At 47.1% G+C, this 115,343-nt stretch carries 81 protein-coding genes and 3 pseudogenes (1 of these 84 running past the window's edge); 21 read left to right on the top strand and 63 right to left on the bottom strand.

Features of this window, described 5'->3' with window-relative positions; all coding sequences use genetic code 11:
- On the top strand, positions 1–415 hold the 3' portion of the coding sequence (locus tag GC101_RS08755) for a GNAT family N-acetyltransferase (RefSeq protein ID WP_171716908.1). It extends 41 nt beyond the left edge of the window; 415 of the gene's 456 nt are visible here — the last part of the coding sequence; its start codon lies beyond the left edge, outside the window; it ends in the stop codon at positions 413–415.
- A 298-nt stretch (positions 416–713) separates the two neighbouring features.
- Here GC101_RS08755 and GC101_RS08750 read toward each other — a convergent pair whose 3' ends face one another.
- From GC101_RS08750 to GC101_RS08720, 7 genes are all read right to left on the bottom strand, one after another.
- The gene (locus tag GC101_RS08750) at positions 714–2,345 is read right to left on the bottom strand and encodes a type 2 periplasmic-binding domain-containing protein (RefSeq protein WP_171716907.1); all 1,632 of its coding nucleotides are present in this window, start codon (positions 2,343–2,345) and stop codon (positions 714–716) included.
- A gap of 59 nt (positions 2,346–2,404) precedes the next feature.
- Positions 2,405–3,304 carry a carbohydrate ABC transporter permease gene (locus tag GC101_RS08745; protein WP_171716906.1) on the bottom strand — a complete coding sequence of 300 codons (900 nt, stop codon included), beginning with the start codon at positions 3,302–3,304 and terminating at the stop codon, positions 2,405–2,407.
- A gap of 14 nt (positions 3,305–3,318) precedes the next feature.
- On the bottom strand, positions 3,319–4,275 hold the full coding sequence (locus GC101_RS08740; protein WP_042134638.1) for an ABC transporter permease: 957 nt from the start codon (positions 4,273–4,275) through the stop codon (positions 3,319–3,321).
- A gap of 230 nt (positions 4,276–4,505) precedes the next feature.
- Complete coding sequence (locus GC101_RS08735) at positions 4,506–6,773, bottom strand: helix-turn-helix domain-containing protein (protein WP_171716905.1); 2,268 nt, start codon at positions 6,771–6,773, stop codon at positions 4,506–4,508.
- Positions 6,774–6,984: 211 nt separating this feature from the next.
- Entirely contained in the window at positions 6,985–7,476 is a 492-nt protein-coding gene (locus GC101_RS08730; protein WP_246354236.1) for a hypothetical protein, read from the bottom strand.
- Positions 7,460–8,005 carry a PadR family transcriptional regulator gene (locus GC101_RS08725; protein ID WP_171716903.1) on the bottom strand — a complete coding sequence of 182 codons (546 nt, stop codon included), beginning with the start codon at positions 8,003–8,005 and terminating at the stop codon, positions 7,460–7,462. The genes GC101_RS08730 and GC101_RS08725 overlap by 17 nt, the downstream gene beginning before the upstream one ends.
- Positions 8,006–8,412: 407 nt before the next feature.
- On the bottom strand, positions 8,413–9,462 hold the full coding sequence (locus tag GC101_RS08720) for an NAD(P)-dependent alcohol dehydrogenase (RefSeq protein ID WP_171716902.1): 1,050 nt from the start codon (positions 9,460–9,462) through the stop codon (positions 8,413–8,415).
- Between the two features lie 120 nt (positions 9,463–9,582).
- On the opposite strand from GC101_RS08720, the gene GC101_RS08715 reads away from it, so the two are divergent.
- Positions 9,583–9,990: a MerR family transcriptional regulator gene (locus GC101_RS08715; protein WP_171716901.1), complete on the top strand. Its 408-nt coding sequence runs from the start codon at positions 9,583–9,585 to the stop codon at positions 9,988–9,990.
- A gap of 305 nt (positions 9,991–10,295) precedes the next feature.
- Here the strand turns inward: GC101_RS08715 and GC101_RS08710 are convergent, their stop codons facing one another.
- The 6 genes from GC101_RS08710 to GC101_RS08685 all read right to left on the bottom strand — a co-directional run bounded on the left by GC101_RS08710 (position 10,296) and on the right by GC101_RS08685 (position 22,666).
- Entirely contained in the window at positions 10,296–10,931 is a 636-nt protein-coding gene (locus GC101_RS08710) for a YczE/YyaS/YitT family protein (RefSeq protein WP_171716900.1), read from the bottom strand.
- A gap of 5 nt (positions 10,932–10,936) precedes the next feature.
- Entirely contained in the window at positions 10,937–13,591 is a 2,655-nt protein-coding gene (locus tag GC101_RS08705; protein ID WP_171716899.1) for a glycoside hydrolase family 28 protein, read from the bottom strand.
- 308 nt (positions 13,592–13,899) lie between these two features.
- On the bottom strand, positions 13,900–17,313 hold the full coding sequence (locus GC101_RS08700; RefSeq protein WP_171716898.1) for an S-layer homology domain-containing protein: 3,414 nt from the start codon (positions 17,311–17,313) through the stop codon (positions 13,900–13,902).
- Between the two features lie 227 nt (positions 17,314–17,540).
- Positions 17,541–18,662, bottom strand: coding sequence for a response regulator (locus GC101_RS08695; RefSeq protein WP_171716897.1), 1,122 nt, complete (start codon positions 18,660–18,662; stop codon positions 17,541–17,543).
- 25 nt (positions 18,663–18,687) lie between these two features.
- Entirely contained in the window at positions 18,688–21,771 is a 3,084-nt protein-coding gene (locus GC101_RS08690) for an ATP-binding protein (RefSeq protein WP_171716896.1), read from the bottom strand.
- 295 nt (positions 21,772–22,066) lie between these two features.
- Positions 22,067–22,666 (bottom strand): TetR/AcrR family transcriptional regulator C-terminal domain-containing protein, encoded by a 600-nt coding sequence (locus GC101_RS08685; RefSeq protein ID WP_171716895.1) that lies wholly within the window; start codon positions 22,664–22,666, stop codon positions 22,067–22,069.
- A gap of 163 nt (positions 22,667–22,829) precedes the next feature.
- On the opposite strand from GC101_RS08685, the gene GC101_RS08680 reads away from it, so the two are divergent.
- On the top strand, positions 22,830–24,290 hold the full coding sequence (locus GC101_RS08680; RefSeq protein WP_171716894.1) for an MDR family MFS transporter: 1,461 nt from the start codon (positions 22,830–22,832) through the stop codon (positions 24,288–24,290).
- Between the two features lie 96 nt (positions 24,291–24,386).
- On the opposite strand, the gene GC101_RS08675 is transcribed toward GC101_RS08680, so the two are convergent.
- From GC101_RS08675 to GC101_RS08655, 5 genes are all read right to left on the bottom strand, one after another.
- Entirely contained in the window at positions 24,387–24,968 is a 582-nt protein-coding gene (locus GC101_RS08675; protein WP_343049639.1) for a TetR/AcrR family transcriptional regulator, read from the bottom strand.
- A 14-nt stretch (positions 24,969–24,982) separates the two neighbouring features.
- Positions 24,983–26,062 carry an alkene reductase gene (locus tag GC101_RS08670; RefSeq protein ID WP_171716893.1) on the bottom strand — a complete coding sequence of 360 codons (1,080 nt, stop codon included), beginning with the start codon at positions 26,060–26,062 and terminating at the stop codon, positions 24,983–24,985.
- A 42-nt stretch (positions 26,063–26,104) separates the two neighbouring features.
- On the bottom strand, positions 26,105–26,803 hold the full coding sequence (locus GC101_RS08665) for an SDR family oxidoreductase (RefSeq protein ID WP_171716892.1): 699 nt from the start codon (positions 26,801–26,803) through the stop codon (positions 26,105–26,107).
- 224 nt (positions 26,804–27,027) lie between these two features.
- Entirely contained in the window at positions 27,028–27,870 is an 843-nt protein-coding gene (locus tag GC101_RS08660) for an alpha/beta fold hydrolase (protein WP_171716891.1), read from the bottom strand.
- 59 nt (positions 27,871–27,929) lie between these two features.
- Positions 27,930–28,931: an NADP-dependent oxidoreductase gene (locus tag GC101_RS08655; protein ID WP_171716890.1), complete on the bottom strand. Its 1,002-nt coding sequence runs from the start codon at positions 28,929–28,931 to the stop codon at positions 27,930–27,932.
- Between the two features lie 188 nt (positions 28,932–29,119).
- Between GC101_RS08655 and GC101_RS08650 the strand changes: the two genes are divergently transcribed.
- Positions 29,120–29,668 carry a TetR family transcriptional regulator gene (locus GC101_RS08650; protein WP_171716889.1) on the top strand — a complete coding sequence of 183 codons (549 nt, stop codon included), beginning with the start codon at positions 29,120–29,122 and terminating at the stop codon, positions 29,666–29,668.
- A 137-nt stretch (positions 29,669–29,805) separates the two neighbouring features.
- On the opposite strand, the pseudogene GC101_RS08645 reads toward GC101_RS08650, so the two are convergent.
- Positions 29,806–30,006: pseudogene (locus tag GC101_RS08645) on the bottom strand (RNA polymerase subunit sigma-70); the annotation flags it as partial.
- 208 nt (positions 30,007–30,214) lie between these two features.
- Here GC101_RS08645 and GC101_RS08640 point away from each other — a divergent pair.
- A complete protein-coding gene (locus GC101_RS08640) occupies positions 30,215–33,388 on the top strand; it encodes an amidase family protein (RefSeq protein WP_171716888.1) in 3,174 nt (1,057 codons plus the stop codon).
- Between the two features lie 557 nt (positions 33,389–33,945).
- Here GC101_RS08640 and GC101_RS08635 read toward each other — a convergent pair.
- Complete coding sequence (locus GC101_RS08635) at positions 33,946–36,270, bottom strand: helix-turn-helix domain-containing protein (RefSeq protein ID WP_171716887.1); 2,325 nt, start codon at positions 36,268–36,270, stop codon at positions 33,946–33,948.
- A gap of 223 nt (positions 36,271–36,493) precedes the next feature.
- Between GC101_RS08635 and GC101_RS08630 the strand changes: the two genes are divergently transcribed.
- The 6 genes from GC101_RS08630 (at position 36,494) to GC101_RS08605 (ending at position 43,508) form a co-directional block, all read left to right on the top strand.
- The gene (locus tag GC101_RS08630; protein ID WP_246354235.1) at positions 36,494–37,429 is read left to right on the top strand and encodes an ABC transporter permease; all 936 of its coding nucleotides are present in this window, start codon (positions 36,494–36,496) and stop codon (positions 37,427–37,429) included.
- Positions 37,430–37,445: 16 nt separating this feature from the next.
- The gene (locus tag GC101_RS08625; protein ID WP_171716886.1) at positions 37,446–38,318 is read left to right on the top strand and encodes a carbohydrate ABC transporter permease; all 873 of its coding nucleotides are present in this window, start codon (positions 37,446–37,448) and stop codon (positions 38,316–38,318) included.
- Positions 38,319–38,376: 58 nt separating this feature from the next.
- A complete protein-coding gene (locus tag GC101_RS08620; RefSeq protein ID WP_171716885.1) occupies positions 38,377–39,936 on the top strand; it encodes an extracellular solute-binding protein in 1,560 nt (519 codons plus the stop codon).
- A 30-nt stretch (positions 39,937–39,966) separates the two neighbouring features.
- Entirely contained in the window at positions 39,967–40,920 is a 954-nt protein-coding gene (locus GC101_RS08615; protein ID WP_246354234.1) for an MTP-1 family protein, read from the top strand.
- 34 nt (positions 40,921–40,954) lie between these two features.
- A complete protein-coding gene (locus GC101_RS08610; RefSeq protein WP_171716884.1) occupies positions 40,955–41,965 on the top strand; it encodes a glycoside hydrolase family 130 protein in 1,011 nt (336 codons plus the stop codon).
- 577 nt (positions 41,966–42,542) lie between these two features.
- The gene (locus GC101_RS08605; protein WP_171716883.1) at positions 42,543–43,508 is read left to right on the top strand and encodes an NAD(P)H-dependent flavin oxidoreductase; all 966 of its coding nucleotides are present in this window, start codon (positions 42,543–42,545) and stop codon (positions 43,506–43,508) included.
- 195 nt (positions 43,509–43,703) lie between these two features.
- Here GC101_RS08605 and GC101_RS08600 read toward each other — a convergent pair.
- From GC101_RS08600 to GC101_RS08590, 3 genes and pseudogenes are all read right to left on the bottom strand, one after another.
- Positions 43,704–44,101, bottom strand: a pseudogene (locus tag GC101_RS08600) (sigma-70 family RNA polymerase sigma factor); the annotation flags it as partial.
- An 86-nt stretch (positions 44,102–44,187) separates the two neighbouring features.
- Positions 44,188–44,832, bottom strand: a complete 645-nt coding sequence (locus GC101_RS08595; protein WP_171716882.1) for a hypothetical protein — start codon at positions 44,830–44,832, stop codon at positions 44,188–44,190.
- 221 nt (positions 44,833–45,053) lie between these two features.
- On the bottom strand, positions 45,054–45,761 hold the full coding sequence (locus tag GC101_RS08590) for a TetR/AcrR family transcriptional regulator (RefSeq protein WP_171716881.1): 708 nt from the start codon (positions 45,759–45,761) through the stop codon (positions 45,054–45,056).
- Positions 45,762–45,922: 161 nt separating this feature from the next.
- On the opposite strand from GC101_RS08590, the gene GC101_RS08585 reads away from it, so the two are divergent.
- Entirely contained in the window at positions 45,923–47,395 is a 1,473-nt protein-coding gene (locus tag GC101_RS08585; protein ID WP_171716880.1) for a DHA2 family efflux MFS transporter permease subunit, read from the top strand.
- 298 nt (positions 47,396–47,693) lie between these two features.
- Here GC101_RS08585 and GC101_RS08580 read toward each other — a convergent pair.
- Positions 47,694–48,059: pseudogene (locus tag GC101_RS08580) on the bottom strand (sigma factor-like helix-turn-helix DNA-binding protein); the annotation flags it as partial.
- A gap of 192 nt (positions 48,060–48,251) precedes the next feature.
- Positions 48,252–49,937 (bottom strand): amidohydrolase family protein, encoded by a 1,686-nt coding sequence (locus GC101_RS08575; RefSeq protein ID WP_171716879.1) that lies wholly within the window; start codon positions 49,935–49,937, stop codon positions 48,252–48,254.
- Between the two features lie 256 nt (positions 49,938–50,193).
- Here GC101_RS08575 and GC101_RS08570 point away from each other — a divergent pair, with 256 nt between their 5' ends.
- The gene (locus tag GC101_RS08570) at positions 50,194–50,748 is read left to right on the top strand and encodes a TetR/AcrR family transcriptional regulator (protein ID WP_171716878.1); all 555 of its coding nucleotides are present in this window, start codon (positions 50,194–50,196) and stop codon (positions 50,746–50,748) included.
- Positions 50,749–51,282: 534 nt separating this feature from the next.
- On the opposite strand, the gene sigK (GC101_RS08565) is transcribed toward GC101_RS08570, so the two are convergent.
- Positions 51,283–51,867, bottom strand: coding sequence for an RNA polymerase sporulation sigma factor SigK (sigK, locus tag GC101_RS08565; RefSeq protein ID WP_171717052.1), 585 nt, complete (start codon positions 51,865–51,867; stop codon positions 51,283–51,285).
- A 934-nt stretch (positions 51,868–52,801) separates the two neighbouring features.
- On the opposite strand from sigK (GC101_RS08565), the gene GC101_RS36010 reads away from it, so the two are divergent.
- Both GC101_RS36010 and GC101_RS36005 read left to right on the top strand, forming a co-directional pair.
- A complete protein-coding gene (locus GC101_RS36010; protein ID WP_281365826.1) occupies positions 52,802–53,011 on the top strand; it encodes a transposase in 210 nt (69 codons plus the stop codon).
- A gap of 254 nt (positions 53,012–53,265) precedes the next feature.
- Positions 53,266–53,415 carry a VOC family protein gene (locus GC101_RS36005; RefSeq protein WP_246354232.1) on the top strand — a complete coding sequence of 50 codons (150 nt, stop codon included), beginning with the start codon at positions 53,266–53,268 and terminating at the stop codon, positions 53,413–53,415.
- A 439-nt stretch (positions 53,416–53,854) separates the two neighbouring features.
- Here GC101_RS36005 and GC101_RS08550 read toward each other — a convergent pair whose 3' ends face one another.
- The 7 genes from GC101_RS08550 to GC101_RS08520 all read right to left on the bottom strand — a co-directional run bounded on the left by GC101_RS08550 (position 53,855) and on the right by GC101_RS08520 (position 74,357).
- Positions 53,855–54,502 carry a 4'-phosphopantetheinyl transferase family protein gene (locus GC101_RS08550; protein ID WP_425497139.1) on the bottom strand — a complete coding sequence of 216 codons (648 nt, stop codon included), beginning with the start codon at positions 54,500–54,502 and terminating at the stop codon, positions 53,855–53,857.
- 329 nt (positions 54,503–54,831) lie between these two features.
- On the bottom strand, positions 54,832–55,554 hold the full coding sequence (locus GC101_RS08545) for an alpha/beta fold hydrolase (protein WP_171716876.1): 723 nt from the start codon (positions 55,552–55,554) through the stop codon (positions 54,832–54,834).
- A gap of 51 nt (positions 55,555–55,605) precedes the next feature.
- On the bottom strand, positions 55,606–63,837 hold the full coding sequence (locus GC101_RS08540) for a non-ribosomal peptide synthetase (RefSeq protein ID WP_171716875.1): 8,232 nt from the start codon (positions 63,835–63,837) through the stop codon (positions 55,606–55,608).
- 115 nt (positions 63,838–63,952) lie between these two features.
- Positions 63,953–65,179, bottom strand: coding sequence for an MFS transporter (locus tag GC101_RS08535; protein ID WP_171716874.1), 1,227 nt, complete (start codon positions 65,177–65,179; stop codon positions 63,953–63,955).
- 14 nt (positions 65,180–65,193) lie between these two features.
- Positions 65,194–65,988, bottom strand: coding sequence for a thioesterase II family protein (locus tag GC101_RS08530; protein ID WP_171716873.1), 795 nt, complete (start codon positions 65,986–65,988; stop codon positions 65,194–65,196).
- A gap of 14 nt (positions 65,989–66,002) precedes the next feature.
- Positions 66,003–67,805, bottom strand: a complete 1,803-nt coding sequence (locus GC101_RS08525; protein WP_171716872.1) for a condensation domain-containing protein — start codon at positions 67,803–67,805, stop codon at positions 66,003–66,005.
- A gap of 33 nt (positions 67,806–67,838) precedes the next feature.
- Positions 67,839–74,357: a non-ribosomal peptide synthetase gene (locus GC101_RS08520; protein WP_171716871.1), complete on the bottom strand. Its 6,519-nt coding sequence runs from the start codon at positions 74,355–74,357 to the stop codon at positions 67,839–67,841.
- A gap of 515 nt (positions 74,358–74,872) precedes the next feature.
- On the opposite strand from GC101_RS08520, the gene GC101_RS08515 reads away from it, so the two are divergent.
- Both GC101_RS08515 and GC101_RS08510 read left to right on the top strand, forming a co-directional pair.
- A complete protein-coding gene (locus GC101_RS08515) occupies positions 74,873–75,781 on the top strand; it encodes a helix-turn-helix domain-containing protein (protein ID WP_171716870.1) in 909 nt (302 codons plus the stop codon).
- A 521-nt stretch (positions 75,782–76,302) separates the two neighbouring features.
- On the top strand, positions 76,303–76,551 hold the full coding sequence (locus GC101_RS08510) for a DUF3951 domain-containing protein (protein ID WP_171716869.1): 249 nt from the start codon (positions 76,303–76,305) through the stop codon (positions 76,549–76,551).
- A gap of 406 nt (positions 76,552–76,957) precedes the next feature.
- Here GC101_RS08510 and sigK (GC101_RS08505) read toward each other — a convergent pair whose 3' ends face one another.
- The 10 genes from sigK (GC101_RS08505) to GC101_RS08460 form a co-directional block, all read right to left on the bottom strand.
- A complete protein-coding gene (gene sigK / locus GC101_RS08505; protein ID WP_038587424.1) occupies positions 76,958–77,659 on the bottom strand; it encodes an RNA polymerase sporulation sigma factor SigK in 702 nt (233 codons plus the stop codon).
- A gap of 130 nt (positions 77,660–77,789) precedes the next feature.
- Positions 77,790–81,035: a DEAD/DEAH box helicase gene (locus GC101_RS08500; RefSeq protein WP_216626525.1), complete on the bottom strand. Its 3,246-nt coding sequence runs from the start codon at positions 81,033–81,035 to the stop codon at positions 77,790–77,792.
- A 44-nt stretch (positions 81,036–81,079) separates the two neighbouring features.
- Positions 81,080–81,889, bottom strand: coding sequence for a PP2C family serine/threonine-protein phosphatase (locus tag GC101_RS08495; RefSeq protein WP_246354231.1), 810 nt, complete (start codon positions 81,887–81,889; stop codon positions 81,080–81,082).
- A gap of 138 nt (positions 81,890–82,027) precedes the next feature.
- Positions 82,028–83,308, bottom strand: a complete 1,281-nt coding sequence (locus GC101_RS08490) for a glycoside hydrolase family 27 protein (RefSeq protein ID WP_171716868.1) — start codon at positions 83,306–83,308, stop codon at positions 82,028–82,030.
- Positions 83,309–83,435: 127 nt separating this feature from the next.
- Positions 83,436–84,041 carry a pentapeptide repeat-containing protein gene (locus GC101_RS08485; protein WP_171716867.1) on the bottom strand — a complete coding sequence of 202 codons (606 nt, stop codon included), beginning with the start codon at positions 84,039–84,041 and terminating at the stop codon, positions 83,436–83,438.
- 149 nt (positions 84,042–84,190) lie between these two features.
- Positions 84,191–84,535 (bottom strand): hypothetical protein, encoded by a 345-nt coding sequence (locus GC101_RS08480; RefSeq protein ID WP_171716866.1) that lies wholly within the window; start codon positions 84,533–84,535, stop codon positions 84,191–84,193.
- Positions 84,532–87,399: an excinuclease ABC subunit UvrA gene (gene uvrA / locus GC101_RS08475; RefSeq protein ID WP_216626524.1), complete on the bottom strand. Its 2,868-nt coding sequence runs from the start codon at positions 87,397–87,399 to the stop codon at positions 84,532–84,534. The genes GC101_RS08480 and uvrA overlap by 4 nt, the downstream gene beginning before the upstream one ends.
- Positions 87,400–87,644: 245 nt before the next feature.
- Positions 87,645–88,235 (bottom strand): hypothetical protein, encoded by a 591-nt coding sequence (locus tag GC101_RS08470; RefSeq protein ID WP_171716864.1) that lies wholly within the window; start codon positions 88,233–88,235, stop codon positions 87,645–87,647.
- 430 nt (positions 88,236–88,665) lie between these two features.
- Positions 88,666–89,076 (bottom strand): flagellar basal body rod protein FlgB, encoded by a 411-nt coding sequence (gene flgB / locus GC101_RS08465; RefSeq protein ID WP_171716863.1) that lies wholly within the window; start codon positions 89,074–89,076, stop codon positions 88,666–88,668.
- A gap of 149 nt (positions 89,077–89,225) precedes the next feature.
- A complete protein-coding gene (locus tag GC101_RS08460; RefSeq protein ID WP_171716862.1) occupies positions 89,226–89,855 on the bottom strand; it encodes a YfbR-like 5'-deoxynucleotidase in 630 nt (209 codons plus the stop codon).
- A gap of 303 nt (positions 89,856–90,158) precedes the next feature.
- Here GC101_RS08460 and GC101_RS08455 point away from each other — a divergent pair, with 303 nt between their 5' ends.
- Positions 90,159–90,374: a PspC domain-containing protein gene (locus tag GC101_RS08455; protein WP_042211185.1), complete on the top strand. Its 216-nt coding sequence runs from the start codon at positions 90,159–90,161 to the stop codon at positions 90,372–90,374.
- A 48-nt stretch (positions 90,375–90,422) separates the two neighbouring features.
- Entirely contained in the window at positions 90,423–91,091 is a 669-nt protein-coding gene (locus GC101_RS08450; protein WP_171716861.1) for a PspA/IM30 family protein, read from the top strand.
- A gap of 108 nt (positions 91,092–91,199) precedes the next feature.
- Here the strand turns inward: GC101_RS08450 and GC101_RS08445 are convergent, their stop codons facing one another.
- The 7 genes from GC101_RS08445 to GC101_RS08415 form a co-directional block, all read right to left on the bottom strand.
- On the bottom strand, positions 91,200–92,828 hold the full coding sequence (locus GC101_RS08445) for a glycoside hydrolase family 13 protein (protein ID WP_171716860.1): 1,629 nt from the start codon (positions 92,826–92,828) through the stop codon (positions 91,200–91,202).
- A 5-nt stretch (positions 92,829–92,833) separates the two neighbouring features.
- On the bottom strand, positions 92,834–94,555 hold the full coding sequence (locus GC101_RS08440) for a glycoside hydrolase family 66 protein (RefSeq protein WP_171716859.1): 1,722 nt from the start codon (positions 94,553–94,555) through the stop codon (positions 92,834–92,836).
- A 42-nt stretch (positions 94,556–94,597) separates the two neighbouring features.
- Positions 94,598–96,172, bottom strand: a complete 1,575-nt coding sequence (locus tag GC101_RS08435; protein WP_171716858.1) for an ABC transporter substrate-binding protein — start codon at positions 96,170–96,172, stop codon at positions 94,598–94,600.
- Between the two features lie 84 nt (positions 96,173–96,256).
- Entirely contained in the window at positions 96,257–97,135 is an 879-nt protein-coding gene (locus GC101_RS08430) for a carbohydrate ABC transporter permease (protein WP_171716857.1), read from the bottom strand.
- A 12-nt stretch (positions 97,136–97,147) separates the two neighbouring features.
- The gene (locus tag GC101_RS08425; RefSeq protein ID WP_171716856.1) at positions 97,148–98,077 is read right to left on the bottom strand and encodes an ABC transporter permease; all 930 of its coding nucleotides are present in this window, start codon (positions 98,075–98,077) and stop codon (positions 97,148–97,150) included.
- Positions 98,078–98,152: 75 nt separating this feature from the next.
- Positions 98,153–99,781 (bottom strand): helix-turn-helix domain-containing protein, encoded by a 1,629-nt coding sequence (locus tag GC101_RS08420; RefSeq protein ID WP_171716855.1) that lies wholly within the window; start codon positions 99,779–99,781, stop codon positions 98,153–98,155.
- 3 nt (positions 99,782–99,784) lie between these two features.
- Positions 99,785–101,536, bottom strand: a complete 1,752-nt coding sequence (locus tag GC101_RS08415; protein WP_171716854.1) for a cache domain-containing sensor histidine kinase — start codon at positions 101,534–101,536, stop codon at positions 99,785–99,787.
- 380 nt (positions 101,537–101,916) lie between these two features.
- On the opposite strand from GC101_RS08415, the gene GC101_RS08410 reads away from it, so the two are divergent.
- Positions 101,917–102,921, top strand: a complete 1,005-nt coding sequence (locus GC101_RS08410; protein ID WP_171716853.1) for a LacI family DNA-binding transcriptional regulator — start codon at positions 101,917–101,919, stop codon at positions 102,919–102,921.
- Between the two features lie 96 nt (positions 102,922–103,017).
- On the opposite strand, the gene GC101_RS08405 is transcribed toward GC101_RS08410, so the two are convergent.
- The 12 genes from GC101_RS08405 to GC101_RS08350 all read right to left on the bottom strand — a co-directional run bounded on the left by GC101_RS08405 (position 103,018) and on the right by GC101_RS08350 (position 114,208).
- Positions 103,018–104,265 (bottom strand): M20 metallopeptidase family protein, encoded by a 1,248-nt coding sequence (locus tag GC101_RS08405; protein ID WP_343049633.1) that lies wholly within the window; start codon positions 104,263–104,265, stop codon positions 103,018–103,020.
- Positions 104,262–105,599, bottom strand: a complete 1,338-nt coding sequence (locus tag GC101_RS08400; RefSeq protein ID WP_171716852.1) for an LLM class flavin-dependent oxidoreductase — start codon at positions 105,597–105,599, stop codon at positions 104,262–104,264. The genes GC101_RS08405 and GC101_RS08400 overlap by 4 nt, the downstream gene beginning before the upstream one ends.
- Before the next feature lie 29 nt (positions 105,600–105,628).
- The gene (locus GC101_RS08395; RefSeq protein WP_171716851.1) at positions 105,629–106,120 is read right to left on the bottom strand and encodes a DinB family protein; all 492 of its coding nucleotides are present in this window, start codon (positions 106,118–106,120) and stop codon (positions 105,629–105,631) included.
- Complete coding sequence (gene solA / locus GC101_RS08390) at positions 106,117–107,298, bottom strand: N-methyl-L-tryptophan oxidase (RefSeq protein ID WP_171717048.1); 1,182 nt, start codon at positions 107,296–107,298, stop codon at positions 106,117–106,119. Before solA ends, GC101_RS08395 begins: the two co-directional genes overlap by 4 nt.
- Positions 107,291–108,490 carry an amidohydrolase gene (locus tag GC101_RS08385; protein ID WP_171716850.1) on the bottom strand — a complete coding sequence of 400 codons (1,200 nt, stop codon included), beginning with the start codon at positions 108,488–108,490 and terminating at the stop codon, positions 107,291–107,293. The genes solA and GC101_RS08385 overlap by 8 nt, the downstream gene beginning before the upstream one ends.
- The gene (locus GC101_RS08380; protein WP_171716849.1) at positions 108,487–109,509 is read right to left on the bottom strand and encodes an LLM class flavin-dependent oxidoreductase; all 1,023 of its coding nucleotides are present in this window, start codon (positions 109,507–109,509) and stop codon (positions 108,487–108,489) included. The genes GC101_RS08385 and GC101_RS08380 overlap by 4 nt, the downstream gene beginning before the upstream one ends.
- Before the next feature lie 11 nt (positions 109,510–109,520).
- Positions 109,521–110,273 carry an amino acid ABC transporter ATP-binding protein gene (locus GC101_RS08375; protein WP_039301123.1) on the bottom strand — a complete coding sequence of 251 codons (753 nt, stop codon included), beginning with the start codon at positions 110,271–110,273 and terminating at the stop codon, positions 109,521–109,523.
- Positions 110,270–110,980 (bottom strand): amino acid ABC transporter permease, encoded by a 711-nt coding sequence (locus GC101_RS08370; protein ID WP_171716848.1) that lies wholly within the window; start codon positions 110,978–110,980, stop codon positions 110,270–110,272. Before GC101_RS08370 ends, GC101_RS08375 begins: the two co-directional genes overlap by 4 nt.
- Entirely contained in the window at positions 110,980–111,762 is a 783-nt protein-coding gene (locus GC101_RS08365) for an amino acid ABC transporter permease (RefSeq protein WP_039301115.1), read from the bottom strand. Before GC101_RS08365 ends, GC101_RS08370 begins: the two co-directional genes overlap by 1 nt.
- A gap of 35 nt (positions 111,763–111,797) precedes the next feature.
- The gene (locus GC101_RS08360) at positions 111,798–112,679 is read right to left on the bottom strand and encodes a transporter substrate-binding domain-containing protein (RefSeq protein ID WP_171716847.1); all 882 of its coding nucleotides are present in this window, start codon (positions 112,677–112,679) and stop codon (positions 111,798–111,800) included.
- Complete coding sequence (locus GC101_RS08355) at positions 112,676–113,200, bottom strand: GNAT family N-acetyltransferase (RefSeq protein WP_171716846.1); 525 nt, start codon at positions 113,198–113,200, stop codon at positions 112,676–112,678. Before GC101_RS08355 ends, GC101_RS08360 begins: the two co-directional genes overlap by 4 nt.
- Before the next feature lie 111 nt (positions 113,201–113,311).
- A complete protein-coding gene (locus GC101_RS08350; RefSeq protein ID WP_171716845.1) occupies positions 113,312–114,208 on the bottom strand; it encodes a LysR family transcriptional regulator in 897 nt (298 codons plus the stop codon).
- Positions 114,209–114,488: 280 nt separating this feature from the next.
- On the opposite strand from GC101_RS08350, the gene GC101_RS08345 reads away from it, so the two are divergent.
- Positions 114,489–115,085 (top strand): GNAT family N-acetyltransferase, encoded by a 597-nt coding sequence (locus GC101_RS08345; protein WP_171716844.1) that lies wholly within the window; start codon positions 114,489–114,491, stop codon positions 115,083–115,085.
- Positions 115,086–115,149: 64 nt separating this feature from the next.
- Here GC101_RS08345 and GC101_RS35710 read toward each other — a convergent pair.
- The coding region (locus GC101_RS35710; RefSeq protein ID WP_216626523.1) for a hypothetical protein at positions 115,150–115,343 on the bottom strand (194 nt) is incomplete at its 5' end.

Below are 115,343 nucleotides of genomic sequence, written 5' to 3'. Positions count from 1 at the left end.
AGCATTGATTAGCGAGCATTTACAGAGCATGTTTGAGCAATCCCCGCCGGAAAGTGTACATGCACTGGATTTGGACAAATTACGGACACCGGAAATCACCTTCTGGAGTGCCTGGGAACACGGCGAGCTATTAGGTTGCGGGGCGCTTAAAGACCTTGGGGACCATCATGGTGAAATCAAATCCATGCGGACTTCTGGCAGGCACCTCAGAAAAGGCGTCGCCTCTGCAATGCTTGCCCACATCCTTAAGGAAGCTGTGCAGCAAGGCTATGTGCGGCTGAGTCTGGAAACCGGATCGACGGAAGGCTTCGAGGCGGCCCGGAAATTATACGAACGATTCGGGTTTGAGACCTGTAGCCCGTTCGGGGATTACATTGAGGACCCTTACAGTGTGTTTATGACGAAGGCATTGTGAAACAACAAATTGGAGTCAGATAGACGATTGAGCTCGTGAGAACGCTGCGCGAACGGATCGTTGTTCCAATCGCTGTTGTGTCCAGATTTTTTTAATTTTCCTTAGCGGTTAAAATCCGGACACAAAGGCGACCGCTGCCGCTTTTCCGCGGGTCGTTCCGTCCTCTCCGCTGTTTAAGCGGAATGCGAATTCCGGTCTTCATAACATAAAAAATGCAAGCCACAAAATGACCAAAAATGCAGAGCAGCGATCCTCCAATAACAAGAGAATCGCTGCTTTTTGTCGTTATAACTTCAAATTAACGGAACTGGCCCGCATCGATGGCTGCCTGCTTCTCATCAAGGATTTCCTGATATCCAGCATCAAGGAAGCTCTTCTTGGCATCTGCATAGGCTGCATCGAATTCAGCTTCCGGAGCCAGAACGGTCTTCACATACAGATCCTGGAACAGCGAGTTCAGATCCGCTTTGTATTCATTAACCTTTTCGAGCACTACACTGAACATGGCATCAGGTGTACGGAATTCCGCAACCTCGTTGTAGTATTTCACCATATCCTCCGCGAGATATTCATAGCCGGCCGGTGACCAGTTACGCAGATTCGATTGGAGGGTCTTCTCTGCATCCGGATATTGCGCAATTTCAGTCACTAGTCCCCAGTAGTCTTTATTGTTGTTCGTGGAGAGGACCGATTCGCCTTTGTAATCCGGGTTCTTCACAGCAATGCCTTCAGCATCAAGTGTATAGTTCTCGCCTTCAATACCGTTCTGGAACTTGAACAGGTTCTCCGGTTGGCTTAGCCATTCGAGGTACATCCAGACGGCAGCGCGCTCTTCATCCGTAGTCTCATAGTTGATGCCCATGATGAAGCCGAACGGCCAGTAAGCGCGTCCTTGAGGCTTGTAACCTTCCGGCACCATTGCATTCGGAGGAATTACCGCAAATTCGGCATCCGGGTTGTTGGCCAGCGTAGCTGCGAATACATCGGCATTGTTGGTCAGATAGAATGCGTAGTTACCCGTTTTGCCGGCAACGAATTCAGATTTGATCTTGTTATCATCACTGCGCAGATAGAACTCTTTATCCACGAGACCGTTATTGTACTGATAGTTCAGATTGCGCAGGAAACGTTCGGTATCAGCGCTGGTGAAGTCAGCAACACTTACATCCGAATACAGGGCACGATATGCCTGATCCACCGGCCATTCACGGAAAGCATAGTTATAGCTGTAGAAGTCCTTAATCAGATTTCCCGCAGTCACACCAAGTCCGGCTTCTTTCCATTTCGCCAGCATCTCATTATACTTCTCCAGGGAGGTCAAATCCTCCACCTTCATGCCAACCTGCTCCACCCAGTCTTTACGGATGATACTGACGAAGTTATCGGCTTCAGGACGTGCAGCGAAGAAGAAGGTATTCTTATCGTCCACTTTACCGTATTGCTGGATCGTTTCACCCAGATTCGCCCAGTAAGTTGGAGCATAATTTTCTATTTCTGCATAATTAAGCGTCTGCATTACATCTTCACCGTAATAAGTAAGCGCTTGAGGCATATCGTAGTGGAAAATAATATCCGGCGCCTTATGCGATGCGAGCAGCTGCTCGTAATCGGTTACTTCACTGCTGCGGGAGATCGGCACGAAATTAACATCGATATTGTATTTGTCACCGAACTCCGCCTGAACCCAGCGGGTGTAATAGTTATCACTTACATTCCAGCCCTCGAAAGCGCGTTCATAGACCGGAATATCAATCGCAACCTTCTCTTTAAAGCCTTGTGAATAATCTGCAAAGCCCTCACTCTGGTTGCTGGAAGCGGCAGGCGTGTCCGTTCCGGCACTCTGTTTATCATTTCCGCCGGAGCATCCGGCAAGCATGCCGGCTGTCATGACAGATGCCATCATTAATGAAGCAAAACCTTTTTTGTTCATCGTAATTCCCCCATTTTTAATTTTCGGCTGCTATTTACTGCTGCTTGCGGAACATACGGCTACTCCTTAACGGCTCCTAGCATAACCCCTTGCACGAAGTATTTCTGAACGAAAGGATACACGCAGAGAATCGGCAGGGTAGCAAACACCACAACGGATGCTTTAAGCACTTCCGGGTTGCTGAGTGATACTGTGGTGGCTTCCAGCTGGAAGCTTTCACTCGCCTGAATGACCAGATAATACAGCTTCAGCTGCAGCGGCCGGAGCGAAGTCTCATGCTTGATGTAGAACAGTGCATCCTGGTAAGCATTCCAGCGTCCAACCGCGTAGAAGAGGGCAAGTGTCGCCATAATCGGTTTGGACAAGGGAAGGACAATACTGAACAGGATTCTGAAATGCCCCGCACCGTCGATGCGCGCCGATTCTTCCAGACTCACCGGAATCCCGTGCGTTAGCGATGTCTTCATAATCAGCAAATTGAAGGCACTGAATGACAAGGGCAGAATCAGTGACCAGATCGTATCCATTAGTCCCAGATTATTAATGTTCATGTAATCCGGGATGATCCCTCCACTAAAGTACATCGTGAACAGGAAAATGAAGGTGATAACCCGGCGGCCCTTGAACTGGGCTCTCGACAACGGATACGCGGCGCATATCGTCAGAATCATTCCCAGAATCGTGAACAGTACGGTGACAATAACCGAGATGTACAGGGAACGAAGGATACTGGCATCCGCGAAGATTTTCTTATACGCTTCGATGGTGAAGCCCTGCGGCCACAGAAAGACCTTATTGGCAATGACGAAGGAGTCAGAGCTCAGGGATTTCGACACGACATGCAGGAACGGCAGCAGACATATTAGTGAAACAACAATTAAGACGAAGCGGATCAGCACATCCCAGATGTCCAAACGTCCTTTACTTAGTGAGGCCGAACGGACTGTTGATGCTCTCATGGTTTCCCTCCTTTCTATAATATTCCATCTTCACCGAGCTTTTTAGCGACGCGATCTGCCGTTATTACAAGAATAATTCCGATAACAGATTGGAATAATCCAAGCGCAGTCGCCCGGCTGAAATTACCGGATTCAATCCCCCAGCGGTATACCAGAACCGGTATGGTTGTTGTGTACTCTGTGGTAGCCTTGTTCTGCAGAGCGAAGATCCGCTCGAACGAGCCCTCCATTACTTTCCCCAGATTCATGATCAGCAGGGTTACGATGGTTGCACGGATAGAAGGTACCGTAATATTCCATACCTTTCTCCAGCGTCCTGCCCCATCGACCGTAGCCGCTTCATACATCTCCGGGTTAATCCCGCTCATCGCCGCCAGGTAGATAATCGTGCCCCAGCCCATACTCTGCCACACACCGATAGCCAGATAGCTGATCAGCCAGTTCGTGTCTTCCTGCAGGAACGGAACGCGGGTACCGCCCATCAGTTCAATCAGATTGTTAATCACGCCGCCGCCTTCACTAAGTAGCTGATAAGCGATAGCCCCGATAATGACCCAGGACAGGAAATGCGGCAAGTACAGCAGCGTCTGATTGATACGTTTGAACCGGATACTTTTGACCTCATTCAGCAGCAGCGCCAGCAGAATCGGCATCGTGAAGCTGAAGCACAGATCCAGAATATTCAGCAGCAGCGTATTGCGGACAGCAGGAGCAAAGTCAGGCTTGGCGAAAATATCCTGGAAGATTTGGAGGCCCACCCATTCACTGCCCCAGAAGCCTTTTGCAATTTTGTAGTCTTTAAAAGCGATTACAAGTCCGGTCATCGGCAGATACTTGAATACGATTACAAAAGACAGTGGAATCAATACCAGGAAATAGAGCTGCCAGTCACGCTTTAAAAAATACCCGGGCCCCTGTTTCTTTCTTAATAGAGCATTTTGATTTGTCTTTGAAGCGTTTGCAACTTTCAAAGTCTCACCTCCTACATCATTTTATCTCTGTGCCAGTTGCATCCACCGGCTTGAGCTCTATGCTATCTCCATTAGCCGGTTTTGAATACGATGAGTAATGCTGCTGGCCATTAAAACTGACAACCACGCGGTTTATAAGGCCTCCGCAGCCGCAATATGATCAAATATGATAGGCTAAAACGTTTTCATTAAGAGTCATGAATTGAATAATTACGGCCAGAAGCAGGCCCTTAGGAGCTTTTGGTCTTGGCTGTTTTGTAGCTGCTCGGCGGCATGCCCTCGTATTTGCGGAAAAACCGGTTGAAGCTCTGTACATTAAAGTAGCCCACCTCTGCCGCAATCTGTTTGATCGTCAGGTCGGTATCCAGCAGTAATTCCTTGGCCTTCTCGATACGCAGCTGATTCAGATAATCAATCATACTCTTGCCGGTTAAGTCATACACAATCTTGCGCATATAGGAGTAGCTGATGCCAAAATCATGGCTCATATCCTTCAATACAATTTCTTCACGGTAATGATCCTGCAAATATTGAATGATCCGTTCCCCATGATTGGCTTCACGGGTACCCCGGTCCAGGTCCTGCACGATTTCTTGGAAGAACCCGTGCAAATATGCCTCAAGCTCATCCAGCGTATCCATCGATGCCAGAAGGGTGTAGATGTTGCCTTTCCCCATAATCATTCTTCCGGTACTGATATGATTCTCACGGAGATGCTTGATCGTCGCACCCAGCAGCTGGTGATAAATGAACATAATGTTATCGTAGGAAATATTCTCTGCTGAGCCGATCTGGCAGCGGATGACCTGAAGCTCCTTAAGTATCCCGTTCAGATCGCCGGCATCCAGGAAGTTGAGAATCCGCCGCTCGCTGCTTTCGGAATCCATATATTTACGGCTGTTCTCCTCTTCGTCCTGCCAGTACATCACGCTTCCGGCTCCCTTAATCATCCGCTGCTTAATCAACTCCATCGCTTCGAATAACCGCTGGGCAACCCTTTCGGGTGCATCTGCCAAGCCGCTTACCCCTATGGTGACCGAATGCCCCAACAGCTCTAGCGACTCCTCCCGGATTCTGTCCAGCGCCTGCTGGATCCGGTCACAACTCTGCTCATCCCCGCCCGGAGCAAAGTTGATTACAATCACAATACAGCCGTCACTATGATAGACAGAACGGGCCAGAACCCCCTCCGGGAACAGGCTCTCGTACTTCGCGTTGAGCAGATATCCGTGATAGCTGCGTGTCTCCAGATTCGTATTGCCAACGTACACTCTGTACTGGTCGATGGAGACCACAGCTACTCTGTAATACAGCTCAGGGAAGATCTCCGTAATCCGGGGCGGAATCTCTCCGCGCAACAGGCGGTGAACAGCGAAGCTGCGGGTGTCCTGTTCGCGCTCCTGCAGCAGCTGGAACAGGCCTTCCTCCTCCTCCTGCATCCGCTTAAACGCTACATTCAGAAAGGCAAGCTCATTCTTATTGACTACCTCCAGATTGCTTTTCGAGCGTATCATCCGGACTAATTGCCGGAGTGGTCTGGACATCCAGGTAGCGAGAAAGACCGCCAGTACCGTTCCCAGCACAATAATAGCTCCGGTAAGCAAAATAATATTCCCCTGCATATCCCGTGATTTGGTCATCAGCTTATCCATCGAGCTCCAGCTTACATTCCACCATCCAGACAATGCCGAGCGGCTCCATGCGTAAACCATCCGGTTGCCGTCCAGCTCGCGGAATGTATAACCTTCACTTGAATCCTGATCCAGGATTTCCTGTAGGAAGGGTTGCTCAAAGCCGTCGGTGAGCAGCAGCGACTTATCACTGTGTGATATTACTTTTCCGTCAGATCCAAGGAGCAGGGAATGGCCGTCCCCGGCCTCTGCCGTATTCAGATATTTGCCGATCTGACTCTCCCGCATATTGACGACAATCAATCCGTCCGTTGTGGAGGAGAGACGATTGAGAGGGTATACATAAGACACCACATGATCGCCCGAGCCCAGCACGCGGGGTACCCACACACCGCTGATTCCTCTCTGGCCTGCCAGTGCTTCGGTTGTCCAGCCCACCTGCTCATACCGCTCCAGCTTCGTAACTGCATTGTCTGTAGAAATAACATAATCGGAGTTATTCAGATAAAAGTATGAGGAATAAACGCCGTCTACACGGCGGTTCAGGTTCAGCAGTTCATTCATCACTGACAAGGCCTTGGTCACATTAGTGTAGCTTGCGTTCACCTCGTCATACGTCTCGAAGCTGCGGATGCGATCAAATACATTGGTTGCAGCCAGACGCGCCGTATCCTGGGCGAGATTGGCCAGTGCATTCTCATTTAACTTGCGGTTGGCATTGAGACCGGCAAGTGCAGATTCACCGATGGCTGTCTCTGAGTTTTCTATGATCTGTGCCCCGCTATACCACGTCAAGATCGCTGCCGGAATGGCCATGATACAGAATAGAATCAATGCCAGCTGTAGCATCATCGGTGTTTTTTTCATGGTGTGCCCCCTGTTCCTACGGTAAATTTATCTAAAATAAAGAAGCCCCGCATACACTGGGCTTCTCTGCTTATACCTTTAGATTGATGAAGAGTAGCTTACCTGCGTAAATACTGTTCTATGATAATACCATAAAATAGGGTTCTCGGTCTGGTCATTTGCTCATAGATTGTCGAACATTGTATGTGTACACATGTACTATCTCCCAAGCTCAGCGTGTACTGGCTTTGTTAAACTTCATTTCAATATTTTCAGCAAATTTCACGCCCTCACCGGCCAAATGTTGTCTCATAAAGAACCCCCCAAGGCCGTTTATCCAAGCTGCCATAGCCAGCAACCGTGAGGGGAAGTCTGCACCAATCGTACAGCTGAATTCACAAGAGTTACGGTCAATAGGCGTAATCTTCATTTCCCATGGCACTCCGACAATGGCGGGTATCCACCGCATGATATAGGCTTCTGTCCGGTCAGAGTAGAACCGCAAATGATCCTCTGCATGCTCTTTTAACTGATAATGCTGAACAATCATCTCATTCCCCATATTCTCCACATTAACCATATAGAACTCACCCTCTTCAAAATAACTGCCCATTGCCTTGTGGCCCTTCGAGAATGATTCATATTCACCTGGAGTCATCTCCGTCACCCATTTATACAAATCCACCTTGTCCGCTGCAATCTGCAATTTAAATTTTTTGGTCATTCTCATTGTTATTCTCCTTCTTTCTTATAATTTCACTAATGAGATCCTCATGCCAATTCATAATCATCTGATAATATTCTTTGCCAAACCTCAACGTCGCGTGTTCGTATACACCCATCTCTTGAATGTGCTTCTCTTCTATTAAAGTAAGCTTGTTGTATTCACTGGCGACAGTGGTGCGGAAGCTGGCAATCAGCCGGGCAACCTCATGCTCGTCAAGATATTTATAGAAGAACAGCTTATTCAAATACTCATAATTGAACGGGGAAAATGTACAGGGTGTCTGTAGCCATTCCATAAACTCACCCTTCCCCTTTTCCGTGATCCGATAGGCTTTCTTGAATCTGCCCTCTTCTACCCCTTCTTCAGCCTTGATCAGCTCCCCCTTTTCCATTTTCTTGAGCATAGGATAGATGCTGCCGAAGCTGGCATCAATAAAGCTGGAGGTGCTGCGCATCATCTTCTGCTTGATTTCATAGCCTGTCATATCCTTGTCGCACAGAAACCCGAGTATTACATATATAAGCATTCATTCCCTCCTTCCTCAGTACGACATATAGCGGGTTTATATATAATGTATTGATATATATCGTTTCGATATATTGAATATATGACTTGTTGGCGTGTTTGTCAATAGCATTTGCTGTGCATTAGTTCTGAGCATTTCAAAAAACAAAAAAATCCAAAAGGATATGATCCCTTTGGATTTCATAAGCAAATATAACCAGATTGGTCCACATTTACACTGTATAGGCCCAAATGTTGTACGTACTGCAACTTAGCTGCCCAGATACCCGGGTGTTCAGACAGATTGTTGTATGAAATACATCAATTGTTTCGCTGAGCTGCTTGAAGGAGAAGAAATGCTGCCTTTTATACAACAATACTGAATTTTAGCCGAGATTATATGGAAAATGTTGTATTATGTGCAGGATTTTATTCCTTACCCATCGTGCTGATATCAATGACAAACCGGTAACGGACATCGGAGGCGAGTACACGTTCCCACGCTTCATCAATCTTGTCGGCAGAGATAACCTCGATCTCAGAGGCAATGTTATGTTCGGCGCAGAAATCAAGCATCTCCTGCGTCTCACGGATTCCGCCAATCATCGATCCGGCAAATGAACGGCGGTGGCCGATCAGCGAGAATACGTTAACGGCCAGCGGATCAGCAGGCGCACCGACATTGACCAAGGTACCATCCAGCGCCAGGAGCGATAGATAAGCATCGATATTAATCTGCGCGCTTACTGTATTTATGATCAGGTCGAACGAACCGGCAAGCTGCTTGAATGTCTCCGCATCGCTAGTCGCATAATAATGATCCGCACCTAGTTGCAAACCGTCTTCCTTCTTCTTCAGTGACTGTGACAGAACCGTAACCTCAGCCCCCATAGCATGAGCGATCTTCACAGCCATGTGTCCAAGTCCGCCAAGACCTACTACGGCTACATTTTTGCCTGGAGCGGCTCCCCAATGGCGAAGCGGTGAATAGGTTGTGATTCCGGCACATAACAGCGGGGCAGCGGCGTCTAGCGGAATAGCGTCTGGAATCCGGACCACGAAGTCCTCTGTCACCACAATATGGGTGGAATACCCGCCCTGTGTATAGTGACCGTACCGGTCGGTAGCTCCATAGGTACCCGTATTTCCATGCAGGCAATACTGCTCCTCGCCTTTATGGCAATTACTGCACTCTCCACAGGAGTCAACCATACAGCCTACTCCTACCCGGTCACCAACGGAATACTTTGTAACTCCGGTACCGACCTGGCTGACAATCCCGGCAATCTCATGGCCTGGAACGAGCGGATACTTGACTGGACCCCACTCCCCGCGGGCGGTATGAATGTCCGAGTGGCAGATCCCGGCGAATTTAATCTCAATCAGAACATCCTGCGGCTGAAGCTCCCGGCGCTCAATGGTCGTTAGCTTGAACGGGCCTTCCTGGCTGAATGTAGCGCGTGCATTAACTTGTATCATGGTGTAACCTCTCTTCTTGTTCATAGTAGAATCCGTAAGGACGACTTTACAAACCATATGATATTACTTAAAGTTAACTCTAAGTCAAGCACAAAATACAATTGAGACTGGAGATTCGTGATGAAGACATACTCTATAACTGAGGCTGCAGAACATTTCAATATGACACCGCATACTCTGCGTTACTATGACAAGGAAGGTCTGATGCCCTTTATCGAAAGGACCTCCAGCGGAAGACGTGTGTTCAAGGAAGCGGATATGGAAGCTCTAAAAATAATTGAATGCCTGAAATCATCCGGGATGCCGATTAAGGAAATCAAACATTTCATTGAGTGGTGCTCTGAGGGAGATTCCACTTTGCAGCAGAGATATGACATGTTCCTGGAGCGGAAAGCCTCAGTTGAAGCACAGATGGAGGAGCTGAAGAAAACGATGGAAGTCATCGAACATAAATGCTCTTATTATAAGACTGCCTTAGACAGCGGTACGGAAGATATTCATAAAACCAAGAAGGTGACAGGCTTTTAACGGGAGAGTGTAAATCGGGAAAAGCGGATTTGGTGGTTCACCCGGCCGGGCGTTCACCCTATACCTGAAGCCGATTCAAGCCTGAACGATGAAAAAGGGACCGCTGGCAAGCTGGACGAAATTGTGGGTGCTCTGATGGGTGATGATCCGGAGGTGTCGGCTCCCGGTATTGCACCGGATCACAAGGATAAACGGGGACCCAAGGACTGAGTATACAACAAAAGGGTAGCCGGGCTTGCAATATTTTGCAGAGCCCGGGCTACCCTTGTTTAATATTAACTCAGCGAAATGGAATCCTCATTTGCTTATGGACCTTTTTTTGCCAGAAGCTTGTTCGTAAAACTCACATTAAAGAAATGAATGATCGGGCCAAGGCCCAGTGCGGACACCAGCGTCCCCAAACCGATGATGCCTCCGAACAGGAAGCAGATCAAAGCACAAAAAGCGTCTGTAAACATCCGGTGCCAGAAATAAGAGATTGCCGGAAACTTATTCCTCATAATCAGGGACAGGCTGTCATAGGGAGCTATTCCCACATCCGACGTCTGATACATGGATACCCCGAAGCTGCAGATCACCACACCAATCGCCACTGTAACCACCCGCTGCCACAATAGCTGAGGTTCGCCGAGCAGCTCCAGCCAGGTACTATGAAAGAAGGTAGCGATGTAACCCAGCAAAATGGCGTTTACGAAAGTTCCGGCTCCAATATACTTCCTTCCCGTGATAAACTCGATTACAAACAACACCAGGTTCAGCAGGATTAGAAAATTCGCATAGGCGAGCCCGCTGGTGTCTGCAAGTGCCATCACCATGCCGCTGAAGGGATCATTCCCCATTCCGGACAGCTTAAAAATGCTGATGCCCATCCCCAGAAACACATTCCCGATAAGCATAATGATCAATCGTTTGGGGTCTACTGAATTCATATATCTTTTCATATAGTTCATCCTACAACCTTAATGCTGACATTCATCTTGACCGGGATTATCCCGTCATCAGCAATAAAAGTGGCAGTGTAAGGTTCATCACGAACCGCATCAGCAGCAGGAGTCCAGCTAAACATACAAGCCTGGCCTGGTACAAAAGAGGAGGTGTCAAAAGTTGCCCCCTCAGGCAGATTGCCCGTTGTTACAGTCATCGGCTCAGCAATCCCCTGTACTGCCGGGTCCTTATCCGGGCTGGTTTCATTATAAATCCTGCCATCCGTCTCCCGGGACGAAGTCTCGAATGCAGGCTGTCTGGCTACAACAGCAAAGGATAGCGTCTCACCTACCTTCACGCTCTGTGCCGGAACAACTGTGAAGAAGGGCCGGAATACCGTTTGAGGCAAAGGATAATTTTCGGTTGCACACGGATATGTATAGCCGTTTCCGGGAATTGCAACAGTTTCATACGGATACAAGCTGTCCTTCGGCGTGCCTGGAGCAGGCGCCTCCACTTCTATCCTTTTGACGGACAGATTGCTGTCCATTGTCACATTCTCAACTGCAGTCTGCTGATACGGATAATCCGGCACATATTCCAGGCCTGCGGGCCGTTTGAAGCAGCTGCTTACCAGTACGACTTCTTCTACCCCCTGTGCATGGCTGGCATGGATATGCTCAAGAGTGCCACTTACAACATCATCGAGCACAATGGGATACCGGGTATCTTCCGTCATATAGCGCAGCTGAATCTCCTTCAGATACAGATTGTCCACATGTCTGGCGTACAGACCATAAGCCGGCAGGATTCCCCAGTTGCTGGGCTCAGGATACACCTCCGGCAGCTCTGGTACATTGAACGGCGCATCCTTCCACGCTCCTGCTTCCGGATTCCATTCCACCCGGGGCAATAACCCTTCATTTTTCAGGAAAAAGGTGTTCACCAGCCACGGCAGCAACTGAATGCTGCGCTTCGGACTGCCGTACCGGGTATATTCCCAGTTCGTATTCAGCTGGCGCTGTTCCACCGCATGCTCCAGACATAGACCACCGCGGTACTCCACTTGAATATTGGAGATCGAGACATTCTTAATCCGGTTGCCTACCAGCCCCATCAGTTCAATGGGATAGCGGGGGTCGACATTCTTAGCGGTAATATTGCGGATGATAATATCGTGAACATTGGCTATACGGCCGCTACCATTGGCATTGCCGTACAGCGACAGCTCGCTTTCCTGTAATTCCTTATTGTAGTCAGGCACATACTTCTTCGAGTGCTCATCGTAGCGGACAGCAAACCATCTGCCGCCCTCTTCATGATAGTTAGCAGGGTTCAACCGGCAAGGCTGCTCAAGGTCTACAACATTAAAAGCAGACACACCGTCCGCAGAAACCTTGCGCGTCCTGTTATAGGCTGGCAGATAGCGCCTTGCCGGATACACCTGATACGGTTCCTTGGCCGGCAGCACCCAGTTAGGCTGGTCCAATCTTACATTTGGTGCTGCATCCCGTGCCGCTATCAACTCTTCCCCAGTGCTATTCCCCGTGACAGGGAAACGTCCCCGGTCTCCTATTTTGATGAAAATAGGCGAGCTGCTGATATCCTCCATCATGGAGTCTTCAAAAATAATATGACTTAAGTCCGCCCCGTCGACGGCCTCAAGGGCAAAACCTCTCGACCGTTTAAACGCTACACGGCGGACCGTGACACAATCATACCCGCAAGTAGATTCCGTACCCAGCTTGACGCGGGCGGTAGGACCGCAGCGGTCTGTTGCAATCAGCTTGTCCTGTGTATACGTTCCCGCATATACGGAGCCTGTGTCGTAGCCGCTAACCACGCAGTCTTCAATCAATACATTGCGGAGCGGCATAAAGATTCCACCGCCATAGGAGGCCTTCAGCACAATAGCATCGTCGGTTAATGAATTGAAGGTGGAATGAACAATGGTCACATTCTCGCAGCAGTCCACATCAAACGCATCCCGGTTCGTATCCACGAGAATATGCCCGACATGCAGATTCTTCACACAGGTTGCTATAATGGCAAAATGGCCGCCGGCCAGGATAGAAAAGTCGCAGAATGCGACATTCTCGCACCGCACCATCGCAATCGCCTTATTGCCGAACCATTCACCGCGGTGACCGGGCTCGTCCCGGCGCAATGGCTCATGCGGGTCCCCGCCCATCAGAACCTGCTCCAGTTCTCCCTCATCATTCAAAGAACTTCCATCCAGCAGCCCGGGCCCATAAATCATCACATTCCGGATATCCGCGCCATAAATCAGGCTGTTGGCAAAGTACGTATGACCGTGATCCTGCAGACCGGCATATAAATTAACCTCAGGCTCTTCATAATTGCCGCCTTCCCCGATCTGCTGCTCATAGGAATGACGGATATCCGTTCTTGCTGCGGAAAGCACGCTCCCTGCCGACAAGTACAGATTAACGCCGCTCCGCAGTCGAATCGTATATACTCTGAAGCTGCCTTCAGGAATAACCACTGTGCCGCCTTCTACAGATGCTGCCTGAATGGCGCGGTTAATTGCCTTGGTATTCTCCACAGGCGCATTCTCCGGACCCGCCCCAAACCCGCGGATATCGAATGTATGCGCTTCCTTAATTAAATAGCCTTTGTCAAAAGGACACCCTGTTGCTTCCGTTACTTGAAACATAATAGCCTCCAATGGATTAGGAACAACCCGAACCGGATCATCCTGGCAGTTTTCTCTTATTATATCTTTTTGCTACTGGATCTACAGCTTCATTCTTTATAAATATTAATAGAATCTACAACATTAGATATCTCCCTTGAACTGCAGGGGGGAGCGCTATTCATCGTCTAACAAATATCATATCCCCTTAGGAGGCAAGACCATGCTGCAAACTTCTACTCAAATAACCGGATACGAAGAAAATAAAGAAAGAACGGCATCTCTGCCGTTCTTTCAATCGCCCGATCCAGGCTATAATTTAAATTAATTTATTTCAAGGTATCCAGCATGGTCTTGATTTGGCCGTTCAGGTTCAAGGCGTTCAGGATCATCGTTAACGCTTCCGCACGGGTAGCATTACCATCCGGTGCAAAGGTGCCGCCGCTGAAGCCGCTGATAATTCCGGCTTGTGCCGCCTGCTCAATGGCGCTGGCCGCTTTGGCTCCTTGAATATCGCTGAAGCCGCCTTTCGCAGCATCTGTTTCCAGGCTTTCCAGATTAATCACCCGGCTAAGTACAATCACCATTTCTTCCCGGGTAATCGTCTGGTGGGGCCGGAACTCGCCATTTGCATAACCATTGATGATGCCCGCAGCTGCAAACTGCTCAATTGCCGTTTTGGCCCAGCTGCTGCCCGTTACATCCTTGAACGATACAGCGCTTGTCCCTTCCACATCAAAGATGCGGGACAGGATACCCACAAATTCGGCGCGGGTAATGGCCTGATTCGGTTTCACCGTTCCATCTGTGTAGCCTTTAATGATATTAAGCTTGAGGAGCATGTCGATTGTTTTCGCTGCCCAATGTCCCTTCACATCTGCCGGTTGTTGGAAGCTGGCGGCAGGTGTGGCCGAAGATACCAGAGTCTGTACTTTGCTGACCACCGCTTGAGGACTTACTACCTTTGTGTTAAATACTTCAGTTACTGATGGAGTGGACGGCTGTACAGGCATACTGGTGTCTGCTATGCTGCCAGTGATGATTGTTCCGGTTGTAGTATTTGTACTCGTTCCGGTGTTAGTAGTTGTATTTCCACTGGAATAGTTTCCACCGGATGTATTTCCTCCAGACGTGCTTTCTCCTGGTGTCTCTACTTCAGGCGCGCTTCCTCCTGGTGTTTCTCCTCCAGGCGTACCTCCTCCTGGTGTTTCTCCTCCAGGCGTACCTCCTCCCGGTGTGTCTCCTCCAGACGTGCCTCCTCCTGGTGTCTCTCCTCCAGGCGTGCCTCCTCCCGGTGTTTCTCCTCCGGTTGGATCTCCCGCTTCAACCATCACCCATTGACTATACTTAGCTCCTGCATAGAAGATGAACATTTGGGCCATACCGGGAGATATCCCGGTTACTATCCCATCCTTAACTGTATACACAGCGGGATTAGAACTAACCCAAACCGCATCCTGCGTAGCATCTTTTTGCGAGTTACCTGCATACTTCACAGTTGCCGTAAAAGCATACGTACCGCCCACTTTCACAACATTCGAAGCCGATTCGCCCGCAATCCCAAATGCCATGATACCAGTGTCTGGTGTATACACTATGGCATTAATTTTTGCTTCGAAATTGTTATGTCTGGCCGTTATTACAGATACGCCTTTGGCTATCCCGGTAACAAAGCCTTGGTCATCAACCGTAGCGACCGATTCGTCAGAGGAAGACCATTGTACGTCTTCACCTGAGAGTGACTCCTCCGAACCATTGCTGAATTTCTGATACACCGCTATCGGTTGTTTACCGGCTGGCGCAAGCAAAAGATTATCATTTGGAATCAGACTGATCCCTACTTCTGTCTTGGAAGGGACTCCCGGATTGGTTGAACCGCCACCAGATCCTGCCCCAGGATCGGTCGGTGTTCCTCCGTTACCGGGATCGGTCGGTGTTCCCGTACCGGGTTCGGTACCTCCGCCGGTTGTGTCTTTCACTTCAACAGAAACCCATTGCTCAAACTTTACGCTTGAGTAGACAGCAGTCAATTTTGCCGATCCGGGTGCTACACCCGTTACAACGCCATTATTTACTGTGAAAATGTCCGGATTTGAACTGATCCACACGGAATCGTTTGTAACATTTTTGGAAGGACCGTCATAATACTCAGCGGTTGCTGTAAAGGCGTCTGTCTCTCCAACCTTTACGATATTCAAATCTGAGGTACCCCTAACCTTATAATCTTTCATCCCCAGATCCAGGACATACACGATAACTTCGGTCTCAGCTTCATAACCATTATATCGTGCTGTTATCGTGGCAACACCTTTGCTAATCCCTGTAATTTGCCCGTCCTGAACTTTAGCAACGGACTCGTCAGAGGAAGACCAGGTTACTGCAGAGGCTGCAAGTTCTTCCTGCGTGTCATCGCTAAACGTTCTTGAGGCGGTTACATGCCGGTCGACGTTTTCTCCAACCGTCAGCTCCGTAGAACTGAGGACAATACCGCTTTCAGTCTTGGAAGGAGTTGTATTGGATTCTCCTGAAACTTCAACAGTAACCATTCTTTGATAACCATGATAACTGGCAGTAATAGTCGCTATCCCTGCGGCATGAGCAGTAATTCTGCCATCTTCGCCAAAACTGGCGACAGATGCGTCTGAGCTGGACCACTCAATTTCGGATAAATCAAGCGGATCTATTTTATCATTCATATAACGTTTATAGGCTAAAATATCTTTATAATCACCAATCTTGAAAATAAGATAAGAAGCATTAAGAAGTAAGTCATGTTCTATATTAACTTCTCCTTGAGGCTGTGCAATAACAAATGTCAGGGAATCTGTGAACCCTTCATAACTGCCTGTGATCTGATAGCTGCCTGACTCCCACGCTGTCAACCACCCGTTATTCATATAAGCTTTACCGCTGTTTGACGACCATTCCACATCTTTAGTGATTTCAACCGTACTGTCATCACTGTAGTAGGCTGTCCCTGTAACTTTAATGACATCACCAACAGTTATGTTTGTCGTGTACGTATCCAATCTGAAATCAGTGAGTGTTGCAGCCGGAGTTCCCGGACCGCTTGGATCTGTCGGCTGTGTTGGGCCTGCTGGCCCCGGGTTCGTTGCCAGCACTACCTCTGCAGGGTGTAAAGCCACTTCTGATGGATCAAGGTGCCCCACTCCATATTCCTGCAAATAAGTGATTTGCGGATTCAATTTAATTAAGTGATCTGCATCATCAGGCGCATTGTCTAGTGCCTTTAGTTTAAAAGATAACAGCTCCGTATCCGAATACAGTGCTGCAGGTTCAATAAGCGCGTCGACCGAAAACTGGACCTCGTTATATCCCTCCGGAACATAGTTTCCTGCCTCATAAGATAAATCTGTGGGTGCTGAATAATTATAAGCTGATTTATCGAGGGTGCCTCCAGGAGAATAGGCTTCCTCTTTAAATATGCGCATTCCGTCTTGCTCTGTAACATAGTCATCTGCACTCAAAAACCTGGGATCATAATCGAGAGCAATAAATACATTTGAAAGACCTGCAGCAGTTACGCCGCCAATATTCTTTACGGAAACAGTGACGGTTACTTCATCTCCTGGCGAATAGGATTGCTTATCTGCCGAGACTATTATTGACACCTGGCTATTCGTACCCGCATGCACTACCGTTCCAAACAATGATGCCACCAGCATAAAAGCCATAACGGCTGATATCATACGCTTGGCTTTTCTTTTAAATAAACTCCCCATCCTGTTCCCTCCACAATAAATTATACGAATCCCCCGATCCAATCACCGAATCTCCCAATCATTCGACAAAAGGCTCCAACACTCATTCTATTCGACAATTCTTACAAAACGCTTACAGGAAACCTTTCATAAACACGCATTGCCGGGTTACACAAAAAACTCTGAGCGTCCTTCCGGGTACGAAAGGTCTCAGAGTTATTGAAGAGCAGTGAGTATGGAGTTCCTCATCAGGAGTCCTTCATGAGTTCCTGGAGCAGCGATTCAAGATACGCGGGCGGCTCAACGCCGACTTCCTGCTGCAAGGCTGTTTTCATTTTATCGTAATGCTTATAAAAAGCTGCCCGGTCCTTCCAGTGCAGATAGATGCGGAGGATCAGCTCATGCGCCTCTTCATCGTAGGGAACAAGGGACAGCATAAAATTCAGGAAGTCATGGGCCAGCCGGAATTCCCCAGCCTTGATATAAGAACGTGCGACTGCTATAGACATCTCTCTGAAGCTCAGATCCGCCTGCTCCCTTGCGCTCTCACACCACGGGTAATCCTTATATCCGAATAAAGGCCTTCTGTAATGCCTGAGAATACGCTCCGCATCTGCAGCCATGCTGGCAAGCCGTGTTGTCCCTTCCTTCTTCAATTCTTCAAAGCGGATATAGTCACACTCTCCAAGCAGCTGAAAATAATAATGGCCTTTTTTGGAGGTTAACTGGATGGAGAGTCCGCTTTCCAGCAAAGTTTTTTTCATCCGGAATACTGTCGTATGCAAGTTCTGCTCTGCCTTATGGGGATCATGCTCCGGCCACAGGCTCTCGCAAATGACCCATTTAGAAACATTCGTATTCCTGTGAATGAGCAGAAAAGCCAGCAGCTCCTCCGCCTTAGCGGTCGGAAAATCTACAGGCCCGGTTCCACTTGAATGGTGAACATGAAAATGTCCGAAACATTCTATTTGCGGAGTGGAGCGGCCAATACTTTGGTTAATCCGGGTATGGCCTTTCCGCCTGTTGAGCCGTTTGAGGGTACGTGCCAAAGCATCCTCATCAACCGGCTTGAGCAGGTAATCGACAGCATTTACGCGGAAGGCCTCCAGTGCATATTGATCATAAGCCGTAATAAATACAATTTCCACGTGCTCGTCTAGCTCAATTAAGGAAGCGGCCAATTCCAGCCCGTTCATTCCGGGCATATCAATATCCAGAAAGACCGCATCAGGTCTTAGACAGGTGAAGTCATGCAATAGGTCTGTATATTTGGTAAACGCCCCAACCACTTCGACATCGTCACGGCACTCCAGAATTTGCACAAGCCGCTGGACCGCCAGCCGTTCATCGTCAACAATTGCAACTCTCATGAATGATCCTTCCCTCTTCTAAGGCTTACGCGTAATGCTGAATTTTGAACTGAAACCGAACGCTTGTCCATTCCCCTTCTTCACTGGATACCTGCAATGCTTCTCCATAGAAATGCTTCAGTCTCCGCTGAATATTTACGAGTCCAACTCCCCTTCTTTCGGAAGAAGCCCTTTCGCTTGTCCATAAGGCTTGGATTCCCGTCTCACTGATACCGCCCCCGTTATCCCACACCTCCACATAAACCGTATCCTTGTCCAGGGAGATGGAGATTCTGACCGTTCCTCCCTCCATTTTCTTCGTTACCCCATGCCGGATAGCGTTCTCTACCAAAGGCTGTATCGTCAGCGGCAAAATCTTCCGCTTCAGAACCTGCGGGTCCACATCATATACAACCGTAAGCCTCTCCTCAAACCGGGCTTCCTCGATCTGCACGTAAGCATCGACCAGCTGTAATTCGTCCTCGATCCGGACAAAGCTGTCAGGCTTCGGGTCAAAGCTTCTTCTTAAGTAATAGCTTAAATGCATAATCAGCTTCTCCGCACGCGCGCCGTCTGTCCGGCATAAGGCAATAATCGAGTTCAAGGAATTGAACAAGAAATGCGGTTTGATCTGCGACTGGAGAAAATCCACCTCTGCCTTCAAAGCTTCTTCCACTGACTTCTTAAGCTTCAGGAGCGTTTCCGTTCTGGCCCTGACCTCTGCAGCATCAAACGGCTTGATGATATAATCATTCGCCCCTGCCTTGAAGCCGGCAGCAATATCGCTATTGCCGTAACGCGCCGTCAGCAATATAACAGGCAGCTCAAACAGGGAATATTGCCCGCGGATCTCTCTGCAGACTTCAACCCCCGACATTTTGGGCATCATTACATCGAGCAGAACCAGGTCGATATCAGAGCGCTTCTCTAACATTTCCAAGGCCTCCAGCCCGTTGGTCGCCCAGATGACCTGATAAGGCTCATTGGCAAAAACCTGGGACAGGACCTGAAGATTGGATGGTTCGTCGTCAACGGCCAGCAGTGTGAAGGTGCTCTTGCTCCGGCCTGGTAATTCCGCCATGCCCCATTCTTCGCTTATGGAGGCAGATTCCTTGGCTGCTTCGTAATCCGGGAGTGAATTCCGGGCTGCTTCGGCAACCGGAAGTGTAAAAGCGATGCCCGTCCCCTGCTCCGGTTCTGACCACTCTACCTTGATGGTACCGTCCATTAAATGCAGCAGCTTCCTGCAGATAAACAACCCCAGTCCTGTTCCCCCGTACTCCTCAGGAGAGTGTGCTTGCTCAAAGGGCTGGAATATATCCTCCCAGTCAGATAAGCTCATCCCCACTCCGGTATCCTCCACCACAACTTTGACCTGACCCTCTATCACCTGAGCATGAATCGTAATCATACCCTCATGAGTAAATTTCACCGCATTGCCGACCAGATTATGGATAATTTGCCTGAGCCGGTCCTCATCCGCATAGACGAAGGGCAGATGCTCCGGTACGGCATTGATAAACCTGATTTTTTTACCAGTAATCAAACCCTGGAATAAATCGAACACGAGGGAGACGGACACACGGACATCCACACCGGTTAGTTGAACCTTTAGCTCGTTGCGTTTGATTTTCTCCAGATCCAGAATGTCATGAACCAGTCCCGAGAGCCTTCTGGAGGTATCTCTGATCAGGGACAGATTCTGGATATGACTTGCGCTGAGTTCTCCGGCTTCTGCATCTGCTCCGGCTCCTGTCTCCAGCATAGATTGGGATAAATTAATGATTCCGTGAAGCGGAGTCTGGAATTCGTGAGAAGTATGCAGCAGGAACTCGTCTTTCTGCTTATCCGCCTGCTGTAGCATTACAGCCATTCCTTCTATCGTCTTATACGCTTCCGAATACCGGTAAGACAGGAGGAAGGAGGCCAGAAAACAAAAAATCAATATGGAGCAGTATCCTATGGTGTAAGTGGGTGTCAGGCTGCTCAGATACAACCCGTAATCAAACAGCCCTATTACATATCCGCCTAAGGCCAATATAAAGAGGAGCAGTGTCCGTTTGCTGAATTCTCCATACCTGCCCTTCAGGTATGAATGAAGCATCAATCCCAGAATGATGACATAGATAAATAGCTGCAGATAGCTGAATACCGCATTGAAACGCGAATACCATTGAAACGGCGTGAGCAGCACAAAGCCGATGTACAATGCCGTCACACCGACAACACTATTAATTAACCACTCAGGAATCATGCTTTTACACATAGTCTTAATAAACATAACCATCGTGATCAGGGAGAGATACAGCGATACGGCTTGAATCTTATAATAAATCTCATGCGGCAGATTCACATACTCAACCAGAATCCGGTCACCGTTGCTGGCAAAAGACCAGGCGATAATGATGCAGCTGAGTCCGAAATAAAGAAGTCCTTTTTCTTCTCTCCGTATAATAAACACACTAAGCTGATAGCACCCGAGCATAAGGAGCGATACAATCAGAATTAAATTGAGAATGGTTGTATGGGTATTCAGCTTAAGAATTCCCCCGGCGCTCCCGAAATAAAGGCTATAAGGAATCCCGCCCTGCGAATTCTCGTAATTTGCTGCATGGATGATGATCTCCGCCGTATCTCCCTGTACCGTAAAAAAGGCATTGTACGGTTTATTCTCATACCTATACAGGCTTTCGGATTCCGCGGGCTTACCGCTGCCGGCAACCCTGTTCCCGTTCACGTAGATCTCGCTGGCCATGCGGATGTTGGATATTCTAAGCCCATACATCGTTGCCGAAGGCTCAAGCTTAACCTTTAGACGGTAGGTAACGGCTCCTTGGCTGTTTAGGCCCCCGTCTTCATTCGCATGCTTCCAAAAACCGGGTACCTGCATATATCCAGGAGAAACAGCTGGTTCTGCTCCCGGCCTCAGCAGCTGATCCCAATAAAACTCCCATTGTCCATCCAGCGAAACGACCTGTTCTCCCTGAAAATCCCATGCGCTCAAATCTAGTACACCATGCCGGGCGGTAGCGGGGTTCTGGGCTTTATGATCAGAGGCTTTCACTAGGCCGAATAATATAGCAAAACATCCGAGGCCCACTACAATCAGGCCCATCAGCATTTTTCTCATTTTGTGGATCTACTCCGTTTCTCAGCCTTATCTTTATTCATTTTAATGCAGGTTTAGTTCCATCATATCATCTGTACCATTCAGCGGCATGTCCTTTTCTTGTGCATGCTCTATTACGATTCTCCATAGGAACAATTCGTAGAAATTGTGAAGATTCCGCAGATTAATTAATTGAAATAAAACCCAATATTAATGATCACACAAATAACCAGCAGGATTGAGACTTCAGTCTCTCATTCCGGCTGGTTATCTTTTAATTCTCCAGCTAGTTCCCTTATCGCCTAAGATCAACAGATTAAAAACGAACATGAGCAGAACCAAGTCTCGAGATTTGTGAAAATAATATAGCCATCTCAGTAGGCAATAATTGAAAATCCTGTTGAATCCAAAATTGCATGGTCCCCACATAAGCTGAAGCCAGGTAGGCAAACAAATAATACTGTTTATCGGGAACATCGCTTAACTTAATCTGCTTATGCTGCAACAGATAAGCATGGAGAAATTGTTTTTTTAATAATTCTGTCAGTTGTAACGAAAACACATTATCTCCGGTTGACCCCATAAAAACTTGAAAAAACCTTTTTTGTTCTAAGACATATTCAAAGGGGCGCACATAACCGGAAGGAGGGTCCATAATGGACTGATGACTTCCAATAGGGTGACTAAGTTTTTTTATCATTGCATGAAATTCTTCTAAGATATCATTCTTTAGTTGTTCATGAAAATCATGGATGTCCTGATAGTGTAGATAAAAAGTACCTCTATTTAATCCGGCATGTTCTGTTAGTATTTTTACAGTAATGCTCTCCAGAGGCATCTGCATAGCCAAATCAAGTAATACATCCCGCAATTGATGCCGGGTTCGCAAAATACGACGGTCTGTTTTCTCTTGCACTGCCTCTCCTCCTAAAAAAAACAGGATTTACTGATCATTTCAATTCCGGCTGTTGATTAATAAACACTGATCCGGGAAATGTTCATCGAATTTTTATACGTTTTGATTATAATCATCTACGAATGGTTAATCAACACGTCGTTCACTAAAAGGAGAAAAAGAGATGGCAGAACAACCTATTTATCCTAACGAAACTGCGAGAGAGAACACTGCTTTACCCAGGAAAACTTTTATTTTGATGCTGATGGCAATTATACCTGGCATGATGATGGTGATGATTGACAGTACCGCAATGAATGTGGCGATTACCAATCTAAGCCATAATTTCGATGTCTCCTTTGACACTTTGCAGTGGGTGATTACAGGTTATATGCTGGCTATGTCGGTTACGATTCCGCTTTCGGGCTGGTTTTCAGACAAAATCGGTGCAGCAAGAGCATTTATGGTCACAGTCACTTTTTTCGTTATCGGCTCAGTGCTGTGTGCAATGGCCCAGGATGTAAATCAGTTAATTGTCTTCCGGATCATACAAGGCTTGGGTGGGGGGATGATCCAGCCCATCGGCATGGCTATGATCTTCCGTCTTGCTCCTGACAATAGAAAGGGACAGATCATGGGGATGCTTGGCATTCCGATGCTGCTCGCTCCCGCTTCCGGCCCCGTCTTATCCGGCTGGCTGTTGGAGACCATAAGCTGGCATTGGATCTTCTGGATTAATGTCCCGATCGGAATAATTACATTAGCTTTAGCAAGCCGTCACTTATTGAAAAAAAGCCCGCCCCAAATATCTGTTATCTCCAAAGAAAAGAAATCCTTGGATGCGCCCGGCCTTTTCTTGGCTCCTTCTGCATTTGTTCTGCTTGCACTCAGCATTAATCTTAAATCCAGCCTTTGGGCAGGATGGCTGATGGGAGGAGCTGGTTTCCTGCTACTGGTTTGGTTATGGTTTCATGAACTGAGACATCCCCATCCCATTCTCGAAGTGCGTGCTTTTCGTGAAGTACGATTTAGAAGAGGGATGCTGATCAGCTGGATACAGTATATAGCGCTCAACGGCTCGCTCGTATTCATCCCTCAATACTTGCAGAACTTCAGAGCCTATAGCCCGTTCGAGGCCGGGTTAGTCATGAGTATGTTAGCGGTTACCTCAGGACTTCTAATGCCGGTTGGCGGCAGGTTGTTTGATCGCATTGGAATTCGTCCGCTTGCTGGATCAGGGCTCAGTGTAATCGGTATAGCCTTGTTACTATTATCTCAAATGAATGAGGGTACAAGCGGTATGATGATTGGCGGAATAGTAGGATTGATGGGTATTGGCATGGGATTATGTATGATGTCACTTAACACTTACATTCTGCAATCAGCACCTCCTGAATCCATCAGCCGAGTTACGCCGATGACCTCAGCCAGTGCTAATCTAGTGATCCCCCTCGCCATCGCAGGCCTTAATAATTTCCTTCTAATGCGGGCCACAGTGCGCGAAACTGAAACTGTGAGCGGTGTATTAGCCGGGCTGGGTGCATATTCCGACACTTTCATGTTAGCTGCTTGTATTGCTCTTGCTGGAGCATTGCTCAGTCTACTTCTCAAGCCTAATCAGAAGAATTCAGATCCTCAACAGTAATCCGAATTTACTAACAAAAAGCAACTTATCCGCGGATAAGTTGCTTGCTTAGAATCATAATTCAAATTTAACGCTTCACCTTTCACAGAGAACTATTCAATCCAGAGTGTTCAGTATGGTATGAATAATACTTGTTAATTTCCTTTGCTCTGTTGCTGTTTTCACCATCGTCCGCAGTCCTAACCAGGCATTCATCAGATAATGTGAAATGGCCTCCGGCTTCAGTGAGGCTCTAAGCTCTCCTCTTTGCTGACCCGTCTGAACCAGGTGATATAACAGCTTCTCTGTATTGAAATAGCTATCTTCAACAAGAGCTGCAACTTCCGGATCCAGCACTCCCAGCTCCACACCCGAATTAACCATGAAGCATCCTAAAGGTTCTTCGTCTTTCTCTATCGAGGATTCCAGAAACCGGCGGATTAATTCTTTTACCGGCTCTTGCCTTTCGACTAATAATCTCAATTTCTTGTTTTGAGTAGACTCATACCGCTTAAGTGCCTTCATATACAAAGCGTGCTTATCACCAAAAGTATCATAGATACTTCTTCTGTGGATTCCCATAAAATCCACTAAATCCTGCATGGAGGTTTTCTCATAACCTTGCTTCCAAAATAACTGTACCGCTTTATCTAACACTTCATTAATTTCAAATTCTTTGGTTCTTCCCAATGTAATCACCTCAAGCAAATACCTTAGCCCTTCTGCGATTCCAGTTCTTTCAACGTAGGATAGTCCGTATAACCCTTGCTTCCACTACCATAAAATGTTGCAGGATCTGCTTCATTTAATGGAGCGCCTGCTTTAAGTCGTTCCACAAAATCCGGATTAGCCAATGACCATACCCCAATAGGTGCCAGATCAGCAAGACCACTCTCGATATCAACACCAATATTCTCCAGTCCCCGTCCAGCCCGATTGACTAACAACGGATTCGTCCATAAGGAACGAATATCTTGAAGCAATTCATCGTTTCCGAGGTGCATAATATGAAGGTAAGCTAAATTCAATTTTGCTAATTCCTGCGTAAGATAACGATAAAGATCAGGACCCTGTTCACCATCTTGAATCCCGCCAAGAGGGGTCCCTGGCGAAATGCGGAAGCCAGTTCTCTCTGCCCCGATCTCGTCAATGACGGCTTTGGCTACTTCAATCGCGAAGCGAGCTCGATTTTCTATAGATCCACCATATTCATCCATACGTTTATTGGAATTTTCACCGATAAATTGGTTGATTAGATAACCATTTGCTCCATGAATTTCAACGCCGTCAGCGCCTGCTTCAATAGCAGCGGCCGCAGCTTTACGATAATCTGCAATGGTTATTTGAATCTCTTCTTTACTCAACTCACGTGGTACGGGGATATCCTGCATGCCTGTAGCCGTAAACGTTTCTACTCCTGGTGCAATTGCAGAGGGTGCAACGGGCTGCCGGTGATGTGGCGTATTGTCAGGATGCGACACACGACCGACATGCATTAATTGAATATAAATATACCCGCCTGCATCATGCACGGCATTAGTAACCTTTTTCCAACCTTCAATATGCTTTTCCGTATAGATCCCAGGTGTTCTTAAGTACCCTTGACCGTCATCGGATGGTTGTGCACCTTCTGTAATAAGGAGTCCCATCGATGCTCTTTGTGCATAATACAGGGAGATTAATTCTCCCGGTGTACCATCTTCCTCTGCTCTGCTGCGTGTCATTGGCGCCATCGCCAAGCGATGCGGTAATTCCAAATTGCCAACTTTTGTTTTAGTCCACAGTTTTTCCATTATTAACACTCCTTTTTAAATTGGATTAACAAGAAAATATGATTAAGTAAGATGTGGGTATAGTGCAGAAATGCCACCTGCAAGTGCACCTTGTAACATCCGGCTGGTATCATCAGCAAGAATTTCAAAGCTGCCAGATTCGATGCCATCAATAGCTATTTTTGCGATATCTGAAGGGTTCGATTTGGGAGCATCAACACCGGTTGTCATGTCAGTCTCCATAAAGCCTACATGTAATCCCGCTACTCGTACATTACGAGGATACAAGTTTAAACGTAAATCGTTCGTCAATGCCCACGCGGCAGCCTTCGCAGCTGTATAAGCTCCCGCAGTTCCTGAACTAAACCAAGACAATGCGGACAGAATATTCAAAATCGATCCTCCACCGTTCTTTTCAATGATTGGTGCAAAAGCACGAACCATGGACAGCGTACCGAAGAAATGCGTATCAAATTCCAACTGTATCTTTTCCACATCCCCTTCCAGCAAAGAAGCGCCAGTAGATGATCCAGCATTGTTGATAAGAAGCGTAACATCTTTAGCAAGGATTGCTGCTGCTGCAACCTCATCCGGTTTTGTAACATCAAGCTTTACAGGTGTAACTCCAGGAATATCAATGGTCTCCGGATTTCTTGCACCAGCGTATACTTTAGCCCCTCTGGAAAGAAGTTCAAGAGTAAGCTGACGGCCAAGACCCCGGTTTGCTCCAGTGACAAATGCTACTTGTTCAGAAATGTTCATTGTATTAGCTCCTTTTTTTGTTTTTGATTACAATTCTTCATTCAAGGGATAGAACGGCGTTCTCATTCTAGAACGATCATACTAGAATAAACACAGAAAATTATACTAATATCTCTTCTTGCCATTCTATTCCCTCCCTGTTGTTCAATATAACATATCGAGAACGTTCGGTAAAGAAAATCCAATCTCATCCTGTTTTTGGGCATTATCATTTCCTAGTGTTATTAATCTAAAAAGGCTATTACTGATTTCACAAATTCATCATGATATTGAAAAATCCCACCGTGACCGGAATCTTTATAAATAACGAGCTTGCTGTTGGGAATTCGTTGAACCAAATCATAGGAGTTTGATGTAGGTACCATTCTGTCATCGTCACCGTTAACTACAAGTGTAGGTTGCGTAATTCCTGACAAATCAGCAGGTTTTGCCATTCCCCATTCGTGGATGGCTTTAAGTTGTCTACGATATCCTTTGATACTTATCATCTTATCCCGCGCCTCTTTACGTTCTTTGATCCGCACCAAGAATTCTTTTGCTTTCTGTTTGCCATTATCTGTTCGCGTGAAGAATAGATAGGTTTTAATATCGCTCAACGTGAAGATTGCACGTATCAGATCACGGTCAGAAATTTTCGTAACCTTTTCAATGCCTTTACCCCCACGCGGGCCAGTTCCTGACAAAATAAGTTTACGAACAAGTCTTGGTTCGATGGCCAGGAGTTCTTGTGCAATCATACTGCCCATCGAAAATGACAAAATATCGATTTGCTCAAATCCCAGTGTATGAATGAACGTCAACGCATCTTTTGCCATTTGTTCAATCGTATCTGGAACTTTCCCGCTAGAAAGTCCAACACCTTTATTATCAAATGTAATGACCCAATGTTTTTGGGCAATACCATCCACTACGCGTGGGTCCCAGTTGTCCAGATTAGCAGACAGATGAGTAAAAAAGATGACCGGGATACCCGTCTTCTCGCCCAGTTCACGGTATGCGTAAACTGTTCCATCAGCCGTTTTAACACTTAGATTTGGTGCTTCTACATATGAATAGCTAGTTGTCATTATTTAGTCCCCTCCATCTCCTACCGCGAAATTTGTGCAGCCTTCATGGGGTGCTCTCCTTAAAATCGGATAATGACTTTTCCCTTGGGATGACCTGTAGCAACAAGCTTTAGTGCTTCATTGATATCATCAATGCGAAATTCTGTGGGGTCCACCGCTGGAACAATCCCGTTATCTTCAATAATTTTCGTAATTTTCTTTAATTGATCGCCATCGCTGCGAACAAAAATGAAATGATATTGAATCTTCTTTTTCTTCGCTTTGTGATCATACTTGGCCCCGGCAATGGTGAAGAGCTTTTGTTTCCAGCCTGGCAAGCCCATATGCTCGGCGAAACGTTTGTTAGGGCCGGTCCGCAGGGACAGAAGGCGACCACCTGCTTTTATAATCGAAAGTTCATGATCAAATTCGCTTGGTCCCAAGGTATCCATTACATAATCAACATCACGAAGTTGTTCCCAATAGTTCTCCTTCGTGTAATCCATATATTGGTCTGCTCCAGCCGCCATTGTCCGTTCACGTGCTTGCGGACTTCCACTAACGATGACCTTCAGCCCCATGCTTTTGGCGATAGGAATGGCCATCTGGCCAAATGAACCAGAACCCCCGGGAATAAACACGCTTTCCCCAGCTTTGGCAGCCAATTCTTCATGCAAACCTTGGTAAGCAGTCAATCCTGTTAATGGCGCAGCAGCACCGGTCACAAAATCGAGATTAGCGGGCAAGTGCCCGATGGCATCCGCATGAATCGCCGCGTATTCTGCAAAAGCACCAATTTTTTGTAGTGGCAGGCGTGAGTAAATGGCATCGCCAACTTCAAATCCCCGGACGTTCTTACCGACCTTTTCAATAACACCTGTCAGCTCATTACCGAGTACTAATGGAAACTCATAATCCTGGATCAGCTTGACGCTTCCGGTCCCGATGAGCAATTCCAAATGATTAACCGCCGCTGCTTTCACCTTGACCAAAACCTCGTTTTCACTTATTTCCGGGACTGGAATATCATTGACTTCTACTTTGAACTTTTTTGAATACTTGGTAATCTGTGCCGCTCTCATAATCCATTGCCTCCTATGTGCTGAATAATAAGTAACATTTTATTGTTTTTGTAACTTATGGTTCAAGCATAATATCAAAGGTTACAAAAGTCAACAATTGTTACCCATTGTTTTATATGCTAAAATTGAGACAGGTGCATAAAACGATTGATAAGGAATTTATCGAAATAAGAAGGGTTGGAAGCGCGGTGGCTAAAATCACACAAGAGCTCATTATTGAAACAGCGGAGGCATTAATTGAACGCACGGAAAAATCCGAAGTGACCCTTTCACAAATTGCGGATGAATTAAGTATCACCCACGCCGCGCTTTATAAACACTTTAAGAATAAGCAAGAGCTCTGGGCAGCTGTGTCAAAAAACTGGTTCAACCGGATGATTTCAGAACAAATTAAACTAGATAAGACAAATTTGATGAATGCACAGGACCTGCTCCATGATTGGCTCTGGGCATTTGCTAACGCCAAAAAACGCGCCTATAACGAAAACCCCAAAATGTTCGCTTTGAATACACAATACGTGGATAGCAATCCCCTGGTGTTACGCGATGTTCTATGGGATTCCTATCAAATTATTGATGGCTTCATGGACTATCACGATCCCCGCTTCGAACGGGCAGAGGCAATTCTCTCCGCATTTGCGGTGTTTAGCCTCCCGTCCTTCAAAGAATCCTGGAATCTTCCAGACTACCAAGACAGGTTTGAACGCATCTGGAGTTTAATCAAAAAGGGTCTTTGAATCCTCTAGTTGGATTCAAAGACCCTTTTCACCTTGAACGCCTGGCTTTAATTATTTACAGCTATAATAACTACCAATCCGCTTTCATCTGGTTCACCTAAAAAAACCCTTCTGCGACAAGTCGCTTTGTAGGCTGTAATCTCCCGCTGCGTCCGCTCTTCCCCGCCTGTATCCAAACCAAACCGCCCTACCACGACTTCCTTCTCACGTTCATCGAGAATATCGAGATTACGATATATCTTGCTCTTCTCAGTCTTCAGATCAACTTCCTTAATTACATCGTCGGCCTCGAAGCCGAGGATATCGATCAGCGTGATCTCGTTGCCCTCTTTATCGGTATCAGAACCATACATATCAGATTATGTTAGTTAATATATCTGATAGTTACCATATATAGTATAAATTTTAATAAATATAGTATTTAATCTATATCACAACTCTAAAAATATATTAAATTTTTAATATTTATTGACTGATAGAAATAACGATGTTATATTTCCTAACATGCATTAATAAATATACATACAGGAAGAGGAGATTACTGAAATGAATAAGCTGAAACGTCTAAGTAAAACTAAAAGAAATCATTCTGGTTCCCCCCGCTCCGAATATTCACCAGCAAAAAATAATTGGAGTAAAAAGCAATTTATAGCTACGTCCATTGCGTTATCTGTTATCGCTTCGAGTGTCATTCCGTTTCAGACCGCTGATGCTTTAACCCGGGTTACTTCAGCAAGCGGCACAGTATGGGAGATTCATGATGTCTTTGCGCCTAGCTTAGACACAGGAAGTTTACGTACCGTTGGGACTACACAAGTACAAGGCTTCGGTAATATTTTCGTTAAAGTGTCGTCGCCTACAGCTTCACTGATGAATGGTCAAATGATGCGCGGGTTTGACTTGAAATACGATGGTGTGAATAGATTCACTTCGACTCAATCTGTAAATCTGGGAAATGTAACGGTTACACGTGATGTGTATGTCGATACTATAAATAATCGTACGAGATTCTTTGATACTTTTACTAATAAAAATGATATGAACGTAAAGGTTGATGTCTCTTTCGGCGGCTCTCTGGGGTATGGTACAGCAGCAAATGCTTCAGTAGTCAAGGCAACCTACTCCAATGATCTGGAGGTGACTACGGATGATTCATGGATTGTTGTAGACAGCAGTGCCAAAGACAATAAGCCGCTGGGCGTTGCAGTCGGGTCTCCACATCCATTTGAGAATGGATTAACTAGCCTAGGCAATCAGCAGCAGAATCCATTCACCACACCCCTAGCTAAGTCCGGAAATGATGCGAATTTCTACGGGTTCATTAATACATTAAATATTGAGCCGGGTCAGTCGAAATCCCTGGTGCATTATGTACAACTTGGAGAAGCGGGTGAAGAAGGCCTGAAGAATCTGGTGACCATGCTAAACGGACTGAATAGCCAGCTGGATGTATCCGGATTAACCAACGCACAGATCCGTTCAATCAGTAACTGGGATATCTCTGCTATAGAGGGACTGGATACTGGAGATCCCCTGGTGATTCCTGAGGCTCCTGCTGCTAAAGCATTCATCACTTCATCCCCCTATGATGTTACGAATAAATCCATTGCACAAATGCAGCAGGATATGATTAGCGGTAAAACTACTTCCGTACAAATTACTCAGGCTTATTTAGATAGAATCAAGGTATACGATGAAGGCCAGCTTGGCTTCCATGCCTTCCTGCATGTCTCTGAAACTGCGCTTACCCAGGCACAAGCTGCTGACAACGCCCGCGCACAAGGTGCAAAGGGGGATTTGCTCGGTATTCCCATTGCGATAAAAGATATCTATGATACCAAGGATATGCCTACTACCGGCGGCAGCAAAGCGCTTGAAGGCTGGCGGCCTGATTCAGATGCATTCCAGGTGAATAAGCTGCGGGAAGCCGGAGCTGTCATTATTGGTAAAGTAAATACTTCCGAGTTCGCCAACAGCGGAAGCTTTAGCGAGAGCGGCTGGCAGCAGACATGGAATGCCCTGTATCCATCGAAAACCTCCTTTGGCTCAAGCGGCGGCTCGGCAGTATCTGTTGCAGCTGATTTTGCAGCAGCAGCCATGGGATCACAGACAGGGGTCTCTCTTTATGCACCAACTACAGGCGCCAGCTTAAAAAGCTTCCGTGGTACAGACGGCATGGCAAGTACTACAGGTGTACTGCCGCTCACTTGGGGACAGGATTATGCAGGTCCCATTGCTAAGACAGTAACTGACCTGGCCATCATGTTGAATGCTACAACGGGTACAGATCCACAGGATATCTTCACAGTGACTGCCGATGCAGACCATAAGCGTCCGGCTGACTGGAAGGAATCTCTGGATACTAATGCATTGAAAGGAAAGAAAATCGGATATATCCCCGCTTCCTTTGTCTCTAGTTATGCCGATGATGATACCGGACAAGCCGTAATGAATAAGTTCTCCGAGCTTCAGGCAGCGGGTGCGACAATGGTTGAAATGTCAAAAATACCGTCAGCGCCTAGCCGTCCTTCAGGCATTAATGGATCTACTGAAGGTTGGGCGCGCTATATTGAGCTTCATAAGAACTTCCCTTACATTGATGGAGCAAGTGTACTGGCTTCAGATAAGGTGCTTATCTATAATCAAAGAGGATATACAGAGCCTACCCGCATGACTGAACAAGCTGTACAAGATTACATCAAATATAGAACGGACTATAAGGAAGTTATTAAAGGCTGGATGGACGAGAATGGCGTGGATGCTGTGGTTTATGCAGGTTTTATCAGTGACGTATATAACAATGACGCAGCAGCCTCTCAATTAAGCTCTGACCGCAACACGGGCGTATTAACGTCTAATGTCGGCCTCCCTACGGTAGTTGTTCCTGTAGGAACGAACGACAGCGGATATTCCATCTCCATGCAGCTTGTTGGCAGAGCATGGGACGATGCCAAAGTTCTAGGTATGGGCTATGCTCTTGAGCAACAAAGTCAAGCCAGACTGCTTACAGCCTATGCTCCAGCACTTCAATACGTCTCTAACCCTACTAATCCTGATCCAGTAGATAATGAACCAAGCAATCCAAGTCCTGGAGGAGGTACCGTAACTCCCCCGGTAACAGCAACGCCCACACCAACACCGGCTCCTACAGCAACACCAGCACCTGCAGAACCAGCAGCACCAACACCTACGCCGGAAGTTGTCAGTTTCGCAGATACCATTAATCACTGGGCAAAAGCAAGCATTGATGTGCTTATAGCCAAGGGATTACTTACGGGTTATTCCGATGGAACCTTCCGTCCGGATTCAGGGTTGACCCGTGCCGAATCCATCAAGGTCATTGCAACGTACATGGGGCTGGAAGGACAGGCTAGCAGCTTTACAGATGTATCTCCAACGCATTGGGCTAATACGTATATCGGCGCAGCAGCCGGAGCAGGCCTGATGAACGGATATAGCGATGGAACCTTCCGTCCGAACGGCAAGATAAGCCGCAGTGAATTAGCGGCACTGATCACTAGAGCCTTTAAGCTGACAGGTACTGGAAACTCATCCTTCAAAGATGTTAATAGAAATGCATGGTATTATGATTCCATTGATGCACTCGCATCCAATAATATTATTACTGGCTACGAGGATAGTACCTTTAAGCCTGGAAAAGATATTACCAGAGCAGAGTTTGCAACAATGGTCTCCAGATTACTGGAAACTGTGAACTAAGAAGCTCAAGGAATAAAAGACAAGAGGCTGTCCCAAAAGCAGATATTCTACTGACAAGTCAGATTCTCAAATTTCTCAAAAGCTTCAAACGTTAAAAAAGCAGCGATTCTCCCGTTATTGGAGAATCGCTGCTTTCTGTTTTTGGTCCATTGCTCAAAGAAATCGCTCCTTTTGAAGTAATTGGGTGGTACCTCCATTTTACCAAAGGACAGTTTCTTTTTGTGATTTTAGAAAGATTTGAAGAACCTTTTCCCGCTTAAACAGCGGAGAGGACGGAACGACCCGCGGAAAAGCGGCAGCGGTCGCCTTGGTCTCCGGATTTTAACCGCTAAGGGAACTAATTGACGGAGTGCACAAAAGGTTTGGCGATTATACCGTATTTCCCTTGGACCATCCCGTCGGTATTTCAAAGCACCGGTTCCTTACAGCTCAGCAGTATATTGATACTTGCGTATACAGGGATAGTCGGAATAGCCGGAACCTTTGCCTGGTGGAGATATGCGGAGCAGCCGTAAACAAGTGAAGAAACATCTGCTGAAGAGCAGATGTTTTTTATATCACTCCTCATCACTCATAGTGCTCTTCATCGCCTCCTGTTCCCGGAACGCCGAAGGTGTCAGCCCGTACTTTTTCTTGAACAAGGTGGAGAAGTAAGTGATGTTGTATATCCCTACCGATTCACTGATCCTGGCCGCTGTCTCAGAGGTTGAAGCAAGCAGATCCTTTGCTTTTTCCAGCCGGGTGTTGTTCAAGTACTCACTGAAGGATTGCCGGGTCGCTCCTTTGAACAATTTCCCCAGATAGCTGGGTGACAGTCCGGCGATGCTCGACACCAGATCGAGGGAGATGTTAGGCTCGGCATAATGTTCATGAATGTAATTCTGTGCTTTTTCGATGAGAATATTATGCTTTTGAGCATTCAGCCAGTGATTCTTGTCTTCAATTAATGTGCAGATGGTACTGCAATAGCGGTTGAATAGGTTACGGATCTCCGTCAGATCTTCAGCCCGTTCAATATCGGTTACCGCTTGCAAGTAATCATTGAAATTAGAATCCGGCACATGCTGTAAATAGTCAAAATGTTTAAGCAAAGACAACATGAGTTGAGTGCTAAAGGTGATGACCTGATGAACGGAACCGCCGGATATTTTATCTATAAATTCTTCGATTGCGCTAACCATTGGTTCCGGCTTGCCGTCCTGTACAGCATCAATCAGCTTCTTCTCGTAGGCGCTGGGGTAATTCAAGGCTGTCAACACATGGCGGCGTGTCGCTATAGCATCCAGAATCGCTTCCTTCCCATAGATGAGCCGGTATTTCACATACTGCTGTGCAGAAGTGTACGAGGATGGAATATTCCCCTTTCCACAGGATATATCTCCTATCCCTATAGATACCGTCACCTTGAAGTAGCGATTCAGGAAGCTTTGAATATTGCGCAAGGCAGGCCCCAGTTCTTCCGGGAGCTGATTGTCCGTGTATTGAAGGATGGCAACAGCTTCACTTCCTCCCATAATGAGAACATCACATGGGCCGATATGCTCCAGCATCTCTTTTGCGATATTCCCAAGTGCGAACCGCAGCAAGGACTGCTGTTTCCCCTCTATCCCCTCCCCTAGTGGTTCAAGCTCATTGATTTTGAATACCAGAACGCCAAAATAAGGCCCTGCTACCTCCTCGCCGATATCCTTAATAATTTCGTTCGAAACCGAGTGCTCCAGTGAATGACCCCGCAGCAAGGCATGCAGGTAATGCTCCCGGACGGTCCGGGACGAGTGGGTAATTACAAACTGCATCGACTTCTCACGTTCATGATAGGACTGGAACACCTCGGTCATCAGCTTGTATTCATCAATAGGCGCCAAACCGGATGCCGGATTGGCCGGGTTAGGCATGACTTTTTCGAGCAGTGCCGATAAGGGTCTATTCATGTTGGAGGTCAAAAGGACAGAGAGCAATAGACCTGCGAGTACAATTCCGGCTGTAACCAGCAGTGTAATCCCCCGGAGCTGGTCAATGTTAGAGATGAGCTCGGAATACGGTGAAACGCTTACAAAATACCAGTCCAGTTCCTCTGACTTTACATAAGTGACCAGATTCCTTTGGTCTGAGATCGTTGTGGTGAAGCTGCTCTCCTTATTGTTCTCGATTAATATCTTCCGCACATACTCCTCTTCGGACAAATCCTCCAGAAACAGGTTGGAATCGGTATGAGACAGCACCTTACCTTCATTATTGATTACAAAAACATTATTAGCGGCGTCCGCGTTGCTGATCTTGCGGATGGTCGTCAAAATCGACTGCTCCTCCACATTGATATAGATCAGCGGATTGCCTGTGGTCCGGGGTGAGAAATTCGGGTACAGCAAGAAGGTCAGGAACTGTAATGACTTCCCGTTGTTGCGGCCCGGGGCCTTCAGACTGCGCGGATTGAACTCCATATACTGCTTCGCGCTAAGGGTGGTAAGAGAAGAATCAAATGGAAGCCCGGCTGTATCAATGGTAGTTCCTGTAGAAGGCCGATGTATTCCGATACTGTGTATATATGGGTTCACATTTGTAATTTGTTCGATCTGCTGAAAAATATGATAATTGCTTACCTTGTCCTCCACCGTCTCATTCAGAAATGACAGGATTTCCGGTTGAATAAGCAGTGTATTTCCTATAGTGATGACCTGATTATAGACTACATCGGAGGCGTAGGTAACCTGGGATAACATCGCCCGGGAATTACGTTCTATCTCCTTTATGGCACTTCTGGAGAACAGGGAGAAAAGTACACCGGATAGCAGGCTTACGGTCAGAAGAACGAGAAGGAAATATGAGATGGTGAGCTTTTGAAATGCCTTGTATCGAACAAGCCGGTTGATGGTTGTCCGCATGCTGAATTCCTCCCAACACTGCTCGTTATCATTTCTAAACTATAGTACATTTTGGGCCGAAAAGGTACTGAATCAGGCCAAAATGAAAGCCATTCCGTTTTTTTGAAAGCCTTGAATTTGAATTTGAAAGCGTTATCCTGGTTTTGAAATAGACACTCTGTGATGCGATGGCTAATCTGGAATCAAGGTAATCGTCATTTATAACAAATGGGGGGAACAGGAATTGAGAAAAAAACGGCGTCCGGGATTAGGCATTCTTTCTGACATCCGCAGGAATGGTACATCCTATTTGTTGGTTTTGCCGGCAATGGCCTACACGTTTATTTTCGGCTATATGACGTATCCTTATATGGTCATTGCTTTCCAGCGTTTCAATTATACCAAGGGAATATTTCATAGCGAATGGGTGGGATTCAAAAACTTTGAGTTTTTCTTCCGGTCCAACAAAGCGCTTACGGTCACCTTTAACACCATTTACCTCAACTTACTCTTTATTATTTTCGGTACGCTGATGGCGCTGGCCATTTCACTGGTTCTAAACGAACTGCGCAAGAAGCTGTTTGTTAAGATCAGTCAATCCTTGATGTTATTCCCGAATTTCATCTCATGGATCGTCATTAGCTATGTGCTGTATGCGCTCTTCTCAATGGATATGGGAATTGTGAACAAAACGCTGAACCAGCTCGGCATGCCCTCAGTGAACTGGTATACCGAGGCACAGTCCTGGCCGGCGATTCTTACCGTCATGCATGTGTGGAAGGGGGCCGGAATGAGTGCCATTATCTACTTGGCGACCATTACCGGTATCGACGAGACGTTGTATGAAGCAGCCGAGATTGACGGGGCTAACCGCCTGCAGATGTGTTTTCGGATTACGCTTCCGCTGATGATGCCCACGGTTATTATCCTGACGATGCTCTCTGTCGGCAAAATTATGTACGGCGATTTCGGGATGATCTATGCGCTCATTGGTGACAACGGCACCCTATATTCGACCACGGATATCATTGATACGTATGTATTCCGGTCCCTGCGGCAGATCGGCGACCCCTCCGAAGCCATGGCTGTTGGACTTTTCCAGTCGGTCATCGGATTTATCCTAGTCTTTGGTACCAATGCCATTACCCGCAGGTTCTTTAAAGATGGCGCATTATACTAAATCCGGAGGAGTAACTATGAAAAAAATGTCAATCAGCAAGACGGTCATGTACACGCTGACTGCGGTGTATTCGGCGCTTTGCCTGCTTCCGATGCTGCTCGTGCTGATGATCTCCATCACGGATGAGGATGCTATTCTTAAGAACGGCTACAGCCTCTTTCCGGAGAAATTCTCTCTCTATGCCTATAAGCTGATCTTCACGGGCGGCTCCCAAGTCATTCAGAGCTACGGAATTTCTATCTTTGTCACGGTCGTCGGTACCACGCTGGCTATTCTGATTACTTCTATGGCAGGCTATACACTAGCGAACAAAAATGTGAAAAACCGCAATCTGCTGGCCCTTTACTTCTTTATCACCATGATTTTCACAGCCGGGATTGTGCCCTGGTATCTGATGAACCGGTCGCTCGGATTAACCAATAATATCTTGGCCCTGATTATTCCATCGCTCCTGTTCAGCCCGTTCAACCTCTTCCTTGTACGTAACTTCATGAACGGAATTCCCGACTCGCTGCGGGAATCAGCCACCATAGACGGAGCGAGTGATATTGTGATTGCTTTTAGGATTTACCTTCCGTTATGTAAGCCGGTACTCGCGACGATTGCCCTCTTCTATGGACTGGATTACTGGAACAACTGGTGGAATGCGATTATGCTAATTGACACCAAAGATTTGTATCCGCTGCAATTTATGCTGCTGCAGATGCAATCGGAGATCAGTATGCTGAACGATATGGCTATGCTGGCCGGAACAAGCGACGTTACGCTTCCTTCGGAGTCGGTCAAGATGGCGACAGCCATCGTGACGATCGGGCCGATCGTCCTCCTCTATCCGTATCTGCAAAAGTACTTCGTGAAAGGTCTGGTTATAGGTTCAGTTAAAGGCTGATGTCATCCCTTAGGGGTTAACATAAATAAGGCATAAACAGAGGAGGTCTATATTATTCATGAAAAAACATTACGCCATTCTATGTGCTGTGGTGCTTGCCCTTTCTACACTGATCGGGTGCGGCAAAGCGTCCGACAGCCCGGCTGCAAACGGGGAGAATAATGCTTCATCCCCGAAGTCGGACAATAATAATACTTCTGAGGTCGTCCGGATCAAATACGTGGTTCCCGGCACCGAGCCCAAAGATTACCAAAAGGTGTTCGAAAAAGTCAATGAGAAGCTGGCTGCAGATGGTGTCGGCGTTGAAGTGGAGAAAATCTTCATCCCCTGGGATGCGTGGGACCAGAAGCTGAACCTGATGCTGTCCACCGGTGAAGATTTTGATTTGTTTCATGTCATGCAGGACCGCACTCCGTTCTCTAACTACTATACCCGGGGTGCGCTGGCAGATATCTCAGAGGAAATTGAAAAATATGGAGCAAACCTGAAAAAGCATATCCCGGAGGATATCTTCAACGGGGCAACCATCGGCGGAAAATATTATATCGTCCCCTCCTACTGGGTTGAAATGGCTAGCGAGGGGCAATTCAATATCCGCCGCGACATTCTCCGCGAGAACAATCTGAAAGAGCCGGCAACTCCGGCTGAATTGATTAGCACCTGGGAGATTGTGATGAAGAACTGGAAAGGGAAAAACAAGCCTTATCTCGGCACCCGGGCAGATTTTGACCCGATATCCCTGCATACCTCCATCTTACACCGGAGTTATGACAGCTTCCCGTTCACCGTTAAAGATAAGTTCTTTTATGTCAATCAGAACGGAGAGGTCAAATCCTGGATTGAGACGGAAGAATTCAAGAAGGATGCTGCTTTCATGCGCGAGCTGTACACCAAGGGAATTACGAATCCTGATATCTTAGTTATGAAGCAGGAGCAGGTAGATGCTCAGCTCGACAGCGGGGAGTGGTTCGTTCGTCTGGGAACCGGCGGAAGCTTGAACGGGCTCCAGAAATACAATCCGGAAGCTACAGTAGACGATATCGGAGTGGTATGGTTTAACCCGGAGAAAGAATATCTGCGTCCCCTCTCCTTCAAGAACGGAAATGCCGTACCGGTGAACAGCAAACATCCGGAGGCAGCCGTTAAATTCATGGATTGGATGCTGGCCAGTCAAGACAATTATGATCTGGTTCAATATGGAATAGAGGGTGAGCACTACACCAAAGATGGCGAAAAGGGCCTCAAGCCGATCAAAGATCCGAATAACAATAACAATCCAAGGTACAGGGGCTCCGATTCGCAGAACGGGAATGTGAACTTTATGCGCTTTGACCTGGAGAATAGTATTCCTGACAATAACAAAGTCTTATTTGAGCCAAATCCCAAAGCGGTCAATAGTATTGCGGCCAACTTTATTTTTGATCCAACGAATGTCAGAACTGAATATACTAATATTCTCTCGGAAGCTTCAGCCAGCATTACTCCGATCTATATGGGGGTTCTGGACTACGACACAGCCTTCACCGAAGCACTGGACAAAATGAAGAAAGCGGGTCTGGACAAGGTAGTTGCGGAATACCAAAAACAGTTTCAGGAGTATCAATCTTCTCTTCAATAAAAAGAGCTGATACAATAAAGGAGTGGGGAAATGTTGAGCCTGCATCAGCAAAAAAAAGAATTTGAAGCGTCAAAAACCATTTATGAAAGCGCAACCTTATCATTTAAAAACGTGGAAGGGTTTGATGTCTATAATATTTCGATTCCTTTTGAACGGGATGGCAAACGTTACTTGTTCGGCCGGGTAGAACGCCGCGAAGAATGGGCCCGCTCCTGGGTCCGCCTCTTCGAGGAGACCGGTCACGATGAGTGGACCGTGGTAGATAATAGCATGATTTATACGCTGGAGGACCCGTTTATCAGTGAAATCGGTGATGAGCTTGTCCTGGGCGGAACGCATGTGCAATATCAAAGCGGAAAATACAGCACGTTTTTCGGGTATTTTTACCGGGGGACTGACCTCCACGATTTGTACTACTTCACTACCGGTCCTAACAAAATGAAAGATATTCGCCTTGTTGCTCTGGCGGACGGCAGGATTGGCGTCTTCTCGCGCCCGCGGGGCAGCGAGATGAGAGGCCAATACGGCAGCGAATCCATGATCGGCTTCACCGTTATTGACAAGCTGGAAGAGTTGACTGCAGACGTCATTGAGAATGCACCTTACATTCATGGTATTTTTGGTGCAGGCGAATGGGGAGGCGTCAATCAGGCTTATCTGCTGGACAGCGGCAAGATCGGAATTATCGGCCATATTTGTTATCAGGATAAGGATGTGGATGGCAAGCTTCTAAAGGTATATTTGAATATGGCCTTTATCTTCGATCCCATCACCCGGGAATCCCATGACCTGCATCTGATTGGCAGCCGTTCCTGCTACCCGCCGGGACCCGCCAAGACACCGTATCTGACGGACTGCGTCTTTTCTTCGGGGATCGTGATGCGGGGGGACGGCAAGGCTGATCTGTACAGCGGCGTTGGTGATTGCCAGGCCGGACGTATTACGATCGACTATCCGTTCGCACCCTATGGAAGCATTGTCTAGCACGCAGTTCATAATCCAAGGAGGATATTCTACGATGACTAATACAAATACATCCATCATAGGAGCTTTGGCATCCAGTCCGCTCATTCACCGTCATCCGGCCAACCCTGTGCTGGATGCGGCCCGGGTCCCTTATCCCACCGCACTTGTGTTCAATGCAGGAGTGGTTAAGTTCGGCGGCCGGTATGTGATGGTATTCCGCAATGACTATGGCTCACTCGACAAGCAGACCCTTGAACCGACTAATACAACGGATCTGGGTATCGCCTTCAGTGAAGACGGCATTCACTGGACGGCAGGGCCCAAGCCGGTATTCAAGCTGCATGACGAAGAGGTTGTGCGCGCTTACGATCCGCGTCTGACGGTGATTGACGGACGCTGCTACATGTGCTTCGCTGTAGATACACGGCATGGTATCCGGGGAGGGGTCGCAGTCACGGATGACTTCGAATCCTTTGAAATATTGAGCTTGTCTACGCCGGACCTGCGGAATATGGTACTGTTCCCGGAGAAGATCAACGGCAACTATGTGCGGCTGGAACGGCCGTTCACCGTATACAGCCGCGGAGGCAAGGACCGGTTCGACACCTGGATCTCGGAGTCGCCGGATCTGATCTATTGGGGACGTTCGGATCTGCTGCTGGCGGTGGAGCAGGTACCGTTCGCCAATGACAAGATCGGTCCGGCAGCGCCGCCAGTGAAGACGGATAAGGGCTGGCTCACCACCTTCCATGCAGTGGATATCGATCCCGACAGAGGAAAGCACGGGTGGGAGCCGTCCTGGAAGAAGCGGTATACCGCAGGTATTATGCTGCTTGACCTGGACAATCCGAAGAAGATTCTCGGGATGAGTGCCTCGCCGCTGCTTGCACCTGAAGCCCCCTACGAAATAGACGGAGGCTTCCGCAATAATGTCATCTTCCCCGGCGGCATGATCCTGGAGGACGATGGCGAAGTGAAAATTTATTACGGAGCCGCCGATACCGTGGAATGTCTGGCTACCGCCCATGTAGATGATTTGATTAGGCTTTGTTTGGAACAGTGAGACTGGCATCCTAACTAACAGAAGCGGGTATCATCCTTGAATGAGGATGATACCCGTTTTTTCAAACTATGCTTCAACAGCTTGCGGTAACGTTCTTTCGTATTCCTTATGTAACACATAACGCTGGACGCCTCTCGAAGCTCCTACTGCTTCCCTGGCATGAGTGATAGCAGTTTCGCTATTACCTGCTTGGAGTTCAATTTCTGCGAGCAGCGCTGATCTCATCCATTGCTTCCTGATTGACTCAAGATGTTCCCGCACCTGTACACTCTTCCCTTCCTCCTACAGCAGAGCCGCTTCATAATACGCCCGGTAATCAGCATAGCGGATATGCGGTACGGCTTCCCGAAAACACGAACAGCACGAAATAAACTGCAATGCTCCAGCGAAAGCGTTTCATTCCAAATCTCCTTTGAATATCATCATTAACAAGCAATACTTCAATTGAAAATATTGTATAACAAGTGGAAAGACATGATATTTAACATAGTTTGAGCATGTTTACAGTCACATCCAGGAAAGACTTAACTGTGTTACGATATATCTTATTCCTTCAACTTGCGAAAGAGGTGTGTAATTGAAACTTCCAACAATTCAATTCGGACATATTAAATCGAGAGTTCCTGTTATTCAAGGTGGAATGGGTGTAGGCATATCCTTAAGTGGACTAGCCGCTGCTGTAGCCAATGCGGGCGGGATCGGCACCATCTCTGGTACAGGGATCACTGCTGAAGAGCTGAGAATGCATATTCGCCAAACAAGAGAACTCTCTAAAGGAATTGGCTATATCGGTGTGAATGTACTATTCGCAGTGAAGGACTTTGCCGAGAAAATGAAGGTTGCTTTAGAAGAAAAGGTCGACTTTATTATTTCCGGAGCCGGAATTTCTAGAGATATTTATGCTTGGGGTAGAGAATATGGTACTCCTGTCGTAACTATTGTTTCATCCGCCAAATTAGCCCGAATTTCCGAAAGACTTGGTGCCTCCGCAGTCGTTGTGGAAGGGTTCGAAGCCGGGGGACATTTAGGTACAGACAGACCCATGTTTGATATCCTTCCTGAAGTCTTAGAGGCCGTTTCGATTCCGGTTATTGCTGCGGGTGGAATTCTGACAGGGGATGATATCGCAAAAGCCCTTCGGATTGGCGCATCTGGTGTTCAAATGGGTACCCGTTTTGTGGCAAGCCATGAGTGTGATGCTCCCTTAGCCTTCAAGCAAAGATATGTAGATGCTCAGCAAGGAGATACTGTCCTAATCAAGTCTACTGTGGGTCTGGAAGGAAGAGCGATTCGAAATGAATTTACGGACCGGATCAGTAATGATGCCAAATTAAAGATAGCCAAATGCTATGATTGTCTAAAGGTCTGTTCACATCGCTTCTGTACAATGGAATCCCTGCTTACTTCCCTTAGAGGAGATGTTAAGAACGGATTGGTTTTTGCCGGGTCCAGAGTTCATGAGATTAAAGAGATTTTGTCCGTACAGCAGATTATCGACAATTTAATGAATGAGTATCAAGGGGCATTGAACCCGACAATTTAAGGTGTTCTAAGATTCAAAAGCGCGATTAACCACTTAAGCAAGGATTTTCGAGCATAAGTTGAGCACCACTTAACCATTTGCCCTCTCCCTTTTCATAAAGGCCCCAAATCTATAAAATAATAAAAGCAACTCGTCCGTAGACGAGTTGCTTAGTAAACGTTCCTTTTGTAGCGGATGCTACTTTGAAATTCCAGTTCACCGCTTCGCCTTATAAAACTCATGATACAGCTTAATGAGCGCCCTTTTCTCTATCCGCGACACATAACTCCGCGAGATCCCCAACTCCTTCGCAATCTCCCTTTGCGTTCGCCCATCTCCGCCGGTGTTCAGGCAGAAGCGGCCGACCACGACTTCCTTCTCCCTCTCATAGAGAATATCAAGGTTGCGGTAGATCTTACTCTTTTCAATCTTCAGATCCACCTCTTTAATCACATCGTCGGCCTCGGAGCCGAGGATATCGTTGAGCGTAATCTCGTTTCCTCCTTGTCTGTCCCAATCGGATCGTGGAGAGACACATCTTTCCGTGTTTTCTTCAGCGAGCGTAAGTGCATCAGGATCTCGTTTTCAATACAGCGGGCCGCAAAAGTAGCCAAGTTCTGTTTCCCAGTTATGATCTATTTGATGCTGTATAGTAACTTCCAGTTAGCTTAGATCTCAATAAATGTATGTATTTAATAACTCAAGCTTCAACAGCTTGCGGTAACGTTCTTTCGTATTCTTTATGTAACACATAACGTTGGACGCCTCTAGAAGCGTCTACTGCTTCCCTGGCATACTTGATAGCGGTTTCACTGTTGCCTGCTTTGAGTTCAATTTCTGCGAGCAGCGCTGATCTCATCCATTTCTTCCTGATTGACTCAAGATGTTCCCGCGCCTGAACACTTTTTCCGTCCTGGAGCAGCAGAACCGTTTCGTAGTATGCCCGGTAATCAGAATAGCGGATATACGGCACTGCCTCCTGAACGGCATCCATATCTTTGCGGTACAGTCCATAAGCTGCCTTGTACGTTGCCTGTACCGTTACCCGCTTATATTTGCTCATCAGCTGCTCCATAATCGTTCTTGATTCATCCTCAAGTCGGTTCGCAAGAATATAATGAATATAAACGGCAGGCTTGTTTTTCTGACTGCGTAAAAAGGACTCTACGCGGTCCACACGTTTTTCCAAAGCTGCAGGATAATAGAATTGGGTTATAAAAGCAATAAAGCCAGCCACCACAGTTACCCCTACTATCAGGATTGGTGAATAGTCATTGAGTGCCAGGAATAAGACAACCACGAACAGCACGGAATAAATAAAAATGCTCCAGCGAAGGCGCTTCATTATAATTCTCCTTTGAATACCATAATTAACAAGCAAAAATCCATTTCAAATATTGTATCACAATCCATAATATAGTCAGTAGGAACCATCAGATAATTCTGCCTCAATGTCTTCGATTTACTTTCCCTCTTCGTTTGTCCGTCATCATAATAAAAAACGGCAGCTGGCTTAGGACCGGCTGTCGTTTTTCGTTATCATCTCACTTATCCAAGCTTGTCTCGTTATTCGTAGGAGAGCTTCTCCATGATTAACTTGTCCAGGTAGGCTTCAAAGCCGGAATCATCTTCACGAATCCACTTTTCGTAAAAAATCTGGTGTTTCATCGCTTTATAGAAATCCATGAGCGCTTGCTTGAGCGTCATATTTTGCATCATCAGCCACTTAGGATCCAGCAGTTTTCTTATCATTAGATCCATTTGCACCAGATAGATTTGAGTGCCCGCGATGGGATAAAATATGCCAAACTCAATGCCGCTGTCGAAGTAGGCAACGAGCTTTTTCTGAAATTGGTCCAGAGCTTGGGCAAGTTTGACTGACAATTGTGGATATGTCCCGTTTAAATCCTGAAGCAGAATATCCGTCAGGAAGAACGTCTGCTTAATCATAAGCCTAAATGCCTTGGCGAAAGATTCGTTGTAAACCTTCAGCTCTTCTTCGGACGGCTGCGATATCTTCTCAGGCGACAGCTTTGAGGGAGCTTCCAGCAGGATCAGATTGGAAAGAAATCGGACATATTGATCAAGCAGACGTCCCACAATCTCATCTTTAGAGTCAAAATATTTATACATAGTTGCCTTGCTGATATCCATACATTTGGCCGCATCTTCCATCTTCATCTGGCTGATGCCCTGTTTTTGGATATAGGGGATTAAACGTAAGAGAAGCTTTTCTCGTTTCGAGGACAACGGATCGCAATCTGCCTCCGACATGTTCCAACACCTCCTGTGTTGCCAATATCATTATAAAGCAATTCGTCAATATTTTAAACCGCATATACTATTTGAACTTTTTTAGCACAATTCGTTTACTTCGTTTATAAACTATGCTATTTTAATGGTAGCCAAATTACGAATAGTTAGGAGAGAGTTATATGCCCGCAGATTCCACAGTAAGTGAGTCCGCATCACTCCGTTCACTCATTGCTCCGTTGATCGCAATTATCGTAGGGTTGTTCATGGTTATTCTGGACAGCACGGCGGTTAACGTCGCCATTCCGGTTATTTCTGAAGACTTTCACAGTTCGTTGACCCTTATTCAATGGACCATTACTGGTTATGCGCTAGCTCAGGCTTCCGTTATTCCATTAGCCGGGTGGATGTCCGACCGGTTCGGAGCCAAGCAAATTTTCATTATTTCCATCATCTTGTTCGTCGGCAGTTCAATCTTATGCTCATTCGCGGGCTCGGCCGAAATGTTGATATTCTTCCGCATCTTGCAAGGCCTGGGTGGCGGTATGGTTACTCCGATCGCCTTCGCGATGATCTACCGGATCAGTCCCGCCGAATCGGTAGGCAGGATCATGGGCATCATGGGAGTGCCAGTTCTGCTTGCACCTGCACTTGGTCCAATCGTATCCGGGTATTTGGTCGACTACGTCAGCTGGCGGTGGCTGTTTCTAATCAATATTCCGGTCGGCATCGTTGGGGTTATCTTAAGCATCCTATTACTGCCGAATCTGCCGAAGAAGGCTTTTGCTCCGCTGGATTCCTTAGGATTTATGCTCGCTCCGTTAGCATTCGGCGGCCTTTCATATGGGTTAAGCGAAGGTGGAGAAGGGTGGACTACGGTTAAAACGATCACTGGTCTTACCGTAGGTGCAGTCGCTTTGATTCTGTTTGTCATCGTTGAACTACGGAGCAAGAAGGAGCCATTGCTGGAGCTGAGGGTTTTTCGTTCTATGCAATTTACCCTAGGGATTCTGGTACAATGGGTTTTACAGCTCGCTTTGTTCGGCATGATTTTCGCTGTTCCGTATTTCATGCAGCGGCTTATGGGAATGAGTGCTTTTGAAGCCGGCTTCTGGTCATTGCCCCAGGCCATTGCTTCCGGTATCATGATGCCGTTCAGCGGACGTTTATTCGACCGGACCGGTGCACGCCCCCTGGTGGTCGGCGGCTTGATTCTCATAACGGCTGGCGCCTATATGTTCTCCATGATCGATCCAAGCGACAGCTCGTGGACATTCCTGCTTCCACGCATATTGCTCGGACTCGGTTCCGGCATGTCGTTCATCGCATTGAATACCCACTTGATCCAAGCGGCGCCTAAGGAGCTGGTCGGAAGAGTCACTTCACTGACAAGTGCCGCCCAGCAAGTAGTTTCATCCTTAGCTATTGCAGGATTGACAACGTTCCTTGTCAGCCGTACCGATCATTATGCGAGCAATGGTGAGGCACCAGTGCCTAATGCAATGACACATGCATTTCACAACACCTACCAACTACTCGCCATCATTGCAGTGGCCGGGTTATTGCTGGCAATCACCCTGAAGCGTCCCGCTCCTAAAGATGCAGACCTGACGCCTGGTGAAGCAAACAAAACCCCTGTGATTGTAATGGAGTAGATATCAGGAAAAACCTATTACAAACTGCAAGCAAAATGAACAGGAGGACTGCACTTTGTGCGGTCTTCCTGTGTGATTATAAAAATCGATTTGCCGCACCTTCTGAGTAATACAACCAAGTGGAAACGGCTTTGCCGTCCTTTTAAAGGACGGTACCGTTTCAGCGAGAAATAGAAGGATAATTTATAGCATGAAATATATAAATTCTTATATTTTAAAAAAACCGTCGACCCATTAGGCAGACGGCGCTTTTGCAAATATTATTCATCATCATATAAGTTTAGCTTGTTTGGTACGCTCACCGCTTCGCCTTATAAAACTCATGATAAAGCTTCATTAGCACCCTTTTCTCAATCCGCGACACGTAACTCCGCGAGATCCCTAAGTCCTTCGCAATCTCCCGCTGCGTCCGCTCTTCCCCGCCGGTGTCCAAACCAAACCGCCCTACCACGACTTCCTTCTCGCGTTCATCGAGAATATCGAGGTTACGATATTTCTTGCTTTTCTCGATTTTAAGGTCAACTTCCTTGATCACATCGTCAGCCTCGGAACCGAGAATATCAATCAGCGTGATCTCGTTCCCTTCCTTGTCTGTCCCAATCGGATCGTGCAGGGACACATCTTTACGGGTTTTTTTCAGCGAACGAAGGTGCATCAGGATGTCTATTTAAATGTCTACAATGTAGCATAATTGAAATGTTACGATAAGCTAAGTTCTCATTCCTTATAATTGAGACAATTTATAATACTACTAATATGACTCGCAAAGCTTCCTGATGACAAATACTTCCTCAGTTTGAGCGTAAGCGACCAAAGGAGATAGTACGAGTTTCATTTTCACACTATCTTCTCTTATTTATTTCGTTCCTTCATTTTGCTTAACAGACTCCAGCTCTTCCTTGCCATGATAGAAACCTGCGCGTATAACAGCGTCAACCTTATGAAGATTCTGAACGCTCTCTACGGGATTGGCATCCAGCAGCACCATATCGGCATTTTTGCCAATTTCTACAGTGCCCATTTCATTCAGGCGTCCCAGAAACTCAGCCCCGTTAAGGGTAGTCATCTGGAGCACATGAAGAGGAGAAATCCCCGCTTTCTCAAGCTCATCAAATTCCTGATGAATGTAGTTACCTGCGTCAAGCCAGATGTCTTCTCCCCCACCACCATCCGTGCCAGTCATCATCTTAACGCCCTCCGTATCATAGGTCTTTACCAGTTTCAAATAAAGATCGTAGAGTCCCTGCGAAATGGAGTCACTCCCATCAGATAACACACCGGCATGTACACGTATTATGGTCGGTGTTTGCCATGTGTTGTTTTCAACAAATATATCCGCAAGCTGGGTTGCCTTTTCTTCACTGTAAGTGTCAATCAATTGTTGTAGTTGTGCAGGATCCTTTTTCCCTCCTGAAGATTCAATGGCAGCACTCATAACCTTCTTGTTCACAAAATTTTGAAGCCCTTTAATCTTCATGAGCTGTACGAAGATTGGATTTGCCGTGATTGAAGGTATCGCTGTCGCCTTTGCTCTCAAGGTCTTCTCGTCAGTTGAGGCAGAAATCAGAGCCCCGTGGTTGATTCCAAAGTGTTCGACACTGCTGAATCCATTTTCCGCAGCCACTTTCAAGTCCATGTCAGGGAGCACATGTCCCACAACCGGAATATTTAATTTTCTCCCCTCCATTAGAACGGCATTAAATACATCCGGCAAAATCCCCCCCACTTTTATAAAGTCGGCACCTTCTTTTTGCTGCTGGCGGACAAATTCCATGGCAACCTTGGGCGTGGGTGCATTCATCGGTGTCAAGACATCACCGGGCATCGTGAGCAGTGCTGGCTGGTCAATAGAACTAGTAAAGGCGCCGCCCCTCCATTGCTGAAGAAATTCAGCCGAACCACTCATCTGTCTAAACCCGGTCACGCCATTGGCAAGCAGCAGATTTAGCGCTTCGGAGGTATGCTCCTCCCCTATCACGTGCATATGCATGTCCAGGTATCCGGGAACAGCATACTTTCCGGTGGCATCCACAATTTCCGTGTCTTCGCCTGCCTTAATGCTTCCAGCCGGTGCAATGTCTATAATCTTACCACCCTCAGACAGGATGCTCATATTAGAAGTTAATTGACCGCTTTGCGTATCTACAATGATTACATTATTCAATAAAAGCTTATATGGAGCACTGGGCTGTTCAAGGTTCCTAGCGGTGTAAGGTTGAATATTCACCGGTGGCTGACCGGCAAACAGACCGCCCCATGCGATTACGACCGCTACTATCCATGATAGCGGGACTCGCCAGCCGTGCCAGAATTTTGTCCTTCTCAAGATAATAAGCAAGCCAACGCTGGCTGCCAGAATCAGATATGCATACCAGCGATCATCACTGCTGATCATCAGCACTAGAACAATTCCGAATAAAAGCACGGATAGTAGTACAAATCCAATAGTTTGCAGAATTTTTCTTTTTGTATTTTGCTGCTTCATTTTATTTCCTCTCTTCATCAGTATTTCATTATTCATAAAGCCAATATTCGGCTTCATTGTAAATATGCTGTACAGAATCCGGTCTGTCGATACCCGGAAGATCCATATTCACTTCAAATCTACTCTTCTTCAGAAGATAGGAGAGATTTGCATAACTAGGTCTGTACTTGTCAAGATTACCCCAGTTCCCGTAAACCGTGGATACTTATATGAAATTTACAGGTTGCTAAAAATCCTCATACTGTGATACAAATGTATCATATATTATATTGAAAACAATACAAAAGCGAGAAGTGGAACAGGAGCGAGGGGAATGTATCGCATCGGAAATGATAAGCGGAAAATACAATCCGCCAAACTCATCTGCAAAGGTATGGAACAATTGATGACAACCCAGGATTATCACGCTATTTCCGTCACACAGATCATCAACGCATCTGGTGTGGGCAGAGCCACTTTTTATCGCTTGTTTGACGATAAATCAGATGTTGTACTCTACCAGATGGAATCAGTGTTCGATGAATTAATACAGCGTATGAGACCTCATACCGATTCCAGCGTGGCGATTATATCTCTATTTGATATTTGGCTTTCCCAAAAAGATCTATTTTTATCATTGCTAAAAGCAAATTTATATGGGGAATTTCAAACCCGGCTGTCCTTTATCATCGGAGAAAAGCTGACATTCATTAAAGAATATCTTGGCTTGGACGAGAGGCAATGGCAGTATTTTATTCACGTCCGCGCAGCAATGCTCTTTGCCGCTTTGCGAGTAGCAATCACTCAGTTTAGCGAAGATAATTCGCAGGATATTTACTACACACTGAGCGCCCTTTTCGGCAAACAGCCCGTAATATTCAAATCGTAAACTCCAATTATACTTTTGGAAATCTGGAAAGTTGAAGCACGGATGAAGAGAACCAATTCCTATGTAAGTCTCCTGAATGTTTCCTGGTAAATTAATAGTGCCTCCTTGCTGGATATCTGAATGTACAGAAAAAGCCCTCAGAATATTTACTCTGAGAGCTTTTTGATTTGGATTGGACACTTGTTACATTCCGTCTAACAATATCCTCTGTTTCAATATGATGACCACCGTTTTTTACACGTAAAGCAACACGTTAAATATTTAGCCGAACATCCCCTAGCCCGCTATTCTTATAGTTCATTCATGGATGAAATCCTATTCATTCATTTTCTCGATTTTACCGCTGCTATATTCTCTAACAATTTGCCCCTCATTTTTCACTTAATAGTTCGAGCGTACCACAGTACAGCGTATTTTATCTCTGCTTCAAGCTATACAGATAATACAGTGATTTTGGAATTTCTTATTAAAAATCACAAACAACCTGCAGGATCAAGACATTTAATGTCTCATTCCTACAGGCAATTTCTTACCTCACCGCTTCGCCTTATAAAACTCATGATACAGCTTCATGAGTGCCCTTTTCTCTATCCGCGACACATAACTCCGCGAGATCCCTAAGTCCTTCGCAATTTCCCGCTGCGTCCGCTCCTCGCCGCCAGTATCCAGGCCGAAGCGTCCTACCACGACTTCCTTCTCCCGTTCATCCAGAATATCGAGATTGCGGTAGATCTTGCTCTTCTCAATCTTCAAATCCACTTCCTTGATTACATCATCCGCCTCAGAGCCGAGGATATCGATCAGCGTGATCTCATTGCCTTCCTTGTCTGTCCCAATCGGATCGTGCAGGGACACGTCTTTGCGGGTTTTTTTCAGCGAGCGGAGATGCATCAGGATTTCGTTCTCAATACAACGTGCCGCAAAAGTAGCCAGCTTCGTGCCTTTGTTTGGGCGGTAGCTCTCGATGGCCTTGATCAGTCCGATGGTGCCGATGGAGATGAGGTCCTCCATGTCTTCGCCGGTGTTATCGAATTTTTTGAGGTTGTGGACACGATACGATGTAAAATAAAAACTATAGTTAGTCGCTAATCTGAAAATGTGAAGCAGATGCCGCGCCATTAAAAATGGTAAGATTATCAATCAACTTCTATGTTGAGATAATGTTTCTTGACTTCATTAACAGATAATTTGAACATCATTTGCTCATCGTAAGGAAATAGTATAAAATCAAGTTTGTTTATTCGGTAAGTGAATTTAAAATTTCAAGACGCAATTTACTGACTACTCTAATTGTTCCCCCAACTTTCCCACAAATCAATCAATTGAGTTGTCCTTTTTGATAAAACAAATAAAACCCTTTATCTTTTCCATGCGGAAGAACTATGTATTCACCAGTTACTTGACCATCGCTTTCTTCCATGAGAGTCCAAAAAGGATGACCTAAAACTTTCTCTATTGGTAGTATCACTCCGACCTTAGCTGCAACTACTTTTGCCAGAAGTGGAAGTTCACCTAATGATAAAAGCTCTATATTATAGTGTTTGCAACAATTTCATCATTATGTTGAAATCCACTTGCGAAGACCATTACGAAGTGAATCAGCACATCGGCGTCAGTCGTGGCGGAAAGACAACCAAACTTCACACCGTCATCGATGGATTAGGAAATCCCCTCACTTTTCTTCTGACGGGTGGTCAAGTCGACGATTCTGTTCCAGCAGTCGATTTACTTCAGAAGCTTGAAATTACAGGAAGACATCTTCTTGGCGACAATGCCTCCTCAGTGAAGAGTTTTCAGACACGACCTAGTACATCATATATAGATTGAACTCATAAAATTGAGAACCGCTATGCCAAGTCGATTTAGCATTTTAGAGATTCCTTATAGGGTTTAGTTCTCGCCAAACTGCTGGTTCCCTAAAAGACAACAACGCAAAATTCCAACTCATGGCGAGCATAAAGGAGCAAAACTATTTGCTGCCATCAACTACGAGACGGGCCATGTGACCTATCAAGAAGAGGAAAAGTTTGATGCGGATGCAATTTAGCCGTTTCTGCGAGAAAATCCGAGACTTCAGCTTTTTTTTCCCAAGTATAGCCCTGAGTTTAATCCTGTCGAAGGATTGTGGAAATGGCTAAAACAAGATATCGTATACAATGTCTTTTTTCATAAGTTTTACGTCATCTGTACTCATGTCGCGACTTTCATGAAACGAGTCAATCAAAGCCCTCTTGAATTAATCGATCGGCGCTACTGGGCGTAAAGATTTTCAGTTCAATCTATATAGGAATTGCGTTTCTAGTAAAACGTTGATCAAATAAATAAAACAAGGTCTTCCGTAAGATTCATCCCTGCAGAAGTATTCTCCCCGGGTGGACTCGGATTCGAGCTCAACCCGATAATGAAGACTCGACAACCATCGTGATCGGCGATAACATGCAGGTCATACTGCTCACCAAAGAAATTTTAAAGTCGCTTACGCAGAAGGAATCCGTTGATACGGAAAAGTACGCGTAAATGACGAACGCCTCGGCCTTCGAGAGCAGGGAAAAGGTGAATGAATTGTTGAACACTGCGGTCTCCCTGGGCGGGAAATCGTATGAAGAACCTGAGGATTACGGATTTATGTATCATTGGGCCTTCGAGGACTTGGACGGCCATATGTAGGCAATCTACTACATGAACACGGATGCAACTCAAGGTTAAAGATAACTGAGAGAGTACTCATACTTAGATTAATCCATATCGTTTTTACCCTGAATTTGAAATAATTATCTTTCAAGAATAAGTTATAGGTCTTCATCTAAAATTTTTGTTCCTCTAGACGTAACATACATTCTGAGGACTGAAATAAAAAGCAACTTATCCGCAGATAAATTGCTTATAATACACTCTATTATTATCGGTGCCTGCTGAATTGTAAACTCCTTGTTCACAAGAGGAAAAACTCATACTCAGTTCCTCTCTATTCGCTTCAAAAGCTTTCTCAAAAGCAGGTGAACTCCCGGTCCTCATAATTAGTTTATACGAATTGACTGTACTGCAGCTATCGCGCTTTTGCTTCTCATCCATAAAATCAATGTTCATACCATGTTGGCTAACCCTTCTAACACAAGCTAAGCCTTCCATCCAAGACCTGTGTTAAATCAGCGAAGCATAACTGATCGGGAAGCACTCCGCCGAGAGAACATGCCGCCATTTTATAGCCTTCCTCCAGCGTATACGTCCTGCACCGATATCCAAGTGCTTGTTCGTGCTGTGATAACTGTTGAGTCCCGTCACTTGTTACAACAGCAAATGAATCAAATGCAAGTGATAAGCCTTTGCCCAACGCTTTACTGTAGCCCTCTTTAAGAGTCCACAATTCATAGAAATAATCTAAGCGCTTATTTTGCGGAAGCATTTGGATAACTTTATATTCTTCCGGATGAAAAAACCGCTCTGCCACCTCTAAGTTATTCGGGCGGATTTGTTCGATATCTATTCCCACCGGAGCTGTTCCAACAGCGCAACCTATCCATTCTCCAGAGTGAGTAAGGTTAAAGTTAATGTCTTCCCTCTTGTACAGATAAGGTTTTCCGTATGTATCTATTTTAAAAACTAATTCGTTTTCTTTTAAATGAAATTGATCATGCAGCACTGTTCTTAACAACAAATCAGCCAGCAAAGAACGCCAGGCATCTTCCCTCCGATAATAACGCAGGATCCGTTCTCTCTTTACTGCGTCCACACGGGAAAGCGAAGTCCAGAAGATTTCTTCCTCCAGTTCAATATCTAACTTACATACATAAATTATCGGGGCTCCTCCTAAGCTACAGTTAACTTTGATGTTCTGGAACGATTTTAAATCTCATTAGTTTTACTTATGGCAAACGTCTGATGGAAACTCCACTGCTCCCAAAGCTGGTGCAGCGTCATAACACCCAGATGGGCAAAGTTCTTCGTCACGAGCAAATCTTCTTCATCCGCGATGTCAATAGACAGCTTCCTCACCATCTGGGAATAATTGGATTTTAATGCGTTTGTGCATCGGTCAGCGGGCTTTACCTATATTCAAAAACGTCTCTATTCTATTTCATTCATTTAACTTTTCAAAACTAAACGTACTTCCTCAATATATTTCTCTCGCTCTTCATCAGGAATCATATGCCCTGACTGATGGAATACAACAATCTTGCAAGAAGGGATTAACTTCACATACTCGTCCAGCATGCTGTCTGCCAGGTCTGATTTTATTCTACTATTATTATTTCTGCCCACAAAAACCGTAACGGGAATATTCAGTTCAGGCAGACGGGAAAGAAAACTGATCTCTTTAGCCTCCCTTCCCAGCCCTTCAAACGCCCGTATACGCATATATTTGGTAACAGGAACCTCTTGATATATAAGATTTTTCCAAAACTCTACTTTCTGAGAACTGAGTGCTTCATGTACTGGAGGCTGGTCTACGACAATCAATCCCCTCATATGCTGTTGGTTCTCCAGGCCCCAGGCTAACGTATATCCTCCTCCTCTGGAGAACCCAAGTACCCAATAGTCATCGAGGCCGCAATGCTTGACTACAGTCTCTATATCCGAAAGATGGTCATTCAGTCCATAGCCAGTCTCAGGTGTCGAGCTATTTCCCCTTCCCCGAAAGCTAAAAGCTACGGCATGACCGGAGAGAGCGGAGATCAGCGGAATTGCCCTCTCAGCAGATTCCCATATCCCACCAACGACTAGGAGAGAGGGTCCCCCTTGACCGGCTTCCCCTGTCTCCAATACATGCAAGCTAACAGAACCGTTTTGTACATAGAAGCTTTTCATCGTTCTGTTGTCCCCCAATCCCTTCCTTTTGTTCAGTTATAACACACTCAGCTATACCAGGCTGTGCTCCATTTCATCCTCCAGCAGAATACTTTCGATATTATCTGCAAGAGTTTCTATGGTTGGGAACAGAAAAATTTCTTTTAGTCCAAGAGTTAAATACAATAGCCTATTTATTTCAGCGATAATCTGAAACCCGAGTAAGGAGTTACCCCCTATATCAAAAAAGTTATCGTTAACACCAATATTCTCCACGTTAAGCACCTTGCTGAATACGTTAAAAAGCAGCAGCTGAACTTCCGTTGTCGGCTGAATTGTCGTTTGCAGCGAAGGGAGCCTCCCTCCAAACACCAACGAACGATAATCAATTTTGCCGGACCGGGTCCGAGGCATTTCGTAAATAAGATCGATCCCGACAGGAATCATATATTGCGGCAGGGTCTTTAGCAGGTACTCTCTCATCTCCTTAAAAGATATACTATTCTCAGTTGACGGAATATAAAAGGCTACAATCTGCTCATTAGCATCGTCCATTTTTTGTGTTTTAACCGCTGCCAGTTGAACACCAGGCATCCGGGACAATGTTTGCTCAATTTCATCCAGTTCCACCCGGTATCCTCTAACTTTTATCTGTCTATCCTTGCGCCCTCCAAATTCAATATATCCTGTAGGCATATATCTGCCATAATCGCCGGTCTTGTAAAGCATATATCTGTCCCCGCTGCCAGGCTCCTTTTGAAAAACCTGGTCCGTAGTTTCTTTTTCGCCGAGATAGCCAAGAGAGAGGTACGGCGTTCTTATGCAGATTTCCCCCAATTCCCCTACTCCGCACATTTTGTTGCTCTTGTTGAGTATCAAAAGTTGAGTATCGCGAATTCCTTTACCAACCGGTATAACATTTTTTCCTGTGAGGACTGATTCATCCACCTCCAAGAAACTTCTGACTTGCGGGGCCTCCGTAGCGCCGTAAAAATTCACAACTTTCGCTTGGGGTGCAATTTCGGCAAAGCTTACAACATGACTTCGCCGCAGCGATTCTCCAGTAAAACACACTAATCTTAATTGATCCAGCACATGACTCCGATTCTCCCAACTGATACTCAGAATCTCCGCCAGACTTGGGGGGGTATGTGCAATTATAGTAACCTGACTGTCAAACATCCAATTTCCGATCTTGGCCGGCTTATCCAATAAATTAGCTGTTGGAATAAACAGCTCAGCGTTGGCACATAAAGGGACAAAGATATCTCTAATCAGTGGATCATGGGAAACCCCCGCCAAATTGGCAAACCGATCATTTTCCTGCACTTCAAAATGTTCAATAAACCATTCGAGTGATTGAAATACGGATGCATGCGATGAAGCAACGGCCTTGGGAACCCCTGAAGAGCCCGATGTAAAGCAAATATACATAGGCATATCCGGATTAACGGCGGAAGGTCCTTCTGAAACGTTATTCTCCGGCATAACGGCATAAGGCACATTAGCACTGCAATCCAATATGAAAAGTTCGCCAGAATCTGCAGACAATGACTGAATAAGATCATTTGGATCTTCTTTGATAATATGAACCAAGCGAGTGCATTTTATTACCTCTAAAAGCATCCGGACTCTTTCGCAAGTATAGCCTGCATCAATAATAGAAAAGCAGCAACCCAGCTTCAGAATAGCTAGAATAGTGATAATCAGCTCTGGATTACGTTCAGCAAAAATCGGAATGATATCCCCTTTTTTAAACCCAGCCTCAGCGAGGCGCTTCATCCGACTGCTTGAACGCACATCAAGATCTAGATAATGAAGCCTTTCCGTTCCATAGCAGATCGCAGCTTTGTAAGGATTTCTCTCCGTATTACACTTGAACCTGTCAAGAACTGTACCAGAGGGTCTATATTCCAGCCTTTCAAGGCTATTGGGAAGAGCTGAATCATGGCTGGAAATCAATTGTGGATCAATGATCGTTCTACCGGGAGATACTGCAAACTCGGCAAGCAAGCTCTCAAAATCTCTCAGCAGAAGCTCCATTCTTTCTTTCTTAAACAAGCCGGAATCATAAACCAAATCCAACTTCAATCTGGAGTCCACTTCCAAAGCATATAAGGTAAGATCGAACTTCGATCCCGGGAGTGCATCCCAGTAAATATCTGCATGAAGTGAACCTAAGTCCAATTTCTCTATTTTATTGTCCAACCAGTTAAACATCATCTGAAAAATAGGTGTCTGATCCACACGTCTTTCTTTTTTGGAAAAATCAAGAATATATTCAAACGGGATGTAGCCTAAACGATACATTTGCAGAGAACGGTTTCGAACCTGACTCAATAGCTCATCAAAGCTCATATCATCCCTGATGTCAGTGACATTCACAAGATTATTTACGAAAAAGCCCATTACATTCTCGAATTCGCTACCTTCTCTATTGGTCATTGGTGAACCGGTAACGATCTTCTCCTGAGCGGTCATGCGGTAGATCAATGCATGGAATACTGCCAGTACCGTCATGTTCAAACTGGCTCCATGTCTCTTGGCAACTCCACGTATAGCTTCGATGGTTCCAGGCTCAATTTCTAGGCTTGTCCGTTTTGCCTTGAATTGCTTCTGTTCCGTTCTTGCATAATCCGAAGGAAGCAACGTGCTGGATGGAAGGTCTTCGAGTATCGCGCTAAGCTCTTCCATATCGTTTTTAAATTCGGAAGACACCATTCTCTCCTTCTCAAATTGCACAAAATCCAGATAATTATATTGAAGTTCGGGCAGTGAATATTCTGTTTTGGTTACAATGGACTCGTAGATCAGAGAGAATTCCTTGAGATAGATTTCAAAGGACCAGCCATCGGAAATGATATGATGCATGGTAATCAGTAAAATATGATTTTTTTCAAGAATGGAAAGTAATTGGTGTCTGATCAAAGAATCCGTCTCCAGGTTGAATGGTTTCTGAATTTCCTCTGCTACAAGAAGTTCTGCTTCTTCTGTTGTTCTTAAGTGCACCACCGGAAGCTGACAAACCCTTGAAGATCGGACTCGTTGAGTCACCTTTCCCTCCTCTGCTTGGAAATTGGTACGTAATGATTGGTGTCTGGAGAGGAGGACATTAATAGTTTCTTCTAATACCTTAACATTTAATCTACCTTTAAACTCCAGCTTAATCGGCATGTTGAATATACGTTGGTCCGGATTCAGCTGTTCAAATAGCCAAAGTCTTTGTTGGGAAAAAGAAAGTTCACCGTGGTCGGCCCCTGCCGGTTTCCTTTTTCCAGCATAGGGCAGCAGGTGCCGGTTGGCTGAGTGATTAACAATAGCTTCACTAATTCCTAGAAGGGTAGAATTCTTATAAACCTCTGCTAGACCCATCTTAATTTCAAACTTTTGATTTAATCGGGCAACCAGCTTATAAAGCAGCAAAGAGTGTCCGCCCAAGGCGAAAAAGTCATCACTTATCTCTACTTTTGCCACATCCAAAATATCCTGACAGATTTCACACACTATTAACTCAGTGGAAGTGTACGTATGCTCCGGTCTTTTTCTCAAATCGTTATGACCAAAATTCATTTCCGGAAGCTGCTTTCGGTCCACCTTACCATTTACATTCAACGGAAGCTTCTCAAGCTGCATGAACGCTAGCGGCACCATATATTCCGGAAGACGTTCATGAAGTGATCTTTGAACGTAATATTCGCTGACCCCCTCAGCCGTACTGCTTGTATAATAAGCCAGCAACCGTGTATCTCTTACAATAACCGCAGAACTGGCTATCCCAGGTACAGCTGATAAGACCTTTTCTATTTCTTTCAATTCAATGCGGAATCCTCTGATTTTAACTTGGTCATCTGCTCTCCCAATGTATTCAATGCTACCGTCTCTTCGATAACGTGCCTTGTCACCTGTTTTGTACATTATCTTTCCAGGGGCAAAAGGACTGTCCACAAAGACTTCCTCTGTTAAATCCGCTCTATTTAAATACCCCAAGGCAAGACCATCCCCTGCAACATAGAGGTCTCCTACAATTCCTTCCGGGAGAGGAATCCTGTTTTCATCTAGAATATAACAATAAGTATTGGCAATCGGATAACCTATAGGGAAGGTATCCTCATCTGTATTCCATTCTTTACTAGAAAAAGTACAGGTAAAGGTTGTATTCTCCGTTGGACCGTAGCAATTAATGATCTCCTGTGCTGAATTCGCCTGCACTGCCCTTCTGACATGCTCTTCAGAGATTTTCTCACCACCGGTAAAAATAAAGGGAACACCTTCCAGAGCTGATACATCCTCATCGACAATACTATTAAATAACCCTGTGGTCAGCCAGCAGTGTGTAACACGTTTTTCTTTAATAATATTCCGAAACTCTTCAGGGTCAGGGATTCTATCCGGATAAAGCGCCAGCTTCCAACCATTCAACAGCGGTGCCCAGATCTCAAAAGTCGCGGCATCAAAAGACATTGAAGCCATATGAAGAAAGGTATTATCCTCCGTCAGTGGAATATAGTTGGTGTGAAGTACTAGTCTTGCAATTGCCCGATTTGGGACCATAATGGCCTTAGGCTGGCCAGTCGAACCTGATGTGTACAGAACATAGGCTTCGTCTCTTCCCCATTCCCCCTCAATCAACGGCGTCGCAAACTCATTGGTAGCGACAAGATAACGTATGCTATCCATATTTACGGTTAGGACCGACACTCCAAATTTCCTGATAGTTGAACAAGAATGCTCATTAACAATCGCCAGCCGGCACCGGGTATCCTGAATCATGAAATGCATACGTTCGTCCGGGTATCTATAATCAATAGGAACATAAGAAGCTCCGGATTTCAGTATAGCGAGAACCGCAATTATTTGTTCCATGGAACGATCCATACTTATCGCAACTCTGTCGCCTCTGCAAACCCCTTGTGCGGACAATTCAAAAGACAGTGCATCAGAATAAACATCCAACTGGGCATAAGTAAGTGTATCGTTAGCAAATAGCAAGGCCGTTTTATTATGATGTGCCGCTGCCACTTCACGAAAGATCGATGCTACAGACTTGTCCTGTGGATACTCAGACTTAAACCCGGAGTAATTTTCCAACATCTGATGTTGTTTTCTTTCATCTAGCAAGGAGGTAGCCGATATCTTTGCGGAAGGAGCTGATAAAATAGTTTCGATTAAATAAATAAATCTGTCTATCATCGTCTCCATCGTATTTTCACTGAAGATATCAGTGGCATACTCCAATTCAAGATGCAGCATATCTTCATCAAAAGAAGTAAACATTGAAAGATCAAATTTGGCAGTTCCTGAATTCATAGCTGTATTGCCAATCATTCTGCAAACCGTATCTCGGAAATCAAGCTTCAAATTAGAAAAATCCTGATGACTGAAAACTATTTGAAAAATAGGGTTATATGCAGTACTTCGACTCTTCCCTCCAATTCTTACGACATCGTCAAACGCAATATGCGCATGCTTAAAAACAAGTTTTGTCTTCGCCTGAACCTCTTGGATAAACTCGGAATAACTAAGATTTCCGACTACCTGATTTCTTATGACCACCGTATTTGAGAAAAATCCAACAATATTCTGAAACTCATTTTCAACCCTGTTTAGATAAGGGGTACCGATGCATTGATCCTCCATACCTGTATATTTGGCTAGCATAATATTAAATGCCGCAAGCAAGACACAATGAACAGTCACTTCTTCTAGCATCGCAAATTCTTTAATTTTCCAGCTCAATTCCTTATCTAAACGGCGTTCGATCCATGAGCCTTTAAAGGATTCTTGGCTTGGCCGTTTTGAATCTAAAGGCAGACTATATTGCTCTGAAAGATCTTTAAGTTCGTTTTCCCAGAATTCCTGGCTTTTTTCCAGTTGTGATTCTTTTTTCAGCAAATTTTCGTAGTACACATAATTTTTGAAGGAAAGCACCTGTCCTTCATCCCTTAATTCAATTCCCTGGGTATACGCGTTATAGAGCTCCGAGATTTCCTGCAGCAGCAGCCCTAGGCTCCAGCCGTCGCAAATAATATGATGAATAACCAGTGTGAAAATGCTGCGATCCGGTGTTACTCTCAACAAGCTTGTCCGGAAAAGTCCGCCCTTCTGCAAATCAAACGGCTTAGCAGCTGTGGTCATGATCTCCTCTTGAGCTAGATGCTCAGCCTCGTTAGGCAGCAGATGTGACCAATCTCGGACGTTAAGATTGTCTTCTATATCAGAAACATAAAATAAAGAAGCCTGTTCTCCATCCATCCTAAAGCCTGCTCTTAATACTTCATGTCTTTTTATGAGTCGCTCTATGCTCTTTTTTAGTATGTGCACATCAACTGGTCCGCTAATTTCAAACCCTACAGGAATATTGTATACGCCCTCTGTCAGGAAACCCATTCTTTCAAGAAAAAGTAATCGTTCCTGAGCACTGCTTAAGCAGTTTGACTCCAGCAGCACAGGTGGGACCTGAATTTTAGAACATGCTTCTACAGACTCAGCAAAACTATAAAGCACAGGATTTTCAAAAAGGGTCTGGACTAAGATATCAAGTCCTTTTTCCTTACGAATTTTGCCTATAATGACGGCGGCATGCAGCGAGTTTCCTCCAAGACTAAAGAAATTGCTGTCGCTTTTAATGAAGGGAACATTTATGACCTCCTTCCATAAATCAACAATATAGGAGCTAGTATTTGTAAGTGGAAGATTGTCAATTTTATCGCTACCATCAATTATGAAGTTAAACGGATTTGGAAGATTATTTCTATCTATTTTACCGTTTGGTGTCAGTGGAAAAAAGTCTAATAGTACGAAACGTGAGGGAAGCATAAAATTAGGCAATGATTCAGCCAGCTCTTTCCGATAAGCCTTTTCTGAAGCATCTTTAGGATCTTGAGGAACGATATAAGCTACGATTGATTTTTCGTTTTTCAAATCCTCTACAGCCTTTACTACACAGAGCTGAACATTGCTGCACTGCGATAATCTCATCTCTACTTCTCCAGGTTCTATCCGGTATCCCCGTATTTTAACCTGATTGTCCTCTCGTCCAAAAAATTCAATCTGTCCGTTTGGGGTGTAGCGGACAATATCACCGGTTTTATAAAGCCGGCTATTCCCGTCAGTGGAGAATGGATCGTTAATAAATACCTGCCTCGTCAAATGCTCATTATTAACGTAGCCCTTAGCAACACCTACCCCCCCTGTATACAATTCTCCCTTAACCCCAATAGGAACCGGTTGCAGATGTTCATCAAGGATGTAGGTCGTCGTACCGGGTATGGGCCTTCCGATAGGGATTGAATAATCAAAGCTTGATACATTGGTCTGATTGACGATCTGAATGGTTGTTACAACAGAATTTTCGGTGGGACCATAGCAATTGTATACTGTTATATTCGGGTACAATTCAAACAGCCTTATCAGCAGGCTTTTGGAAATTACATCTCCGCCAGTCCAAACTTTGGAGACTGTATCAAAGGATTCGGGAAAGTGAGCAATCAGCTGGTGAAAAAGTGGGGTTGTTATAAAGGACGCAGATACCTTCTTTATATTCATTAAAGCTGACATTTCTTCCAGTGAGGGTAATTTATCCGGAAGAACAATAAGGCGGGCTCCGTTTAAAAGCGCGCTCCAGATTTCCAGCACACTTGCGTCAAAGGCAACCGAAGCTGAGAACATAGATACATCTTCATCAGAAATAGGATACAAATCATTATTATATACTAATCGAACAATTCCTTTATCAGTGATTTCGACTCCTTTAGGCAATCCTGTAGTTCCTGAAGTATAAATAATATAAGCTGAGCTTTCAGGAGTTCTAGGTCCTGCATTTGCAGGCACAAACTCATTATCGCTTCCTTCTTTTAGTTCAGGCGTATAGCAGAGAAACTCGAATTTGTCGGCACCTGGGATTTCACTATTGTCTTTTATAATCAAAGACAAACCTGAATCTCTAATCATATATTTCAAACGATCTTCGGGATATGCCGGATCAAGCGGCACGTAAGTTGCATTCGCTTTTAAAATAGCCAGCTGTGAAATGATCAGCAAGGGGGATCTTTTGATAAATACACCGACAATGTTGCCTGCGGTTATTCCTCTTGTCACAAGTTGCCTGGCGATCTCATCGGACAGCCTGTCTACTTCTTGGTATGTATATTGTTGTTCATAATTGTCTATAGCCACTTTATGCGGGAATTCCTTCACACGCATAGAAAAAATATCCGTTATACTCTTATTAATAGAATGAATACTGCCACTGCCGCTGAATTCATTTAAAAGAACATTTATCATATTGGATTCTCTCTCACTCATGGAATTATTCCAACCTCTTTTCCATCATTTTATATTTATTCCGATTTATTATTAATTATCTATGATTAAAGTTTAAAAACCCCTTAATGCGCAAAGCGCATTAAGGGCGTATTGTTTAGGCTACAAGATGCTTGCTCTCACTCTTTGAAGAGGATATTAAAGATATAGTAGTAAGGTAAGCGACAAATCCAATAACCATCCCTATCGCTAGCGTTAAGTACCCAAATTGTGCTGGAAAAGAATCCATAATATTTCCAATCACAAATGAGAAAATAATTTGCATGATTGTAGACAATGATAGCCAGACCGACATTGATCTACCAAAATGCTCTTTGGCAGTAAATTCCATCAGGACTGAACTTAGCGTAATTTTGAGGAATGTGTTGCTCAGACCCAGCAGGAAGTACAATAAATAAAGCCCCAGGATAAATGTATTGAAGAATAATAAAAGTAGTACAATAGATGCTGTTGTAAATAATATGACTACCATCTTCTGACGTTTTACCTTTTTCAAGACTTCGCCGACAATCAAGCCTGATAGAAATGCCCCGATTCCATATGTCATATCTGAAATTCCCAAGGCAACAGTCGTTCCATGCAGATGATCTTTGATATACCCCGGTAGAGCCACATTAGTAGATACGGCAATTACAGAAGGCACCATTGAAAGAACACCAAGAACAAATAGAACTTTATTAGCCTTCAAATACCGAAATCCGTTGGCAAATTGAGTGAAGAATCCAGATGCCCTGTCTGTTACAGTTAGTGCTTTATATTTAATATTAAGAAGCAGTATAGCTCCCAGAAGGTAGGTGCTCACATCAATTAGTAGAATTCCTGAAAGACCTAACCATTTGTAGATAAAACCGCTGGCCCCCCCCGCCAGAAAGGTTCCGATTTGCAGGCTAATTTCAAGAGCCGAATTACCCTCGACAATATCATTCTGCTCAAGAAGTTCATGAACCAGGCTTCTGGAAGCAGGCATGTATAGTCCCCAGCCAAAACCACTGACAATGGCAATCATGAAGAGCATTATCATATTATCCTTGTCCAGATACAAAAGGCCGGCAATCAACAGTATAAGCAGACCACGAAACAAATTGGAGAACAACAGAATGTTTTTTCTGTTATAACGATCAGCCAGTGTACCTGCAAAAATGAATGCGATTAAACCAGCAAATAAATTCAATCCCATAAATGTACCCACATTTGAATTTTTTGAAGTTTGATCGATGATATACCAGTTAATGCCGATAAAACTCATTCCGGTGCCTAAGCCAGAGATAATATCTGCCAAGAAATAGTTGGTGAAATTGCGATTACGTTTTAATAAATTCAACATTTTCAGATAGCTCCTCAATAAATATTTTGTAATCTGTTTCCCGTATATGCTTGAAAGGATTGCGAAAATAATCGGAATACATCACTTTTAAGATAGGTTTGCTCTGTACCCTTTAATAGATTATGGCCTGCTTCATAGATAAGCATTTCATACTCACCTCTAGTTTTATATCGCCAAAGACTCATTTCATTTAGATTCAGCGTTTTATCCTGATTTCCAAGAAAAATAGAAAGATTGGCAAGGATTATGGCAGTTTCGGATTTGGATTTATATGAATCCAAAAGTTCAAGATCTTTTCGAACGACAGGTAAAAAAGACTCTCGGAATTCCGGGTTTTGAAAAAAGCTTCCTTGCTCATAATCCAGACTGATCAAATATTGTATCAATTCCTCATCACTGTATGTATGTTTCCCTCGTCGATGTGCATTGAACTTATTTTTAAGAATAAGAGGAGAACAGTTCGCTATTCCTACCCAGCACACCATTGAATCCTTTACTGCTTCCAAGATCCGGGCAATTTCGAACGCCATGAGTCCTCCCATACTTTGGCCGAAAAGGCCGACGGGCAACATATCAGCATCCTCGTGTATGAATGAGGATATTTCCTGAAGATACTCTTCCAGCGTAGTGTCATTAAAGTCAAACGGATAGATACGGTTAGGTAACTCGATGGCTTGTATATCAAATATTGAAGTTTCAGGAATCCCCCTCCGCCAACTCTGAAAATTCAATGAAGATCCTCCGGCATGGGAGAACAAATACAGTTTAGCTTTGGGTTGTTGTACCTTATTTAGCTTAATGCATTTCATTATTATTCCTCCTGCTAGGACAATACGGAAGGTCGCACGTTCCCCAATTGAGATGCGAAAGCCGCAACCGTAATATCCCCGGATAGAATATCCTGCGGAATCTCACATTCGAACGCTTCTCCAATCCAATTTAGCAACTGAACCAGTTTTAATGAATTAAAGCCCAGATCGTATAGATCTTCCAGCGGAGAGGAGATTGCAATCCCCATCTTATTTTGGATAAGGCTCATTAATTCCTGCTCAACTAAACTATTGATATCATCCCGGACAAAGCTTGAGTCATCATTGATATCATCCATGAGCTTATACTGTACGCTTGCCTTATTGCTGATAACAGGTTCGCACAAATCATGAAAGGCAATATCCCAGTTGCTTTCTTGCACAGCCAGTTCACTAAGTATTCCTGTTAGGCTTTCCGACATATCCTTAATTAAGCCGTCAGGATATAAACCTGAAGCATGATTCCAATAACACCAAAAGGAACCATCCGGATTTTCTCCCATGCCTGGGTGTAATTGAAGTTGCGGTAAGGACAGCTGTTGGAAGGCGATCTCGGATGTAATCTCTCCAATCTCGCTGTTATCCGGAAATGCTTCCATTTTTGTCTTATGCTCAAACAATAGGGTAAGCATCACCGGGCATTGGGAATGGGAGCCGGACTTCCGCATCCGATGCAAATCTCTTAATACCAGATGTCCCGGATAGAAACGGTTTTGCATCGCTTCAATCAGCTGATCACGGCCCTTTAAGCAATAATCAGTAAAGGTTGCCGCTTCAAAATCAAAAGGAAAAGGAACCATTTGAACAAAGCATCCCAGAATATCCTCAGCCTGCTCATGCATATCGAAGCGGTTAAAACTGATAAGCCCCATTAAAAAGTCCTGCGATTTAGCGAAATTACGCAAAACATAAGCGAACGCAATAGTAGCAACGATTGACGGGGTTATGCTCTTCCGGTTGGCAAAGGACTTAATTTTTCCCCAATCCGCTGCAGATAGCTTAGAGAGAAATGCATCTTTTGGCGTTTGGGTGCCCGGCCGGACTTTGCTGATGGTCGGCAACTGAAGAGGCTGTGGAAATTTTGGAGTCCTTGTCTCCCAATAGGCCTTGGACCTCTGAAAAAACACCGATTTATACGCATCGTTGGAAGCTTTCACGTAATCCCTAAAGGAAAATTTTAATTCAGGAAACTCCTTATTGGGGTCTTTCAGAATCTCAAAAAATTCATTGGTTATTACAAGCCGGCTTGGAAAATCGTAGATGAACAAATCCATCCTCCAGCACAAAACCAGTGTATCTTCTGGAAGAATAAGAACAACCAAGTCAAACAACGGCCATTGATTAACGTTTCCTGGTTTAAATACAAGGAATTTATGTTCTTCTTGTACAAGCTTCTCTATTTCAAGCGGAGAGTGTTGCCGTAAATCCTTTCTGACCGCATTAAATGGAGGAACCTCCCGCAAAACCTGCTGCTCCTTACTATTGACCATTTGTATGCGAAGTGCGTCGTGGCGCGCAATCAGCTTTTGAAATGCATTATCTATTCGGTCTATGAATTCAACGTCCGCATTCTGGAATACAAAAGATTGGTAGCAGTTAGATCCGGCGGTCATGTCAAAATATCCTGATCTCCCCATTAGATGAACCTGTTGGCTGCTGCACAGTTCAAATGGTTCAAACCTGCTGTCAGGATCTAAAGAAATGTCCAGAAAAGGATCCTCCACAACATCCTTGTGCTGCAATAGTTGTTCTTCTCCTTTGCGGAGCAAAAGTTTGGCAAGCTTCAATTTATCCGAGGCTGACATAGTAGTATTCACAATTTAATCCCCTTTCATAGTGATTCACCTTGATTAATCCAATACTGCAAGTTCTAGTTCTCCTTCAGACATCCCCTCAACAAAAGAAGCCAACATATAATTTGACAATTCGGTAATGGTTTTATTGTTGAAAAGACCTGTAAGATTAATATCCAGCCCTAACGTATTTCTAAGCTTGGAAACCACACGGATCGCTGACAAAGACCCCATACCGTAATCCAACAGATTTCCAATCACACTAATTTCTTCGACTCCCAGTACAGTAGAAATCACATCGTGTATAGCCTGTTCCAACTCGTTTTGCGGTCTTATCATTGCTACATGACTTACCGCTTTAATTGGCGAGAACTGCGGCAAAGCTTTCCGGTCAGTTTTACCACTTGGATTTAACGGAAACTCACTAAGCAACAATAGTTGCTCAGGAATCATGTAAGCCGGCAGACTGTTAGAAATATGACGTAATATATCTTCCTCATTTAAGGAGTTAGACGAATCTCTGACTAGAATATGTGCACCTAATGAATTACCTCCAGCATTGTTTCTGTAGATAGACACCAGCGCTTCCTTCACTGCAGGATGGGAACGCACAGCTTCTTCAATCTCACCTAATTCGATACGTTGGCCATTGATTTTGACCTGATGATCCATTCTTCCTAAAAATTCAATTTCGCCGGACTCGGTATATCTGCCTAAGTCCCCCGTTCTATAAAGCATGCCGCCATTTTCCAGGAAAATATCCTCGATAAATTTCTCTTTGTTCAACTCGTCACGATTAAAGTATCCAGCGCCGACCTGCACACCGCCAATTAGAATTTCTCCCGGAATACCTTTCGGAACAATATTTAACATGGCGTCAACCAAATACATTTGTGTATTGGCAACTGGATATCCAATTGGAACAAAAGTTGATTCATCGTTTGGATTACATCTCCAGTATGTGACTACGACAGCAGTTTCTGCTGGTCCGTATAGATTACTCAATTGGGCATTCATTTTCTGATAAAAGTGTTTTTCATGCTCTTTCGTTAGTGCTTCGCCAATGCAGATCACATGTTTTAAGGAATTGATCTTCTCAATCAACGGCTCTTCCAGAAAAATAGAAAGCATGGAAGGAACAAAATGTACAAGGGTAACTGCTTCCTTCTTAATCAATTCCGCCAGGTAAGCCGTATCCTTATGTCCTTCGGGTTCCGTAATAATAACTCTGGCTCCGCTCATCAGAGGCTGAAATATTTCGCACAAAGATACGTCAAAGCTGAAAGGCGTTTTCTGGAGAACGCTGTCTTGTTCGCCTAAATGATAATTTTCATTCATCCAAAGCATAAAGTTGCTTATCGCGCAGTGCCGGTTAATGGCTCCTTTAGGCTTGCCCGTAGAACCAGATGTATAAATCATATAAGCATAGTTGACACTATCTATAGACACATCCGGATTAATGTCCGGCATTCCGGCGAATTGCTCCCGTTCACTATCAAGACAAATAATAGAAATATCATCTGCAGGTAGAACACCTATAGAAGACTGGTCACTGAGCAGGAGCCTGATCTTTGAATCCTCGAGCATATGCAACAATCGGCCTTCCGGATAAGAAGGATCAATGGGCACGTAAGCCGCACCTGCTTTAAGAATTCCATAAATGCCTTCAAACATGGCGAAAGAACGATTAAGCGCAATCCCGACAAAGTCGTTAGCCTTGATACCTTTTCCGATCAAGAAGTGCGCGATCTGATTGGCATTTCGGTTCAGTTGAGAATAAGTCATGGAATCCTCGCCATACTTTAAGGCAATCGCATCAGGAGTACGTTTGACTTGTTCTTCAAACCAATGTTGCAGCGGATGCGACAAATCATAAGGAGCGTATGAACGATTAAAGCTATACAACAGTTCTCCGCTTTCTTCTGGAGATAATATTGAACCCGAAAAAATAGGGGTGTCGCAATCTTCCGCCATTTCATACAGAATCCTTTCATAATAACCTGCCAGGTTTTTAATCCGCTGCTCATCATAAAATTCAGGATGATATCTTAAGTATGCTAGAAGGTTACTGGAATTTCCATCCAGCGAAAAGGCAGCCATTAAAGAAAAATTGGTTTTTTCATAGAGAATCTGATCAATAACTTTTACATTAGATAATTCGTCTATTTGTGTGGTGGTGTGAAAATTAGTAAAGTTGAAAATAGTATCTGTAAGTGTATCCTTCTTAGTTGCAGCAAGAATTTGTGCAAAAGGATATCTTCTTGCCTTGATCTGGGAAACTTCTTCGTTAATTACTCTGGAAATCATTTCACGATAGCTCTCCTGTTGCAGCTTTAATCTGATAGGGAGTGTATTCAGGAATAACCCCAAAACATTTTCCCCATCCGTTTCTTCAAGACGACCATGGCTTACATGTCCAGTCAGCACATCTTGGGTACCACACGCAGCTCCCAAGGCTCTTAAGTGGGCTGTCATTAACAATGTTTTAAGAGGAACACGAAGGTCTCCGGATAAGCGCGAAAGCTTTACAAAAGTTTCTTGAGTAATTATGATTTTCTCCATTTTTAATCCATGGTCATTTTCTGTAACTTCCGCTAAGCGTTTCGATGTAGGCAGCGTGGTTACCTCCGAGTCCTCCAAATATCTCCTGAAATAAGACGTTAGTTCCTCGTCATCGGTACTCTCCCGTTCCTTCTTTATAAATTCTCCGTATGTCGACTTAAGATTTGATCGGGTTCTAATCTTCTCATTCATCAACAAATCAGAAAAATTCTCCAGGACCTCAATCAAAAGCTTCCCAATACTCCATCCGTCCAGAATGGAATGATGGAAACTCAATGTCAGTTGAAAGGATTGTTCAGAACGCTTCATTAGAAAAACTCTTATTAGCTGAGAAGTTTCCAGAATGAAACGCTGATTCTTCTCAGTATCAACAAATGCCTGTAAAAAACCTTCCTGTTCTTGCAAGGACAGTCCGGAGATATCTTGATCCTCACCGAATACTTCTCCCGTCTTCTCCAACACCATTTGAAGCGGTTCACTGTATTCACTTAGCTGTACAATGGTTCGAAGCACAGGATGCCTATCAACCATCCTATAAAATGCCTGTTTAAAATCCGCAAACCGAGGAGATGCCTGAATGTGATAACTGAACACGTCATGATACGTTGAATTTTGTCTTCCAAACTCACTGTGATAAATCATTCCCTGTTGAAGTACGGATAAGGGGTAAGCATCTATAATACCTTCCGGTAAATCAGCTTTATCTTTCTTTGATAAGAGTGAGAACGGGGTGTATCCTCCCATCTCTATCCGGTCCCTGCTAAGTGAAGCATGTGTGGCGAGTTCTTGAACCGTTTGATAGCGGAATATATCAGACACTTCAAAATGCAAGCCCGCTTCCTTAGCCTTAGCCACAATCTGCAAGGCTACTATAGAATCTCCACCGACATCAAAGAAGCCATTCGTGATTCCGATTGCAGGAAGTGACAATACCTCTTGATATACATTGCATAATATTTGTTCAATTTCACTTGTCGGCGGCTGAAAGTCTATGAGTTCTTTGGAAATACTTAAGTCGATTGTCGGAAACATCATAAAATCAATTTTCCCGTTTGGGGTTAAAGGAAATTCACTCATAAATATGAAAAATGAAGGAATCATATATTCGGGTAAATTACTGGATACATGTTGCTTTAATTCTTCTCTCAGCTTCTTCTCCTCAGCTTTATGAGTCACATAAGCTATAATCGCTTTGCCTTCGCGGTGATTTACTGCTTTTACCAAAACGTTGTTCACTAAAGGATTCTGAGCAATAACTGACTCAATTTCTCCAAGTTCAATACGGAACCCGCGAATTTTCACCTGATTATCGTTTCTTCCCAGGAATTCAATCGAACCATCGGAGTTATAGCGCGCAAGATCTCCGGTTCTGTATAATTTCGCGCCATCTTCTTTAGAAATAAAATTATCCAGGAACTTTTCTTTGGTGAGCTCGGGTTTACCATAATAGCCTTTGCCTACTTGTACACCACCAATATATAGTTCACCTGGTACTCTCTCTGGAACTGGCATGAAATTGGAGTCCAGAATATAAAGCTGGGTGTTGGCTACTGGAAATCCTATTGGGACGGAATTCATGCTTGTATCCGCTGTGCATGTCCATGCCGATACATCCACTGCCGCTTCAGTAGGTCCATACAGATTAATAAGCATGGATTTCTCAAAAGCATTTAAAAATTTAGCAGCTGTTTTCTGAGGCAACGCTTCCCCGCTGCAGAAGACTTTTCTGACTGATGCAAATCGGCTGGTGTCTATTTCTTTTAGAAATGCTTCCAACATTGAAGGAACAAAATGAAGGACGGAAATTTTTTCACTGTGAATCACATTCAATAGATATGAGGTATCTTTGTGAAGTTGAGGCTCAGCTATTATAAGCTTTGCACCAACCATTAGTGGCAAGAACAATTCCCATACGGACACATCAAAGCTGTATGGAGTCTTTTGAAGAAAAATATCATGCTCATTTAAATCATAATCATCCCTCATCCATAACAACCTGTTTGCCACCGCAGCATGGTGAACGATAGCCCCTTTGGGCTGGCCTGTTGAACCTGATGTGTAAATCATATAACAGTTATCCATAGGACTGAATTCAACCGGCATCAATTGATCTGAGCAATGGTTGATATTATACCAATTTGAATCTAATACAATTGATGGTTTGTCATTTGGAAGTGAGATTAAATCATAGGTATCATCGTCTAAAACCATGATGTCAGAGGAGGAATCCTCCAGTAAATAATGCAGCCGTTCTCGAGGATAATCCGGATCAATCGGAACATATACCGCCCCTCTCTTGATTGTACCCAGCAAAGCAACAATCAGAGCCAGAGATCTATACATGCAGATACTTACAAAATCCCCCTTAGATACACCTTCTTCAGCTAAACGGTTTGCCATTTGATTAGATAGATTCTCCAGTTGCTGATATGTAAGCGTCTGATTTTTAAACTTAACTGCTACCTCATCCGGTTTTCTTTTACTTTGTTCTTGGATATAAGAATAGATCGGAATGCTTAAGTCGTAATCGAAAAACGTATTGTTTCTTTCGTAGATTATTTCTCTGATCTCATTTTCTTCCATAAGGTGTAGCTTGGATAAATTTTCATTTGGACTAGAAATAATTTGATCCAACAATACACCGAACCGCTTCATAAATCCTTCAATTGTTTTTTGTTTAAATAAAGAGGACGAATATTCCCAATGCTCTTCAAATCCGTCAGGGGTGTCAACAATAGTCAGTGTTATGTCAAACTTAGAGGAGGTTGAGGATAACGGTTTAGAGAAGACATCGATATAAGGCAGCACTAACGGCTTTGGTTGCTCATGAAATACAAACATTGTCTGAAAAAGGGGAGTATAGCTAGTGCTGCGTTCTACCTTTAAAGCATCAATTAACTTATCGAAGGGAACCTCTCCGTTAGCCGCGGCATCCAGTACTCTATCTCTGACTTCTAAAATTAATTGTTTAAACGTCAAATCTTGTTCGAAATTTGTAGCAATTGCAACGGTATCAGCGAACATTCCAATAATATCTTGTGTTTCTGCATTCTTTCTGGCTGTAACCGGGGTTCCGACAGCAAACCGCTTTTGATTAGAATACTTAAATAAAAAAAGCTGAAATGCAGCCATCAGAGTCATATAAGAACTGACTCCAGAGTCTTTTCCGATTTTTTGAATAGCCTCTTTTACTTTCAGGCCTCTGTTGATAATTAAAGTGTGACCTTCGCTTTTTCTAAGGGTTTTCCTATTGAAGTCAAACGGAAGCTCCAGAAGATGGGAAACATCACTAAATTCCTCTACCCAATAATCTAATTGCTTCTTAAACCGGGTTTCTTGAATAGTATTTCTTTGCCAAAGTGAATAATCAGCATATTGAACCTTTAATTCCGGTAGCGAAAGCTCCTGTTCTGATATATATTGACTGTACAATATCCCTAACTCATCAAGAAATATCTGAATGGATCTGTTATCTGAAATAATATGGTGGATGCATAAGCATAAATAGTGCAATTGGTCTTCCAGGCGCACAAGAATCAATCTTGCCAGGGGGCCTTTGGTAAGATTGAACGATTGATTGAATTTCTCTTCCAACAATTTTGTTGCCTGCTCTTCTTTATCAAAAGAATCAATTGTTCTTAAATCATACATTTCCAGTGGAACTCTCTTATCGCTATCTACTATCTGTGTTACTTTTGAACCGGTTAAACTAAAGGTGGTTCTCAGGGATTCATGTCTTTTTGAAAGATATTCAACACCTGCTTCCAATGCATCCCGGTTCAATTTCCCTTTGAGGATAAGGGCACCTCCAATGTTGTAGGTGCTGGAGTTTTTCTCAAATTGATCGAGAAAAAATAATCGCTGCTGCGCAAATGAAGAATAGAAATTATTAGAAGTTCCTTCTCTTTTCTGAGCCACAATGGAACCAATCGGATTTTCGGCATGTCTCTGTTTTCTTCGTTCGATAATATCATTTAGTTTTAATTGTTTGTCCTGATCCGTTAGCTTGTTCATACAAAACACCTCTTCCACTTGAAATAAAACAGTTAGCTTCAGTTGCCATGAAGACTAATCACGAATATTATGATTCTTCTAAAATCATTTTTTAAATATTATCCAATATATTATTACTAAAAATGTTTTTTCACTTTTTTATTGTTTTAAGCCATTCATTCCTCTGATATTGAAGCTGAGAAATGTTCTAGTAGTAACCATCAAACAGAGTTCCTACGGCTTTAGTGGCAGTTCATTAGTACTAATAACACCTGATCCAGTAGTTATAGTAGGTGTTACTACACCAAGCATAAAAACCATAGTCACTATAAGCAAAACTACTCTCCATTTCCCTCTCATTTTCTATCCTCCCGAACATTTTTTTGTATATTTATTACTATATAGGAATTTTGTTGACTATGGTTTAATCATATTCCAGTTAAATACATATAATATTCCAATTTATCCCTGATTTTCTTTTCTGGAAAGTATAATATATACTAATAAGAATATTTTTTGGATGGGGGCTTTTTTACGTGTCTGCAAAAAATAAAATGGATTTGAAGAACATAGGGGAGAATATACGCATAATTCGTAAATCAAAAAGAATTTCGCAAAAAAAATTGTGCCAGGGAATTTGTTCTCAAGCACAATTAAGTAAAATTGAAAATGGGGAATTAGAACCACAAGCATCAATGTTATATTTTCTTGCTGATAGACTGGGTGTAAATATTAATCATCTATTCAGTTTGGGGCAAACAGATCGTTTTGATTATGTTACTGACCTTTATGAATTAATTGAGGAATATACAAATAACCACGAATACCAAAATCTATATGATCTCATCCGATCAGAGAAAAATAACCCGTTGTTTCAAAATAGTAAATATCAGCGATATCTTTCTTGGCATGAGGGAATATGTATATACTATCTTGATCATAATTTTGAGCACGCCTTAAGTTATATTCAGAATTCAATAAATCAGGAGTTCATGACCGAACAAGATATTCAGATGTTGAATAGCATTGGAGTATTGTACTGCGAGGAATATCGACTAGAGGAAGCCCTTGCGTATTTTGAAAATGGTCTTCAATATTATTATAAACTTCCTGTTCAGTCAAATCATAAAATTTTGGTAAGGATTTTATACAATTACGCAGTAACACTAACACGTCTTCAGCTCTTTGAAAAATCCATAAAAGAATGCCATACAGCTGTAAATGTATGCTTGAAGCATTATTCAACATTTTCATTGGGTGAATTATTCTATCATATCGGCTATAACTATTCTCTTATTAATGAAATTACCAAAGCAAAATCTTATTATGAAAAATCAATTTCTCTTTTCGAAATAACAGATAATCCGATATTTGCTCAACATGCGATTAATAAAATAAGTGAGTTAAATTCAGATATCCATACCAATAAATCTAAGGTCAATTAGGCGTTGCTTTTCCCTCACGGATTAAACCATGTCCCCGCAGATCCGTCAATCCAAGACAACTGGGTTCTGCCGCCATGTCTAGCGTCTTATCCGGAGTGACTCAAAAGCCGAATGAATTTTATTGCAAAAATACTTTTCTGAACAGCTCCTCACTGCTTGCGCTCCTTCCTGCTCGTGTTTTTTCACAAGCTGACTTAACACAAAAATCTTTCTGCATATATAATAATAAAAGCAACTCATCCGAAGACAAGTCACTTTCAAAAGACCATTAGTGATTCAAAATGGTGAAATCCCATCTGTTTGGGATCATTTCCACTAATGGTTCGAGTATAACAAATCTTCCTTAAGCTTTCAGATAATGCGGAGGTTTATCAATTCCAATTTCTTAACTCCGGCTAAGATAAGTGCAAGGTATCTTCGTACTGTGCATCAAAGCTCGGTCGAATGAATAGCATTCGGCAATCTCGCAAGTTGGAATAAATAACATTCAATTATAAAATCTAACAAAGGTGGTGTTTACAATGAAGCTAATACAATACATGCTGCTTGGATCATTCGGCATCGTCACTATCTTATTAGGAATTATCATTATCAAGACGTTACTTAAAAGAGGTTTACCGAGTAATAATTACACTCCATTTGACTACATCACTGCTCATTCGCTTGTTGAGTTTCACGATGAGAAAAAAGAGATAGAAGAAAATGCGGAACACGGTGATGATAAAGACAAAAACATCATTTCGTTATCAAAACGATCTTCTCTTCCCTAATGCGCAATATGCGTCTACTCTTTATTACGTCCATCTGTTCGACCCCATATCCGCCCAGATCCATTATCCTCGCAATTACTAGCCATATAGTTTCATTCATCGTAACTTAATAAAATCGCTTATAATCGTTCGCTTCCTGTTTAAGTCTTTCTATGTATAGTGCCTTTTGTTTTTTAGCTGCACGCTGCGCCCTAGCAGTTTCTTTAATCATATTATTAACTGTAATTCCAAAAATACGGTTACCTATACCCCTCCGGATTATGTAATAACAGCATTATACTTATCCAAATTATAACATCAAGTTTCTAATGTTTTACAGAGGAATCCGACTTTCCACATAGTTCTTTTGGACTATACGCCTTTATTTCGACAAAAAAGAGCCTGTCAAAAGACAGACTCGATACTCTCAACGCTTCGCCTTATAAAACTCATGATACAGCTTCATGAGTGCCCTCTTCTCAATCCGCGACACGTAACTCCGCGAGATCCCCAGATCCTTCGCAATCTCCCGCTGCGTCCGCTCTTCCCCACCTGTATCCAAACCAAATCGCCCTACCACGACTTCCTTCTCGCGTTCATCGAGAATATCCAGGTTACGATATATCTTGCTCTTCTCAATCTTGAGGTCTACTTCCTTAATCACATCATCTGCCTCGGAACCAAGAATATCGATAAGCGTAATCTCGTTCCCTTCCTTGTCTGTCCCAATCGGATCGTGCAGGGACACGTCTTTCCGGGTCTTTTTCAGCGAGCGAAGATGCATCAGGATTTCATTTTCAATACAACGAGCAGCAAATGTCGCAAGTTTCGTCCCCTTGTTTGGCCGATAACTTTCGATTGCTTTGATTAATCCGATAGTACCGATGGAGATAAGATCCTCCATGTCTTCGCCGGTGTTGTCGAATTTTTTGACTATATGGGCAACGAGCCGCAGATTATGCTCAATTAGCAAATTTCGTGCTTTAGCGTCCCCCTCGGCCATCATCCCTAAGTATTTGCTCTCATCCTGCTCCGATAGAGGCTGGGGAAAAGCATTGTTCCTTACGTAAGATACCAGCAGCGTCAGTTCTTTGATCAGCAGCGCAATCGTGCTTATGATTCCAGGCAACTTGGCGACACCTCCCGCACATGTACAATGAAACCGATCTGCAAGCGAGAACTACGGGTTCATGGTCCTTTTATTGTATGTGGGTAGATGCCTAGAAGTGCATGTACGGGTAAAATAGGTACGGGCTCCCTTACATTCTGAGCAGCTCACGGATATCCTCTTCCGACAGCCGTGTGTTCTTATTCTCGCCGGCTTCAATCACTTCTTCTATTAAATCCTTTTTGCGCTGCTGCAGCTCAAGAATTTTCTCCTCTATGGAACCTTCTGTGATCATCCGGATCACCTGAACGACATTTCGCTGTCCCATGCGGTGCGCTCTGCCAATCGCTTGCTCTTCTACTGCCGGATTCCACCACAGGTCATATAAAATAACAGTATCTGCTCCGGTCAGATTGAGGCCCGTTCCGCCTGCCTTGAGCGAGATTAGGAATACTTCTCCTTCTCCTTCATTGAAACGCCTGCACAGCTCCACCCGCTCCCTGGCCGGAGTCGAGCCGTCGAGATAAAAGGGCTCCACACCCGCATCCACCAGGCTCTGCCGGATCAGCTCCAGCATGCTGGAGAACTGCGAGAACACCAGCATTCTTTTTCCCGAATCGCGGCATTCCTGCACAGTTTCCAGCAATTGCGCAAGCTTGCCTGAGCCGCCCGTATAATTCTCGATGAACAATGAAGGATGGCAGCAGATCTGCCGCAGACGGGTGATCCCCGCCAGAATCTTCATCCGGCTCTTTTGGTAGCCTTCGGTTAGCAAATCCTGTTCGGTATCGTCACGTAGCCTGGATAAGTATGCGAGATACACTTGCTTCTGCTCATCCAGCAGTTCTGTGCGCTGCACGGTATCGATGCGGTCCGGCAGCTCCTCCAGCACATCTTTTTTGAGCCGCCGCAAAATAAAAGGAGATACGATACTGGCGATGCGTCCGGCAGGCAGCTCCTTAAAGGTCGAGCGTCCGGCAAACAGCGACGGGAATACTGTACTGAAGATAGCTTCCAGCTCATCCACCGAATTCTCAATCGGTGTTCCAGTCAGGGCGAATTTCCGGCCAGCCATAATAGATTTAACGGCCTGGGCTGTTAGGGAAGCTGAATTCTTGATCGCCTGGGCTTCATCCAGGATTAGCGCATGAAAGTTGGTGCCGGAATACAGGTCAATATCTCTCCGGAGCAGCGGGTACGAAGTAATAATTACATCCGCTTCCTCCATGGCTTTACTCTCCAGCAGTCCGCTGCGCTCCTCCTTCTGCCCTGCCGCTACCAGCACTTTAACCTCTGGAGCAAACTTGGCAAATTCATTCCCCCAGTTATAGGTCAAGGATGCCGGACAGAGAATCAGCACCGGAGCTTTCACCTGCACCTCAGTCTCCAGCTCAGCCAGCTCGGAGCAGATATAAGCGATACTCTGAATGGTTTTACCCAGTCCCATATCATCCGCCAGAATCCCGCCGAATCTGAACTTCGACAAGGTCTTCATCCACTGGAAGCCTCTGACCTGATAGTCACGGAGCACAGGCTTAAGCTCAGCCGGCAGCTCGAACTCCAGACTGTCCGGTTCCCGCAGCTGCTCCAGGAATACCCGGAGAGACTTGCCCCACTTCGTATGCTTGAACCCCTGCCCCCGCTCCGGAAGCTGCAGCGCCTGAACGGAAGGCAAGCGTATCACGGATTGCTTCAGCTCTTTCCGCTTTAGATTCAGCCGCTCGGCCACATTACCGAATTCGCTGAAGCTTTCATCTGCAAGGGACAGAAAGGCCCCGCTGCTAAGCCGGACATATTTCTTTTTCTCCACAATAGCCTGCATGACGCGAACCGTCTCCTGTTCATCCAATCCCTCCAGCTCAAACGAGATATCCAGCCAGTCCAGGCCCTCATTTAAATTCGCTTTGACTTTGGGATAAGATTTACGCGCCAGCACAAGTCCCTGAACAGCCGGGGTAACCAATAGTTCTGCATAGTCTTCCAGCACTGGAATAACCTCATATAGCGCCTCATAAAGAACCGGTTCACTTATTGAAGCCCAGTGCTGCCGCTCCCGCCTGAGTGGAGAATTATCCAGAACCGCAATGATCTTATTTTCCTGCTGAACATTTCTGATCAGGATCTTCTGCTCGCGGACTGCGTCATCAGGTTTCTCTTCCAGCGGGTTGATAATAATCTCCTCATAATGGAATTCCAGCCGAAACGTCAATATGCCATCCGCATAATCCAGATACAGCTTTGCCTGCATGTCCGGTTCCACAATCCGCTCGCTTACTGCCTGCTCCACCCTTACTTTCCCTAGCTTTCTTAAGGCTGGCAGTACCTGCTGAACGACCGATTCGATTTGTCCGGGAGCGATCTCAATATTCTGCGATGCCGCAAACTGCTGTTTTAATAGTGAAAGCATGCTTATAACATCACTGTTCATTGAATATATCTTCCCGTTCATGATCACAGTGGAGTAGTCCGGAAACAGCATCAGATGATCCAGTGCTGAAGCTGACAGAACATAGTCCTGTCTCTTCCCTGGTCCAATCATAAATTCAAGCGGAGGCGCCTCTTCTGCAAGCTCAGCCCGAATTCCCGGATTCTCCGATCCCCCCATAATGACATTCACCTCCGGAAAAAGCAGTTTAAGCTTGTCCCAGGCCAGCGGGGTGACGACAATTGTTTTCCCGTCCTTTAAGGAGTTATTATAATAGCTGGGGAGATCATTTCTATAAATTTTCTCAGTGTTTTTCATTAGAATCAGCAGTTCAAGGAATTTCATATCCGCAGGATTAATGTGCTGGTTTTCAGCATCAAAGGTAAATATACTCTTGAAGTATAACGGCTGACGCTGCTCGAAATGCTCTAGAAACTCGTTTATTTTGGACACTACATACAGACGTTTGATTCCCACACGCATTTCAACGGAGAATCGCGGACTGCTGCTGTAACCATTAACGTTAAGCGTGAACTCAAACTGCAGCGGCTCTGCAAGACCGAATAGCACAGGCTCACTCTCACGGTTAAGAACCGATTTCTGAAAAGAAGAAATAAGGTGCTCCGTCTGGTTGTATTTGGACTTGTTTACGCGTCTGGATGGAGCAGCTTGTGCATCGGCAGGCTCCTTAATCTGCTGCATGTGTATAGCAATAAGTGTTGCCGCTACATGTTTACAGCAGCTATAGTTCTCATAGGCAGGACAAGAACAGGCTGCTTTGAAGGTATCGGTACGGTCATAAATATCAATATTCACCTCATATACTTTCCTTCCCTTCACCTGTGCTTCATAGCTGCTATCGCCCGGGTAAAAGGTAAGGCTGCGGACACACCCCTGTTCATAATAAGACTTCCCCCGGTTATAAAAGTCAGTCCCGCAGAAGTCTCTAATGGCTCTCATAGTAATCTTCATAATAATCACCTTCTCAATATAAAATTCACCTTCATAATATATAGCTAATCACTAGGCATCGCACCCTTCCTGCCATTATCATAACTCCAGGCAACAACTGTGGCGCTGTCCCGGCCTAACTGCTGATGCACATCTGTCAATACATCTTGTACACACTTCTCCAGCTCCTCTTCACCTGCAAAAGCAACATAAAGCCTGCGCGGGTCCTCAAGTACTCTTGCTCCCACCTCCAACAGACCGTCCGTAGTCATCACGATTACGTTATGGCCCTGCCGCAGCTCACGGATTCCGGAAGAATAGCAGGCAACCGGCTGGTCGAAGGGGTTCACGAATCCGATCCATTCATAGTAATTGCGCTGGTTCAAAGCATATTGCCCGCGGGCGGCCAGCTCCGGATGAAGCAGATACAGCGAATTATCTCCTACAGAGAACCACCAGATGTAATTCTCCATACGCACGCTAATCAGACACGCGGTCTCTCCTGTAACCTGTCTGCACTTCCTTATGAAATCCTCCGACTTGAAAATAGACAACAGAAATTCCTCCAGCGCATGAAACGCCTGATGTACCGGCAGCGAGAGAAGCCTGATAATTTCACCTGCTTCACTGTCGATCGTGCGGATCATCAGTTCCGCGCTTTCTGCAGTATTATGGGCATCCAGAAGCATGACAAATTCCCAGCCGCCGCCTGGTTCATTTAATACATAGGCACCATCCTCATTCTTATCAGCACCTGCTGCCGTGTTCCCGCCGTAACGGCCGATCACCGTACTCTTATATGTAACTGTTACCGGATTGTCGAGATGCATCTCGTCACCGCCCGTCCAGCTGAACTTAAATATCTCCTGTTCCATCCTGACTCTCCCCGCCCTTCCTAGCAGATTCTATGTTTATATGATTATACACTTTCTCTATCTAACCCGGTCACGCCAAAAAAGAGACCAGCACCCTGCTGCGTCTCTTCGTAATGTGAACTCTTTTGCTATATACGCTTACTCTCCAGCAACTCTGAACAACGCTGCTCCATGGGGCGGAATGGCTGCAGTCAGTGTATCTTCGAGCAGGCCCGTTTGCTTCCCGGTCCACAGCTCCTTGGCCTTAACCCCGCTGCCCACTCCCAGATCGGCAATAGCTACAGACACTTCCGCCAATAGCTCGCCTGTGTTAAACAAAGCTACGAACCGCTCGCCTTCAGGACCTTCGGCTAGCCACACAACCTGATCGCCATCACGGCTGAGCTGCCGGGCGCCATAACTGTGACGGTGCATATTCAGCACGTCCTGGTTCGTCAGGAGGGACAGTGTCCACTCATCGTTATCGCGCATCTCACCACCGAACATGAGCGGGGAACGGAAGAGGGTCCATAAGGTCATCATCGTTACTTGCTCGTCCTTCGTAAAGTTCGTCCAGCGGTCATGCTGCACACCGCGTATTCCGATACGCCCAAGCGGCAGCATATCGCAATCCGGCCAGCAGCCGGGTTTAGGCCGGCCTTCCCAAGTGGAACAGCGGTCGAACATATCCAGGAGGAGCGGCCAGCGGTCCCAGAAATCATCCGTCATTCTCCATACATTCGCGTGGTTCTCCAAGAAGTCAGCATGCTTCACAGGTGCAGGTCCCGGCGACAGGCTCAGCACAATGCTGCGGCCAGTATAGTCAATGGCTTTGCGGATCAGCTCGATCTCGGCCAGATGGGGGCCGCCATGCAGCCAGGAATCTGCGATATCATCCACCTTGATGTAATCGACATCCCATGAAGCGTACAGCTCGAACAAAGAATTGTAATATTCCTGGGCACCTTCCTTGGAAGCATCTACACCATACATATCCGTGTTCCAGCCGCAGAAGGAACAGGTATGTGCGATATCGCGTGCAGTCACCGCCGTTCCCTTGATGGGTGTATTGTCGTGAACCGCCTGACGGGGAATACCGCGCATAATATGAATTCCGAACTTCAGGCCAAGACTATGTACATAATCAGCTAGCGGCTTAAACCCAAGACCGCCTTCTGCCGAAGGGAAACGGTTCACCGCAGGAATCAGCCGGGAATACGCATCCGTCTCCAGCCGGACAAAAGGACGATACTGGTCTGACACGGCCCCGGGCTCATACCACTGAATATCAACCACAATATATTCCCAGCCATACTCCTTCAGGTTGCGGGCCATGTATTCAGCATTCCCCCGTACCTCTGCCTCCGTCACCGAAGCACCATAGCAATCCCAGCTGTTCCAGCCCATTGGCGGTGTAGGGGCGAATTCCCAATGATTCATAAGTTATGTGACCTCCATTCGTGAATGAATTGTATTTTATTGTGGATACAGAATCATTGTATCGGCTATTCCTGTCTGTTTCCACCGTAAAATCGATTCACAAATAGCACAAAATTGCTGTCCGAGGTCAATCCACCTTCGCCCCGTAGGAACGCATAAACAGAGCAGCCTGTTCCAGATCCATCCGCGCGCCTTTCACATCCAGCGCCTTCAGGTCAACCCCCTCCAGGTTCGCCCCCCGCAGGTCGGCCCCTGCAAGCTTGGCCCGGCTCAGTGATACCCGCTCCAGATTGCAGTCCCTTAGATCCGCCTTCGTCAGGTCGGTATCGGTGAAGTCAGCCTCGAAGAAGCGCACTCCGCGCAGGTCCTGCTTGCTCAGATTGGCATGCCGCAGATTCGTGTACGACCAGTCTCCCCCGTCAATCGTAATGCCGTCCACCTGGGCGCCGGAGAAGTCCGAGCCGGTCATTTTGCAGGCGATAAATTTGGAGACGAAGAGATTCGCGCCGTTAAACTTGCAATTCTCAAAAGCGGATTCGTTATGAATCGAGGAGTTCAGGCTGACACCCTTGAAGTCGCATTCAATGAACCGGCAGTAGCTGGTATCAATCTCCTCCATAGAAGTGTTCATAAACGTGCATTTCTCAAAAGTGCAGCTGATCAGTTCACCATAACGCAAATCCTGCCCGTCAAAATGGACACGGGTAAATTCGCGGTCTTTATATTGATACATGGGTTAACCTCCGGTATATAGTATTTATTGTGTACAAAAAACTTGGCGGCCCTCACCAGAGAACTCCCCGGAAAAGACCGCCGATGCTTATTAAAATTATGTTCCGTCTCTATTATAGAACGCTTTTAGCCTTCCTGGTCAGTCTGGCCCTATCCCTTGTTCTTCGCCTGAGCAGCCTTCCGCCGCGATTTGCTCTTATCATTCTTTAATTGAAGCTTCTCTTCAGCAAGCCTTGCATGCTCTGCCTCCCGCTGCTGTTCCCGCAGGAGCTGATCTGCTGCCCGCTGCGCTGCTTTTAACTGCACTTCCTTGCCGATCTGAGCCTGCAGCACCGGATCAAGAAGGCGCAGATGCTGCTCAAAAGCCTCCGGGTACAAGAAGCTTTTCTCGCCCGTATCTCCGGAGAAATCAATGATAATCCGCTCTTCCACATGACCTACGACAGTTCCCGCTCCATATTTGCTATGCTCAACCTGCATCTGGATTAAGTTCATCTTCTCACCATCTCTTGGTTCAGATATTTGCCCGTATAGCTCTTCTCATGCACCGCAACCTCTTCAGGAGTTCCTGTACAGACGATCTCTCCCCCATCCGCACCGCCCTCCGGGCCGAGATCAATAATGTAATCAGCATTCTTGATCAGCTCCAGATTATGTTCAATGACCACTACGGTGTTGCCGGCATCGGTCAGGGAATGCAGGACATCAATTAACTGGTGTACATCGGCAAAATGCAATCCGGTCGTCGGCTCATCCATCACATATAGCGTGGAGCCGGTAGCCGGCTTAAGCAGCTCTGCCGCCAGCTTCACCCGCTGCGCCTCGCCGCCTGACAAGGTCGTGGAGGATTGGCCCAGCTTGATATAACCGAGGCCAACGATGCAAAGAGCCTCAAGCTTTTTACGGATCTTCGGAATATTGCCAAAGAACTGGACGGCTTCCTGAGCGGTCAAGTCCAGCACATCCGCGATGCTTTTACCTTTATAATGCACCTCAAGCGTCTCCCGGCTGTATCTCCGTCCTCTGCAGATGCTGCACTGCACATACACATCCGGCAGAAAATGCATCTCCACCTTGATCAGTCCGTCCCCCGCACAGGCTTCACACCGGCCGCCCTTGATATTGAAGGAGAACCGCCCCGGGCCGTAGGCACGAACCTTGGCCTCATTCGTCAGCGAGAACAGTGTGCGGATATTATCGAATACCCCGGTATAGGTGGCAGGATTAGAACGCGGAGTACGCCCGATCGGCTTCTGATCGATATTAATAACTTTGTCGAGATGCTCTATCCCGTCAATACTCTGATGTTCCCCGGGAATCGTATGAGCCCGGTTAAGTGTAGAAGCCAGCTTCTTGTACAGGATTTCGTTGACCAGACTGGATTTGCCTGAGCCGGAAACCCCGGTCACACAGGTTAACGTGCCTAAGGGAATAGATACCGTAATCCCCTTCAGATTGTTGGCGGCAGCTCCGGTAATAGTCAGCCGTTTGCCGTTCCCGCTCCGCCGCTCTTCCGGGACGGATATTTGTTTACTGCGGGACAGGTACTGGCCGGTGATCGAGCGGGATTCAGCCAGTATATCTTCAAGGGTACCCTGCGCCACAACCTCTCCGCCGTGTATTCCGGCATTTGGACCTATATCGACAATCCAGTCCGCCTGGCGGATCGTATCTTCATCATGCTCCACTACAATTAGCGTATTGCCGAGGTCGCGCATCTTCTTCAGAGCCAGCAGCAGGCGGTCATTATCCCGTTGATGCAGGCCGATCGACGGCTCGTCAAGAATATAGAGGACACCCATAAGACCGGAACCCAGCTGTGTGGCCAGACGAATGCGCTGACTTTCACCGCCTGATAACGTTCCGGCAGCTCTCGAGAGCGTCAGATAATTTAGTCCGACATTATTCAGGAACTGGAACCGGGCATCAATCTCCTGCAGGATGGTACCGGCAATCTCCACATTCGCAGCAGTCAGGCTAAGCCCGGCAATAAAATCTACCGCAGCCTCCACCGGTAAATGGCAGAACTCTGCAATGCTTTTACCGCCGACCTTCACACCAAGCACAACAGGCGACAGACGGTCACCGTGACAATGGGGGCAAGGCAGAACGGACATGTATTCCTCCAGTTCCTTCTTCATCGCTTCGGATGGAGTTTCCCGGTAACGCCGCTCCAGATTATTGACGATTCCTTCGAAGGCTTCTTTGACATAGTTCCGGAGGGCATCACCGGGATGGTGCACTTCAAGCTTCTCGCCGTTAGTCCCGTACAGCAGCGCGTTCATAGCCTCTGTCGGCAGCTCCTGCAGCGGAGTGTCGAAGTCGAAGCCATATTTTTCACCCAAGGCCTCGTAGTACATTTTGCAAAAAGAGTTGGTCTTCACATTACTCCAGCCGTTCGCGATAATCCCGCCGGATTGGATGGAGCGGTTGGTATCCGGTATGATTTTATCCGGATCCACCTTCAGATGTGAACCCAGACCTGTACAGGCCGGGCAAGCCCCTTCATGGTTATTGAAAGAGAACATGCGGGGGGATAGCTCCGGCAAAGACACTTCACAATGCGGGCAGGCGTAGCTCTGCGAATACGTTACCTCTTCACCGCTGGCACTCTGGTGAATGATCACCAAATCCCCGGACAGGGCAAACGCATGCTCCAGAGAATCGGCCAGCCGCTGAACATCCATGTCTTTCACGATCAGCCGGTCGATAACAATTTCGATGGAGTGCTTTTTATTCTTGTCCAGGGAAATGGGGTCTGTTACATGATGGACCGCACCGTTCACCCGGACACGGACATATCCGCCCAGCTTAGCCTGCTCGAATATATGCTGATGCCCGCCTTTTTTGTTCCGGACCATGGGCGCCAGCACCTCATATTTGGTTCCTTCCGGCAGCCCCGCAATCTGCTCTACAATCTGGTCCACGGATTGCCGCTGAATGATCCGCCCGCAGGACGGGCAATGCGGAGTTCCGATCTTTGACCATAACAAACGTAAATAGTCATAAATCTCTGTTACTGTTCCTACGGTGGAACGCGGATTGCTCGAGGTGGTTTTCTGTTCAATAGCAATGGCTGGCGATAGCCCGTCAATGGCATCCACATCCGGCTTGCCCATCAGTCCCAGGAATTGCCGGGCGTACGATGACAAAGATTCCACATAACGCATCTGTCCTTCGGCGTAGAGCGTATCAAAAGCCAGGCTTGATTTGCCCGAGCCGCTCACTCCGGTGAACACTACTAACTGATTACGCGGAATGTTAAGGCTGATATTCTTCAGGTTATTTTCTCTTGCTCCGCTTACCGTTATATATTGATGCAATAGTAGTCCTCCAGTATTGACCGGAAACCCGGCCATTTCAGTTCATCTGCTGCTCCCAGGCCATTTGATAATAATCACCTATAAATAAATTGTAGCATATGCCTGTCAAGTCTTTTTACCATATAATGTAACTAAGTCGATAATTATTTTCCCCTTCTGTACTTCCCCCTGCTCTGTATGCCAGTACAATCCAGCGCTCGCTTATGAGCAGATAGGATCACAACAAAGTGGCCCCCGGCCGTCATTACGGTCCAGGGGCCACTTTATGTTAGTAGATTGAGTCAACGTTCACTGCCGTCTCTCTCCATGTACTCTATTTTCTCCCGGTTGATCTTGTAAGTCTTTACAGCCTCCAGCGGATTCAAGCTATCGCTAACAAGCAGAAATTCTCTGTCACTATCCCGCAAAAGATGTACCCCGGTTATGATTTCCCCGCCCGTCAGCTTAATACTCACCTTGGAAGCCTTGTAGCGGCTCAGCGCATACCAAGAGTAGAATGGCCGCATGAGCAGTTTGCCGATCACGAAATAGAGAACAACCACGATCAGCAGCAGCGCGTAAACCACCGCCCGGTCCTGCCCGTAGACGAAATAGAGAATATCGAACTGATTCGTCATATTCAGGTTGTAGGTAACAATGAGCTTACCCATCAGCAGCATGCCGAACAGCAGATAGAATAAGACTCCAAGCAGCAGATGAATCAGCAGGATTACGGGGCGGTTAGGCCAGCGCTGCTTATGCATTCCGGAGGTCAGGAAATACGTCACGAGTAGCCCCGCAGCAGTCAGAGAGATTAGCAGTTGATTCCTCATCGGATGAAGTACATACAAGAGTAACCCGTTAATTCCTGCAAAAATGAGAAGTTCAGCCATTATACCTTTAATCCGCTCTCTGCCGCTGATTGCCGGGAGCTGAACAAGAGAGCCACTCTGAAGGAAATCTACGACACACACAATTAACATTAAAATACTAAACCAGGCGACCGTAACGGAGAACGGCACAAGATTCAAATACAGCAACTACTACACCATCCTTATTTTTCCTTAACCATAGCATTCCGGCCGGTCTCCCTGCCGTAACATTCTTCTCCTTCATTATTGTAATAAATGTAATAGATTTCAAACTGAAGAGCTGTAAGAATCAGAAGGAGTTCTGAACACATTTTCACTACTACCGGAGGGTAACCATTTATGCTGTTGCTGGAATCATGCGTTATTGCGTTATTGCTGTCTTTTTCATATAAAATGCTAAAAAAGAGTACAACCGCATCTCGCGCAGCTGACTCTTTTTTTGAATTAACATTTATTTAAGGTCTTGCATGAGCGTTCTTATCTTGGAATAATGACCGCTTACCCGATCGGCCAGGTAATTGTACATTAGCTGATTTTCCGCAAGCTTCGCCATCTCCATATCCAGGTCCACATTATTGCCGTTATTATTCATCGCCGTATAGTCGTTCGTAATCATGCGGTAAGGGATTAAGGGAGCATCAGCATCCTTGATCTGCAGATGTTTGTGATGGGTCTGCTTTATTTCCAGCTCATCCTGAGTGTCATTCTGGATAGCACGCCTGAGTTCCTCCTGGAACTCAACGGTTTTTTTCTTGTAGTTGGGGGTGTCTGCATTGGCTATATTCTCGGCTATCGCTCTGTGCCTTACATTGAGTACATTTAATAGGGATTCGTTAATTTTTGAAGAGCTGCTCTGAATCAAAGTTGAACCTCCTTCTCCGTCCATCAAGCCGTATAGTTTAAATTTTAAATAACACCTTTTTATCTTACAATACCATGACCCAAATATAAAGCAGCGTCCAGCCTGGCACATATTCATTTATGTATAAGAAAAAAAGAGCCACAGCTCATCTACAGAGCCAGCGCCTCTTCCGTAATTCTTTTAATATCAATGGATGACAGTGTTTCTTCATTCACCATATCCGGCAGGATTTCTTCCAGGAAGTAATCCACACATCTCAGCTCAATGTTCTTGATCTTGATCAGGGCATTGCGGTACATCACCACAAATTCCTTCTCTGTGTTCCCTCTTTGCAGCTCGGCAAAAGCTTCATACACCTGATCCATCTTGTCGGCAACTTCCAGAATCAAGCCTTCAATCGACTCGTCCTTGCCCTCGCGCAGCTGATGGTAGAAGATGCTTTTGAACTCATCCGGGATATGCTCCTTGATGAAGTTGTCGATCATGCCCTCCTCGACCTGCTGAATCAGCGACCTTAGCTGGAGTGAGGAGTGCTTCACCGGAGTTTTGATGTCCCCGATAAAAATCTCTCCGTAATCATGGCTGCTCGTAATCTCGTACAGCTTCTTCCAGTCGATCACCGCACCGTGTTTCTCTTCAATATCTGCCAGTGTTTTGGCGTATTGTACGACCTTCCAGGAATGGGCCGCTACGCTGTGCTCCTCGAATTTGAATTTGCCCGGACAGCGGATAATGCGTTCCAGTTCATTCAGTGAGCGAAAATACTTGTGAATTCCCATGAGGCCAGTCCTCCCGTATGTTTATGATAGGCTCCGCTAGAGTACAGTTTAATCCTCCAGTATTAACCCCGAATGAACAACAAGACCTCTTTGTGTAAAAATCCGTGTTTTTCCTGGATTCATCCGTATTTTCCCGGCCTCTCCCCGTCCTATTGCGGTCAGCATCCCCGACTAAGGTCGGGAACAAAGAACAGTCTGCAGGCTGTTTTGCTGCGCGGGATTAATTCGTACAATACATACATAGACAACGCAGTGAACACGCCGCGAACCGGCGATCACCATATAAGAGAGGAAGATTTTCATATGAAAAAATTATACCGTTCCGTAACTGACAGCAAACTTACAGGCTTATGCGGAGGATTGGCACGCTGGCTGAACGTTGACACTACCCTTGTCAGATTGCTCGTAGCCGCCGCTGCCGTATTTAGCTTCGGTACCGTCCTGGTCCTCTATGTCATCGGCAGTGTCATCGTGCCCAAAGAATCCTACGGCGGCTTCACTGACGGTTTCGACTATTAATCACTCGTTCCAGACTACCCAACCCCAACTAAAAAGGAGATCATAACCATGAGTATATTCCAAAGAATCACAACATTAACCAAAGCAGCTATCCACGAGGGACTGAACAAACTGGAAGATCCGATGCTTCTTACCGGACAATATCTGCGGGATCTGGAGGATAAAATCACTGATGCCGAGAGCAAACAGCGTGAATTCAAAGCCGCTGCCAGTGTGCTGGAGCGCCGCATCTATGAATATCAGGTGCTTGCGGAGCGCAGTGAAGCAGAAGCCGTTCAAGCCATGAGCGAAGGCAATGAGCCGGCAGCCCGCGCTGCGGTAATGGCTAAGCTGCGCTATACGGAGAGCGGACAGGAATGCACAGCCGGACTGCAGGAGACTCAGGCCACACTCGCCTCGCTTGAGGTTCAACTGGCGAATGTGAAGGAAGAGCATAAACGCCTCAAAGCCAAAAGAGCAGAGCTGGCGGAACGTGCCCGCAAAGCGGCAGAGATTAAGCAGGCGGCTCAAGCAAGCGCCTCTGGTTCCCCGGCCGGATGCCGCGGCCAGGTATTGAACGCCGGCAGCGCATCCCGCGGCTTCGAACGGATGGAAGATAAGATCGCCATGCAGGAAGCACTGGCCGAGCAATCCGGGCTGACGGCCGCAGCCGCGCCTGACGCTCCGCTGAATAGCGCGGTTGAGGCCGAGCTTGAACGCCTCCGCAACCGCAAATAAGCTGACGGTGTGAAGCCAGCAACAACAATAAGGATGCCTCCCCTTTCATCAGGGAGGCATCCTTGTTGTGCAATGAACTTTGTTCCAAATAGGACTGGACAGGTTAGTCTATGCGAGTATTACAGCAAAGGCTTCGTAAGGCTGTAATTGCAATTGCTTAAAGTCCACATCATCTCTGGAATAGTTGCCGATGATGAATCCGGCCTGACCCAGCTCCGGCAATTCCAGCGTGATTGGCTCCCCGCTGAAGTTGGCCGTCACCAGCCAGGTCTGTCCTTCATAGCGGCGGAAGTACATGAACACTTGATCCGGCACGCCGGTCACCAGTTCGAACTCGCCCCATACAACAATCGGGTTGTTCTTCCGCAGTTCAATCAGCTTACGGTAGCAATGGAACACAGAATCCGGGTCCTTCAGATTCGCCTCCATATTAATTTCCTTATAATTCGGATGTACAGGCAGCCATGGCTCTCCGGCTGTAAATCCTGCGTTACGGGTGGCTTCCCATTGCATCGGGGTCCGGGCGTTATCTCTTCCCTTCGCATTAATGGAATGAATGATAGCTTCCTTGGCATAGCCTTGCCCGATCCGTTCATGATACATATTGATAGCCTCAATATCCTGCGCTTCGCTGATATCCTGAATCGGATAATTAGTCATTCCGAGCTCCTCGCCCTGATAAATGTAAGGCGTGCCCTTCATCAAATGCAGAAGAATGGCGAACATTTTGGCGCTCTGTACACGGTACTGTTTATCATTGCCCCAACGCGATACAATTCTCGGCAAATCATGATTGTTCCAGAATAGACTGTTCCAGCCCTCGTTACCCAGCTCGGTCTGCCATTTCGCCAGCACCTGCTTCAATTCGCTTACATCCAGGGGCTTCAGATCCCACTTCTCTCCCCCGTCCTGCTGATCCAGACCGATGTGCTCGAACTGGAACACCATCGACAGCTCCTTGCGGTCCGGATTGGAGTAGAGCTTGGCTACTTCCGGAGTCGCCCCCCAGGTCTCTCCCACCGTCAGAACATCATGGGCTCCGAAGGTCTCCCGGTTCATCTCCTGCAGATATTCATGAAGCTTCGGACCATTTCCTGTGATCTCCTGATCAGGAATTTTGCCGACCAGATCAATCACGTCCATGCGGAATCCGCCGACGCCCTTATCCAGCCAGAAATTCATCATGTCCCATATCTCTTGACGGACCTTGCTGTTCTCCCAGTTCAGATCCGGCTGTCGGCGGCTGAATAAGTGCAGAAAGTATTGGCCGCTGACTTCGTCAAGCTCCCAGGCCGACCCGCTGAAGGTTGAACGCAGGGCGTTGGGAACGCCGCCGTTGACCGGGTCACGCCAGATATAATAGTCACGGTACGGGTTATCCCTTCCTGTGCGGGCCTCAATGAACCACGGGTGCTCATCCGAGGTATGGTTGACAACCAGATCCATAATAATCCGGATATTGCGCTGCTTGGCCTTCTCGATTAATTCATCCATGTCATTCATGGTTCCGAATTCGGTCATAATATCCTGGTAATCGCTGATATCATAGCCGTTATCGTCATTGGGTGATTTGTATACGGGACTAAGCCAGATTGCGGTAATGCCAAGCTGCTCCAAATAGTCCAGCCTGCTAATAATCCCCCTGAGATCACCTATTCCATCCCCGTCACTGTCTTGAAAGCTTCGGGGATATATCTGATAAATTACAGCGGTCTGCCACCATTTCGTATTGTTCAACCCATTCACTCCTGTAAGCTAAATTTAACTACAACCATGGACCAGATGCGCAGGGACGGCAAAGTGAATCTGGCCGCAACTCCTTGCCCGTGCGGAACCACCTCGTAATCCAGGACAATCACTTTCTGGGCCTGATCATCCGGGCTGGCCGTGTAAATGCATTCTATCGGCTGTTCGATTAATAGTGTGCACACTACACCATTTTGAGCTTCAGGCCGCTGTTTCTTGCCATGCTCCCAATAATCATCTTCAAGCCCGGCAAGATTAATCAGCTGCAGAATCTGATAGCCCGGCTTCCGCTTAATGATCGTCCAGACAGAATTAATATCTCCGTTCGGTGCAAAAGGCACATTGCCTACGAAGGTAATCTCGGTGTTAACCCCGGCGGTATAGGTATACGACACATCTTCCAATTGCGCATCATGTATCAGCACTCCAAAACGCACGATGAAATCATAGTAACGTCTGACCTCAATGGCAAATTCAGGCCGCATCACTGCATAATCGGGATAGTAGGGCATAGTCAGCATTCCATGATCCTCACCCAGCAAGAGGTGATATCCCCCGCTGGCGAATATGGAGGCCATCGTCAGCAGCGCCCCGTTCTCAGCCCACTCCTTGTCATGCCCGGCTTCCGGGTAGAAGGAGGGCAGATAGGCGGAGAGGATCACCGGCTTGTGCGGGTCCAGTGAGCGCGCATGATCGATCAGTCCTTTAAGCTCACGCAACCGGACTACAGGCGGCCATACTTCAATATAAAGCGCCTCCTGATCCGCCGAGGCCGTCTTGTTGATGGGGTAATTACCCACATTATTGAAAATAACCCCTGCCTCTGCCTTGATTTCCTTCACGGCCGCATGGGTCCGGTTGATCAGTGCCGGATAACACTCCGCCAAATCGACCTGTTCTTCTTTCCCCCCGATCCGGCGCACAGCTTTCTTCGGAAAACCGTATTGATCCATATGAATTCCGTCGAATCCGGCCTGTACGGCCTGACGGAACTGTTCAACAATATGATCGGTCCAAGGTGAATCCGGTGTTATATCCATAATATAGAACAGATCTATTAATTGAAACGGATCTCCCTGGCGGTTATACAGTCCCCATTCCGGACGAGCCTGCAAGAAGTCCTTAAGACTAGCATATACCGCTCCATAGGCCATGGCCGCCATCCCTTTATCGTGTACGGCTGCGACCTTTTCACGAACCACCTTATAGGACATCGTCCGGCCCATCGGATCAATAAATTCATCCTCTTTTGGAACCAGATCATCATGCCGGTACATCCAGTCATAGAACTGTATGACATTCAAGTGGAATTTGTTCATGCTGTCGACGTCACGGGTGTCTCCGGATTCTTCACTCCGGAAATCGCTCAGAAATCCATACCGCGGCGCCCGGCCCCAATGATCGGCAATATCGTATGAGGTATATGCGGTTGAGACTACAGCTTCATTGCAGAGAACTGCAGCCTTGACCCCATAACCCGCCCACTCTGTAGCTTCAGTGAACAAGGGAACGGATACTTTTTGTCTCAAGCCTGGTTCCGTACTGATGCTAAGTCTTCCTTCAGCAACCTGCTGCTCCAGCTTGTAGAAGCCGACAACCAGCTGCAGAACCGCTTTCTCCCGGGTCTCCACTTCAATGATAATGCTGCCTGATTGACCGGTCTTGTACTGGGCCTGATCTGGATATATATCTATATGCGTCAATACGCCATTGTCCATATGAATTCTCCAATACTTGTAGATTGAGCTTAGTCATTCCGCTTATTTCTTGCCGTTTTCAGCCAGCCAGGTATCCAGCTGCTTTTGCACTTCCGCGAGTACTTTGTCTGCTCCCGCCGCTTTTTGTTTTTCCAGCATTTTAGGAAGAGACTCTTCCGGATCGAGCTGGCCGGATTTCAGACCGTCAACAAAGGTTTTGTTGGCGTTGTCGATCGAGATCAATTCATTTTTTACCGGCTCCGGATCGAAGACAAATCCAAAGATCCGCGAAGGATTAGAAGAAACCTGTTCGTTGAACTTCTCGTAGTTCTGGTATTTATCCGGATCCTCGCCTACACGGGTATAGTTGAGCATTTGATTGCCGAGCTGCCACATAATATCGTGATAGTAGCCGACATTATCTGTAGTTTTGCCTTCCGGCAGCGCAATTTGTCCGTCTTTGAGCACATAATGGGTTCCCTCAATCCCGAAGTTGAAGAGGGTCAGCAATTCCTTGTCCTTATAGAAAAGGTTAAGCAGCATCATGGCACGTTCCGGATCTTCAGAGCTTTTTGCAATCGAATACATGGTTGCTGTCATCTTGCCTGTCTGCAAACGGTCAATATTGAGCGGAATTTGCAGCATCTCACGGCCCGCTTTAATCGAACCATTCGGTGATACGGCTGCTTTGCCGATCTCCATATCCGCGATAATATCCATATCAGAGACAAAGGCGAAGCCTTTCCCCGCTTGAATCTTCTTCCAGGCGTCCAGACCGGGTGTCAGTGCATCCTTGTTAATGTATCCTGCCTTGTACCATTTGTTGGTAAGCTTGGCAAGCTCCAGATACCGCGGAGTCGTGTAGGAATTGATGACTGTATAATCATCTGCCGCTGTTCCCACGGTGTTAATCGCTGCAATACTCACAATAGAATCCAAATTCGTGGATGAATAGTAAGCTTCGAGAGGAAAGCTCGGTGCCACTAAAGGCGTAATACCCGGTTCGTTCTCCTTGATGGTTTGAAGCATAGGCTCCAGATCCTCGACTTTACCAGACTTCAGTGCAGTCAGATCAAAGTTGTACTTGTCCACAAGCGCTTTGTTCAAATATACCCCTTGTGCACCGCCCAGCTCCTGGTGGGTATGAATACCGTATAGCTTGCCGCCGCGCTTAGCCGGCCCGTGATAGTCCTTCTCTACAGCTTCGATGTCCGGGCCGTATTTAGCGAGCAACTCATCCAGCGGCAGCAAGCCCCCTTTGGTCACCTGTTGCTGGAACCCGAGCCAATCCGCCGTAAACAGCAGGTCCATTTTGTCGCCGGAGGCCATCATCAGGTTCGTTTTATCACTCCAGGCACCCCAGTCGATAGGATTCAGCTTGACCGTCATGTTCATTTCCGGATAAGTCTTCTTCAGATAATCATTCATCGCATCCTGTACCCGCTGATTATCATTTTGCGGCGCATCGGGGAATACCATTACCACTTCGTAAGGCTTCAATCCGGAGCTGGCTTCGCTTCCCGGCTGGACTGTGCCCGCCGGTGAATTCGCACCATTATTCCCGCCGCAGCCGGTTACTACAACTGAAGTCAACACAAGCGATGTCAATACAACAGAACTCTTTTTCAACCACTTCATAAATAGTAGACCTCCCTGGAATCCTTCTGTATTATTGCCTCATCATTCTGAACTTGCTTATACTAATCCGGCCATTTACCGGGATCAGCCTTTCACAGCGCCTACGGTAAGTCCTTTGACGAAATACTTCTGCAGGAAAGGGAATACCAGCACCAGCGGTCCGATTGCAATCATCGCCATCGCCATCCGGATGGATTCAAGCGGCGTTGTGACCTGTGCGGTTGAGCTGTAAGCCTTATTGGCAATCGTCTGCAGGAACGAAGCGTTCATTAAGGTTTTGGTCAAAAGATATTGCAGCGAGAACAGCTTCTCATTCTGGATGAAGACCAGGCTTGTAAACCAGTCGTTCCAGTAGGATACGGTGGTGAATAATCCGATTGTGGCCATTACAGGCAAGGACAGCGGCAGAATAATGCTGAAGTATGTCCGGAATTCACCTGCCCCGTCGATCTGAGAGGAATCAATCAGGGAAGGCGGGATGCTGTTCGTGAAGAAGGTCCGCATGATGATCACGTTGAAGCCGCCGATCAGACCCGGAATGATAAGCGCCATCAGCGTATCCTGAACATGCAGGAACCGGGTGTAGACAAGATACCAGGGCAGCAAGCCGCCCGAGAACAACATCGTGATCAGGATGTAGAAGCTCAGGGCACCTCTAAGCGGGAACTCTTTCCGCGACAATGCATAGGCCATGGCCGAAGTCACAAACAGACTGACGACAACTCCAATGAGCGTTACCGAGGCAGAAACACCGTAAGCCCGCATTATTTTCCCGGCATCTTCAAACAAATACTGATAAGCGACAAGGCTGAATTTGCCGGGCCAGAAGCTGTATCCGTTCGCAGTCACCCAGTCTTCATCAGCAACCGAGATCATAAATACAAGCCAGAACGGGATCAGGCAGGCAAGACTGAACAATGACAGGACGATAAGGATAAAGGGATTGGTTCGTTTTTTCTCCATGGTGTTCTCCTTCTAGAACAAAGCATTTTCTTTGCTGAATTTACGGACGGCCAGGTTGACAGTAATGACAAGTGTAAAGCCAACCACCGATTGCAGCAGCCCTGCCGAGGAGGCGAGTCCCGTATCACCGGTAACCATTAACGCCCTGTATACATAGGTATCGATAACATCCGTTGTCTCTTTGATCATGCCGGAGGCCATGGTTGCCTGATAGAACAGACCGAAGTCAGCGTTGAATATCCGGCCGATCGCCAGCAGTGTCATGATGATGATGATCGGTGCAATCAGCGGAATCGTAATTTTCGTCATTTGCTTCCAGCGGCTTGCCCCGTCAATGACGGCCGCTTCATAATATTCAGAGTCTATCCCGACAATGGCTGCCAGATAGACGACGGCCGAGTAACCCACACCCTTCCAGGTGTTGACAAGGGTCAGGATATAAGGCCAATGCTCTGCTTCCGCATACCAGTTTCTAGGATCTATCCCGAAGGGCTCCAGAATGAATTTATTAATGAATCCCAGTTCCGGATTCAGAAATCCATAGACGATATAGCCGACAATGACCATGGAAATGAAATTGGGCAGGATCACTGTGCTCTGAAAGAACTTGGAGGCGAACTTATTTTTGACCTCGTTAAGGAGAAGTGCCAGCATCACAGCGAGTATCGTATTGATGATGAGGAAGCTAAGGTTGTACAGCAAGGTATTCCTGATGATCAGCCAAGCGTCGTTCGAAGCAAACAGAAACTTGAAGTTGTCCAGTCCGATCCATTTGCTGCCCCATATTCCTGCCGTATAATTCAGGTCCTTGAAGGCCAGGAAAATACCGAACATGGGCAGGTAGTTATTGATCAGTATCAGCAGCACACCAGGCAGTGCCAGCACGACCAGTGCCCTGTACTTCCATATGCTTTTCCATTTTGAGTTGCTTTCCGAAGCCATAGTTCCACACCTTCTTATTGGGTTATGGCTTCATTATAAGGAGTTGCCTGCAGCTGCTCTGCCGTTTTTATAACCTTAGTCTATTCGTTTTGTGACCTTGCGGTATTCCTGGGGATTGACGCCAAACTGCTTGCGGAACATTTTGGTAAAATGAGAGAAATTGCTGTAGCCTACCTGCTGCGCGATTGCGCTGACCGGCATATCCGTGGTGTCCAAAAGCTCGCGGGTGCGGTCCAGCTTCACTGAAATCAGGAAATCGATAAGGATCTGGCCGGTCTCTTTCTTGAACAGCCTGGAGAGGTAAGCCGGGTTCAAGCCCACATAATCAGCGACACTGGCCCTGGAGATCTCTTCCTCCACATGCTGCTGGATGTAGCGGATGGAACGCTCAATCACACCGCCCTTCTCCTGCCGCTCGAATTCCGCTTCCATGACCGCCGATACGATCCCTTCCGCCCAATGCCTGTATTGAAGCAGTCCCCGTATCCTAGCGGTTGTCCAGTCTGTAAACAGGGCTATGCTTCCGGCATTGATACCTCTTACCTGGAGGAAGTGGTAAATAATCTGCAGGGTATCCTGATGCAGGGCGTCCAGATGTCTTCCCTGAAAGCAAGGATCGGCTTCCAGCTTCGCTGCCAGATTATGAATGAACTGCACAGCGGACTCACGTTTGCCGTTCAGCATATAAGAGATCAGATCACCCAGCAGGATATCCTCCGAATTAGAATCAGGTGATAATAAGAGCTGGTCCTGCGGTAAGTATAAAAGCACTGATTGGGTCCGGGAGATATTGTCACGCTCCATGATCTTTAGACTTTCACACATTCCCGGCAGCTCCTGAAGGGGTTTGAACGAACCGACATAACAGGTTACAATGCTGTAGAACAACTCTTGACATGCCTGGATGAAACGTTTACCTATGGCTGTGAGCCTCTGAATGCTAAGCTTCTTAGTCTCCCGTTCTCCCTCCGCACCTCCGGCATACAGCAGAAAGAACAAAACCCCGCTTTTATCGGTGACGGCCTCCCCCGGATACTCTTCTATAAAACATTCCTCCGCCGCTTTCTTCACAGCATATTCCATGATTTCCTGATCACGCGGACTGAGCGGTTTGGACCACTCCTCAATACTGATCAGAATCGGGAGCACCTGATCCTCAGGATTTAACCCTACCCCCGCACCCGCCAGCTCCCGGTCAAAGAAATCCCCGAACGACAGGATGCTGCGGGACAACAAATCCTGCCAGAACCGTTCCACACGCTTCGGCTTTTCTTGTTGCCACAGATTCAGATACTTATGATACATCTGGTTATAGGACTCATATTCTTCCTTCTCGCGGATAGCAGCCATCATTCCCGATACGGCAGACAACAGCTCATCCGTGTCAACAGGCTTCAGCAAGTAATCAAAGCTCCCGAGGTTAACAGCTTTCTTGGCATAGGAGAATTCGGAATGGCAGGTCAGAAAAATCGATTCCGTCCAGGGAGAGTGCTCCCTCACCCAGCCAACCAGGGAAAGTCCGTCTTCATCCGGCATTTCAATATCGCAAATCAGCAATTCTATTCTGTGATCATTCAGCAGCTCCCTAGCCTTGTCGGCCCTGTTCGCCGTCAAGACCTCTTCAATCCCATACGCCTTCCAGTCGCAGCAGTAGAGCAGCCCCTCCACAGCGAATTGTTCATCATCTACAATCAATAATCGCATTGCTCATCGTTCTCCTTCTGTATATTCAATAGGCAGGCTAAGCCGCACACGAAATCCGGATGGCTCATTGTCGCTGAAGTGAATTTCAGCTCTTCCCTGATAGATCATCGCCAGCCTTTGCTTCACATTCCAGATCCCGATATGCCCTTCATCTGTGGCCGGGTTGTAATCCGGCGAATTCAGCACCCGCAGCTTCTCTGCACTGCTGCCTTTTCCGTTATCCGCGATTTCAATGATCATGGTACCGGTTGCTTCTTCTGAGAGACCAGCCGAAATCTCCAGATGAAAGATCCCGGCTTTCAGACTTATGCCGTGAAGCATGGCATTTTCTACAAAGGGCTGTACCATCAAGGAGGGTATGGAGGCACGGCTAAGCTCCTCGGCTATGGTGATCTGAAACTCAAACGACTGCTGGTAGCGCAACTTTTGAATTTCAAGGTAATTGTGGAGATGTTCAAGCTCTTGACCCAAAGTAATGCGGTTATCCTTGACCCGAAGCATAAAGCGGAAATACTGCACCAGATGCCGTACTGTCTTTTTGACCAATTCGAAACGCTTCAGATCGGCAAGCTGAAAAATAATATTGAGCGTGTTCAAGAAGAAGTGCGGATTAATTTGCATTTGCAAATGCTTCATTTCTGCCTTTTGCGCATTGATCCGTTCCTCATAGATATCAATTCTCAGATCTTGAATTTCCACAACCATGTTATTAAATGCCTGATTCAGCGCCTGGAACTCCACGAGGTTAGAATCAGGAAGCTTGGTTTCCATGGCGCCGTTGCGAATACGGTGGATGCCGCTCAGCAGATCCAGAATCGGGCGGATGACCATACGGCGGAAATAATATAAGTAAACCAGTAAAATGAGCAAAATAATAAAGGGCAGTACATTAATAATCGTCTGGAAGGTATTGAGTCCCTGGAGCAGCTCGGAAGCGGGGATGACCACAGACAGATTGATTCCCAGGGCGGAGGACTGGCTGGACACCACAAACCACTTCAGGCCATCATGTGTAAAAGAAAAGGAAGAATTCAGATTCATCTTCTCACCCGGCAGCTTGAAGTCGTAGCCCATGGATGCCGAAGGACGGGTTAAGATATTCCCTGCATTATCCACAATAAGCACATCACCGCCCGATTGCAGGTTCAGATTGCCCAGCGGTGAACGCATAGAGTCGATTCGGATCAGAGCGCCAATACAGGCGGTATTGCCCAGATTATTGCTGACGGTCCGGTTTAAATAGTAATCTCCGGCAATTTTAACGATCGTCCATTTGTACTGAAGCGTCTCCAGATGATCTTCATTTTGAACGTTTCTCGTAATCCAATCTCTTATCCGGTCCATATCATCCTCTGTCGTTCCTAATACATTGGATAGTGTCAAGGTATCATTAACGCCGGAGTACAGATAAAACATGTCCACGCTATGGTAATAGGCCTGGTAGGCCTGATTTCTCTGCATAATCCCCATACGGGCAAAATAATATTCGGATTCTGTCAGCCCCGGCTGATTCAATTGAAGAAAATTCACATCATGATCGACAATATCAACCAGATTAATTGTTATGTCCTCCAGACTGCTCTCCATCATCTTAAGATTGGAGTTGACCAGATTCTGATAGGATCTGGATACTTGGTCGAGCACAATTCCCTTGGCATAATATCCCCCGGCAAAAAGAACGGCGAGGAGCGGAATCGTTATTGCAGCAGACAGCTGAATCAGTTTTACACCCAGTGAGTTTTTCCTGTTTTTCATAATGCTCCTTTCTATAACTTAATATAAGAAAGAGTCACCTCAGTGACCCTTATCCAATGAATTTTTTTCACAAGAATAGTTTCCTTTTTAACGTAAACGTTTACTCAAATATGCAAAAAACATACCTTTATAAGATCTTACCCGCCTCCTCCAAAAAAATCTATGGTGTGAATTTATACGTTCACTTGAATGTAAGTTATGTATTTTTGTACCTACAATCTTAAATCCCCATTACGTAAACGCTTACTATAAAAGTTATCTCGTTTATTTTTCCTTGTCAATGCTTATCTTACATAATGTTTAATTCCGGTTGACAAAGAAAAGGCAAGAACTTATATTTTCAGTAAGCGTTTACTGCTAAACGACAGGTAGGAGAGTCTATGAATCCCACAATTAAAGATGTTGCCCAAAAGGCGAACGTATCCATTGCCACCGTCTCAAGGGTTCTGCATAACTTAGGCGGATATTCAGATAAAACGAAGCAAAAGGTAGATCAGACCATCAAAGAGCTTAAATATCAGCCGAACGCTATCGCCCGCGGACTGATTAACAAGCGTACCCAAACCATCGGCGTGTTATTTCCTGATGTATCGAGCGCCTTCTCCTCCGATCTGCTCCACGGAATCGACGAATTCGTCCATGACCGCAATTACAGTGTGATGGTCTGTAACACCGATCAGGACGGCAAACGTACGCTGAAGTATTTGCAGCTGCTGCGCGAGAAGCAGGTTGACGGGATTATTTTTTCCAGTGAAGTGCTCAAGAAAGAGTATTATGACATGCTGGAGAGCATGAAAGTTCCAGTGGTGCTGGTCTCTTCCCAAACGGATTATGCCAACGTACCTTATGTGAAGGTCGATGATTATCAGGCGGCCTATGACGCTGTCCATTATCTGATCACCAAAGGCCACCGCAGAATCGGCATGATCAGCGGAACCAAGGGCGATCCCATCGCTGGAACTCCACGGGTCGAAGGATACCGCAAAGCGCTGGAAGCACAAGGTATCGCCTTTGATAGCCGTTACCTCGTATATGGAGACTTTTCATACGAAAGCGGCTGTAGAGCCATGGAAGCCATATTACGGAGAACACCGGAGGTTACTGCTGTCTTCGCGGCCAGTGACCAAATGGCGATTGGTGCCCTTTCCACCGTTACGAAGCATGGAATGAATGTGCCTGAAGATATCTCCATCATGGGCTACGACGATCTCCGGTTAGCCCGGATGGTCAATCCGCCATTGACTACCGTGCGCCAGCCGCTATATGACATTGGAATGATCGCTTCCGAGAAGCTGATCGGCATGATTGAAACAGGGGAGCCCGCGAAGAGTCAAATCTGTACCCACTCCATTGTGGAAAGAGAATCTGTTCGGGCAATTACCTGAACAAGGACATGTAACCCGTTCTTTCGGAAAAATAAAAAGGCTGCCCCTAACGCCGTATTGGCGGAAGGAGCAGCCTTTTTCCTGTATATCCCTGATTTAATCTCTCTCAGCAGCAAGCCTCACCAATACTCTGGCGCCCTGTACCAGCACAGCCTCATCAATGTTGAACCGGGGCTGGTGTAGCGCATGGGTTATCCCCCGTTCCGCATTGCCGCAGCCGATAAAAGCAAACGCCCCGGGCACCTGATCGAGATACCAGCCGAAATCTTCCCCGGCCAGGCTCGGCTGCTCCAGCAGATACGCCTGCTCATCTCCCAGCACCTTGCGCGCTGCGCCGAGCATCCGCTGAACGGCCAAGCCGTCGTTCACCACGGCAATGCCTTCGCGCAGCTCCAGGCTGCTGCTGCCGCCATAAGCCGAGGCTATCGCTGCAGCGTGGCGCTTCAGTCCTTCCGTAATCCGGCTGACGGTTGATTTCGTGAAGGCCCTGAAGGTGCCGGTCAGCTCACTGTGCTCAGCAATGACATTGATTGCTGTTCCAGCACGCAGTGTGCCGAAGGCCAGTACCGCCGCTTCCGACGGATTGACCCCACTCGCCATCAGCCCGTTCACCTCGGTAACAAACCGTGCCGCCATCTGTATAGCATCGACCGCTTCATGCGGCGCACTGTGATGTCCGGCGGTGCCCTGGAATTTCACGGTGAAATGGCTGGAGGCCGCCATGGCATACCGGGGATGAATGCCCAGCATACCAACGGCAAGCTCTGGCATCACATGCAGCGCATAACACTGGTCCACACCTTCCAGAATGCCGTCTTCGATCATATCCCTGCCGCCGGAGAGCAGGCGCCCGTCCAGCGGACTACGGCTTGCGCCTTCCTCCGCCGGCTGAAAGACGAAGACCACCGTGCCGCTTAGCTGATGGCGGAATGCCGCCAGGGTCTGCGCGGCCCCGAGCAGCATCGCCGTATGGGCATCATGCCCGCAGGCATGCATTACACCGGGATTCCTGGACTTATAGTCCAGCTCATTCAGCTCACTAACCGGCAGCGCGTCCATATCCGCCCGCAGCAGAATTACCGGCCCGCTCCCTGCCGTTCCCCGCAGCATCCCGGTGACTCCCATCCCGAAATGCCGGCCCACATTCCGCCGTACCTCAATGCCCCATGATTCGAGGAGTTCGGCAACCTTGCCGGAAGTGCGGGCCACATCGTAGAGCAGCTCCGGGTGGCTGTGCAGATCACGGCGGATCGCGATCAGCTCCGCCTCCAGCCCGCCGGCATACTTCATCATGGCTTCAAGATCCGGTTTCAGACGGTCTGCACCGGACTGCGTATGCGTCACACCTGCCCTGCCGGTTCAGAAGCCTTAGAGTAACGGTTCTCCGGCACTGGCAGTCCGAGATTGCCCCGCAGTGTATCGCTTTCGTATTCGGTGCGGAACAGTCCGCGCTCCTGCAGAATCGGAACGACCAGATCCACAAATTCCTCCAGTCCGTTCGGCACGGCGGCTGCCAGCATGAAGCCGTCGGCTGCTCCGGCCTCGAACCAGGTCTGAATCTGATCAGCCACCTGCTCCGGCGTACCAATGAAGCTGCTGCGAGGCGTAGCAGACTGCAAGGCTACCTGCCGCAGAGTTAAGCCCTGTTCTTTAGCATCCTTTTTGATTTTGTCCGTGCCGCTCTGGAAGCTGTTCCGGCCCAGATCACCGACATCCGGGAATGGCTCATCCAGCGGATACTGCGAGAAATCATGATACTCGAAGAATCTGCCTAGATAGTTCAGCGCATTCTCGATCGTCACCAGACCGGCAACCTCCTGGTATTTGCGTTCCGCCTCCTCAGGGGTAGCTCCCAGAATCGGTGCTATTCCAGGGAAGATCAGCACTTCTTCGGGATTGCGCCCAAACGAAGCTACGCGGGTTTTCACATCCTTATAGAATTCCTGGGCAGACTCCAGCGTGTCATGACCCGTGAAGACGGCATCCGCTACGCTCGAGGCATAATCCTTGCCGACCTCTGAGGACCCTGCCTGGAAAATAACCGGCTGCCCCTGCTTCGAGCGGGCGATATTCAGCGGCCCCTTCACAGAGAAGAATTCACCCTTGTGATCCAGCGTATGCACTTTCTCCGGATCGAAGAAGACGCCCGTCTCCTTATTGCGGACAAACGCATCATCCTCCCATGAATCCCACAGCCCGCGCGCCACCTCCAGATATTCGGCGGCAATGCGGTACCGCTTGCCATGGTCGGGATGCTCCTTCTTGCTGTAGTTAAGAGCTGAGCCTTCAAGCGGTGAGGTCACCACATTCCAGCCGGCCCGTCCGCCGCTGATGACATCCAGCGAGCCGAATTGCCTTGCCACCGTAAACGGTTCACTGTAGGAGGTGGACAAGGTACCTACCAGACCAATACGGCTGCTGACCGCCGCCAGCGCACTAAGAATCGTCAGCGGCTCGAAGCGGTTGAGGAAATGAGGGATAGACTTCTCATTGATGAACAGACCATCTGCAATGAAGATCAGATCCAGCTTGCCTTCCTCTGCTTTGCGCACCCATTCCTTGTATAACTCAAAGTTCACACTGGCATCAGGCTTCGCATCGGGATGTCGCCACATGGAGGTGCTTCCTCCAACGCCGTGCAGCAGTGCTCCCAGCTTCAATTGTCTCGGTTTAGTCATGTTCATTCCTCCTCAAGGTTGTGTATTCATTACAGAGCGGCTTGCTGTGCAGAGAGTACGGCCTGCGCTCCCCGCTTAATCCGCTCGATCTGGGCCAGATGGGTCTGCACATGGGCGGTGAAGCTGCGGACGATATCGGCAATCCTCACCGTTTCCCCCTTAAAGTTAATCCCGCTTTTCTCCCAATCACCGGCACTCAGCCTTCCGAGCAGAAGACTGTTGTAGTGCAGCAGGCTGCGGAACAGCTCCAGGCTGTCTGCGGCGTTCCCCTGATTACTGTGCTGTCCGCTGACCCAGGCATCCTGATTAAACGCCGGAAGCTGCACCTTCGTATCCGCCAGAATATCACGGATACGGAAGGAGACCACGATGCTGTGATCAGCCAGATGTGACAGCACCTCGGTTACGCTCCAGCTGGCCGGCTCCGCCTTCCACTTCAGCTGCTCATCAGATAAGCCTTCCAGTGCCTGCACCAATTGCCCGTGCGTATTCAAGTACTCTGTTAGCTCCACACTGCTCATTCGATCTCCTCCAATATAGGTTTCGGTTGCGGCTGGTCAGGCCCGGTATTGAAGCGTGACAGCGCAAACGGCGCAATATTCTGCCTCGTATTTCCCTGCACAGCCAAATCTGCGAGGATCTCTCCGACTACACTGGAGAACTTGAAGCCATGCCCCGAGAAGCCTCCAGCCAGCAGCACATTGCTGTATTCCGGGTGGCGGTCAATAATGAAATCCTCATCCGGTGTATGCTCATATTTACAGACGGACCCTTTAAGGAGCTTCCCGGCTGCGCCGGGCATATAAGCCTCCAGCACGCGGCGGAGGTCGCCTTCATCGCTCTCCAGACTGCCGAACGGTGCCAGCGGTTCGCCGGGCCGCCATTCCTCGCCTGTATCATGGCGGCCGATCTTCAGTCCCGCCCCGCCGATGCTGGGGAAGCCGTAGAACCCGCCTTCCTCACCACCCAGCGTGAAGCCGGGGAACTTCCCGGCCTCGAAGTCCGGCGTACTCCCAAACCAGCCTACTACCTTACGGACCGCTTTAATCGGCAGGCTGACAAAGGGTGATAATGACTTAAACCAGGCGCCAGCGCTGAGAACAGCAGCCGCTCCATGGTACTCACCGTTCTTCGTATGAACCGTAACGCTCCCTTCGCGGGCGGTCACATTCAGTACGGGTGTATTCGTCAGCAGCTCTGCACCGTGAGCCAGCGCAAGCTGCCGGTAAGCTGTTATGCACCGCTCGCTATAGAGGTAGCCCGCATCCGGCTCGTACATCGCCTCGAAGGATTCCGGAAGGTTCAGCGCCGGCCAGCGGTGGCGGATTTCGTCCGCATCCAGCTGCTCGGCCCGCACCTTCCGCTTCTGCGCTTCCACCAGGCGGCCGGCGAAGGAATATACGCCGCTGTCCGCCAGATTGAGCACGCCAGAAGGGACGAGCAGCTCCGTCCCGCTCTCCGCTTCTGCCTCTTCCCATAGCACCTGGGCACGAAGCGCCAGGTCAATATAGGCCGGGTCTCCGCTATAGGCATGCCGGATCAGCCGGGTCTCCCCGTGATGGCTGCCTTCGGTATGCGGCGGATCAAAAGCATCGATCAGCAGCGTCCTCACGCCGCGCCGGGCCAGATGATAACCCGCGCTCATGCCCATCGAGCCTGCACCGACAATAATCACATCATATACGGGATGCTCAGCTATGATCCGCACCCCCTTCAGCCGCGAAATGCTCCAGCACCCGTACCGCCAGGCTGCTGAAGAATCCGGCACCTACAGGCAGAGCCGCTTCGTCCAGATCGAACGCCGGATGATGCCATTCCCGGCTTCCGGCCGTTCCAGTAAAGACAAATAAACCGGGAACTGCCTGCTGGTAGAAGGCGAAATCCTCCCCGGCCGGTGAGGGCACCGGCTTCACGGAGGTGTAGCCCAGGTTCGCAGCCGTTTCTTCTCCCAGCCGGGCCAGCAGCGCATCATTGATAACCGGCGGCGGCCCGCCGATCCAGCGCACGCTGGCTTCCGCCCCCAGTGCGGCCGCAACACCTGCCACCACCTCTTCGAACCGTTTCAGCACTCTGCTGCGCACCGCTTCATCGAAAGAACGGATCGTCCCTTCCAGCACCGCCGTCTCCGGGATGATATTCCACGAGTTCCCGCTGTGAATCTGCGTAACGCTGATGACAGCACTGTTCAGGCTGCTCACATTCCGGCTGACGATGGATTGCAGCGCCGTTACGATATGCGAGGCCGCCACGATGGGATCTATACCGGCCTCCGGCACTGCCGCATGGGTTCCGAACCCGCGGACCTCCGCGATGAAGCCGTCAGCAGCTGCCATCAGCGGACCTTCCTTAATACCGATGGTCCCTACCGGCAGATCCGGCTTATTATGCATCCCGATGACCGCGCGGACATTATCCAGCGCTCCGGCAGCGATAATCTGCTGCGCGCCTTTGGCTTTCTCCTCGGCAGGCTGGAACAAGAAGCGGACCGTTCCCTTGAGGCTGTCTTCCTGCGCCTTCAACTGATATACCGCCCCCAGCAGCGCAGCCGTATGAAAGTCATGCCCGCAGGCATGCATTTTGCCCGGAACCAGCGAGGCATACGGCAGGCCGGTTTCTTCCTGAATCGGCAATGCATCAATGTCGGCCCGCAGGGCAATCACCGGACCGCCCTGCAAGCCGCCGATCTCGGCAATCACTCCGGTCTTCAGCCCGTAATCCACTACCTTCACGCCTGCCTGCTTCAGCAGTGAGATGATATATTCCGTAGTTTCATATTCTTCATTGGAGAGTTCAGGATGCCGGTGGAGATGACGGCGGATCTCAACCAGACGCTCATTGAACGATAACCTGTTAACCGCGTGTGCAGCGGACTCTGCAGCTGTGCTTGTCATGATGAGGCCTCCGCCGGAACCCCGGCGAGCGCTTCAGCCAGCAGCTCGAAAGAACGCAGACGCTTATCGAAGGGCTGCACGTTGGTCGTGACGATGAACTCCTCTACCCCGGACGCCTCAGCCAGCGCCAGCAGCTGTCCGCGGACCGATTCCTTCGTTCCTTTGGTAACCTCAGGCTCCCGCTCTTCCAGGGTGTAGGGCTCCGTGCTCTGGCGGGTGAACTCCTCCGCCTGCTCGCGGGTAGCCACCGTCAGCTTCTTCCCGCTGGCAAGGAGAATGCGGATCAGCTTATGCGCTCCGCCCAGCTCTTTGGCCTCCTCTTCCGTATCGGCCACGATTACAGCCAGCGCGATAATCACTTGCGGCTCCTTCCCGCTGCTGGTATTGAAGCCGCTGCGGTAAGCACGCACCGCTTCCAGGGCAATGGCCTGATCGCCGCCGATGAACAAAGAGAACACATACGGCAGCCCCAATTCTGCAGCGATTTCGGCGCTGGCGACACTTGCACCCAGTACATACAGCTGCGGCGGAGTTCCCGGCAGCGGGCCAGCCTTCAGCCCGGTGAGCGGATGATCCTCCTCCAGCCGGTTATGTACATATTTCTCCAGCTCTATGATTTTATCGGTCAATGAAGGAGCCTCGCCGCCCCCCTGCTGCAGCGCCTGCGTACTGCGCGGCAGCCCGCCGGGAGCGCGCCCGACGCCCAGGTCTACACGGCCCGGGGCCAGCGCAGCCAGCACGTTGAAGTTCTCCGCCACCTTGTACGGGCTATAATGCTGCAACATAATCCCTCCGGAGCCTATGCGGATGCTCTCCGTCTTGGCCAGCAGATGCGAGATCAGCACCTCCGGTGAAGATCCGGCCACCTGCTCGGAATCATGATGCTCGGATACCCAGAACCGGCGGAAGCCGAGACGCTCCGACAGCTGCGCCAGCTGGACTGTATGCTGGAAGGCCTCCTCCGGCGTCTCTCCCGGATAAATCGGGCTTTGGTCCAATACGCTGATTGTAATCGCCATAGTTATGCCTCCTAGATGGAATAGTTCAGCTCCGGCGTAATCCGCTTCAGGAACTGCTTCGTTCTTTCTTCACGCGGATGGTTGAACACCTCGGTGGGTGTGCCTTCTTCGACAATCACGCCGCCGTCCATGAACACCACATGGTTCGCCACATCGCGGGCAAAACCCATCTCATGCGTCACCACAATCATCGTTATCCCTTCCTTGGCAATCTTGCGGATCACCGCAAGCACTTCGCCTACCAGCTCCGGGTCCAGCGCCGAGGTCGGCTCGTCGAACAGAATCACTTCCGGCTCCAGCGCCAGCGCCCGGGCTATGCCGACCCGCTGCTGCTGCCCGCCGGACAGCTGGCTTGGATAGGCATCCAGCTTGCTTCCTAAGCCGACCTTTTCCAGCAGTGCGATGCTTCTCTTCCGTGCTTCCTCCTTCGGAAGCTTCTTGACGATCAGCAGCCCTTCCATCACATTCTCCAGCGCCGTTTTGTGGCGGAACAGATTGTACTGCTGGAAGACCATGGCCGTTTTTTGCCGCAGCTGGTGAATATCCTTTTTGCGGGCATGCCGGCAGTCCAGCTTGAACTCACCGATCGAGATTTCGCCGCCGCTTGGCTTCTCCAGATAATTCACACAGCGCAGCAGGGTTGTTTTGCCGGAGCCGCTGGGGCCGAGAATGACGACAACTTCCCCTTTGGACACCTTCAGATCAATATTGTTCAGCACCTGATGGCGCCCGAAAGACTTCGATATACGTTCCAGCTTAATCATGCGACTCCACCCCGGTTATACAGATTTATCCGTTTTTCGATCAGGGCGGTGGCCCGCTCAATGAGGAAGGTCAGCCCCCAGAAGATCAGCGCCGCCGCCAGATACGCCTCGAAGAATTTCCAGTTTGTCGAAGCTACGATTTGCGCCTGGGCATTGATATCCACGACCGATACGGTAAAAGCAAGCGTAGACCCGTGCAGCATTCCGATCACGGAATTCGACAGATTGGGCAGGCTCGCCGCCAGCGCCTGGGGGAATACGATCCGCCGGAGCGCCTGGGGAGTGCTCATCCCTATGGAATGGGCGGCTTCGATCTGACCGCGGTCCACCGCCAGCAGGCCGGAACGGACGACCTCGGACATATAGGCTCCCGCTGTAATGGAGAAAGAAATGTAGGCGAAGCCGATCATCGGAATCGACACCGAGCGGAAGCTCCAGCCGAAATATGCGCCAAGCCCGTCGATAATCATCGGCAGCCCGAAATAGATCAGCAGCAGATGCGTCAGCATCGGGGTGCCGCGGATGAAGGTGACATACCCCACCGCCAGCGGATACAGCACAGGTACTTTATAAATCCGGACCAGTGCCACCACAATTCCAATCGCGAAACCGGCCAGTACCGAGACCACCGTGATATACAGCGTTGTAGGAATGGCTCCCAGAATCTGCAGGAACGCCGTCCAGATAAACGATGGGTCCAGCTTCATTACGCGCCGCCTCCTTTACCCGGTCCCATGTCCGCAATGATATGGCGGTAGGACGCTTTTTTCTGCAGACTGAATTTCCGCTTCACCGGACTGCCCTGGTCTTCATGCCGGAGTAACCGGCGTTCCGCCACCAGCAGCAGCTTCTCGATCGTAAAGCTGATCACGAGATAGATGAGTGCAAGTGCAATATAGGTTTCGATAAAATGCTGGGTCACGCTGCCCAAAGTCTGCGCCTTACCCGTCATCTCCATCACGCCCAGCGTGAACGCAAGCGAAGTATCCTTCAGCAGCGCAATGACCAGGTTCGAGAACACCGGAATGGCAATCCCCAGTGCCTGGGGCAATACGATCCGGGTAAAAGCCTGATAAGAGGTCATCCCCGTAGCATAAGCCGCTTCCACCTGGCCTTTATCGACAGCCGTTACCGAGGCGCGGATCATCTCCGACATGAAAGCCCCCGTATGCAGGCCGTAGGTCAGAATTACGAACACCAGCACCGGCGTCCGCGTCATATCGAGATTGACCAGCTTCAGCACCTCGGGCAGACCGTAATAGAACAGGAACAATTGAATCAGAATCGGCGTTCCCCGGAAGAATGAGATGTACACCTCGGCTAAGGTCTTCAGGACCGGCACCTTGTAGAGGCGGGGAAGGGCGATAATAAATCCGACAATCACACCTGCCAGCAGCGAGCAGGCTACGATCAGCAGTGTTGTGCTCAGCGTAGTCAGCAGCTTAGGCAGAAAAGAGAATACAAAACTAAGATCAAACGGTGCTCCCATCCTGCCCCTCCTTCTCCGCTATAACGGCAGCCTCATCATTGAACCGCGGATGTGGTGACGTCAGCCCCCAGCCACTGCGTACTTATTTTGCCCAGCGTGCCGTCTGCCTTCAGCTCTGCAACCACTCCGTCAATGGCATCCGACAGCTTCTGCGACGGGGCATCATCCTTGCGGAACACATACAGAATGTCAGCAGAGGACAGCTCAGCACCTACCGCCTGCAGCTTGCTCTGCGGATCAATAATCGGCAGTACGAAATCCGCAGCGAGCGTGGCATCCACACGGCCCGAGTCAATCTGGCTCACTGTATCGTTGGCTGCACCGTTCTGATAGACAATTTTGATCGAATCCGCGCCGTGCTCCTTGTTGTAATTCTCGAGAATTTGCGCTTGTGCGCTGGTTGCGCCTGTCAGTACCTTTTTACCTTGCAGATCGTCCAGCGTCTGGATCGAATCATTGCCTTTGGCTACAATAATGCGGTTTCTCCAGTGGGCATAAGCTTCTTTGTTAAAAGAATACTTCTGCTCCCGCTCCGGGTTCTTCTCCATAACATGGGCTACCAGATCAATCTTCTTGGTCTCCAGGCTCAGCAGCAGATTGCTGAAGTCCATCGTCTGGAATTCGAACTCATACTCCGGCAGACGGCTGTCAATTTCCTTGAGCAGCTCTACATCGAACCCGGTCAGCTTGCCGTTCTCGTCAATGAAGCAGACATTCGGAAAAGCGGTGCCTGTGCCCACCACGATCTTGGTCACCTCTGCCGGTTCTGCGGCTGCAGTCGTTGCCTCCGCACTGGTCTGCGGTGCTGCTTTCGCCACATTCCCGCTGCTACTGCTGTTTGCAGCGTTATTGTTGCCGCAGCCGGCGATCACCAGCGTCAATGCCAATGCAGTTGTGAGCGAAATGGTCTTCTTCATCTCTCTATCCCCTTTAGGTTGTAGTATGGTTGAGCGGTAAGTGTCTTTCTCATCAAATACATAATGCCGTCGCCATTCTGCACATCCAGCTCCAGAATCCGTTCATACCCCCGGCGTTCATACATGGGAACCAGCCAGGGATGCTTCTGTGCCGTAGCCAGGGTTACAGCGGGAGCACCCAGCTTGCCGTGAATAATATGCTCCTCCACCCAGTCGAGCAGCTTGCCGCCGTAACCTTTGCCGCTGCGCTCGGGATTCACTGCGAACCATTTCACAAAAGGCAGATCAGTTACCGCCTTGACCTCTCCGCTCTTCGAGAGGGTGATCGTCGCCTCCACGTTGCCGTCGATCTCCAGCACATAACACTCATTGGTGGCGATGTTATCCTGAATCAGAGCCAAATCGGCGTTTGCCGCCGGCCAGTGCAGTCCAAGCTCGCGGATCAGCTGATAGGCACGATAGGTCACATCCAGCAGCTGTTGGGCGTCCTTCTCTCCGGCCTGCCGGTATACCTCGCTCATTTCATGCCCCCGTTTCTCAATTTAGATAATCCCTATCTGTTTAGTGGTGATTATATGCAATTAACTTTATCACTGCATGTAGCCATGCGCTAATAGAGTTTTTTAATACTGTTATACAAGAAGTCGATCCGGCTTACTGCGGCCCACCGCCAGTTCCAGCAGCGACTCAATGAATTCCGCATTCTCCCCGTTCAGCGAGATCAGGCTGGTCCGCAGGGAAATCCCTTCCGTCTCAGCGACATCCACCCTAATCAGCGTTCCCGCCTCTACTTCCTCCTGCACACTGAGGGCCGGAAGGAAGCAAATCCCCGCTTGCCTCAGCACGAGCTTCTTGGCTGTCTCCAGATTATCCACCTGATACACTATGTCCGGCGGCTGCTCCATGCTCTCGAATACCCGGTGCAGGCGCATCCAGTCCAGCGAGCCGCACTCGAAGAATACAAGAGTCTCCTCCCGGATCTCCTGGATAGAGGCACGGCCCTTACGGGCTAGCGGATGGTTCTTGTATACGTATAGCGATATCGGATCTTCACAGAAAGGGAACGACTGAATGGCCGGATTAACCACTTTGCGTATAAAAGCGAGATCAATCTCCTTGGCCTTCAGCTTCTCAATTAATGAATCTGTGGATGAGGTTGTCAGTTTGAAGCGGATATGCGGATATTTCCGCTTCAGATGCTGCAGGAGCTGCGGCATCAGATAATTGGAGACCGATACCGTACTGCCGATTCTAAGTTCATCCGGAATCTGGCCCTTCGACTGGATCTGATGTTTACCGTTCTGGTAGACCTGCAGAATCTGCTGCGCGTAAGGAAGGAACTGGCGGCCTTTATCCGTAAGGTTAATCTGCTTGCCCAGCCGGTCGAACACTCTGCAGTCCAGCTCCCGTTCAAGCGACTGGATGCGGGCCGTCACGGTCGGCTGGGAGATGTAGAGTACATCTGCCGCTTTGTTGAAGCTTCCGTAGTGGTTGATGTAGACAAAGGCTTCAATATTCTCGATGTTCAAGCGTAGTCCTCCTCCACAACTTTATTTAAATTTACTATTCCAATTGATTAACAAGGAATTAATGCCGTACGGGTGTATAGATTTTGTTTATATCTTAGTCACCGGCCCTTTTTTTGTCAACTGACTTATCGTGTAATATACAGCAAAAACCATTACATAGATCACAAAACCAGATAGAACTTTTCTATCTGTTAATCGGTTTTGTTAAATTCCTCTTATATTCATCGGAATTATGAATTATAATAAGCGTCACATCCCATTTCTGAACAGGAGGTACCCGATGAATCATTCAGCACAAATTGTAATCCGTGAAGCCGCAGAGGCTGACCGCGAGGCTATCGCAGGAGTTCTGCTTGAGGCTTACAGCGAATATTCAGCCGTGCTGCCCGAACCTTTTTGGGTGGAGTACCGCGACTCCATTCTTGATTCCGTCCATGGCAATGCTCCGGTCTCGCGGATTGTAGCGGAGCTGGATGGGCAGATCATAGGCAGTGTGCTGCTGTTCACCTCTTCAGAGGCCGCTTACGGCAGGCCGGAGCTGGGTATCCACACCCCAATCATCCGTCTGCTCGCTGTTTCTCCGGCTGTCCGTGGACGCGGGGTTGCCAGATTGCTGATCAGTGAGGCCGCCAGACAATCCGTGCTGCTTGGAGCAGCCAGCCTGAATCTCCACACTTCGGACATGATGGCATCCGCAATCAGGCTGTACGAGAAGCTCGGCTTCCAGCGGGCTTATGAAACGGATATTAAGAACGGGGACACGCTGGTCAAAGGATACCGCCTTGAGCTTCCCGTCTCCGCCGGTCTGCAGACGCAGGCAAACCTCCACCTCCACAGCCTGAGCGTAAACGTCCCGCCGTCCTTTAGGGGACGGTAACCCTTCCAGCGGGAATATAAGGATAAAGTATGCTGGTGGCTGCTGAAAGAAACCCGCTTGCAGGTTAAAACCCGCGCCGGAGTGTGTAGGTGCGCTGATTGGCGCGGTACTGAAACGCGGCAGAGTTGATAGAAAGCGGAGCTGATGGGCAGCAGAGCTGACAGGCGGCTGAGCTGACAGGCGGCTGAGCTGACAGGCGGCTGAGCTGACAGGCGGCTGAGCTGACAGGCGGCTGAGCTGACAGGCGGCAGAGCTGAT

The sequence above is a fragment of the Paenibacillus phytohabitans genome (genome assembly GCF_013141775.1).
Lineage (GTDB): Bacteria > Bacillota > Bacilli > Paenibacillales > Paenibacillaceae > Paenibacillus_AQ > Paenibacillus_AQ phytohabitans.
This window is presented reverse-complemented; position numbering and strand designations above follow the sequence as displayed.

Excerpts from the sequence above, each read along its gene's own strand:
- GC101_RS08660 (WP_171716891.1), bottom strand. The coding sequence starts at position 27,870 with ATGACAACTAGCTATTCATATGTAGAAGCACCAAATCTAAGTGTTAAA.
- GC101_RS08535 (WP_171716874.1), bottom strand. The coding sequence starts at position 65,179 with ATGTTGAATTTATTAAAACGTAATCGCAATTTCACCAACTATTTCTTG.
- GC101_RS08425 (WP_171716856.1), bottom strand. The coding sequence starts at position 98,077 with ATGGCTTCGGAAAGCAACTCAAAATGGAAAAGCATATGGAAGTACAGG.
- GC101_RS08385 (WP_171716850.1), bottom strand. The coding sequence starts at position 108,490 with ATGACAAGCACAGCTGCAGAGTCCGCTGCACACGCGGTTAACAGGTTA.
- GC101_RS08705 (WP_171716899.1), bottom strand. The coding sequence starts at position 13,591 with ATGTTTCAAGTAACGGAAGCAACAGGGTGTCCTTTTGACAAAGGCTAT.
- GC101_RS08395 (WP_171716851.1), bottom strand. The coding sequence starts at position 106,120 with ATGAGCAGTGTGGAGCTAACAGAGTACTTGAATACGCACGGGCAATTG.
- GC101_RS08380 (WP_171716849.1), bottom strand. The coding sequence starts at position 109,509 with ATGGCGATTACAATCAGCGTATTGGACCAAAGCCCGATTTATCCGGGA.
- GC101_RS08495 (WP_246354231.1), bottom strand. The coding sequence starts at position 81,889 with ATGGAACAGGAGATATTTAAGTTCAGCTGGACGGGCGGTGACGAGATG.
- GC101_RS08590 (WP_171716881.1), bottom strand. The coding sequence starts at position 45,761 with ATGTCGGAGGCAGATTGCGATCCGTTGTCCTCGAAACGAGAAAAGCTT.
- GC101_RS08520 (WP_171716871.1), bottom strand. The coding sequence starts at position 74,357 with ATGAACAAGCTAACGGATCAGGACAAACAATTAAAACTAAATGATATT.
- GC101_RS08570 (WP_171716878.1), top strand. The coding sequence starts at position 50,194 with ATGTATCGCATCGGAAATGATAAGCGGAAAATACAATCCGCCAAACTC.
- GC101_RS36005 (WP_246354232.1), top strand. The coding sequence starts at position 53,266 with ATGACGAACGCCTCGGCCTTCGAGAGCAGGGAAAAGGTGAATGAATTG.
- GC101_RS08620 (WP_171716885.1), top strand. The coding sequence starts at position 38,377 with ATGAAAAAACATTACGCCATTCTATGTGCTGTGGTGCTTGCCCTTTCT.
- GC101_RS08500 (WP_216626525.1), bottom strand. The coding sequence starts at position 81,035 with ATGAAGATTACTATGAGAGCCATTAGAGACTTCTGCGGGACTGACTTT.
- GC101_RS08695 (WP_171716897.1), bottom strand. The coding sequence starts at position 18,662 with ATGAGAGTTGCAATTGTTGACGATGAACGGCTGGCGGTCCAGCGGCTT.
- GC101_RS08610 (WP_171716884.1), top strand. The coding sequence starts at position 40,955 with ATGACTAATACAAATACATCCATCATAGGAGCTTTGGCATCCAGTCCG.
- GC101_RS08670 (WP_171716893.1), bottom strand. The coding sequence starts at position 26,062 with ATGGAAAAACTGTGGACTAAAACAAAAGTTGGCAATTTGGAATTACCG.
- GC101_RS08345 (WP_171716844.1), top strand. The coding sequence starts at position 114,489 with ATGAATCATTCAGCACAAATTGTAATCCGTGAAGCCGCAGAGGCTGAC.
- GC101_RS08435 (WP_171716858.1), bottom strand. The coding sequence starts at position 96,172 with ATGAAGTGGTTGAAAAAGAGTTCTGTTGTATTGACATCGCTTGTGTTG.
- GC101_RS08430 (WP_171716857.1), bottom strand. The coding sequence starts at position 97,135 with ATGGAGAAAAAACGAACCAATCCCTTTATCCTTATCGTCCTGTCATTG.
- GC101_RS08665 (WP_171716892.1), bottom strand. The coding sequence starts at position 26,803 with ATGAACATTTCTGAACAAGTAGCATTTGTCACTGGAGCAAACCGGGGT.
- GC101_RS08540 (WP_171716875.1), bottom strand. The coding sequence starts at position 63,837 with ATGAGTGAGAGAGAATCCAATATGATAAATGTTCTTTTAAATGAATTC.
- GC101_RS08720 (WP_171716902.1), bottom strand. The coding sequence starts at position 9,462 with ATGATACAAGTTAATGCACGCGCTACATTCAGCCAGGAAGGCCCGTTC.
- GC101_RS08375 (WP_039301123.1), bottom strand. The coding sequence starts at position 110,273 with ATGATTAAGCTGGAACGTATATCGAAGTCTTTCGGGCGCCATCAGGTG.
- GC101_RS08460 (WP_171716862.1), bottom strand. The coding sequence starts at position 89,855 with ATGGGAATTCACAAGTATTTTCGCTCACTGAATGAACTGGAACGCATT.
- GC101_RS08415 (WP_171716854.1), bottom strand. The coding sequence starts at position 101,536 with ATGAAAAACAGGAAAAACTCACTGGGTGTAAAACTGATTCAGCTGTCT.
- GC101_RS08615 (WP_246354234.1), top strand. The coding sequence starts at position 39,967 with ATGTTGAGCCTGCATCAGCAAAAAAAAGAATTTGAAGCGTCAAAAACC.
- GC101_RS08715 (WP_171716901.1), top strand. The coding sequence starts at position 9,583 with ATGAAGACATACTCTATAACTGAGGCTGCAGAACATTTCAATATGACA.
- GC101_RS08700 (WP_171716898.1), bottom strand. The coding sequence starts at position 17,313 with ATGGGGAGTTTATTTAAAAGAAAAGCCAAGCGTATGATATCAGCCGTT.
- GC101_RS08730 (WP_246354236.1), bottom strand. The coding sequence starts at position 7,476 with ATGACCAAAAAATTTAAATTGCAGATTGCAGCGGACAAGGTGGATTTG.
- GC101_RS08490 (WP_171716868.1), bottom strand. The coding sequence starts at position 83,308 with ATGAATCATTGGGAATTCGCCCCTACACCGCCAATGGGCTGGAACAGC.
- GC101_RS08545 (WP_171716876.1), bottom strand. The coding sequence starts at position 55,554 with ATGAAAAGCTTCTATGTACAAAACGGTTCTGTTAGCTTGCATGTATTG.
- GC101_RS08470 (WP_171716864.1), bottom strand. The coding sequence starts at position 88,235 with ATGGCTGAACTTCTCATTTTTGCAGGAATTAACGGGTTACTCTTGTAT.
- GC101_RS08710 (WP_171716900.1), bottom strand. The coding sequence starts at position 10,931 with ATGAAAAGATATATGAATTCAGTAGACCCCAAACGATTGATCATTATG.
- GC101_RS08750 (WP_171716907.1), bottom strand. The coding sequence starts at position 2,345 with ATGAACAAAAAAGGTTTTGCTTCATTAATGATGGCATCTGTCATGACA.
- GC101_RS08420 (WP_171716855.1), bottom strand. The coding sequence starts at position 99,781 with ATGCGATTATTGATTGTAGATGATGAACAATTCGCTGTGGAGGGGCTG.
- GC101_RS08680 (WP_171716894.1), top strand. The coding sequence starts at position 22,830 with ATGGCAGAACAACCTATTTATCCTAACGAAACTGCGAGAGAGAACACT.
- GC101_RS08440 (WP_171716859.1), bottom strand. The coding sequence starts at position 94,555 with ATGGACAATGGCGTATTGACGCATATAGATATATATCCAGATCAGGCC.
- GC101_RS08595 (WP_171716882.1), bottom strand. The coding sequence starts at position 44,832 with ATGAAGCGCCTTCGCTGGAGCATTTTTATTTATTCCGTGCTGTTCGTG.
- GC101_RS08355 (WP_171716846.1), bottom strand. The coding sequence starts at position 113,200 with ATGAGCGAGGTATACCGGCAGGCCGGAGAGAAGGACGCCCAACAGCTG.
- GC101_RS08635 (WP_171716887.1), bottom strand. The coding sequence starts at position 36,270 with ATGCGGACAACCATCAACCGGCTTGTTCGATACAAGGCATTTCAAAAG.
- GC101_RS08450 (WP_171716861.1), top strand. The coding sequence starts at position 90,423 with ATGAGTATATTCCAAAGAATCACAACATTAACCAAAGCAGCTATCCAC.
- GC101_RS08485 (WP_171716867.1), bottom strand. The coding sequence starts at position 84,041 with ATGTATCAATATAAAGACCGCGAATTTACCCGTGTCCATTTTGACGGG.
- GC101_RS08640 (WP_171716888.1), top strand. The coding sequence starts at position 30,215 with ATGAATAAGCTGAAACGTCTAAGTAAAACTAAAAGAAATCATTCTGGT.
- GC101_RS08360 (WP_171716847.1), bottom strand. The coding sequence starts at position 112,679 with ATGAAGAAGACCATTTCGCTCACAACTGCATTGGCATTGACGCTGGTG.
- GC101_RS08625 (WP_171716886.1), top strand. The coding sequence starts at position 37,446 with ATGAAAAAAATGTCAATCAGCAAGACGGTCATGTACACGCTGACTGCG.
- uvrA (WP_216626524.1), bottom strand. The coding sequence starts at position 87,399 with ATGGCCGGGTTTCCGGTCAATACTGGAGGACTACTATTGCATCAATAT.
- sigK (WP_171717052.1), bottom strand. The coding sequence starts at position 51,867 with ATGGCGCGGCATCTGCTTCACATTTTCAGATTAGCGACTAACTATAGT.
- GC101_RS08655 (WP_171716890.1), bottom strand. The coding sequence starts at position 28,931 with ATGAGAGCGGCACAGATTACCAAGTATTCAAAAAAGTTCAAAGTAGAA.
- GC101_RS08585 (WP_171716880.1), top strand. The coding sequence starts at position 45,923 with ATGCCCGCAGATTCCACAGTAAGTGAGTCCGCATCACTCCGTTCACTC.
- GC101_RS08745 (WP_171716906.1), bottom strand. The coding sequence starts at position 3,304 with ATGAGAGCATCAACAGTCCGTTCGGCCTCACTAAGTAAAGGACGTTTG.
- GC101_RS08455 (WP_042211185.1), top strand. The coding sequence starts at position 90,159 with ATGAAAAAATTATACCGTTCCGTAACTGACAGCAAACTTACAGGCTTA.
- GC101_RS08480 (WP_171716866.1), bottom strand. The coding sequence starts at position 84,535 with ATGAACTTAATCCAGATGCAGGTTGAGCATAGCAAATATGGAGCGGGA.
- GC101_RS08510 (WP_171716869.1), top strand. The coding sequence starts at position 76,303 with ATGAAGCTAATACAATACATGCTGCTTGGATCATTCGGCATCGTCACT.
- GC101_RS08370 (WP_171716848.1), bottom strand. The coding sequence starts at position 110,980 with ATGAAGCTGGACCCATCGTTTATCTGGACGGCGTTCCTGCAGATTCTG.
- GC101_RS08575 (WP_171716879.1), bottom strand. The coding sequence starts at position 49,937 with ATGAAGCCGAATATTGGCTTTATGAATAATGAAATACTGATGAAGAGA.
- GC101_RS08400 (WP_171716852.1), bottom strand. The coding sequence starts at position 105,599 with ATGACTAAACCGAGACAATTGAAGCTGGGAGCACTGCTGCACGGCGTT.
- GC101_RS08530 (WP_171716873.1), bottom strand. The coding sequence starts at position 65,988 with ATGAAATGCATTAAGCTAAATAAGGTACAACAACCCAAAGCTAAACTG.
- GC101_RS08410 (WP_171716853.1), top strand. The coding sequence starts at position 101,917 with ATGAATCCCACAATTAAAGATGTTGCCCAAAAGGCGAACGTATCCATT.
- GC101_RS08690 (WP_171716896.1), bottom strand. The coding sequence starts at position 21,771 with ATGAGAAAAATGCTGATGGGCCTGATTGTAGTGGGCCTCGGATGTTTT.
- GC101_RS08725 (WP_171716903.1), bottom strand. The coding sequence starts at position 8,005 with ATGCTTATATATGTAATACTCGGGTTTCTGTGCGACAAGGATATGACA.
- GC101_RS08365 (WP_039301115.1), bottom strand. The coding sequence starts at position 111,762 with ATGGGAGCACCGTTTGATCTTAGTTTTGTATTCTCTTTTCTGCCTAAG.
- GC101_RS08735 (WP_171716905.1), bottom strand. The coding sequence starts at position 6,773 with ATGAAAAAAACACCGATGATGCTACAGCTGGCATTGATTCTATTCTGT.